This is a genomic window from Mesorhizobium sp. M1328 (assembly GCF_040318075.1).
In the GTDB taxonomy this organism is placed as follows: Bacteria; Pseudomonadota; Alphaproteobacteria; order Rhizobiales; family Rhizobiaceae; genus Mesorhizobium.
Genome location: NZ_JAMYLO010000008.1, coordinates 115344 through 219041 on the forward strand (window position 1 = coordinate 115344; position 103698 = coordinate 219041).

Genomic DNA, 103698 nt, shown 5'->3' on the forward strand with positions numbered 1-103698 from the left:
GACTGGGGCGCCGACATCTACGTCTTCGGCCATCTCGGCGACGGCAATCTGCATTATCAGGTCCGCACCGTGGATCCGGCGGCCGCATACAGCGTCGTCTACCGCGGTGTCGCCGGCGCTGGCGGTGGCGTTTCGGCCGAACATGGCATCGGCCTCGACAAGAAGGAATGGCTGCATCTGGTGCGCAGCGATGCAGAGATCGCGGCTATGCGCCGCTTGAAAGCAGCCTTCGACCCGAACAACATCCTCAATGCCGGGCGCATCTTCGACCTCGCGCCGGGCTGAAATCGAAGGCCGGTAGCGCTGGCGGGGTGCTGCCTCTATCTGGTCGCGCTCTTCAATTCCGCATGCGCCACCGCGATGCGGGCGGCGAGCGCGGCGTTGTTGCGGACCAGCGCGATGTTGGCCCTCAGGCTGCGGCCTTGCGAAAGCTCGTTGATGCGGGCGAGCAGAAACGGCGTTAGTTCCTTGCGCCCGATGCCGCGCTTCTCTGCCTCAGCCACGGCCGCTGCGATTGTGCCGTCGATGAACGCCGGATCGAGCGCGTCCGCTTCGGGGATTGGGTTGGCGACGAGAATGCCGGTGCCGGATTCCATCTCATCATGCAGCAGCATCGCTCGCGCGATCTCGTCGGGCGTGTCGAGGCGATGATCGGCCTTGAGCCCGCTGGAGCGGGTGTAGAAGGCCGGAAAATCGTCGCTCCGGTATGCGATAACCGGTACGCGCTGGGTCTCCAGGTATTCCAGCGTCTTCGCAATATCGAGGATCGACTTAACTCCGGCGCAGACGACGGTCGTGCCGGTCTGGCCGAGTTCGGTCAGGTCTGCGGAGATATCGAAAGTGGCTTCGGCGCCGCGATGCACGCCGCCGACACCGCCGGTCGCAAAAATGCCGATGCCGGCTAAAGCGGCGATCCGCATCGTCGCCGAGACGGTGGTTCCGGCCGAGCCACCACGCACCATTATGGCGGCGAGATCGCGCCCGGAAGCCTTGACCACGCCCTTTGCCGCTGCCAGCTCTTCCAGTTCACGGTCATCGAGGCCAACCTTAATCTTGCCGGCGACTACCGCGATCGTGGCGGGCACGGCGCCGTTTTCACGCACCACCGTCTCGACACCACGGGCAGTTTCCAGATTGGCCGGATAGGGCATGCCATGGGTGATGATAGTCGATTCCAGTGCCACCACCGCGCGGCCTTCATCAAGCGCGGCAGCGACTTCGTCGTTCAAGTGGACAAGGGAAGGTTTCATATCATCTCGCTTTCAGGCAGGAATGCGGTACATGCCGGCGGCAAGGAAGCGCGGCGACAGATCAGGATGGACGCTGGATTCGCTCTCGGTAGTCAGCGTGGCAAGCAGCGCGCCGGTGCGCACGGCATGAGCGAGCGGCTCACCCGAAAGCACCTTGTACAGAGTGCCGGCGATCATCGCGTCACCGGCGCCGGTGATGTCGACGGGCTGGGCCGGGACGGAGTGCATGGTCGTCACACCGCTCTCGGTCGCAACGGCAAATCCATGCGCGCCTACGGTCACGATCACCTCGCCAGCGCCGGCCGCGCGCAGCGCTGCCGCTGCCTCCTCCGGCGTCAGCCGCTTGTCGGCATCCGTCATGCCGAGCATCGTACTGGCCTCGTCATGGTTGGTGAACAGAAGGTCGATGCCGGTCAGGTCCTTCGGCAGCCGCGCTGATTTCGGCGACGAGACCGTGTCGACGGCGAGCTTGAAGCGCGCGCCCTGCTTGCGCGAGATCAGTGCTGCGAGGGTCGCAGCCGGCAGATTGCAGTCGATGAACACCCATGTCGCTGAAGCCAGATGCGGCCAGAAGCGGTCGAGATAGGACGACGAAAACAGATCGAAGATCTCCATGTCGGCAATGCCGAGCACGAGATCATTGTTGCGGTTGAGGATGGCCGCATATTCGGCCGTCGGCCGTTCCGTGGTGGTGATGACCTGACTGACATCGGCGCCAAGATCGCGCAGGTGCCGCACCAGCGAGCGGCCGGTTTCATCGTCGCCGACGATCGAGACGAAGCTTATGTCGACGCCGAGGCGTGCAAGGTTTTCGGCGACGTTGCGGGCAACCCCGCCGAAGCTGCGATAGCCGTCGACCGGGTTCGACGTCTCGAAAATCAGATCCTTCTTGGCGTGGTATTTGCGGTCGAGCACCGCGCCGCCGACGCAGACCATGCGCTTGGACGTCGGCAAGACGTAACCACGGCCGAGAATGTAGCCCTTGTTGACGAGTTGCACGATGTGGGCCGCGACCGTCGAGCGGGCGATGCCGAGCACCGTTGCTATGTCCTGCTGACCGGCGAATGGGTTCGCCGCAATGAGGTCGAGAACCGCTTGTTCCTGTGCTCCAAGGTCGTCCATTGTTTTATCCGGCCGTCAAATTCAAGGCTTTCAATATTCAGACAACAGATGCTGTTGTCAACATTTGTTTGTTCCGCCGCATTGGCCACCGGCGCCCGCCAGCGGACTCCGTGGCCGCCTGACGAGGAGAGCGGTTGCGACGCATTGAAGAAAGGTACTTCACCAAAGAGGGCGAAACTTGCTCTTGGCGGCGTGCAGGACCAGGGGAGGACTGAGTGCCTTTACGCGAAACTGCGAAGGCCGCTAAGCCTTCAGCACCGAGACGGCCAGTTCGCTGTTGTGGACGTATTCGTTGGCGTCAGGCTGCTTCTGCACGAGCAGGATGAACAGCAGGTCGGTTAGGGTCAGTTGTGCATCACGCGCGGTTATCGATGAGGAGCGCGCGCGCTCTTCATCGGCGATCGTGTGGAGGCGAATGTCGGCAACCCGGCTCAGCGGATTGTCGCGAAGTCCGGTGACGGCGATAACGGTGGTGCGACGTTTGCGGGCAAGTTCAGCTATCCGCAGGGTTTCGATGCTCGCCCCGGAATAGGAGAGCGCGAACAGCACGTCACCTCGTCCAAGCGTCGAGACATTGGCCATTTGCACATGGCTGTCGCTGTCGTGCAGCACGTTGCGGCCGAGCTTCATCAGCTTGTAGGAAAAATCGCGCGCCACTAGCGAGGATGCGCCGACGCCGGCCAAATGAATGCGGCGCGCACCGTTCAACGCTTCCAGGGCCTTGCCGATTTCCTGCTCGGTGTTGGCCGCGACGGTCTGTTGCATCGACAAAAGCTTGCTGCCGATCAGCTTGCGCAGGATGACCAGATAGCTGTCGCCGACCTCGATCGAACCGTGGATCATGCCGGCCGGCACGTGCCATTCCTGCGACTTGGCCTCGCTGACGGCGAGCTTAAGCTCCTGATAGCTGGCATAGCCGAGCTTCTGGCTGAACTTGACGACGCTCGACTGGCTGCGGCCGATCTCGGCGGCAAGCCCCGCCGTCGATAGGCGGAGCATCTGGTCGGGATTATCGACGATATACCGCCCGATCTCGCGGTCGCCGGGCGCCATGACTTCGAGCTTGGCCTCGATCTTCTTCAGGACGGACATGCGTTCCCCCGTTGCCTGTCATCGACAATGCAAAGCCAAGGAATAAATTATTCCGTCTCTGATTGACAGCCAAGAATGAACCATCAAATCTCGACCGCTGCGGTTTCGGCCCAGCCTTCGGCATGTCGACGATTCGGCCATGAAAGATCGTAGACTCGGCGACAGCTCGGGATTAGGTCAGAGCCATGGACAAATTGCGGATCGTCGGCGGGCACAGGCTTGAGGGCGCGGTGACGATCTCCGGCGCCAAGAACGCGGCCTTGCCGCAAATAGCGGCGGCGTTGCTCAGCCCCTATTCGCTGCAGCTGACCAACCTGCCTGACGTGACCGATGTCGAGAACATGCTTGGCGTCGTCAGGCTCCACGGCGCCGAGATCACCCGATCGGCGCATGCTGCCACGATCGCCACGAGCGCTGCCGTGTCCAAGGAAACCACGTACGATACAGTCAGGCGCATGCGCGCGACGGTGCTGGTTCTCGGCCCACTGCTTGCCCGCTTCGGCCATGCCCGGGTCTCGCTGCCTGGCGGCTGCGCGATCGGCGCACGGCCGGTCGACATGCATGTCGCCGCACTTGCCGCACTTGGCGCCGATATCGCGATCGAAAACGGACTGATCGTCGCGTCTGCGCCGAGCGGACTGAAAGGCGCGCGCATCGTCTTGAGTTCACCGTCGGTCGGCGCGACCGAAACTGCGATGATGGCGGCGACGACTGCAAACGGCGAGACCGAGATATTCAACGCGGCCCGCGAGCCGGAGGTGGCCGATCTTGCCGCCTGCCTGAACGCCATGGGCGCGCGGATCGAGGGCGCCGGCACGCACCGCATCCTGATCGAGGGCAGCACCGACTGGCGCGCCGCCACGCACGACATCATCCCGGACCGGATAGAGGCCGGCACCTATGCCGTCGCAGCGGCTATCACCGGCGGTCAGCTTGAGCTGACCCATGCCCGGCTCGAGCACATGGCATCCGTCGTCCAGCTGCTCGAAGCAGCCGGCGTGAAAATATGGCCAGGCGACCGCGGGCTGATCGTATCGAGAGACGGGCCACTCAAAGCCGTCGATGTGACGACGGAGCCCTATCCGGGCTTTCCGACCGATCTCCAGGCGCAGTTCATGGCGTTGATGTGCTGTGCCGAGGGCGCTTCGCTGTTGCGCGAGACTATCTTCGAGAACCGCTTTATGCATGTGCCCGAACTGATGCGGCTCGGCGCCAACATCAAGCTGCAAGGCACCATGGCGCTCGTGCGCGGAGGCGAGAAGCTGAAGGGCGCGCAAGTGATGGCGACCGACCTGCGCGCCTCCGTCTCGCTCGTGCTGGCAGCGCTGGTGTCCGAGGGCGAGACGACGATCAACCGTGTGTACCACCTCGACCGTGGCTATGAGCAACTGGACCGCAAGCTCCGGCTGTGTGGCGCCCAGATCGAGCGGATAAGTGGATGAGTTCCGGCGCGGCGTCTCCGCATTATTTCCTGGGCGTCGATGGCGGCGGAACCGGCTGCCGGGCGCGTATCGAAGACGAAGCAGGAATCGTGCTCGGGCAAGGGCTGTCGGGCCCGGCGACAACGCGGCTCGGTATAGAGGCGGCCTGGGCCTCCGTTGCCAAGGCCTTTGGCGCGGCTATCGAAGAAGCAGGGTTCGCGGCGGCGGAAATCGCCGGGATCCGCGCCGGCGTCGGTCTTGCCGGCATCGGCCGTAAGGGTGCGCTTGAGGCGTTTCGCGGCATTGGACATCCCTTTGCGAGCATCGACTTCGTCAGCGACGGCGTCGCGGCTTGCCTTGGCGCGCATTCGGGTCAAGACGGCGCCATCGTCATAGCCGGGACCGGTTCGATCGGGCTCGGCTTTGTCGAAGGGCGCGACCTGCGCGTCGGCGGCTACGGTTTTCCGATTTCCGACGAGGGCAGCGGCGCTGATCTCGGACTGAAGGCAGTGCAGCTTGCCTTGCGAGCCCATGACGGCCGGCATGAGCGGACGGCGCTGCTGGCCGAGGTGATGCAGCGCTTCAAGGACGATCCGTTCGAGGCGGTGGCCTGGATGGACCGCGCCAGCGCGACGGACTATGCCGCCATGGCGCCCATGGTGATCCGCCATGCCGACCAGGGCGATCCGGCCGGTCGGCGGATCGTGCAGGGCGCTGCCGAGCAGATCGACACGTTCGTGCGGGTGCTGTTCGAAAAAGGCGCGCCGCGGGTTACGCTGCTCGGAGGTTTGTCCAGCCCGCTTGAGCCATGGCTCGCTCCCGACGTCCGCCGACGGCTGAAGCCGGCCGACGGCGATGCGGTTTCGGGAGCCATAATCCTGGCCAGAAAATCGCTCTGCCGCCAGTGATGCCTTGCCCGGCAAGGAATATAATATTCCTGCTTTCCGTTGACAGAGGGAATATCGAATTCTAAAAAGTTAACGAAACAGAACCGGCACGGCCGGTACGGAGCCGACGGCCAGGTGCAGGCACTGGACGCCGCTTGCCGCGGGCATCACAGTCCTGCTCGCAGTCGCACTTGAAAGTAAGCGAAGTGGTCGAACAAGGGTTGATGTCGGAGCTGGAGCGGCTGGTTTCCGAGGACCGGAACCCGAAGACGATGGACATCGATCTGTTGCCGACCCTCGAGGTGCTGCGCAAGATCAATGACGAGGACAAAGGCGTTGCGGCAGCCGTCGAGAAGGTCATCCCCGATATTGCTGCGGCCGTGGACCGGATCGTGAGTGCGTTCCAGAAGGGGGCACGTCTTGTCTATATGGGCGCCGGCACCAGCGGCCGGCTCGGCGTCCTCGACGCCTCGGAATGTCCGCCGACCTTCGGCGTACCCGAGGACATTGTGGTGGGCCTGATCGCCGGCGGCGTCGACGCGCTGATGCACTCTGCGGAAGGCGCCGAGGACGATCCGAAACAGGGAATAAAGGCGCTGCAGGACATCAAGCTGACCGCCGGCGACGTGGTGGTTGGCATCGCTGTCAGCGGACGCACACCCTATGTCATCGGCGGCTTGACCTATGCCAAGGAGGTGGGAGCCACCACCGTGGCGCTGTCCTGCAATCCTCGATCGACCATTGCCGGCATTGCCGATATTGCCATCTCTCCGGTGGTTGGCCCGGAGGTTCTCACCGGCTCGACCCGGCTGAAATCGGGAACCGCGCAAAAGCTGGTGCTCAACATGCTGTCTACCGCCAGCATGATCCGCATCGGCAAGAGCTATCAGAACCTGATGGTTGACCTCAATCCGAGCAACAAGAAGCTTGTCGCCAGGGCGATCAGGATCGTGATGCAGACGACCGGCTGCGCGGCGCAGCAGGCACGACAGGCACTCGATCAGACCGGCAATGATGTAAAACTGGCAATCCTGGTGACGATCACCGGCGTGGGCGTCGAAGAAGCACGTAAGGCGCTTGCCAACGCGGGAGGTTTCCTGCGCAAGGCGATAGGCGAAAAGACGGTGTAAGACCGCATGGATACTGGGCCGATGTTCCGGGGCGTGTGTCCCTTTGAAGCGGTCCGGCGAACTGCAAGGCATCAGGTTAACGATAATGGGAGACGACAATGGTACGGCACATTGGCAAGAAACTGCTTTCCGGCATGACGCTCGCGGCAATGATTGGAATCGCCGCGCTACCGGTGCGGGCGAGCGCGGCGACGCTGCATATGGCGTGGTCGCAGGACGCCACAGGTCTTGATCCGCACAAGCAGACGGCATTCTCCTCACTGCGGCTGCTGGAGCTGATCTATGAGCCACTGGTGCGGCTCGACGCAAACCTGCAAATCACGCCCGCGATTGCCGATTCTTGGCAGTTCTCGCCGGACGGCAAGGAGCTGAGCTTCAAGCTCAATCCGAAAGCAAAATTCCAGAACGGCGCCGCCGTGACCTCGGCCGACGTCAAGGCATCGTTCGAGCGCATACTCGACGAGAAGACGGGTGCTGCCGCCCGCGCCAACTTTCTCTCGATCGCCAGCATCGACACGCCCGATCCAGCCACCGTCGTGTTCCACCTCTCGCAGCCGGACGTGCCGATCCTGACGGCGATGAGCGACGTCAATGCGGCGATCGTCCCGGCAAGCGAAATCACGGCCGGCTCGATCGGCACGACGACGGTCGGCTCGGGTCCGTTCAAGCTCGAGAAATGGGATCCGAATTCCAAGGAAGTGCTTGTCGCCAACAAGGATTGGGCGGGCGGCGCGACTGGTGTCGACGGCATCGAGATCAGCGTGCTGCCGGACGAGACGGCGATCCTGGCCGCGATGCGCACCAAGCAGATCGATTTTGCCCTGCTCAACGATCCGCTTGTCGCCACGCTGGTGCCCAAGGAAGCCAGCCTGCAGTTGAACCGCGTGCCGGTGCTTGCCTATCACGTGCTGCAGCTCAATCCTTCCCGCAAGCCGATGACCGAACTCAAGGTGCGTCAGGCGATTTCCTGCGCCATCGACCGGCAGGAAGTGCTGGACACCGCCTCGCTCGGCGAAGGCAAGATCACCGGCCCGCTGACCATCCCGGCGCTGGCGACCGATCCGAACCAGTTGTTCTGCTATAAGCGCGACATTGGGAAGGCCAAGCGGTTGATGGCCGAAGCCGGCTATGCCAACGGCTTTTCGGCGACCGTGATCGGCGCCACCGGCGAGCCGCCGACGGCAGCGGCGGAAGCCCAGGTCATCCAGTCGCAACTCGCAGAAATCGGCGTGAAGCTCGATATCAGGATGATGGAGCTCAACGTCTACGTCGACGCCTGGCTGAAGGGCGATTTCGACATGGCCGTCGCGCTGAACGGCGGCAGGGCCGATCCCTACACTATGTACAACCGCTACTGGACCAAGACCGGCAATCTGCAGAAGGTGGCGAACTATATCGACGATACGCTGGACAGCCTTATGCAGAAGGGCCGCACCGAGACCGACCCGGCAGCACGCAAAGCGATCTTCGCCGACTTCGAGAAGCACATCACTGAGATGTCGCCCTGGATCTGGCTCTACACGTCCTACAGCTACACGGCACAGCAGAAGAATATCGCAGGATTCGAACCGGTGCCGACAGGTTCGCTGTTCAGCCTCGCCAAGGTGACGATCCAGTAGCTGCTTCGATGCCGGACGAGAGGACATTCTTCGCGTGAACTATCTGATGCGGCGACTGGCGACCTTCCCTCTCGTCCTGCTTGGCGTGTCCATCGTGGTGTTCCTGGCGATCCGGATGGTTCCGGGCGATTCGATCACGGCAATGCTGGGGACCGAAGCCGGCCTGCTGACGCCGCAGCAGCGCGATGCGCTTGCAGCTTATTTCGGCATCGACCAGCCCTGGTTCATCCAGTACTGGCGCTGGCTGCTTGGTCTTTTCCAAGGTAACCTCGGCATTTCGTCCACCTATGGCAGGCCGGTGCTCGACGTCATCCTCGAGCGTTTCCCGCTAACGTTGGAGCTCGCCCTGCTGTCGATGGTCATCGCCCTGGTTGTCGGCATGCCGGCCGGGATCTTTGCCGCCACTCATAATGAAAAGCTGTCCGACCTCGGCGTGCGCGTTGTCGCAATGATCGGGCAGTCGACGCCGAACTTTGTCCTTGCCCTGCTGATCATCTACACGCTGTCGGCGGGGTTTGGCGTTTTGCCGGCGATGGGTGAGTTTTCGCCGCTGTGGCAGGATCCGCTGCGCAATCTCGGCCAGCTGTTGCTGCCCGCCGTGACGCTCGGCTTTGCCTTCGCGGCTTCGGTGACCCGTATATCGCGTTCGGCGATGCTCGATGTGCTCAGCGACGATTATGTCAGGACGGCGCGCAGCAAGGGCGTTTCGGCGCGCGACGTCATCTGGCGGCATGCTTTGCCCAACGCGCTCATCCCGGTCGTGACGCTGAGCGGCATAGAGTTCGGCTATCTCCTGGGCGGAGCAGTCATCGTCGAGCAGATCTATGCACTGCCCGGTCTCGGCCGCATGGTGCTGGATGCCATCCTGCAGCGCGACTACGCGCTGGTGCAGGGAAGCGTGCTGTTCATCGCCTTCAACTTCATGATCGTCAATCTCCTCGTCGACCTCGCCTATGTCGCGCTCGACCCGCGTATTCGGCTAAGCGAGCACTGATGGCGACATTGCGGGCTATACTTGCGCACACCAGCGGCCGCATCGGCGGTGCCATCGTTGCGCTTTATCTGCTGCTTGCCATGCTTGGCATGCTGGGACTGACGCCGGACAATCCGCTGACGCAGCACCGGGTCGAGCGGCTGCATGCGCCTGACGGCACCTACTGGATGGGCACGGACCTGTTCGGCCGCGATGTAGCAAGTCGGCTGATGTCCGGGATCGGCCAGTCCTTCATCGTGGCCTTCTTTTCGGTCGCCTTCGCGACACTGGCCGGCACCGTGCTCGGGCTGGCGGCAGCCTGGTTCGGGCGCCGCTGGGACGGCCTGGTGATGCGCATCATGGACGTTCTGCTGGCGTTCCCGGCGATCCTGCTGGCGCTGCTGATCGTCGCGGTTGCGGGACCGGGAATCTCGACCAGCGTCATTGCCATCGCCATCGTCTACACGCCGATCTTCACGCGCGTCGTGCGAGGTCCGGCTCTGTCGCTCAAGGCGCGCGAGTTCGTCGACGCGGCCCGCACGTTCGGCAGCAGTGCGGGCTATATCGTAACACGGCATCTGCTGCTCAATCTGGTGGCGCCACTGACGGTTCAGGTGACGCTGGCGCTGGCCTGGGCACTGCTGACCGAAGCCGGCTTAAGCTTCCTCGGGCTCGGCACGCAGCCGCCCGCTGCGTCGCTCGGCCTGATGCTGAGCGACAGCCGCAATCTGATGGAGACAGCTCCCTGGCTGATGATCTTCCCGGGGGTAGCGATCATGATCAGCATCCTCGGTTTCAACCTGCTCGGCGATGCGTTGCGCGATGTCCTCGACCCGAAGATGCGGAGATCGATCGCATGATCCCGCTGCTGTCCGTCAGCGGATTGCGCGTCGGCTTCGGCCGCAACCCGAAAGCCAATGAGGTCGTGCGCGGCGTCAGCTTCGAGCTCGCCGATGGCGAAACGCTGGCTATCGTCGGCGAAAGCGGTTCGGGCAAGTCGGTCACCGCGCTGTCGATCAATCGCCTCGTCGATTATGGCGGCGGCCGCATCACCGCGGGCTCGATCAAGCTGAGACGGGCCGACAACAGCATTTTCGACCTGACCGCCGCGGCCGAGCCGCAACTGACGAAGATCCGCGGCGGCGAAATCGGCATGATCTTCCAGGAGCCGATGAGCTCGCTCAATCCGGTGCTGACCATCGGCAGGCAGATCGAGGAATCGTTTCGCCTGCATCGCGGCCTGACCGGTCGGCAAGCGACGGCGGCGGCCAAGGACGCGCTCGACCGCGTGCGTATTCCCGACGCTGCACGGCGGCTGAAATACACGCCCAACCAGCTTTCGGGCGGCATGCTGCAGCGGGTGATGATCGCCATGGCGCTCGCGTGCAACCCGCGCCTGCTCATTGCCGACGAGCCAACGACGGCGCTGGATGTTACGGTGCAGGCGCAGATCATGGCGCTGCTCGCCGAGTTGAAGCAGGAAACCGGGATGTCGATGATCTTCATCACCCACGACATCGGTCTGGTTGCGGGCATCGCCGACAAGATCATGGTGATGCAAAGCGGAGAAGCTGTCGAGCAGGGCGCGCTGAACCAGATATTGGACGATCCGCAGCATCCCTATACGCGGCATCTGCTGCATGCGGTGCCGCATTTCGCCGGCGGCAGTGCGACACGCAGGGACGCGCAACGCGAAAAGCAAAAAGCTGCCGAGCCGGCGCTGAAGGTCGATGGCCTCGTAGTGCGATTTCCGGTCAAGGCTGGGTTTTTCAGCCGTGTCACCGGTGCCGTGCACGCAGTGGACGGTGTGGATTTCGAGCTGATGCCGGGCGAGACATTGGCGGTCGTCGGCGAGAGCGGTTCCGGAAAGTCCACCACCGCCCGCGCGATTCTGGGGCTGGTGCGCTCGACGCGCGGCACAATCTCGGCCAGCGCGCGCAAGGCCGCCGCCGGGCAGAGCGCCCTTCCCGTGCAGATGGTGTTCCAGAATCCCTATGGCTCGCTCAATCCCAGACTCACCATCGAAAGCATCCTCGCAGAGCCGGTGATCGCCACCGGCGGACGGATAACTGCTGAAACGCGGGCGAAAATGGCCGCGCTGTTGAAACGCGTCGGCCTTCCGGAAAACAGCCTGCAGCGCTATCCGCACGAATTCTCCGGCGGCCAGCGGCAACGCCTGTGCATCGCTCGCGCGCTGATGCTCAATCCTTCGGTTGTCGTCCTCGACGAAGCGGTTTCGGCGCTCGATGTGTCGGTGCAGACCAGGGTGCTGGAGCTCTTGATCGAGCTGCAGCGTGAATTCGGGCTGGCCTATCTGTTCATCTCGCATGACATGGCTGTCGTCGAGCGGATCGCCCATCGCATCGCGGTCATCTATGCCGGCCAGATCGTCGAGATCGGCGATGCCAGATCGGTGCTCTCGGAGCCGAAGCACTCCTATACCAAACAGCTTATCGCGGCCGTTCCCTCCATAGACCGGCGGCATGAACGTTTCGAGCTGGACACGCGCCAGGTCCCCTCGCTTGTACGGCCGCTGGGATTTGAGCCGGGCCCGGCCAATTGGCAGCAATTCGGGCCGGATCATAGAGCACGGTTGGACGTGTGATGATTATCACCCGAAAGCATGCAGAGTCAGACGGACAGCCCCCTCGCTGCCTTTCAGACGGAGGCCGCAATTGATCGACCATGATCTCTTCGACCGCGCATTCGCCCCGCTCGAAGCGGCCGTGGCTGCGTCGCGCATTCCGGGCGGCGTGCTCGGCATAGTCGACCGGGACGGCGAACGCATCGTCCGGGCAATCGGCTCAGCCCAAGTCGTGCCGAAGATAAGGCCGATGCATGTCGGGACATGGTTCGACCTGGCATCGCTGACCAAAGTCATCTTCACCACGCCGCGTATCCTGGCACTGGCGGAAGAAGGCGTCATCGACCTCGACGCGCCGCTGATTTCGGTCCTGCCCGACTTTCGCCAATATGACGAAAAAGCCTGGGAACGGAACGTAACGTTTCGCCGGTGTCTCGGCCATCAGACACCGTTTCCCGCCGTCGCGCCGATCTACACCTACGGCCGCGATCCCGAGCTGTTGCGCGCCTTTGTCCTGCAGCGCGAGTGGCAGGTCGGGGAGCCGGTCTATTCCGATATCAACTTCATCCTGCTCGGCTTCGTGCTGGAGCGCCTGTCCGGCAAGACCATTCGCGAAATGGATCCCGGTCCGGGCTTCGCGTTCTCCGCCGAACCGGATCAAGCGGCGGCGACCGAAGATTGCACATGGCGCCGTCGTGTGCTCTGCGGCGAAGTCCACGACGACAATTGCTCGGCATTGCAAGGGGCCGGTCACGCCGGGCTGTTCGGAACGGCAGCTTCGGTCCTCGACTTTGCGCGAGGGCTGCTGGACGGGACCGGCGCATCCGCGAGTTCGATAGCGCTGATGCGCACGCCCTTGTCGGCAACCCGCACCCATGGCTGGGAGCGACCCTACGAAGGCTGGTCCGGCGGCGGGCTGTGCAGCCCCGAAACCTTCGGGCATACCGGCTTCACCGGCACCGGGCTTTGGGTCGACTTCGACAAAGGCAGAGCGTGGACCTTGCTCACCAACCGGATCCATCCGACACGTCATTTCAACAGCGGGATCGCAGCGCTTCGCCAAGCGGTCGGCGATCTCGTCAATGGAGCCTGAGAGTCATGAATCCGAAAAATGGCGAACCAATGTGGGCCGTCGGCCTGATGACCGGCACCGTGCTGGACGGCAATATCGACGTCGCGCTGATCAAGACTGACGGCGAACGGATCGCGGATTTCGGCACCTACACGCTGGCCCCCTACCCGCAGTCGATCCGGACCTTGCTGGAAGAGACGCTTGGCCAGGCAAGGAGCTGGAATTTCACCGGGCCGGAACCGGCAATCTTCCGCGAGGCCGAAGAGGCGCTGACGCGTGCGCAGTCTCATGCGGTCAAGGATCTTGTCGAAAGCCACGGCCTGATCATGGCCGACATCGGCGTCGTCGGCTTCCACGGCCAGACCGTGCTGCACCGTGCCCCGCATGCCGGCCGGCTCGGCCAGACTCGCCAGCTCGGCGATGGCGAGCTGATGCATGCCATCCTTGGCACCAGGGTCGCCTATGACTTCCGTTCGGCCGACATGCGCGCCGGCGGCCAGGGCGCGCCGCTGTCGGCCGCCTATCACGCCGCGCTACTGCGCGAAGCCGACGCCAGCGGCGACACGGCGGTGCTCAATCTCGGCGGCGTCGCCAACATCACCTGGTGGGACGGCAAGGACAATGTTGTTGCCTTCGACACCGGGCCCGCCAACGCACCGCTGAACGATTTCATCAAATCGAAGGGGCTCGGCGAAATGGACCGCGACGGCGCGCTGGCGCGCGTCGGGACGGTCGACGAGGCACGGCTGGCCAAGCTCCTGCAGCATCCGTATTTGACCAAACCCTACCCGAAATCGCTGGACCGTTTCGATTTCGGCGCCTCGATGGCGGACGGGATGAATGCCGAGGATGGCGCTGCCCTGCTGACGGCCTTCACCGCGGCCGCCGTCGGCAAGGCGCTCGATCTTCTGCCGCGCCGGCCGAAGCGGCTGGTGGTCAGCGGCGGCGGTCGCCACAATCCAACGATCATGGCCATGCTTGCCAGCCGCGCTGGCGTCGAAGCGGTTCCGGCCGAGGCGCTCGGCTGGAAGGGCGATGCGGTGGAGGCGGAGTGTTTTGCGTTCCTGGCAGTGCGCGTGCTCAGGGGCTTGCCGATCAGCTTCCCCAGTACGACCGGCGTGGCCCGGCCGATGCGCGGCGGACGCCTTGCCGGCTAACTAAGCCGACAATTTCTTCTGCAGGAAGATACGGCTGCGGCCAATGGGGAAATCGGCAAGCACGCCGAAGGGCAGATAGCCCTGGCGCTCATAGGCCTTGGCAGCCTTGGGATTGAACGTGTCGATCCAGGCGCCGTGACAGCCGCGGGCGATCGCCTCCCTCTCGGCCGCCTCGAGCATCCTGCCGGCCATATGCTGGCCGCGCAGTTTTTCATCGACCCAGAGCCATTGCACATAGAGCCAGCCCCAGGCGGTGTATCCCGAGATGCCGGCGACAATAGCGCCGCGCTCATCGCGCACGAACACGGCGAGTGTCTTCCTGCCGGAGGCACCGACATCACCGTCGTTGAACGCCGTAAGCCGCTCTCCAAGAAAAGCCAGCTCGTGCGGCAAGGGATCGCCGGTTGTCTCAAGCGTTGTATTGTCCATCCAACGAGCATCTATCGAAGGACCGGACCGAGACGCAAGCCTTGCTGCGCTACAGCTTCGGTGAACGCCACGCCGCTGCCGCAGCAGCGATCAGCATGAGCAAGGCTGCAACCACCGCCGATGCCGCAAAACCGAATGTGGAATAAAGCGGTCCGAACGCCGTGGTGCCGACGAACACCGCAAGATAGGTCACCGCGCTGTTCAAACCCATGATCGTGCCGCGGCGCGCAGGGTCGAGCGCCGACAGGCGCATCACCAGGACGTTCAGCCCGAAATGATTGGCAAGGCCCCAGACGGCTATCATCGCTATGGTCAGGCCGAAGCTGCCACTTGCCGCAGCAATCGCGACATAGACGACCGCGACGAGCAGGTAGGCAAACGGCATGACACGCCGCGCGCCCAGGCGGTCGATGACGCCGTCGAGAAGTGCCGCCGCACCAAAGCCGGCGCCATAGGCGAGCGCGGCAAGCCCATTGGCACTGACCGGCCGTCCCAAGCCGTTGTGAAGGTGATCGCCGAGATAGCCATAGACACCGTAGAACGCGGTCATGAAGGCGGCGCAGGCAACCAGAAGCGGCACTATGCCGGGAACGGCCAAAGCGCCCAGTGGCGTCGGCGCCGAACCGCTCTTCCTGACATCGCTGAGCGACGTCAGAGACAGGCTCGCCAATGCGAGTGCTGCCAGCACCGCGACCGCCGCGAAAACGGCGCGCCAATGCACCAGATCGGCAAGTACGGCCGACAGCGAAACGCCGGCGACCATGCTTAGCGTCCAGCCGGTCAGCACGACGCCTATGGTGCCGCTTTCACGACCGGGCGGCGCAATCGCGGCAGAGCTGGCGTAGATCGCCGGCATGGCGACACCTGCTGCGATGCCGGCGAGAAGCTGGGCCGCGACCAGCGCCGTCACGGTCGGCGCAGCGGCGCTGGCGACGAGCGCAATTGCCAGCAGCAGCAACGCCCCTTGCAGCATGCGGCGGGCGCCGAGCCGGTCGATGTAGCGCGCCAGGAACAAGGCGCTTGCCGACGTACCGAGCCCGAAGGCAGCGGACGCTATCATGACTGCCGGCACGCTTGTGCCGAAGGATGCGGCCACAGCCGGTGCGATCGGACCGAGCACCAGCGAGTTCGAGCCGATCACGGCGATGCACCCAGTCAGCAGGTAAGCGAGTGCCGGAATTGGCGGCTTGGGGGCCGCTGCGAATGTGGCGACTTGATCACTGTTCGACATATGGCAATAATGGCCGTATTAAATTCTGTATCAATCGGGAATTTTAATATGGATGAAGAAACAGATGGCATTCCGCAGAACAGGCCTGCCGCCCGCGATATCGATGCAACCGACCGAAAAATATTAGGCGTTCTGGTCGACGACGCCACGATCAGCTATGCCGAGCTCGGCGACCGCGTCGGCCTTTCACCGCCGGCAGCCCATGAACGCGTCAAGCGCCTGCGGCGCAGCGGCGCCATCCGCAACACCGCGGTCATCATCGATCCCAAGGCGGTGCACAAGCCGCTGCTTGCCTTCGTCCATATCGACACCAAGGGGTGGGGAAAGACGCCCGAGCTGATGGCAATCTCCGAACACCCCGAAGTCGAGGAGATCCATTCGGTGGCCGGCGACACATGCATGCTGATCAAGGTCCGCACCGAGGACACGCGGGCACTCGAAGGCCTGCTGTCGCGCCTCTACGAAACACCCGGCGTCACCTCGACGCGAAGCTACGTCGTGCTCTCGACCTATCTCGAGCGGCCGGTGCAGCCGGGGATTACGACGGAGTGGCCGACGCCCCGGCACATGGCCAAGCCACTCTATTAACTCAAACGATCCTAACGCGTATCCAAAGTCGAACCGGGAACGTCTTAGACACTGCATCCTGTGGTCATCCATCGGGTCGGTTTCGTTTTCGCCGGTTCCTTGGGTGCGACGGGATGTCTGTTGCGCAACCGGAGACACGCGATGAGAAAATTGATCGTGGGCAGCTTCATTTCGCTGGACGGCGTCATCGAGGCACCAATGGAATGGGCGTCACCCTTCTTCGACGAGGAGATGAAGGAGCACTCCTATGAAAAGGCCGGCGAGGCGGATTTTTTCCTGCTCGGCCGCGTCACCTATGAAATGTTTTCGGCGCGCTGGCCGCAGGTCAAAGGCAGCAAGTACATGGACCGCATGAACGGGCTGAAGAAGCTCGTCGCGTCGCGCAGCCTCAAGGCAGTGAGCTGGAACGCGTCGCTGATCGAAGGCGACGTCGCTGCCGAAATCGCCAGGATCAAGCAGCAAACCGGCGGCAACATATTGAAGTATGGAGTGAGCAATCTCGACCAGACGCTGCTCGCCAACAGGCTTGTCGACGAGTATCAACTCTCGATCGTGCCGACCCGCGTCGGCCAAGGCAAACGCGCTTTCCAGGATGTCGACCCGTCCCTGGTCAAGCTGGAGCTTATAGATACGCACCGTTTCAAGAACGGCGTGATTACGCTGACCTATGTCCCGCTATGATCGTGTACCATGAAGATGCAGCCAAGACTTGACCCGACCCGGCTTTTCGACGTCCGCTACGCCGGCTTCCTGGAGACGGTCGCGCATTTGCGTGGACGGCTGCACCGCTACTGCGCACGCATGACCGGTTCGGCGCTTGACGCCGAAGACGTCATGCAGGAAGCGCTATTCGAGGCCTATCGGAAGATCGAGAAGCTGGACGATGCGAGCGCCCTTCGCCCCTGGCTGTTTCGCATCGCGCATAATCGCTGCATCGATTTCCTGCGAAGCCGGCAGGTCCGCCAGCAGGCTGAGGCCAATTTCGTCGAGGACGAGATCATCCTGCCGGTCGAGCCGGCGGGCCAGGGCGCGGATCGCGCGATCGAGCGGCTGGTGATCCACCTGCCGCCCAAGGAGCGCGCCTGCGTCCTGCTCAAGGATGTATTCGACTATTCGTTGGACGAGATCGCCGATCTCGTCGGCTCGACCGTGGGTGGCGTCAAGGCTGCGTTGAACCGTGGCCGCTCGAAATTGGCCGCCTTGTCGGGCGAGCCAATCGTCCGTTCGGAGCCCAAAAGCGATCCGGAACTTCTGGAATTGCTCAGGCGCTACGTCGAACTGTTCAACCGCCGCGACTGGGACGGGGTACGGGCGTTGACCAGCGCCGACGCACAATTGCGGGTCGCGGATTGCTTCAAGGGCAGGCTGTCGGAATCACCTTACTTCGTCGAATACGAAAAAGCCTCGACGGCCTGGAAAATAGCGATTGGCGAGATTGATGGCGAGGCGGTGCTGCTCGTGCTCCACCATGGCGAAGACGGTTGGAAGCCGGCCCATCCCGTTCGGATCGAAGCCGCCGGCGGGATCATAAATCGCATCACTGATTACTATGCCTGCCCCTGGATCATGCCGGCGGCTGGTGCGGTAGTCGTTTCCAGGCCGGCCTAACCGGCAGCAGGACCTGCAAGTGTCCGGCATCAACCTCAATGAAATGGGATCGATGCCGGACAAGACATAGGCAGTCTACTGAAGCTTCGCCTGCAAGGCGTTGACGTCATCCGTCGTCATTTCGCCGTCGGTCGTCACCTTGCCGTCGACGATCTTCCAGAGCCGGAACGGGCCGGTGATGTCGCCATACTTATCGAAGGCGACCGGACCGATGACGCCTTCGTAGCGGATCGGCTTGCCCTCCTTGATCAGGCCGAGCGCCTTGGCGAACTCGTCCTTGCCGGCATAGATCGGCGTGCCGGCCGGGTCGACTGCCTTGTACATCGCATCCTTGATCTTGGCCGGATCCTCGGAGCCGGCAATGGCGATGGCCAAGCCGACAATGGCGCCGGCATCATAGGATCGGTCGGCCGCCGGGTTCGAAGGTTCGATGCCCGAAAACGCCTTGTAGTTCTTGGTGAAATATTCGGTCGATGCGGTCGGGCTGGTGCCCGAGGACGTGCCATAGGCGTCCTTCAAATAGTCAGCGCCAACGGATTCGATGAAGTCCGGGCTGTTCATGCCGTCATTGAGCAGGAATTTCTGGACACCGCCCTGCGAAATCCAGGTACGGGCGATGGTCGCGCCGTCGACAGGCGTGCTGACGAGATAAAGCCCATCCGGTTCGCCGGCCATCGCCGCGGTCACCTCCGAGGCATAGCTCGACTGCTTTTCATTGTAGGGCGTGTCGGAGACGATGGTGCCGCCGAGCGCCTTATAGGCGCGCGAGAATTCTGCCACCATGTTGACGCCGAAGTCGTTGTTGACGTGGATGACCGACAGCTTCTTGAAACCCTTGTCGATGGCGTATTTGGCGGCGGCGACGCCCTGCAGCGCGTCCGAGGTGATGGTGCGGAAGAAAATGCCGTTGGTCTTGCCGTCGCGTCCGAGCGCGGTCAGCGTCGGCGACGAAGAGGCTGGCGAGACCTGGACGATCTTGGCCGGAGCGGTGACCGAGGTCAGGATCGGGATCGACACCGAGGAGATGATGCCGCCGATGATCACTGGCACCTTCTTGACCTGCACGAGTTGTGTCGCGGCATCGACGGCGATGTTGCCCTGGCTCTGGCTGTCGCGGGTATCGGTCGCGAGATCGCAGCCGCGGACGCCGCCCGCATCGTTGATGTCGCGGAAGGCCATCTCGACCGACTTGGCGCCTGCCTGGCCGTATTCGCCGGCCGGGCCGGTCAGTTCCATGACGAGGCCGACGGTGATCTTGCAGTCGGCGGCTTGCGCTGCGCCGGCCGCTGTCAGCAGAGCCAGCGCGGTGGTGATCTGAAGTATGGTCTTTTTCATTGTTGTTCCCCTTTCGTTACACGACTCTCATTGATGTCTTGAGCCTGTTCAGCCTTCAGGCATCTGCAGCCAGGTTTCATGCAGATGTCGCCATTCAACGCCGTTGGGCGCCGATGAACTGGTGGTGAAAACAACACTCGAGCGACGGCGGCTGTGCTTGCCGGCGCGCTGCTGTGTTTCGACGTAGCAGACGACGATCGCGTCGTCGGCCTGCCAGCCGGCCCGGATATCCTCGATCGAAATAGTGAAGTCGTCATCGCAGGTAGCGCGGCTTGCCCTGACGTGGTCGAGCACTCCGTCGCGATCGAGGATCTGGCCGTCCGGCGCAACCATGCAGAAACCCTCGTTCATGACGCGTTCGAAGCGGCTGAAATCCGCCCTGTCCGCGCTCCCTGCAACGAACCAGTCGACGAAGAAGCGGTGGAGATCGACGACCTCGGCGCTCGCGCGGGAAAACAGAGAGGACTTCTCGTCCATTGCCGCGCTCATATCCGGCCCGCGTTCAGATTGTAGTGCATGATCGAGCCGTGGCGGCCGTGGCGGTCGCGCTCCAGCGTGTAGACATCGCCCAGGGGCCCGCGGCTTTGCGCGATCACGGCAGCGATCCGCGCCCGGTCCTCGGCATCGAGCGCGACGTCCATGATTCTGGCATTGGCAAGGGCGTGCGCCTGGTTGCGGGCGCCGACGATGACGGCCGCCACTTGCGGCTGCTCCAGCACCCAGGCGCTGGCGATGGTGGCGATGTCGACGCCGTGGCGGTCTGCGATGGCCTTCAGTGCGCGAAGCAGCTCCTGAAAAAGCTCCCAGCCGCCGAAATCATCGATGATCAGCTTGTATTTGACCAGCGATCGGTTTTCGAGCGGCGTCTGCGGCTCAACGACATCAAGCCATCTTTCGCTGAGGAAGCCGCCCGCCACCGAACCATAGCAGAGGAAACTGACGCTGTTTTGCTTCGCGAGTGCTGCAAGGCTGTTGGCCGGCCGCTGGTCGAGCACGGAATATTGCAGCTGCTGGCTGACCAGCGGCACGCCAGCGGCCAGGATGTCGGCCAAATGTGGCGTGTCGAAATTTGTGGTGCCGACATTGCGCACCTTGCCTTCGAGCCGGAGGTCGTTGAGCCAACCCATCGCATCGACGTAACCGGGCAGCGCATAATCCCACCAGTGGAACTGGACCAGATCGAGCCGCTCCGTCTTCAGCCGCCGCAGCGACTGGTCGACGATGCCTCTGATGTAGTCACGGCTGATGCTGGAAAGCCTTTCGAGGTCAGGCACCAGCTTGGTGTGAACCTTCATTTTGGCGGCTGCATCAAGGCCGCGCTCATTGGCAAGCCGCAGCCGCGCCGCACCGATCAGTTCCTCGACGCCGGTATAGATATCGGCGCAATCATAGGTCTGGATGCCGGCGTCGAACGTGGCGATCAGGTCGGTCACTGCCTGTTGGCGGTCGATCGCGCCGTGCCCGCCGGCAAGCTGCCAGCCGCCGCGAATGACGCGCGAGATCGTGTAGCCGGGGCTGAGCTCGAATGCCTTGGCGGTCATCTTTGGTCACTCTCCCTGGGCAGCGGCACCGCCGTGGTCTCTGAATGACTGAACCGCCGCTTGCCGGTCCTGACGATTCGCAGCCGGCTGGCGCAATTGGGATCGGGACAGGCGATCTCGGCGTCCGACGTCATCCAGTCGTTCCTGTGGGTCGGGCGCTGCTTTGCTGCTAGAAGCGGCAACACAGCCGCGATGGAATAGATCGAAAAACCCTGCCCCGCCGGCATCGACAGCATCTCACCCTTGAGCTCGAAATAATCACCTGATTTGGCGCCGCAATAGATCGGCTTGCCCTCAGGAATGACCGCCTCGACGCGAAGGTCGAAGAGTTCAAAACTGTCGTCTGGTCCGGCCATTCAGATCTCCACACGCGTGAAGGTGATATCGCAAGCGCCGTTGCGGCGGATCACACCGCAGGTGGCGGCGAACCGGTCGCGCTCCTCGGGACGCACCTGCGCGACCACGCTGCCGGCAAGCCAGCCGATCGGGAACAGCAGGCGCGCCCCCTGGCCATAAAACAAGCCGATGTCGAAAATCGCATTCGGACTGCCGCCCCACATGCGGGGCGGCACGTAGGATAGCACGATGTCGCCCGGCTGCGGCGTCAGCGTTGCATTCTCCGCCGGCAACGGCCTGGCATAGGCTTGGCCCTCAATATCCGCTGATGGAACCGGGCAGGAGATTTCCGGCCCCGTCCACATCGCATGGATGCCGGCAACGACGCGCGGCTTGTCGAGATAGGCCAGCAGGAAGGCAGCGTTGTCGGGCGCCTTTTCAGGCAACAGCAGCGCCGTCACCGAAAGCTCCGAGCGTGGCTCGGTGATCCTGATAGCGGGCATGGTCATGTCTGGCCTTTCGCCGATTGCAGCTTGTCGCGCAGGAAGGCGAAGGGCCGGCTGATGTCGGCCACCAGCGCCTCGCGCGCCGCTTGCGCATCCTGCCTCGCAAGCGCTGCGACGATGCTGCGATGGTAGTGGGCGGTATCGACTTCGCCGGCATCCGAAAAGGCATAGATGGCAACGCGGATGCAGGGTCCTGATTGCAGCCACAGGCTCTCGATCATCGGGATCAGCACGGCGGAACCGCAGCAGCGGTAAATCTCGAAGTGGAAGCTCTGGTTGAGCGTCGCCTCGCGGTCGATGTCCTTCTTGTGCTTCAGCGCCCGCATCTCGTCCCACTCGCCGAGCATGGCCTCGACCGAAGCAATCTGGCGCGGGTTCATGCGCGTGGCGGCCAGCGCGATCGCTTCGCCCTCGATCAAAGAGCGGGCGCGCAAGAGATCGTCGATACGCTCCAGCGTGATCGGCGGCACGCGCACGGAGCGGTTGGGAAGCGCCTCCAGCGCCTTTTCCGTGATCAGCCGTCCGAGCGCCTCGCGCACCGGCATGGTGCTTGTGACCAGCGCATCGGCGAGGCCGCGGATGGTCAGAACCTGGCTCGGCTCAAAAAGGCCGCCGATCAAGGCGCGACGCAGCTCCGAATAGACGCGCTCCTGCACAGTCTCGCGGCCGACCGGCGTAAGCTGGGCTGCGAGCGTTTCGTTGTTCCGTTCGATGGCGGCCTTCTGCATGGGCAGTCCCGGTCTTGGCCGTTTTCGGCTTGCGGAAGAAATTAAAGCCGAATAGCGTGATCAAAGCAAGTGTGATCACAAATCAAAACCAGAAGGCGGCGACGATCGCTTTCGGCCAGAGGGTTCCATGAGTGACACAACCGCACAACAGAGGGCGGACACCCGTACGCCGGTTCTGACAGCCAGAAATGTCGTCCGGCGTTTTGGCGGCCTTGTCGCGGTCAACAATGTCTCGTTTGACGTCCAGCCGGGCGAAATACTCGGCCTTATCGGCCCGAACGGTGCCGGCAAGACGACGATGTTCGACCTGCTGGCCGGCAGCATCCTGCCGACCAGCGGCGAAATCTTTCTCAATGGCGTACTCGTTTCGGGAGAGGCAGCCCATCGCCGCATCGGCCGCGGCCTTGGCCGCACCTTCCAGATTCCTCGGCCGCTGCCCAACTTGACGCTGATCGAAAACGTCATGCTGGCCGCGCAGGGACAGGCCGGCGAAAGACTGCTCGCCAACTTCCTGACACCTCGGCGGGTCGCCGCCGAAGAGCGGACGGCCGAGACGAGGGCCATCGAGCTGCTCGAACTCGTGACGCTTGCCCGCCTCGCACATGAACCGGCGCGGGTGCTTTCCGGCGGCCAGCGCAAGCTGCTCGAACTCGCCCGCGTCATGATGGCCGACCCGGCGATCATCCTGCTCGACGAGCCGGCGGCCGGGGTCAACGCAACCCTGCTCGAGATCATTATCGACCGCATCCGCGACATCAATGCGCGCGGCATCACCTTCCTGCTGATCGAGCACAATATCGACATGGTGACGCGGCTGTGCCACCGCGTGCTGGTCATGGCGAGCGGGCAACTGCTGTGCGAAGGCACCCCGGACGAGGTGGCGCGCGACCCGCGCGTCATCGAGGCCTACCTCGGGGGCGCGGCATGAGACAAACGGTACTTGATGTCCGCGATCTCGAAGCCGGCTACGAGCCTGGCGTTCCGATCGTGCGCGGCGCTTCGATCACCGTCGACCAAGGCGAGATCGTCGTCGTTCTCGGTCCCAACGGCGCCGGCAAGTCGAGCCTTATCAAGGCGATCGCCGGCCTTGTCCCTGTCACCGGCGGCACGGTTCTGCTGGACGGCAAAGATATCACGGCGTCGCCCGCCCACACCATGGTCCGCCTTGGCCTTGCCTTCGTGCCACAGACAGAGAACATCTTCCCGCTGATGTCCGTCGAGGACAATCTCAAGGTCGCCTGCGGCATCCTGAAGCCGCGCGAGGTCCCTGCCCGCATCGCGGAAATGTATGCGGCCTTTCCCGATCTCGCCCGTCAGCGCAGAACGGCCGCGGGCAATCTCTCGGGCGGACAGCGGCAGATGCTGGCGGTCGCGCGGGCGTTGATCGTCCATCCCAAGGTGCTGGTGCTCGACGAGCCGTCGGCCGGCCTGTCGCCGAAATTCGTGGCGATGGTGTTCGAGATGCTGGCCGGCATCCGCAAGTCCGGCGTCACCATCCTGCTGGTCGAACAGAACGCCAAGGCAGCGCTTACCATTGGAGACCGCGCCTATGTGCTGGTCGAGGGCAAGGACTGGCACCAGGGCATCGCCTCCGAGCTCTGGAACGATCCTGTCGTCGCCGAGCTCTACCTTGGCCAGCGCCGCCCCAAACTTGGGAAAGGAGGCGCGGCATGAACCTGCAATTTGTCGTTGACGGACTGCTTGCGGGTTCGATGATCGGCCTCGGCGCCATCGGCGTGACACTCACCTATTCAATCCTGCGCTTCTCGAACTTCGCCCATGGCGACTTCATGGCCTGGGGCGCCTATGCGACGCTCGCCGTGGTTGGCGCCATCGGCGCGATGTTCGGCAAGATCGCGCCGATCGCTCCCCTCTCCTTCGGCTGGCCGCTGATCGCCGCGCTCATCATCGGCATGGCGGCCACCGGCCTGCTGGCGCTAGCGCTCGACATGGTGCTGTTCGCGCGGCTGCGAGCCAAGGGCCAGGCGATCATCGTGGTGATGGCGAGCTTCGGCGCCTCGATGGCGCTGAGAAGCCTGCTCGAATTCATCTTCACCTCGCGTCCGACCTATTTCAGCCGGGCCATCCAGATCGCGATGCCGATAGGCTTCGGCATTCGCATTACCCCCGACCAGATCGCGCTGCTGCTGCTGACCGCCGTTCTGGTGCTCGGCGTGCATCTCCTGATGACGCGGACCCAGACCGGCCGCTCGATGCAGGCGTTGAGCCAGAACGCAGCACTTGCCCGCATGGTCGGCATCGACGTCGCCAGGGTGGTGCGCGTCACCTGGATCATCGGCGGAGCGCTGGCCTGCGTCGCCGGCGTCATGATCGGCATTCTCATCCAGATCCGCCCATTCATGGGTTTCGAGATGCTGCTGCCGATGTTCGCGGCCGCCATCCTCGGCGGCATCGGCAGCGTGCCCGGGGCCGTTCTCGGCGGCCTGATCATCGGTCTGGCCGAAGCGGGTGCCGTGCAATTGATCGGCGCCGAATGGCGGGCGGCCGTCTCGTTCATCATCCTGATGGCGGTGCTGTTCGTGCGGCCCATCGGCCTTTTCGGAGTGAGGGAACGCTGATGGATCTGCTCGGCTACGGCGCCTTCTTCCTGACCACCGCGCTGATCTTTTCGCTCATCACGCTCGGGCTCAACCTGCAATGGGGGCTGACCGGGCTTTTCAATGTCGGGGTCGCCGGCTTCGTTGCCATCGGCGCCTACACCTCGGCGTTGCTGACCACGCCCGACGATGCCGCGCGACTGGGCGGCTTCGGTCTGCCTATCCTTGTCGGCTGGCTCGGTGCAATGGTCGTTGGCGGCGTCGCGGCCGCCATTACCGGCATTGCCACGCTGCGCCTGAGATCGGACTATCTGGCGATCACTACTTTCGGCGTCGCCGTCGTCGTGCAACTGGTAGCGCTCAATGCCCAGACGCTGACCGGCGGCCCGTTCGGCATCGGCTTCATCCCGCGTCCCTTCGGCGACCTCGCCGAAACGCCGTTGCTGTTCAATCTGTCGAACCTTGCCGTCGTCTCGGTAGTGACGCTGATCGTCTATCTCGCGCTGGAGCATCTGTCGCGCAGCCCGTGGGGGCGCGTGTTGAAGGCGCTTCGCGAGGATGAGCGGGCCGCGATATCCCTGGGCAAAAGCGCGCGGTTCTACCGCGTCCAGGCCTTTGCCGTCGGCGGCGCCATCATGGCGCTTGCCGGTGCGCTGCAGGCGCATTTCACCGGCTTCATCGCTCCGGACAATTATTTGCCGGCGCTGACTTTCCAGGTCTGGGTGATGCTGATCGTCGGTGGCTCCGGCAGCAATATCGGCGCCGTCACCGGCAGCATCCTGGTCTGGGCGATATGGGCCGGATCAGGAGCCTTGACCAGTATGTTGTTCTCGCCCGAACAACAGGCCCGCGCCGCCTCGCTGCAGATCGTCGCCATCGGCGTGATGCTGTGCGTCATCCTGCTGGTCAGGCCGAATGGCCTGTTCGGCGGCAGGCCGCGGCGTCCAAGCTTCGGCAAGCGTGTCCGAGTGACTACGGGTGAGAGCGGAACAACGTCATGATCGACGTTGCCGGGTCTTCCGGCCTTTCCCTCTGGCACGCCGTCGGCCGCAATCGCCGCGAACGGCCCGCCCTCGAAGGCCCACTCGATGTCGATCTGGCGATTGTCGGCGGCGGATTCTTGGGCCTTTCCACAGCGCTGCACACCGCCGAAAAAGGCATCTCGGTCGTCGTCCTCGAAGCGGAACTCATCGCCTGGGGCGCGACCGGCAGGAATGCCGGCTTCGTGGTGCCGAATTTTGCCAAGCGGGACCCGGACGATATCATTGCCCAGCTCGGACCCGAACGCGGCGAACGCCTTGTCGATTTCGCCGCCGGCAGCGCCGACCTCGTCTTCGACCTGATCAAGCGGCATGCCATCGAATGCGATGCCGTCCAGAGCGGCTGGATACAACCAGCCCATTCGCCGGCCGCTTTGCAAAAGACCAGATCGCGCGCCGAGCAATGGGCACGACGCGGAAGACCGACTGTTGGGCTGGATAGTCAGGCGGTCGAAGAGCTGACCGGTGTTCGCGGCTATCTCGGCGGCTGGATGGACAGGTTGGGCGGTGTCCTCAACCCGGTCGAATATGCGCGCGGGCTGGCCGACGCGGCGGAAAAAGCCGGAGCACGCATCTTCGAGCATACGCGCGTTGCATCGATCGGTCGCACAGGGGATGGCTGGGTTTTGAAGACGGCCTCCGGCTCGGTGCGCGCCGGAAAAGTGTTGATCGCCACCAACGCCTATGGCGGACATCTCGAGCGCACGCTGCAGCGAACCTACATCCCGCTGAAAATCTTCCAGATCGCGACGGCGCCGCTGCCGCGCGAAGTACGCACCCGGTTGCTTCCGGGCGGGCAAGGCGTCGGCGACACCAGGCGCAATCTTTTCACCTTCCGCTTCGACAGCGGAAACAGGCTGATCACCGGCGGCATGCATGTTTTTGGCCCCGGTGCCGACACGCGGGTGCCGCGGGCGATCTGGCGGCGGCTAGCGAAGCAGCTCCATCTCCAGGAAATCCCGCCGCTTGAATACAGCTGGTCGGGGATGGCTGCAGTCGAGCCCGACTTCCTGCCACACCTCGTCGATCTCGGCCCCGGCCTGATCGCGGGCTTTGCCTGTAATGGGCGCGGAATCGCCATGACCACTGCCATGGGCAAGGTGCTTGCGGATTGGGCTGATGGAACAAAGCCTCAGGATTTGCCGCTACCGTTTGGACCGCCGTCGCCAATCCCGTTCCGTAGCCTGATGCGGCATGCGCCAAACGTGTTGCTCCCCTGGAGCATGCTGCGCGACCGGCTGGACGAGGCAGGCTAGCTCGCCCTCGCCGCGCGCTTAGGATTACCGGGCTGATCGTGCGTGTCCGTCCGCCGTCCTGATCTCGAACTGCTAGACTCGCTCAAATCATGTTGTTAACGACAGCGGATGAAGCAGAACTATCTTTATCTCATCATCGGCGCTTTGGTCGTCGCCGTCATTGCCTTGGGCATTTACGTTTATCGCGAGGAGACTAAGCCGAAAGGCGTGGAACTTCGTATCGACGATACCGGCATTTCAGTTCAGGAAAAATAGACCACGTATTCCTGTTGCTCGACCTTGCGCGCTAGACGTCGGCTGCACCGCCTCACCCCAACTCCAGCGTCGTTATCGCAAAAACCCCGGACTGCATGAGCTGCGGCGCCCTTCCCTTGTACATTCGAGCGGTCTCGAAGCCCGGTTGAAGGCCGGCGGACGACAGCAAATCTGCAAATTGTCCGCTGGTTTCGGGAACGTCGAGATGGACGTTTCCAGGACCGGACATGTGCGCGAGCGCGGTAAAGAGATGGCTTGCCGCGTCCAGATCGTCGGCAAAGAGCGGGCCGATCTTGTAGCCGTCCCGGCATTGGCGCGCGACACCGTATCCCGCAATGGCGCCGTCCTTGATGATCGCAAGCGCCATATGCGGCGGGCGCAGCCAGTGTTCCAGGAAGGATCGCCTCGGGCCGGGAAAGAAGCGGCGGTCATAGTCCAGTATGTCCGGCACGAGCTCCGGCCCTATGGCGCGAATGTCGTTGCCGGCAGCTGCCGGGACATTGGGCGACCCCATGCACCGGACCGTCCGGTAGGCCGATGCAAAACCCATGCTGCGGTAGTTGGCCTGCTGTTCGACGACACCGTCGAGGCCGATCGTGCGGTTGCCGAGCCGCGCCATGCCGGCATCCCAGACGGCCTTACCGTGGCCTTGGCCACGCCTGTCCGGCCGGCAGATGTAGAGGCCGATGAAGCCGAAATCGTCGCCATAGGCAACGGCCGAAATACCGGCCGCCAGTTCGCCGTCGACAAAGGCGCCGATGAAGCCTTGCGGGTCGGCTGCCTGGAACAGCGCGGCGTCGCCGAGGCCGGGGTTCCAGCCTTCCGCCGCCGCCCAATCGACAAGGGTTTGCACTTCTTCAAGCGCGAGCGTTCGGATCGTTCGGGGCATTGCGATCACTCGGCGGCACCAGGCGCGAAGGATTTCAACGCGCCATGATAGGGCTTTGCCAATGGGCTTGCATAGGCGCCGCGCTTGGATGTCGTCAGGCCAAGCGCGATCAATGCCTCGGCCTGTTTCACCGCCGCGCCGACGCCGTCGACGACTGGAAGCCCGAATTCCCGCTGCAGCGCCGCCGCCAGATCGGCCATGCCGGCGCAGCCGAGCACGATCGCCTCGGCGCGATCCTCGTCTATGGCGCGCGCAATCTCGTTGCGCAGCCTGGGGAGTGCGCCGGACGCCGGATCTTCGAGGGCAAGAACCGGGATATCGGCAGCGCGCACGCGCGCGCGCCCCGCCATGCCATAGCGCTGCACCAGCCCTTCGACCGGCACGCGCGAACGTCCAGTGGTGGTGACGACGGTAAAGCGCTGGGCGATGAACGAGGCCGTGCTGAGCGATGCCTCGCAAATGCCGATGACCGGAATGTTGGCCATGGCGCGCGCGGCATCGAGGCCGGTGTCGTCGAAACAGGCAATGATCGCAGCCTGTGCGCCCGAGCGTTCGCCGGCAGCGATCTCCACCAGCAGGCCGGGCACGGCAAGTGCTTCATCGTAATAGCCTTCGATCGACACCGGTCCCATCGACGAGGTGACGGCAACGATCGTCGTCGATTGAGCAGCGACCGATCGGGCCGCCGCCGCAATAGTCTCGGTCATGCTGGCGGTGGTGTTCGGATTGACGACGAGGATCTGCACTGTCAGGCACGCTCGCGGCGGCGGCCGACATAGACGATCGCGCCGAGCGTCAGCAAGATCACCAGGAAGGAAAACACGGTCGTCACTGTGCCCAGCGCATAGAGCACCGGTGTCGTCACATTGGTCGTCATGCCGTAGATTTCGAGCGGCAGCGTGTTGAACGTGCCCGAGGTCATCAGCGTGCGGGCGAACTCGTCATATGACAGAGTGAAGCCGAACAGGCCGACGCCGATCAGGCTGGGTGCGATCATCGGCAACACGACATGGGCGAAGGTTTGCCAGGACGATGCTCCGAGATCCCGCGCGGCTTCCTCATAGGCCGGCGAGAACCGGTTGAAGACAGCAAACATGATCAGCACGCCGAAAGGCAAGGTCCAGGTCAGATGGGCGCCGAAAGCGGACGTGTACCAGGCGGGGCGGAAGCCGATCTGCTGGAAGACGACGCCAATGCCGAGGCTGATGATGATCGAGGGCACGACGAGGCTGGCGACGGCCAGATAGAACAGTGCGGTTGCGCCGCGAAATTTCTGCCGGAAGGCGAGGCCGGCAAGCAACGACACGACAACAGTCACCACCATCACCATCAGGCCAAGGACGAGCGAGCGCCTGAAGCTGCCGCCGAAGTCGCCGACCGCCTGGCGCTCGAACAGGTTGGCAAACCAGTGCAGCGAGACGCCGTTCAGCGGGAATGTCAGACCGCCATTCTCGCCCTGGAAAGAGAGGATCAGGATCGCCGAAAGCGGGCCGTAGAGGAACAGCACGAAAAGCGCGAAGAACGCCGCCAACACATAGAATTCAAGGCTGCGCTTGTCGCGGCTCATGGCCTCACAGCTCCTTGCGAATGTCGACGATGCGCAGGATACCCGCGACCATCAGCAGCACCAGCACCAAGAGCACGACGGCGTTGGCAGCCGCCGCCGGATACTGCAGCAGCGACATCTGGTTCTTCATCATTAGCGCGACGGAGGCGCTCTGCCCGCCGGACATCACCTGCACCGTCGAAAAGTCGGCCATCACCAGCGTCACGACGAAGATGGTGCCGATCGCCATGCCGGGCTTGGCGAGCGGAATGACGACGTTCCAGAGAACCTGCCAGCCGGAAGCGCCGGCATCGCGTGCGGCTTCGATCAGCGACTTGTCTATGCGCATCAGCGTGTTGAAGATCGGCGTCACCATGAACAGCGTGTAGAGATGCACCATGGCCAGAACCACGGCGAATTCGGAATAGAGCAGCCACTCAATCGGCTTCGGGATCAGCCCCATTTGCACCAGCGTCGAGTTGACCAGGCCGTTGCGGCCAAGCACGGGAATCCACGAGATCATGCGGATGATGTTGGAGGTCAGGAACGGCACCGTGCAGACAAGGAACAGCACCATCTGCATGGCCGTGGTCCTGATGTGGAAGGCGAGGAAATAGGCGACCCAGAAACCGATGAACAGCGTCAGCGCCCAGACGATGGCGGTGTATTTCAGCGTGTTCAGGTAGGTTTTCCAGGTGACCCAGGAGCCGAGCGTGTCGGCGTAGTTGGTGGTCAGGAAATCCGGATACATCGCCGCGAAATCGTAGTCCCAGAATGAGACCACGGCGATCATCAGGATCGGCAGCAGGAGGAACGCGCCGAGGATCAGCGCCAGCGGTGCCGCCTGGAGATAGGGTGCGACGCCGGCAAAGGAGCGCTTATGTCTGGCCGGCTTTGTGGCAATGGTTGCGGGCTGATCGAGTGCCACTGTCATCTGGAACAGCCCAAAGGTGTCGCACAAGGCCGATAATCTGGCAAACCGTGATCCTTCCCACCCCCCTCTGTCCTGCCGGACATCTCCCCCGCAAGGGGGGAGATCAGCAATTTCGCCGCTGGCTCTCCTTTTGAAACCTTGGAGATTGGCGAAAGCAGAAATGACGGCGCAATCTCCCCCCTTGCGGGGGAGATGTCCGGCAGGACAGAGGGGGGTGGGAAGGAATGAGGCATCTCAGTTGTTGCCCGGCTGCATCAAGCAGCGATGAACTCGTTCCAGCGCTTCACCATGTAGCGGTCTTCGTCCATGACCGAGTTCCAGCAGGCGACCTTGCCCATGCGCTCTTCGAACGAGCCGCCGTCACGCACGGCGCCGGCCTTTTCCATGACCTTGCCGTCCGGCGACAGGATATCGCCCTTTGCCGGCTTGCCTTCGATCCAGTAGCCCCACTCGTCCTCGGACATGAACTTCTTGGCCGACACCATGTTGGCCGAGTAATAGCCCTGGCGGTTGAGATAGCCGCCAACCCAGCCGGACGTGTACCAGTTGATGTATTCATAGGCGGCATCGAGTTCGGCGCCGGAGAGATGGGCTGCCAGGCCAAGCCCGCCACCCCAGGACCGGTAGCCTTCCTTGAGCGGCTGGAACCGGCACGCGATGCCCTTGGAGCGGACCGCGGCCACGGCCGGCGACCACATCGACTGGATCACCACTTCGCCTGAAGCCATCAGGTTGACGCTTTCGTCGAAGGACTTCCAGAAGGCACGGAACTGGCCGTCCTGCTTGGCCTTGATCAGGAAGTCGATTGTCTTGTCGATCTCCTCCTTGGTCATGTTGCCCTTGTCGGCATATTTGATATTGCCTGTGGCTTCCATGATCATTGCCGCATCCATGATGCCGATCGACGGGATGTTGAGGATAGCGGTCTTGCCCTTGAAGGCAGGATCCATGATGTCGGCCCAGGTGGTGATGTCACGGCCGACGAGGTCGGGGCGGATGCCAAGCGTATCGGCATTGTAGATCGTCGGCACCATGGTGAACCAATTGGTCGGTGCCTTGGCGAAGACCTTGCTGTCCTGCGCCTCGACGTAACCGACCGTATGCGGCGCGGTGCCCTGGGCGATGACGCTGTCCGGCGTCAGCTTGCCGGTTTTGAACAGCGGCACGAGCTCGTCGTAATATTTCAGCTTGGTGACATCCATCGGCTGCAGGACGCCTGTCGGGAACACCTTCTTGCAGATCCAGTATTCGATGTCGGCGATGTCGTAGCTGTCGGGCTGCGTCACGGCGCGCTGCGCGGCGGCGTCGGAATCGGTTGCCGTCATCTCCAGCGTGATGCCGAGGTCGGCTTTGCACTTGTCGGCGATGGCATTGAGGTTGGACACGCCGGTGCCGAACTGGCGCAGCGTGATGTTCGATTGCGCCCAGATGGTCGGAAAGCCTGATATGGCGCCGGAACCGGCGGCGAAACCGACGGCGGCGGCACCTGTCTTGAGCAGCGAACGACGCGATATTCCAGTCTTCTTGTCGGTGGTGTTGGTCATGTTCAGTTCCCCTGTTTTGATTGGTTATGCTGGGTTTCAGGAATCGAGACGGCCAAGGACGATCGCGTCCTCAGCGTCCCAGGCGATCGGCACGGCGTCGCCGACAGCAACCGGCCTGGCGAAGAAGCTGGTGTCGTCGACGATCACCGTGAAATCCTCGATGCCGGCGCCATTGACCGAGAGCTTCACGGTCGAACCGCGGTACTCGACGTTTGAAACGATGCCGGTGAAGCCGAGCCCGGCTGCCGGCGGCTCACCGATGCGCACGTGGTCGGTGCGAATGGCGATGTCGATGGGTTCCCCGGTCTCCCTGCCCTGCCCGCTCGCGGCGAGCGCGACGCCGCCGGGCACGTCGAAAACGACCATGCCGTCGCGACTGCCGCTGACGCGGCCGGAGATGACATTGTGGTCGCCCATGAAACGAGCGACGAAGGCGGTGGCCGGCCGCTCGAACACGATGCGGGGATGCGCCGCCTGCTCGATACGGCCGTCGTTCATGACCACGATCAGGTCGGCCAGTGCCATCGCCTCTTCCTGGCTGTGGGTGACGTGGACGAACGTGATGCCGAGCGACGTCTGCAGCTTCTTCAGTTCGGCCCGCATGCGGATCTTCAGGAACGGATCGAGTGCCGAGAGCGGTTCATCGAGCAACAGCGCCTCGGGATCGGTGATCAGCGCGCGGGCGAGAGCAACGCGCTGCTGCTGGCCGCCGGAAAGCTGCACCGGACGGCGGCCGGCATAGGCTTCCATCTGCATCAGCTTCAGCATGTCGAGTGCCTTGGCGCGGCGCTCCTCCTTGCCGACGCCTTTCATCTTCAGGCTGAACGCGACATTGTCGATCAGGTCGAGATGCGGAAACAGTGCGTAGGACTGGAACATCATGGCGGTGCCGCGCCTGGCCGGCGGCAGGTCGGTGACCACTGTGTTGCCGAGACGCACGTCGCCGCTCGATATGCTCTCGTGCCCGGCGATCATGCGCAGCGTCGAGGTCTTGCCACAGCCGGAGGGACCGAGCAGGCAGCAATAGGTTCCCGCAGGGATTTTCAGGCTGATCCCTTCGACAGCAGTCGTCGCGCCATAGACTTTCGAAACGGACACAATGTCGATTTCGGCGGCTTTGGACATCCAGCTTCCCCTTTGGTCGGATTAGCCAAAGCATCATGCGTGCCAGTTGCGCGCCGCCGCACCAACCGACTGAATCCTCGAAGAAATCGGGGCTGCATCTACGTGGCTGCCGATACGGCATCCTTGTGCAATGCACAAATTATAGGCGATTGCCGCCGATCCTCGCAAAAATCGTATGCAATCTTTTTCATCCCTGTATTCACTTTGTCTCTCGTCCAAGCGATGCGATTCAGGGTAGAAGTACGCAGGATCACCGCCATGAACATTGCCGACCAGACTTTCCCTGCTATCGAGGCCGCCAACGAGGATCGCGCGCAGGCGATCCGCGACCAGTTGCGCGACGCGATCGTCGATCGCCGGCTGGCGCCGGGAACCAAGCTTTCCGAAGGCGAAGTCGGCACGCTGTTCGATGTCAGTCGCACCGTGGCGCGCGCCGCACTGCAGATGCTTTCCTTCGAGGGATTGGTGCGTACCGAGCGCAATCGCGGCGCCTTCGTCGCCAATCCGTCGCCGGAGGAGGCGCGGCAGGTTTTTGCTTCGCGCCGCCTCATCGAACCAGGCATCGCGATTGCCGCCGCCGGACGGATGACGCCGGCACATGTCGCCGCGTTCAAGGCCCAGCTCGACGAAGAAGGCCGTTTCATCGCCGAACGCGGACCGAACGCAAGGCGATCGGAGATCAAGGCGTCGGGGGATTTTCACCTGCTTCTGGCGTCGGTCGCGGGAAACGTCATCCTGCAGCGCTTCATGGAGGAGCTGGTCGCTCGTTCATCGCTGGTGATCGCACTCTATGGCCGCTCGGGCATCTCGAGCTGCGGCCACAACGAACACACGCAGATCCTCGAGGCGCTGGAAAATGGCAATGCCGAACGCGCCAGCGCGCTGATGCTGCACCACATCGACCATATCGAAGCCGACCTCGATCTGCGCGTCAGGAGCGGCCCGGCACTCAGGCAGGCGCTCGAGTTCTGAGATCACGTCAACGCACGATCCTCACGCACATCGGTGTGCCGATGTCGATGGAGCGGCCGGTGTCGCTCAGCCGGCCGGTTGCGGCATCACGGGCGAAAATCGAGATGCGGTCGGCATTCTGGTTGGCCGAGAACAGATGGCCGCCCGAGGGCGTCAGTGCCAGATTGCGCGGCGTGGCACCGCCGCAAGGCGTATAGCCGACAAGGGCAAGCCTGCCGGTTTGCTGGTCGATCGAAAACACCACTATGCTGTCATGGCCGCGGTTGGAGCCGTAGAGAAAGCGGCCGTCAGGCGAGATCTGGATGTCGGCGCAGTGATTGCCGTCGCGCGCCTCGGGCGGCACGGCCGGCTTGCTGTCGATCACCGTAAGCTTGCCTGATCCTTCGTCCAGCGCAAGCGAGACGACCGTCGAATCCAGCTCGTTCATGACGAACACGAAGCGGCCGCCCGGATGCAGCGCCAAATGGCGCGGACCCGCGCCCGGCGCAAGCTCCGACTCGGCGAGCTTCGTCAGGCTGCCGTCTGGCCCGATGCGGTAGGACACCAGCCGGTCGATGCCGAGGTCGGCGACGATCGCCATGCCGCCGGAAAGCGTCTCGGTTACGCTATGGGCATGCGGCCGCTCCTGGCGGGCCGGGTCCGGTCCGGTCCCGCTATGGGCAACGCTCGACAACGGCGCTGTCAGGCCGCCATTCTCACCCAACCCATAGACCACGACCGAGCGATCGGGGCCGCCCTCGCCCATGCCGTAATTGGCGACCAGCAGCTTCGTCCGGTCGCGCGTGATGGTGTTGTGCGCCGTGATGCTGCCCAGCGTCGGCTGCTTGTTGATGTAGGACAGCGTGGCGGTCTGCCTGTCGAAACGGTAGGCCGAGACCACCCCTTCGCGCCAGGTGAACACTTCTGAATTGGGATAGATGTGGGAGCCGTCCGGCGTCACCGACAGGAAGGTGGGATTGTCGATGTCTCCCGTCTCGGCCAGTTTCTTCGTCTGCAGCGTCCCTTCGTCGAAACTGTAGACACCCAGCCCGATGCCGCGCGCGCCCTGAAAATACGGGGCGTCGCGATTGAGGCTGCCGACGAAAACCAGACAGGCATTCTGCATCACTTCCTCCCTTGTTCCGCCGGCATTGGCCGCGACGGAGCAGGCAAAATTTCGCCGAGACTCGCTTGCAACACAACCCCATATGTGAAAATACTATTCACAAAAGAAGATTGACGGGAGGATCGATCATGCATTTCGCTGGTCTGCGGCGCGCCCTGATGGACGATTCCCGCTCCCAGAGGAAGTCGTCATGAGCGGCTTCGCGCCGACCGTTGGCGTGGCATCGACACACCCCGCCAACATGCCTAGGGATCACGCCGACCTTCCCGTCTGGAACGCGGAGAACTGGTTCTACGAAGACTGGCCGGTCGGCCAGAAGATCCGTTCGCTGCGCCGGACCATTGCCGAGGGCGACAGCCATCTCTTCAACACGCTGGTGCTCGACATCCATCCATACGTGCAGGACCAGATGTTTGCCGAAACGGAAGGCATTTTCGGCAAGCGGCTGGTCGCTGGCGCCTTCGTGTTCTCGGCCGGGCTCGGGCTCGTCGCCACCAATTGCATCAACGCCTTTTCGTATGGCTACGACAAATTGCGCTTCATCAAGCCGGTGTTCATCGGCGACACGATTTATTCGATCCGCTCCAACCTCGACAAGAAGCCAAAATACAAGGAGATGGGGCTGATCCGCGCCAGCTATGAAGTCTTCAAGGGTGAAGGCGAGCTCGTGCTTTATTGCGAGCACCTGCAGACGGTGAAGTACCGCAATCCGGCCGATTTCGCCGGCAAGACGGAGAAATAGGCAATGGCTGCCATTGCCGAACTGCCGCTGACCGGGCTCATCGTTGTCGATATGAGCCAGTTCCTGTCCGGGCCCTACTGCTCGCTCAGACTGCTCGACCTCGGCGCCCGCGTCATCAAGATCGAACGGCCGGATGGCGGCGACCTGTCGCGCCGGCTCTATCTCAGCGACACCGAGATCGGCGGCGATTCCACCATTTTCCATGCGATCAACCGCGCCAAGGAAAGCCTTGCAATCGACTTGAAGGACGAGGCCGATCTTGCGGCACTGCGCGGCCTGCTGGCCAAGGCCGACGTGCTGATCCAGAATTTCAGGCCCGGCGTCATCGAACGACTGGGCTTCGATTACGAGGCGGTGCGCAAGATCAATCCGCGCCTGGTCTATGCCTCGATCAGTGGCTACGGCGAGGAAGGCCCGTGGGTCAAGCGGCCCGGGCAGGATCTGCTGGCGCAGGCCCGCTCCGGCGTGATGTGGCTGAACGGCGACGAGGACCAAGGGCCGGTGCCCTTCGGCCTGGCGATCGCCGATATGCTGGCGGGCTCCGCCGCCGCGCAAGGCATTCTCGCGGCACTGGTGCGGCGCGGCGTGACCGGCAAGGGCAGCCATGTCGAGACCAGCCTGCTCGAAGCGCTGGTCGACTTCCAGTTCGAGGTGCTGACCACGCATCTCAATGACGGGCGCCGGCTGCCGCGGCGGTCGAGCTTCCGCAGCGCGCACGCCTATCTCTCTGCGCCCTATGGCGTCTATCCGGCCAAGGGCGGTTATCTGGCGATCGCGATGACACCGATCTCGAAACTCGCCGATCTCCTCGGGCTCGAGGAGCTTGCGCCCTATCGCGACCAGCCGTCGACCTGGTTCACCGCCCGCGACGAGATCAAGGCGATCATCGCGCAAAAAATCGCGACCAGGACGGTCGATGAGTGGCTCGGTATCCTCGAGCCCGCCGACATCTGGTGCGCCAAGGTTTTGACCTGGCCGGAAATGATGGCCAGCGAAGGCTTCCAGGTCCTCGACATGTTGCAGACGGTGACGCGCGAGGATGACGTTTCGATCCTCACCACGCGCTCGCCGCTCAGGGTCGACGGCATCCGCGCCAAGGTCGAGCGGGCCGCGCCACGCATCGGCGAGCACAGCGCAAAAATCCGCGAGGAATTCGGGCTGTGAGCGACGTCACGCTCAAAGGCATGACCTGGAGCCATCCGCGCGGCTATGACCCAATGGTCGCCTGTTCGGCGCTGTGGAAGGAACGGACCGGCGCCACTATCGAATGGGACAAGCGCTCGCTGCAGGATTTCGAATCCTTCCCGGTCGAGGAACTGGCCCGTACCTATGATCTGATCGTCATCGATCATCCGCATGTCGGCCAGATCACCGCCGAGAATTGCTTGGCGCCGCTCGATGTCGCCGGCCGGGAAGCCGAACGTGCAGCACTTGCGGCGGGCAGTGTCGGCCGGTCCTTTCCGAGCTACAACTGGCAAGGCCGGCAGTGGGCGTTTCCGATCGACGCGGCCAGCCAGGTGCAGGCATGGCGGCCCGACATGCTTTCGGCTGCGCCGGCGAGCTGGGCCGATGCGCTCGATCTGGCGCGGCAAGGCCGCGTGTTGTTGCCGCTGAGGCCGCCGCATTCGCTGATGGTGTTCTACACGCTTGCCGGCAATCTCGGCCGGCCCGCCGGTGAAGGCCCTGGCGACCATGTGGATCCGGCAACGGGCAAGCAAGTCTTCGAGATGATGCGCGAGATCGCGGCCCTCGTCGACCCGGCCTGTCTTGACATGGATCCGATCGCGGTTCTGGAGCAAATGGCCGGATCCGTCTCGCGGATCGCCTGCGCACCGCTGATCTATGGCTATGTCTCCTATGCCATCGCCGGGTTTCGAGCCAACCGCCTCGCTTTCGCGGATATCCCGGCCGCGGGCAATGCCGGCCCCAAAGGCTCGGCGCTCGGCGGGACCGGCATTGCCGTGTCGGCGTTTTCGAAGGCCAGGCAGGCAGCAATCGACTTCGCTTACTGGATCACCAGCGGCGAGGTGCAGCGCGGCCCCTATGCGTCGGCCGGCGGCCAGCCCGGCCACGCCGCGGCCTGGGAGGATGCCGCCGTCAATGCAGCCACCGGCAATTTCTACAAGGACACGCGGGCCACGCTCGAAGGTGCCTGGGTCAGGCCGCGGCACGACGGCTACATGGCGTTCCAGCAGGCGGCGTCCGATCGCATCAATCTCGGCCTGAGCGAAGGGCACAATGCCGCTCGCGTCGTTGCCGATCTCAATCGCCTGTTTCGGGAAAATCTTTCGACGCAGGTGTCCGGCGTTGCCGGCGGAGGAGCCTGAAACAACCGAACGGAGGAGAACATGAACAGCCTGATCCGCGGCCTTATGGCCGCAACCGCACTTGCATCGGTCACGACCATAGCCTGCGCTCAAGACGTTTCGGGCGTGATTGCTGGATTGCCGACCGAACTGAAGGCACAATATGACGGCGCGCCTCAGAAGGTGCTGCCGTCGGCCTGGGATAATTTCACGCCGCCGCCAAAGCCGTGGAAATGGTGTCACTCCGAGTCCTACCAGGGCAATCCGTGGCGCGTCACCGTCACCAAGGAGTTGAAGCGGCTGGTCGACGGGCTGATCGCCGACGGCACCGTGGCGAGCTTCGAAGTGTCGGATTCCAACAACGACGCCAGTCAGCAGATCAACCAGATCCGCGCCTTCATCGACAAGAAATGCTCGATCATCACCTCGATCCCCGGCTCGGCGACGGCGCTGGACGATGCCATCGATGCCGCAGCCAAAGCCGGCATCCCCTTCATCACGGCAGCCGGGTCGGTGACCAGCCCGAATGCCATCAACGTCGATTCCAACTATGCGCGCTGGGGCTACGACATGATGACGGCGATCGGCAAAGCAATGCCGGACGGCGGCAGCGTGCTTCTGGTCGAAGGCATTGCCGGTCACCCGATCGTCGTGCAGGAGCGCCAGGGCGCCGACAAGGCACTGGCCGAGAACACGAAGCTCAAGGTCTCGCGCAGCGTCAACGGCAACTGGACTGCGAACGTCACCAAGACGGCGGTTCTGCAGGCGATCGCCACCAATCCGGCGCCGATCGATGCGGTGTGGACGACGGGCAGCGAAAGCCGTGTCGTTGCCGAGGCCTTTGCCGAGGCCGGCCGCCCCGCCCCACTGATCACCGGCTCGATCACCGGCGATGCGCTCGGTTACTGGAAGGCCAATCCCGACAAATACCGCTTCGAAGGCCATGCGGTGCTGCCGCACTGGACGGCCGAGACGCTGTTTCGTGTCGGCGTGCGCATGCTGGATGGACAGAAGCCCAAGCTCAACACGCTGCTGATCCCGATTCCGCCGGTGCACAATGCCGACCTCGGCGCCTGGTACAAGGACTGCATGACGCCAGACGCCGTCTCGATCTTCCCGGTCCCGCCGAAGGACCCGATGCCGGAGGAATGGCTCGATGCCTACTTCGCCAATCCGGCACCGACCAAGGGCTGGGATTATTCGAAGGTGCCGGACGCCTGCGCCAAGTAGGATATGAAAGCCGGCTCCGCACCAGCGGTGCCGGCTTTCTCCATCAGGATTGCTCATGCTGGAAGTCCAGGCCATCTCGAAACGCTACGGTGAGACGATTGCGCTGGCCGATGCCTCAATCGCATTCCGCGCCGGCACGATCCACACCATCCTGGGCGAGAATGGTTCGGGCAAGAGCACGCTGGTCAAGCTGCTGTCGGGAATCGTCCAGCCGGACAACGGCGCGATCCTGCTCGACGGAGTGCCCTTTGCCGGCCTCTCGCCGGCGGCGTTCCAGGCCGCCGGGTTCGCCACCGTGTTCCAGGAAGTGCTGATCGCGCCTGACCGTTCGGTCACCGACAACATCCTGCTCGGCCTCGACGGCCTGCTGACGCGCACCGTGCCGCGCGCCGAGCGGCGGCGATGCGCGCAAGCGGTGCTGAAGCGCTTCGCTGTGACCGAGATCCCGCTCGACCAGTTGACCGGGCAATTGCCGCTTGCGGTTCAGCAATTGGTGGTGCTCGCCCGCGCCGTGGTCCGTAGCCCGCGCATTCTCATCCTCGACGAGGTTACGGCGGCGCTCGACTTTGCCGACCGCGAGGCGGTCTTTGCCATGATGCGCAAGCTTGCCTCGGAAGGCTGCCTGATCCTGTTCATCACCCATCGCATGGACGAGGTGATGGCGCTTTCGGACCGGATTTCCGTGCTGCGCGGCGGCAGCGTGGTGACGACTGAGGAACGCGGCACGTCCACCGCATCCGAGCTTCTCAAGGCGATGGCGCCACGCACGGCGGCGGTGCTGGCGCATGGCTGATCGCGCCAGCCTTTCGGTGCGCGGCCTGGTGATCGCGCCGGGCGCAAGCCCCATGACGCAAACCATTGCGCCGGGCGAGATCGTCGGCCTTGCAGGTCTCGACGGCCATGGACAGGAGCGGTTCCTGAAAGTGCTAGCCGGTCTGGAACGCTCGGCTGGCGGCGAGGTGACCGTCGAGGCGCCAACCGGAGCGCGCGCGATCACCAATTTCCGCAAGGCGGTCGCCGGCGGCATCGCCTATTTGCCGCGCGACCGGCGCACCACCGGCATTTTTCCGACCCAATCGGTGCTCGACAATTTTGCCGTCTCGACGCTGTCGCGCGATATGCGTTTTGGCCTGCTCAGCTTCGCCGCGCGGCGGCAGCGCTATGAGAGCTATCGGGACAGACTGTCGATCATCGCGCCACGGCCGGACGCCCCGATCACCACGCTTTCCGGTGGCAACCAGCAGAAAATCCTGCTGGCCCGTGCACTGGCGCTGGAACCGGCGATCCTGCTGCTCAATGATCCCACGCGTGGTGTCGACGTGGCGACGCGCCATGTCCTTTATGACGTGTTCCGCAGCCTTGCGGCGGACGGGATGGCGCTTGTCATCCTGTCGAGCGAGATCGAGGAGATCCTGCTGCTTTGCCATCGCGTGCTGGTGTTCCGCGAACAGCAGGTGGCGGCTGAAATCACCGGAGACGCGATGAAAAGCGATGCGGTGATCGCCGCCATGTTCGGTCGCGCCGCATGAGCGGGTTGCGGCGCATGGCGGCGCGATGGCGCGGCGCTGGCTTTGCGACAGTGCTGCTGGCGATCCTGATCGCGGTCAATCTGCTGCTCAATCCGGCGCGCTTCCAGCCTGCCGCCTGGGGCGCGCTGATCGGGCTCGCCGCGCCGCTGATCGGCGCAGCGCTCGCCTCGGCTCCTGTGATCCTCGCCGGGCGCGGCGGCATCGACATTTCCGTCGGGCCGCTGATGGGCTTCGTCAATGCGATGGTGATCCAGCTGCTGTTTCTCAGGCTTGGCATGTCTTCGCCGCTGGTCATCGTGCCGGCGGCGCTTCTGATCGGCGCGATCGTCGGCGCCGCCAACGGCGTTCTGGCGACCATCGTCCGCATCCAGCCGATCGTTGCGACGCTCGGCACCTATCTGATCCTCACCGGCATGACGCTGACCATCCTGCCGGCGCCGATCGGGCCGGCGCCGGGCTGGCTGAAGGCGATGGCTGGACCCTGGTCGGCACTGCCGCTGGCGCTGATCTTCCTGTTCTGGTGGCTGGTGCGGCAGACGCCTTATTACGACCAGCTGATGGCGGTGGGCAGCGACGACCGCGCCGCTTACACGGCCGGCGTTCCAGTCACCAAAGTGCGTTTCATCGCCTATGTCATGACCGGCATACTTGCCGCCTGTGCCGGCCTGATGCTGACCGCCTTGATCGGTTCGGCCGACCCCAATATCGGGCCAACCTACACGCTGATAGCGATTGCCGCGGTGGCGCTCGGCGGCGTCAGTCTTGCCGGCGGACGCGGCGGGCTCGCCGGGGCCGCGATCGGCGCTATCGACATCTTCCTGCTGCAGAGCGTGCTGACCGCCTTCAACGTCTCCACCTATGTGCTGCAGATCGCCTATGGCGCGATCCTGGTTGTGGCCGTGATCATGACGGCGCTGCAGGAGCGGCTATCAGGGCGGAAAGGCTGAGAAGCATGCGCCAGACCTGGTTCCAATCCACCAATGCCCGCGTCGCCGGTGCCTTTGCCGTCGCTGTCGCCTTGCATCTCCTTGGCACCTTGCTCATTCCGGGCTACTCCCAGCCCTTCGCCATTCGGGCACTGTTGGTGATCGCCTCGCTGCTGGCGGTGGCATCGATCGGCCAGACCCTCGTCGTCATTCTCGGCGGCATCGATCTGTCGATCCCGTTCATCATCGGCTTTGCCAATGTCGTTGCCGCACAGCTCTACGGCGGCGGCTGGAATTTTGCTCTTGTCTGCGCGGTCGTCGTCGCGCTCGCCATACTGATCGGGGCGCTGAACGGCCTGATCTCGCGCGGGCTCGATATCCACCCGCTGATCGTGACGCTCGGCGTCGGCATGATCGTGCAAGGTGCTGTCCTGTTGTGGACCGGCGGCTTTCCATCCGGATCGGCGCCTGCAGCGGTTTCCGCCTTCGTTTCGATTGGCGGTTCGGTCGGACCGCTGCCGGTGCCGGGGCTGGTGCCATGCGTCGCGGTGCTGACCTTGCTGGTGGCGCTGGTGCTGGCGCGCACGCCATACGGCCGCCGTCTCTATGCGCTGGGCAGCAACCCAGGTGCTGCGCCGCTGGCGCTGATCGATCCAGTCCGAATGTGGACGGTCACCTATGCCGCGAGCGCCTTCTTTGCCGCCGCGGCCGGCGTGCTGCTGCTCGGCTTCACCGGCTCCGCCTATGGCGATGTCGGCCAACCCTATCTGTTCCAGACGATTGCGGCAGTGGTGGTCGGCGGCGCCGCCCTTGTCGGCGGCCGCGGCAGCTATTTCGGCACCGTTGCCGGCGTGCTGGTGCTGACGGAGATCAACACGCTGCTGATCGGCCTCGGCTTCCGGCCCTCGACGGTGCAGGCGGCACTTGGCCTGGTCATCGTGCTCCTGGTTTCGCTCTACGGCCGCGAGCGGCACGTGTCGGCGACCATCTGAGCCGGCCTACAAACTCCACAGCCGCTTGGCGTTGCCGGAGAGCAGCTTTCGCCGTTCATCGGTGCTGGTGCCGGCAAGCAGCGCGTGCGTTGCCGCAATCCAGGTCGCAAGCCCGCCGCCGAGCGTGCAGACCGGCCAGTCGCTCCCCCAGACGACGCGGTCCCAGCCGAAACATTCGATGGTGTGCTCGACATAGGAACGCAGCGTTTCGACAGTCCAGGATCCGGCATCCGCATAGGCGACCACACCGGAAATTTTGCCGACGACGTTCGGTCGCCGCGCGATCTCTGCCATATGCTCGCGCCAGGGGTGCTCGGCACCACCCTTGATGTCGGGCACGCCGCAATGGTCGAGCACGAACTGCACGTCCGGCGCGAGGTCGGCGAGTGCGATCGCCTTGGGGATCTGGTGGGGCAGAACGACGAGGTCGAAGGTCAGGCCGCTGCCGGCTAGCCGCTTGATGTTTTCGCGGAACAGCGCGCCTTCCGAGAGCTCATCCGGCATGACGTGCAGCACCCGGCGAAAGCCTTTGACGAAAGGATCGGCGCGCTGGCGCTCGAGATAAGCGGCAAAGCCTGGCTCTTCCGGACGGCAGGAGGCAATCGCTCCCCTCAGCAAACTGCCCTTTTGCTGCGAGAGCGCTTTGACATGGCCGGTTTCGGCCTCGATGTCTGCTGGATCGACATCGACCTCCATATGCAGTGCGCCCTCGATGCCTGCGCGGCGGGCCTGGACTGCATATTCGTCGTAGGAGAAATCGCGGTTGAGCGCCGGCACGCCGGCCAGCCAGGGATAGCGCAGCGCGGACTGGTCGATCAGGTGCAGATGAGTGTCGAAGATCATGGTGGCGCTCTCCTCCTTGGCGACGTCGAGATCATCTCACGGAGAAATTGTTCATTCAAATAAGAATTTATCTCGATTGCTTGACGGTCGATCCCGCCAGTTGCGACAGCTTTTCGGTCGCTGCCAGCAACAGCTCTATCGTCCTGGTGATGTCGGGCGCCTTGAGTGCGTTGACCAGGGTTATGTACGGGATCGACAGTGCGGCGATCGCCTTGCCGTCTGAGCCGAGAACGGGCGTCGACAGGTTGAACACGCCGGCCGTCTGCATCGACGCCATCATCTCGTAGCCGCGTTCCCTAATCTGGTCGAGGCGAGCAAAGAATTCCGGCGACTGCGGCGGCTTGTCGGTGCTGCGCAGATGTTCGGAGATCATCATCTGCCGCTCTTCCGGCGGGCGGAACGCCAGCAATACATGGCCGGACCCGGTGTCGAACAGGCTGATATGCGAGCCGACGCGGATAGAGATGCCCCAGTAATCCGGCGCTTCCTGCTGGGCAATGACCACGGCGGAACCGCGATCGAAGACGACGAGCTGATTTGCCTGCTGTGTGGTTTCGGCCAGTTCGCGCATCAGCGGCGTCGCATAGGAAACCAGCCGGCGCACCGGCGCGTGCAGCTGCGTCAGGCCAAACAGCTTGAGCGTCAGCGAATAGCGGTCGCCATCGGGACGCGTGACGTAGCCGCGCCGCACCAGCCGATCCAGCATGCGGTAGAACTCATTCGGGCTGCGGTCGAGTTTCTTGGCGATTTCCGCCTGCGTCAGGCCGCCGTCGACGCCGGCCAGCAGCTCGAGGATGTCGAGCCCCTTGTCCAACGCCGGGGCTCGATAGCGCTCGTCTTCCTCGTCCTCTGCCATTGGGCTTCTCCAGTGAATTTCACATTTCATATACGCATAACGGTTGCTTCCGGAAGAACTTTCGGCTTGACGATCCTATAAATGTTTTGTTTGTATATGAATGAAGCTGCCGATCGACCCCACTATGGATCGACGCAGACCCTTGGGAGGATACCAATGACGAAACTGTTTTGCGGCCTGTCGGCCGGCGCAACGCTGCTCGCACTGGGTGCGAGTGCCCTTGCTGCCGACCTGCCCGGCAAATTCGACGGCGTCACTATCGACGCCAAGCTGATCGGCGGCCAGCAATATGAAGGGCTCTACGCGCGCATCGGCGAATGGGAAAAACTGACCGGCGCCAAGGTCAACGTGATCTCGAAGAAAAACCACTTCGAGCTCGACAAGGAGATCAAGTCGGACATCGCCTCCGGCAGCATCAACTGGTGCGTCGGCTCCAACCACTCGTCCTTCGCGCCGCAATATCCTGATATCTACACCGATCTCAACAAGCTGCTGCCGAAGGAGGAGATCGACGCCTTCGTGCCGTCGACGATCAAGGCCTCGACGCTCGAGGGCAAGCTGGTAATGCTGCCGCGCGCGCAGTTCGACGTCTCGGCGCTCTATTACCAGAAGAGCCTCTACCAGGACGAAGCCAAGAAGGCCGCCTACAAGGCCAAATACGGCAAGGACCTGACACCACCCGACACCTGGGACGAGGTCGCCCAGCAGGCGGAATTCTTCGCCAGCCCGCCCGATTTCTATGGCACCCAGTTCGCCGGCAAGGAAGAGGCGATCAACGGCCGCTTTTACGAGATGCTCATCGCCGACGGCGGCGAATACCTCGACAAGGATGGCAAGCCGGCCTTCAACTCGGAAGCCGGCGTGCACGCGCTCGACTGGTTCGTCAATCTCTATAAGGCCAAGGCGGTGCCGGCCGGCACCACCAACTATCTGTGGGACGATCTCGGCCAAGGCTTTGCCTCAGGCACCGTCGCCATCAACCTCGACTGGCCGGGCTGGGCAGGCTTCTTCAACGATCCAAAGTCGTCGAAGGTCGCCGGCAATGTCGGCGTGAAGGTGGCGCCGAAGGGATCGGCCGGCATTCGCACCGGCTGGTCGGGGCACCACGGATTTTCGGTCACCGAAAACTGCGCCAGCAAGGAAGCTGCGGCGTCGCTGGTCTGGTTCCTGACCAATGAGGACAGCCAGAAGCTCGAGGCGGCAAGCGGCCCACTGCCGACCCGCACGGCGGTGTGGGACTGGGACATCCAGCAGGCGGCCAGCGATCCCTATAAGAAGGAAGTGCTGGCGGCTTTCCAGGAAGAGGCAAAGCACGCTTTTGCCGTGCCGCAGACACCTGAATGGATCGAAATCTCCAACGCCGTCTATCCCGAATTGCAGGCCGCCATCCTTGGCGACAAGACCTCCAAGCAGGCGCTGGACGACGCTGCCGCCAAGGCCACGCAAATCCTCGAGGACGCCGGCAAGCTTTGACCATTCTCCCAAGGGGCGCTGCGCTTATCGAAGAGCGGCGCCCCGCATTTTTTTCGGACCATGCGCAACACGCTTTGTCTTGATCCCAGCTCGCCAATGGCGGCCTTCGGTGTCCGGGCGCCAACCAGAACCGGATCGACATGAAAGGCTGGAGACCCTCGCCACCATTGCTGCTCCTGCTGCCGGCGGTGATCGTGCTGGCGGCGGTGGTGGTGGTGCCGTTGCTGCTTTCGCTCTACTCCAGCTTCACGCCGTTCCGGCTGACCAGGCCGGAGACGTTCTGGGTCTTCATCGGCGCGCGCAACTACGTCGCCATCCTGACCAGCCGCGCTTTCTGGGTCGCCTTTGCCCGCACCGTGGTGCTGCTGACCGTCGCGCTCAACCTGGAAATGCTGATCGGGCTCGGGCTGGCCCTGCTGGTGGAGAAGGCATCGCGCGGCCAGCGGGTTCTGCGCACCATCATGATGTTTCCGATGATGTTTTCGCCGATCCTCGTGGGCTTCCAGTTCAAATTCATGTTCAACGACAATATCGGCCTGGTGAACAATGCCCTGCAGGGGCTCGGCCTGACCGACCGCGCCATCCCGTGGCTGATCGACGGCAATCTCGCCTTCATCGCCATCCTGATCGCCGAGATCTGGTCGTCGACCTCGGTGTTCGCGATCCTCATCCTGGCCGGGCTGCTGGCGATGCCGCGCGAACCGGTCGAGGCGGCCCGCGTCGACGGCTGCACGCCGTGGCAGACATTCCGCTATGTCACCTGGCCGTTCATCATGCCGTTTGCCTTCATCGCCATGACCATCCGTTCTCTCGACGTCGCGCGCGCCTATGACATCGTCAAGATCATGACCGACGGCGGCCCCGCCGGCCGCACCGAACTGGTCTGGACGCTCGTCGCCCGCACTGCCTACAGCGACGCCAGGATGGGAATGGCCAATGCCATGGCCTATTTCTCGATCCTGCTGTCGATCCTGTTCACCGTCTATTTCTACCGCAAGCTCGCCGCGGCGCGCACGCAGATCGCGGCGGAGTGGTGAGGATGGACCAGAACAGCCTGCATCGCGTCGGCAACAAAGCGCTCGGCATCGTTCACGGCATCGGACTGTTCCTGGCCATGCTGGTCATCTGCCTGCCCGGCATCTGGATCGTGCTGTCGTCGCTCCGGCCGACCGTCGAGATCATGGCCAAGCCGCCGGTGTGGATCCCGCAGCAACTCTCGCTCGACGCCTACATCGCCATGTTCAGCGGCGTCGGCCAGGGCGGCATTCCGGTGCTCGACTACTTCCGCAATTCGCTGATCATCTCGGTGACCTCGACGGTGATCGCCATCGTCATCGGCATGGCCGGCGGCTATGCCTTTGCGCGCTATCGCTTCCGCGCCAAATCGGCGATGTTCCTCGGCCTGATGCTGACGCGCACGGTGCCCGGCATCGCACTGTCGCTGCCGCTGTTCTTCGTCTTTGCGCGGCTCGGCATCATCGATACGCATTTCGGGCTGATCCTGGTCTATGTCGCACTCAACGTGCCCTTCACCGTCTGGCTGATCGACGGCTTTTTCCGCCAGGTGCCGAAAGACCTCGCCGAGGCGGCGCAGATCGACGGCTGCACGCGCTGGCAGGCCTTCTGGCAGGTCGAGTTTCCGCTCGCCGGCCCCGGCATCGCCTCGGCCGGCATCTTTGCCTTCCTCACCTCCTGGAACGAGTTCGCGCTCGCCTCGCAGCTGACACGCTCGATCAACTCCAAGACCCTGCCGGTCGGCCTGCTCGACTATACGGCCGAATTCACCATCGACTGGCGCGGCATGTGCGCGCTGGCCGTGGTCATGATCATACCGGCGCTCACGCTTACCTTCATCGTCCAGAAACATCTCGTCGGCGGCCTCACTTCCGGCGCGGTGAAAGGCTGACATGGCAACTGTATCGCTCAAGAAACTCACCAAGAGCTATGGTCCGGTGGCGGTGGTGCACGGCATCGACCTCGAGGTCGCCGACCGCGAATTCATCGCGCTTGTCGGGCCGTCCGGCTGCGGCAAGTCGACGACCCTGCGCATGATCGCCGGCCTCGAGGCGATCAGCGACGGGGTCATCGAGATCGGCGGCCGCATGGTCAACGACCTGCCGCCGCGCTCGCGCAACATCTCGATGGTGTTCCAGTCCTACGCGCTCTATCCGCATATGACGGTGCGCGAAAACCTGGGTTTCTCACTAAAAATAGCCGGCGCCGCGAAAGATGAAATGGACCGCCGCGTCGCCGAGGCGTCCGGCATTCTTGGCCTCGACCAATTGCTCGACCGCCGGCCGTCGCAGCTGTCGGGCGGACAGCGCCAGCGCGTCGCCATGGGTCGCGCCATTGTGCGCGATCCCGACGTCTTCCTGTTCGACGAGCCGCTTTCCAATCTCGACGCCAAGCTTCGGACGCAGATGCGCACCGAGATCAAGAAACTGCATGCCAAGGTCCGGTCGACGGTGATCTACGTCACCCACGACCAGGTCGAAGCGATGACATTGGCCGACCGCATCGTCATCATGCGCGACGGTTTCATCGAGCAGGTCGGCACACCCGACGAGGTCTTCCGCCGGCCGCAGACACGCTTCGTGGCCGGCTTCATCGGCTCGCCGCCGATGAATTTGCACGAGGCGGTTGTCGACGACGGACAGCTGCTGTTCGCCAGCGGCGAGAGATTGCCTCTGCCCAGCCAGTTCAAGGCCAATGTCGGAACCGGCGACAAAGTCGTGTTCGGCCTCAGGCCCGACGACATCTATCCGACGGGACACGGCATCAGTTCCGGCGAAGAGGTCGACGTCCACCAGGTGGAACTGCCGGTGACCGTCACAGAACCACTCGGCAACGAGACGCTGGTGTTTGCCGAATTCAACGGCAGCGACTGGGTATCGCGCATGCTCAATCCAAAGCCGCTCAAAGCCGGCGACCGGGTCAAGATGAGCCTGGACCTGTCGCAGGCCCATCTGTTTTCTGCCGAAACGGGCAAGACATTGCGAGGTTAAAATCATGGCAAAGATCGAGAAAGTCGAACTGCGGATGGTCGACCTGATGCCTAAGGTCAAGCGCACCGATGCCATCCAGAGTTTTGTCTCGCAGGAAACACCGATCGTCACCATCACCGATGCCGACGGCGCGGTCGGCACCGGCTACAGCTATACGATCGGCACCGGCGGCTCGTCGGTGATGCGGCTGCTGGCCGACCACCTTGCACCGCGGCTGATTGGCCGCGACGCCGACATGATCGAGGCGATCTGGCACGAGCTGGAGTTCGCCACCCATGCCACGACGATCGGCGCGATCACGGCAATCGCGCTCGCGGCCATCGACACTGCGCTTTGGGATCTGCGGGCGAAGAAACAGGGCCTGCCGCTGTGGAAGCTGGCCGGTGGCGCCAAGGACCGCTGCCCGCTTTACACGACGGAAGGCGGCTGGCTGCATATCGAGAACGGGGCGCTGGTCGAGGATGCACTGGACGCCAAGGCCAAGGGCTTTCGCGGCTCGAAGGTCAAGATCGGCAAGCCGCACGGCTCCGAGGATCTTGCCCGCCTGACGGCGGTGCGCCGGGCGGTTGGAGACTCCTACGAGATCATGACCGACTGCAACCAGGGCTTTTCGGTCGACGAGGCAATCCGCCGGGCCGAACGCTTGCGTGAACTCGACCTCGCCTGGATCGAGGAACCGCTGCCAGCCGACGACATTGACGGCCATGTGCGGCTGTCGAATGCCACATCGACGCCGATCGCCATCGGCGAGTCGCTCTATTCGATCCGGCATTTCCGCGAATATATGCAAAAGGGCGCGTGTTCGATCGTGCAGGTCGATGTCGGCCGCATCGGCGGCATCACGCCGTGGCTGAAGGTGGCGCATGCAGCCGAGGCGTTCGACATACCGGTCTGCCCGCATTTCCTGATGGAACTGCATGTCAGCCTGACATGCGCCGTTCAGAACGGCAGATATGTCGAGTATATTCCCCAGCTCGACGAGCTGACCGGGAAGAAAATGCGTATCGAGGACGGGCACGCATTGGCGCCGGACGAGCCCGGCATCGGCATCGACTGGGACTGGGATGCGATCAAGGCGAAGAGCATCGCGGAATTCACCACGCCGATAGTAAAATAGGAGTCGGACATGCAGCGAATGGGAATGGTGCTCGGCCTCAAGCCGGAGAAAGTCGCCGAGTACGTGCGGCTTCACGCTGCTGTGTGGCCGGACGTCCTCAAGATGATTTCCGCCTGCAACATCAAGAATTATTCGATTTATCTGAGGGAGCCGGAGCACCTTTTGTTCAGCACCTTCGAGTACCACGGCACCGACTATGCCGCCGACATGGCCAAGATGGCCGCCGACCCCACGACGCAGGAATGGTGGGCGCTGTGCATGCCATGCCAGGAGCCGCTGCCGACCCGCAAGGAGGGTGAGTGGTGGGCGTCGATGGACGAAGTCTTCCATTATGACTGATGACATTTTCGATCCTTCCTCGCTCTCCCAGGCCTGGGCACAGCCGTCAAAGCCCAGGCCGATCGTGATTTTCGGCGCCGGCTCGATCGTCGGCGATGCGCATTTCCCGGCCTATGGGAAAGCCGGTTTCCCGGTTGCCGGGCTTTTCGACCCCGACCTGGCCAAGGCGGAAAAACTGGCGCAGAAATGGGGCGTCACCGCTTACCGGTCGCTCGAGGAAGCTGCGTCAATCAAGGACGTCGTCTTCGATCTGGCGACGCCGCCGGCCTATCATGCCGGCGTGCTCAGGGCGCTGCCCGATGGTGCGGTGGCGCTGATCCAGAAGCCGATGGGAAGTGACCTCAGCCAGGCGACCGAGATCCTTGAAATCTGCCGTTCCAAAAACCTCAAGGCGGCGGTGAATTTCCAGCTGCGCTTTGCGCCGATGATGCTGGCGCTCAAGGATGCTATCGCCAAGGGCTGGCTCGGCGACGTGGTCGATTTCGACGCATGGCTGGCGCTGGCAACACCCTGGCAGCTCTGGGAATTCCTGTTGCAGGCGCCGCGCGTCGAGATCGCCATGCATTCGATCCATTATCTCGACCTAATCCGGCAATTGCTCGGCGACCCCAAGGGGGTTCACGCCAAGACACTGGGCCATCCCGGCCATAAGGTTGCGCAAACGCGCACCAGCGCGATCCTCGACTATGGCGACACCGTCCGCTGTGCGCTGTCGATCAACCACGATCACAAATTCGGTCGAAAACACCAGGCCTGCGAATTCCGCATCTGCGGCACCGAAGGCGCCGCTTACCTCAAATTAGGCGTCAACCTCGACTATCCGCGCGGCGAGCCGGACATTCTCGAAATCTACCCCAAAGGCGGCACGGACTGGATTGCGGTTCCACTCGTCGGCGCATGGTTTCCGGACGCCTTTGCCGGCCGCATGGCCAATGTCCAGCGCTACGTGTCGGGCGAGGACGCCGAGCTTGTCAGTTCCGTCGAGGACGGCTGGAACACCATGGCGCTGGTCGAAGCCGCCTACCAATCGAGCGCGGCGCCGGCAACACCGATAGCGGCGAGGCCCTGACATGGAGCAGACGATCTACTTTGAGGACTACCAGATCGGCTCGTCGCGCATGACCAGCGGGCGCACCATCACCGAGACCGACTTCGTCGTCCATGCCGGCCATACCGGCGATTTCTTTCCCCACCACATGGACGCCGAGTTCATGAAGGCGACGCCGTTCGGCCAGCGCATCGCCCACGGCACGCTGGTCTTTTCGGTCGGCGTCGGGCTGACGGCAAGCGTCGTCAACCCGGTTGCCTTCTCCTATGGCTACGACAGACTGCGCTTCATCAAGCCGGTGTTCATCGGCGATACGATCAGGACCCGCACCACCATATCGGCCAAGGAAGACGACCCGAAGCGGCCCGATTCAGGCCGGGTCGTCGAGCGCTGCGAGGTGATCAACCAGCATGGCGACGTGGTGCTGGTCGCCGACCACATCTACATCGTCGAGCGTCGCGACAAGCCGAGCAGAGCCTCGACCGATCGCGCTGAAACCTAAAGACAAAAAAACCGCCTTGCGGCGGCTCCTCGGTGCGAATCAGCACCATACGCAAATTAGTAGCTGCCGGCACAAAGCAAGAACAAAATGTGGCACTGTCGGCAAAAAATGCGAATTCACATCACCCACTCCCGTCTTTATCCGCTTGCCGAGGTCGCGCTCAAGGGCGCCTGCCCCCGAACGTTAAGGTGGAACTGTCGACAGGCAGCGGATGGTGCCGACATCGGGAATTGGTCATATCCGGTTGACCGGATATACCGGCTTGCCGCCGCGCAGGACCGCTGCGACATCGGCAAACACCTTGTTGCGAACCTCCGCGTAAGACTGGGTCGAGTAGTGCGCCGCGTGTGGACTGACCAGGACGGCGTCCAGCGCCAGCAGCGGATTGTCGGGCGAAGGCGGCTCCTGCTCGAATGTGTCGATGCCGGCGCCTGCCAAATGGCTGCGCCGGATCAAATCCGCCAACGCGACCTCGTCAACCAGGCCGCCACGGGACACGTTGATGAGCATCGCCCCTTCCTTCATGCGCGAGAGGGCTTGCGCCGACATGATGTTTCTGGTTTCCGGTGTCGCTGGAACATGCAACGAGACGATGTCGGCCCTGGCAAGCAGCTCATCGAAACCGACCGGTTCAGCACCGCCGGCCGTAATGCGCTCCGCCGGCATATGCGGGTCGTATGCGATGATATGAAAGCCGAAGACCCGCGCCCGCTCGGCAGTCAGCCGCCCGATCTGGCCGAAGCCGATCACGCCGAGGATCTGCCTGTCGGGCCGCGTGATGCCGGCGCCATCGGTCATTGCAGCCCAGCGGCCGGCACGCACCGCGCTGTCGAACTGCTTCAGCCTGCGCGTCAAGGCCAGGATCAGGGCCATAGCGTGGGTGCTGACTTCAACCAGATTGGCGTCCGGCACGTAGGTTACCTGAACACCGGCACGGCTGGCGGCCTCGACGTCGATCGAGTCGAGCCCTACGCCGAACCGTCCGATGACCTTGAGCCTCTTCAGTTCCGCCAAGACGCGACCCGTGATCGGCTCCCGCAATACCATCAATGCGTCGGCGTCGCGGCAGTGTTCGATCAGGGCATCTTCCGTGAGCAGCGTCTTTTCGACAAACTCGACGTTCAAGCCGTCGAGGTAGCGCAGCTGCTCCTCCTCGACTGACAGCACACCGTCGGTCTTGATGATCTTCATGCCAGACTCTTGCTATGAGGCGCTGCGCGCCGAGACGACGCCGGCGGCAAGGCCGGCGCCGAGAAACATCGTATCGCTAGCCAGCATGTAGAAGCTGATGCCGTGCCGCGACCATTTGCCGACATCATCCGCCGAAGGGCGAAAGATGCCGACGGCCTTGCGGGCCGCACGCGCCGCGGCCGCGATCCTGATAATCGCGGCATTGAGCTTGTCCTGGCCGGCCGGCCCCATGGCGTCGATCGAGACCGACAGGTCGCCTGGGCCAATGAAGACCACGTCGACGCCGTCGACCTGGACGATGTCGTCGATGTTGGCGAGGCCTTCGGCCGTCTCGACCTGGATGGCGACCGTCAGGACCTCGTTGGCCGATTTGAGGTAGTCCGGAAGCCTGTAGCCATAACCGGCGGCGCGGCCCGGGCCGACACCGCGTGCGCCGACCGGCGGGTAACGGCAGGCCATGACCGCCATGCGCGCTTGCTCGGCCGTCGAGACGCGCGGCACCAGGACGCCCGACGCGCCGGCGTCGAGCGCAGCCGCCATCCACTCCGGCGTGTGGCCGGGAACGCGCACCATCGCAGGAACCTTGTGGACATCCGCGGCGCGGATCAGATCCTCGATCAGCTCGCGGCCAATCTGCGAATGCTCCCAGTCGATGCACAGGAAATCGACCCCGCTGGCAGCCGCCACTTCGACCGCCACCGGATGCGGGATGGCGCAGAAGGTGCCGATGAGGCGATCGAGAGAGACACATTTCTTGCGAAAGTCGTACATGAAATCTCCAGAAATTTTTCGGCGTCGGCAAACCTGTTTGCGCTATGTGGCCCTTGACGAAGGATGCACGGCTTCCGTCGACATCGGGAAATGCCGGCTGCCGCCTGAAAACGGCGGGAAGGTCTTGTAGTCGGCGCGCATCTCCAGCCGCGCCGGCGACTGCAGCGCGTGCGTCAATGCCGCGGGACTGTCGAACATGACGCGATTGCGCTGCATATGGTCGATCCGCGGCCAGGGCAGCGAACCGCACCAATCCAGTCGCGACAGAACCTCGATGTGGCGAATGCCGGGGAAGCCCCGCATCAATTGCGGATGATGCGTCACATAGTGGTGGAGCCAGACATTCATGTCTTCGGCCGGCCCGGGATAGTGGACAAGATAGCTGCAGGGCAGCCCGGATGTCTTGACGCCAGCGTCATCGACGGGAAACGGGCGCACGCACATTGCCTGTTGCGTCGGCCTCGAAGCGGCGATGCTCGACAGCATCTCCGGCGCGGCAAGCGCCTGCAGATGGCCGGACGGCGCCAGCGCCGCCTCCAGGTCCGCCAATTCGTCGAAATAGAGCTGGAAGCCAAAGACCGGCGGTGGACCATCGTCGTTGAACATGTCTGTCGCCACTTCGGGCAGATAGATGTTTGCAAGCGCAAGGCCCGGCGTTGACGCGATCACACGCCGCACAGCGTCAACGTCTTCACGGGCGATGGCCAAATTTGCCTCGCGGTCATCATGGAAGAAAGCAAGATAGGCAAAGCGCATGTGGACACCTGCTGGATCGAGTTCGACTAGATCAAATTCGGAAGAAAGAGGGCGATCTGCGGAAAGAGGACAATCAGCAGGATCAGCAGAAGCGTCAGCGCGATGTAAGGCGCCGCAGCCATGGCAACCGTTTTGAGCGACGTCCCTTTCGGCGCGACACCGATCATGATGAACAGCAGCAGACCAAAAGGCGGCGTGGTGAAGCCGACCTCGTAGGCGAGCAGCAGGATCAGCCCGAACCATACCGGCTCGTAGCCGAATTGCTGGGCGATCGGCAGGAAGATCGGCAGCGTGATCAGCATCATCGAGACCTGATCCATGAACATGCCGAGCAGCAGGATGACGAGCACCATCATGAGCAGCATGGGATACGGTCCAAGATCGTAGCCCACGATGAACTGGATAAAGCCGTTGGAGGCGCCGGAGAAGGCGAATATCTGCGAGAACGTCGTCGAAGCCGAGATGATCAGGAAGGTCATGCCCGTGACCTTCATCGCATCGTCCAGCGACTTCCAGACCACCGACCAGCTGAACCGTCGGTAGACAAACAACAAGGCGAAGACGGCGGCACAGCCGAGCCCTGCCGACTCGGTCGGGGTCGCTATTCCAAGGATGATCGTGCCGACCACCATGAACACGATGACGCTCATCGGAATGATGTTGACGGCGACCGCCCTCACCTTCTCGGCCGCGGGGACGGCGGGCACCGGATAGTGGGGAGCGGCGTCTGGGTCGATCTTCGTCTGTGCGAAGATCAGCGCCGCGTACATGACGACGAGGAGCAGCCCGGGCAGAGCCCCCGCTATGAGCAGCGCGCCGACGTCGATCTGGGCCAGCGAGCCGAGCAAGACAGCCAACGAGGATGGCGGGATGATGACGGCAAGGCTTCCGGCGCCAAGCACGGGGCCGTAGGCCATGTGCGGCTTGTAACCTCGCTTCAGCATCTCGGGCACCATCAGCGAGCCCATCATGCCGGTATTGGCGAGGCTGGAACCTGACAGCGCGGAAAAGATCGTGCCGGCGGCGAGAACGACATAAGCAAGGCGTCCGCGCAGATTGCCGATGCACAGGTCGAGCGCGTAGATGACTTTCTCGCCGAGGCCGGAGCGGAAGAACAGGCTGCCCATGACGAGAAACATCGGCAGCGGGGCAAGCGCATAGGTCGAGACAGCGTCGGAGAAGTTGGCGACCATCTGCGTCACGCCGATCGAACCGCCAAAGAAGAGAAACAGCCCGATCACATTGGTGACGAAGAACGCGAAAGCGACCGGCAGCCCAAGCCCCATCAACACCAGGATGGTGCCAACAAGCACGGCGAATGGAAACAGCCAGGCCACTGGTCAGAGCCCTTCCATTTCCAGCGGATCGAGCGTGTACAGCGTGTCACGGCCGAGCAAATATCTGAGCCATTCCAGCGCGGAGAGATAGAAGGCGAGCATGATGGGCAGAAAGATCAGCCATTTCGGCATATCGAAACTGCGCGTTTCATATTCGCCGCCCGCAACGGCATCTGTCAGGGAAGACAGAGCGACGCTGCCGAGGTAGAGGCTGACCGCAATGCAGGCGAGATAGACCAGCTTTTCAAGCACCGCCCGTGCCCGCACGGGCAGCGCCTTGCGCAGGAACTCGACGAAGACATGGCCCTTGCTGTGGACCAGCCAGGGCATCGGCAGAAATGCCGCGTAAAGCAGGCCGTATTCCGTCGCCGATACTGCCCAGGCAAGCGGCCTCAGGCCCAGATTGCGGACGCATACATCAGCAACCACCGCGACGATGATGAGGCCAAGCACCACTTTTGCGCCCGCCGCCAGCGCAAGGCTCAGCTTCCCAATCGCTGCAAACAATCTGTCCATTCCCGACGACCCTCATGTCCACCTTTGCCCCCTCGGCCCAGCTTTGATGGAGGGCGCACAAGGCACCCTCGGCTCGGGCTACTGGAAGAATTTCTTCAACTGATCGATGTTGGTGGGATCGCGTTTGGCCATTCTCGCCCAGCTCGCCTGCGTGGCAGCCGCCAGGAATTTGTCGCGGCCGGCGCCGGTCAAGCTGATCACCTTCTGCCCGCCGTCGATCATCGCCTGTGCCTGCTTTTCGGACTCGGCAAGGTTGGCGTCATAGCTCGCGCGCTCGTATTCGACGGCCGTGTCGGCAAGCAGCTTCTGCGCCTCGGGCGACAGCGTGTCCCATTTCGCCTTGTTGATCGAGATCAGCACGTCGGTTTTGAAGAATTGCGGATCGACACGGTATTTGGTGAATTTGTCCCAGCCGAAGGACGCATAGCCAAATACCGTGTAGGCGTTGGCATTGACGACGCCGCGCTCGAGCGAGGTATAAACGTCCCCCGGCGCTTGCACGATCACCGTTGCGCCCAGGGATTCGAGGAAATCGCGATAGAGCGGCGACGAGCGTATCTTCAGGCCGCCCCAGTCAATGCTGCCTTCGCTGTTGAGCTTGGGTTCGTCGATGGTGAAGACGTTGAAGCCCGAGCCCGCGTCGACATGCGCCAGCAGATGGGCATTGGCCTTCTTCTCGAAAATCCCGCTGATGAAGTTCCAGCCGCCATTCTCGCGAACCTCCCACGGCGTCTTCGTCGATGCGGAGAAAACCTCGCCTTCGGGCACGAGCTCGAGGAACTGCCCTGCCGGTGTGTCGATCACATCGATCAGGCCGCTCCTGAGCGCCGCGCCCTGCTGGATCGGCGGAATGACCTCCGGCCCGCCACGGACGTTGATCTGGACCACGCCCTTGCCCTTTTCGTTCACCTTCTGAACGAACTTCAGGAAGCTCTGGGCGTAGCCGTTCTGCGTCGGCGTAAAATGCACGGCGTTGAGGACGACCTCTTCGGCCGTGGCGATACCCGCTACACCCGACATGAGTGCCGCCAGAACAAGGGATTTCCAAATGCGCATTGCCGTACTCCCTCTGATAGATTCACTTCGCCGGGGCCCATCATCGGGCCGATCTGAAATTGCACGCTGCGCCGCCACACGAACGGCGGTTAGTTGACATCATCTCCTACTGTCAGGAACCGCCCATGCGCGTAGAAGACCGGCGATCGGTCAGCGCGATCCAGCGCAACGCCTGAGACGATGCCGATGACGATCATGTGCGACGCCCGCACAATGATTTCGGCCACCCGGCATTCGAACATCGCCCGCGCGCCGACAAGCAAGGGCGCGCCGGTTTCGCCGCGCACCCATGATCCGGCTGAGAAGCGCGCGGCGCCCTTGGCTTTGGTCATGCCGCCAAAGGCACGCACAACGTTCTCCTGGTCGCCGGCGGGAAGATTGACCGAAAAAGGCAAACCTTCGCGAATGGCCGAGGCAAAGGTGCTGCTGCGGTTGACGCACGCCAACAGCGATGGCGGCTCGGCACTGAATGAGCAGACGGCCGTCGCCGTGATGCCGCAAAAGCCGATCTCGTCATGCTCCGACGCTAGAATGGCGACCGAGCCTGCCACCGCCCGCATCGCCTGCTTGAAGGCGCGCGGATTGATGGCGTCGTGCCCATCCACCCATGCCGTCGAAATGGCGGCCGCCGGCATCAATTTACCCGAAGCCCGGCCTGGCGCATCAGCGGCAACACGCGGTCACAGAAGAAGGGCAATTCGTAGGTGTAGTTGACGAATGTGAGGGCGGCGCCGGAATAACCCTGTTCCATGATCTTGGTGAGATCGTCGACGATCTTTTCCGGCGTGCCGATCAGCGGGAACGTTCCAGCACCGCCGGCGAACCTTTGCCGATATTCGGTGAAGGCCTTCGCGTCATGCGAGTTCGCGAATTCCTTCTTCTTGCGCATATGCTCGTCGACCGCACCCTCGTCCGCGCATTCCAGCGCGTAGTGCCGGTAATAATCCTCGGCTTCCTGCTGGGTCTCCCGGCAGACGACGTGGCAGACCGTGTAGACGCCGACTTCGCGTCCCACTTCAGCCGCCCGGTTGGTGATGTCGACCACATGCGCGCGGCCATCCGCAATTTCGGAAAAAGTCGAAAACAGGTAGTCGCAGTGGCGCGCCGCATAGTTGCGCCCCGGCGCGCCGAAGGCGGCGTTCATGGTCACCGGGCGCGGCACCTGCAGGCTTGGCGGGCGGCTGACGACCCCCTTCAGATCATAGAACTCGCCGCCGAAGTCGAACGGCTCCCTGGATTGGTAGGCACGCTCAATGATGTTGATCCATTCCTCGGCCTGATCGTAGGTCCGGTCGCCGACCGTCTGCCCGAACATGGCGAACTCGTCCGGGTTCCAGCCGCAGACAATGTTCAAGCCGGCACGCCCGTTGGAGATGTGGTCGACCGTCGCCAGGGCTTTTGCGGCCTGCAGCGGATGAACCAGCGGCACATGCACCGTCATGAACAGACCGATGTTCTCCGTGGCGACGGCGAGACCCGCCGCCCAGGTGAAAGTCTCGAACGACCATTCCCGCACATGCGTCAAACCGCCGAAGCCCCGCCAACGGGCGATCGGCAGCAGAAACTCGAGGCCGGCGCGATCGGCGATACAGGCGGAATTGAGGTTGTCTTCCCAGCGAGCGCGCCAGCGCTCGGGGACGGTGGTCATTGCCAGGCCGCCATCGGCGTTCATGGAAAAGACGCCGAGCTTGAACCTGTTCGGCCCTTTCAGCGGGTGCTGCTTCCTGATCATGATTTCCCCCGCCGCGACATGCTCTCACCTTCACCGCTGGAATGTTGAAGCGGTGGGCTCAGCTTCATGAAACGCTCCTCGGCGTTCTGAATGAAGTGGGTCATGCAGTCGTAAGCGGCGACGGCGTCGCGCTTGACGAATGCCTCGTAGATGGCGCGCATGCCGGCCACGACGACGGCCTGTGTCGGCTGGTGCGACAGCGTCCTTAAGCGGACGACGAGCACGTGGTCGGCGAAGCGGGCAATCGTTTGTGAAAGGCGCTCGTTCTCGACGGCACCGAGCCAACAATTCCTGAATGCCGAATTGGCCTGGAAAAAGCGGTCGGCATCGCCGGCGGCGGCCGCAGCCTCCGCCTCCCGAAGCGCGGCTGCAAGCGTCTTGAGGCTGGCGGCGTCGAGTGTCCGCGCAGCGTGCGCGGCGGCCCGCGGCTCGAGCAAGCGGCGGACCTCGAAGATGTCGGCGACATCCGTTGCGGTAAGTGTGGGCAGCGTGAAGCCGCGTGTGGTGCCGACGAGATAGCCCTCATGCACCAACTGCATCAAGGCGTCGCGGACAGGCATTCTGGAAATACCGAGCTGGGCGGCAATGTCGACATCGACGAGCTTCTGGCCAGGCGCCAATTCGCCATGCTGTATCGTCAGCCGGATTTGTTGATAGACCTGGGCACGCAGATTGCCATCGCCAACCCGTTTGAATTCTATCGTTTCCGTCATCCACGCCTTCCCATGCGAAGATTTCGTATATGGTTTGAGGCTGGTGTTCTCGCAGTCATCCGTTGAATGCAGCCCCATATCGATAGAATTCGACCTGCAGGCCCTGTTCCAATGCGAAGTGGAGCACAGGCTGGATCGCCTGGCAAGATGTTTTAAGTTTATAATGTATACTGTTTAGAGCTCGCTGTCCGGAGGGTGCGGAGCGCGCCATGCGTGCTGCCGCGCCGGGCGACGGCGGGGACAGCTAACGATCCGCTCGCTTCGGAAAAAACGTACAGACGTTTTTCCGTGACACATCCAAGCTGGCGGATTTAACTAAAATTACTTGCGATCTGCGCGCGCCGGCACGCCCACCCCCGATCCCCTCGCCGGTGCGCATTACTGGATCGCCCGCCGTATCGAAAGGTGCGGCGGGCTTTTCGTTGGCGAGGAGGCGCTTATGCGAGACTTGCCCAGGAATATCGACGCTGACCTCGTGATAGAGATCAGCAAGCTGCTCGACGACCGGGCGAAGTCGGTGCCGGTGCCAGTCCATAAACTTGCAGCGATGATCCGGCGGAGCGTCGAGACCCGTCTGACCGATCAATCCATCGAGGAGCTGATCGTGGAAATGGCCGCGACGCGGGGGCTTCCGATGCTGTTCGACTTGCCGGTGGTCCCGGTAGCAAAGGTCGACAACGTCGTGTCGATTGTCTCGGCGCGACGTCCCCGCTGACATTTCGCTCGAGCTCTACCGATCTCCGCGTCCCCATCCGATTTCACTTGTCCTGATGCGCGGGCCGAGTGTCGCCTTTCTTTTCGGGGTCGTGGGTATGGTGGCTGTCGCGTTCGCCACCGCCGCCGGAGACCTTGCTGTGGCTGCGACGGTCGGAGTCGGCCGGCGGCTTTTCGACGCTCAGCGCCTTCTTGGCGTTTTCGTGCGCGGCGCCAGGACCGCCCTGGCGGATGCTGGCAGGAGTTTTTTTCGACGTGGACATGGCCTAGCGATCTTGGACGTTGCCTTGATGAGTGGTGTTGACCTTCGTATTGCCTTGCTGGCCCTGCTTGTCGGGATCCGGAACGGCAGATTGCGGTGCCTGGTCGGCCGCTACCGATTTTTTGTCACCGGCGCCCTTTGGGCTCAGATTCTTCGGCGGCACAGGGGGAGGTTTTGTGCTCATGGCGTGTCTCCTTCCGCCACCCAAAACAAACGGCTCGGGAGAAAGGTTCCCGAGGGTCCGATACGAAGGGCGGTTGCCGCAACGAGCCAGGTCCACAGGCCGTGGCATGACCGGCGGGAGGCCGGCACAATCCAGGACTATTTTTTGATGATGTTTCCGTTGTTCAGATCGAAGGCCTGGGCGCCGAAAGCCTGCCTGAAGAAGTCCTCCTGCAGATCGCCCCATTCGCCGAGATAGCCGCCGCAATTGCTGCAATAGATCGGCGTCGAATCCTTCGGGTTGTCGGGAATCTCCATCAGGATCGTCCCGCACGCCTTGCAATCGAGCTTGTCATCCAAACGGCGGCCCATTGGCACATGATCGCGCGTTTTCAGCCGCGCGCCAATCGTCGTTTTCGTACGCAGCCCCGAATGGCACGTTTTCCAACCAGCGAGGGGATCGAAAGCTAGCGTTCCGCCGGATTTCCGAAGGCCGGATCTCGCTGCCTCGAATACGTCCCCACCCGCGGCAGCTCATCTGGAAAGTCGACCCAGGGCAGCCTCATGTCCCAATATGCGTGGGCCTGTGGCGGAAAGCGTTCGGGGTGATCGAGAAAGCCGATCGCCAGATAGAGTTCGTCGGGCAGGCCCTGGTCGATATAGCCGATCGATGTTCCGCAATCCGCGCAGAAGGACCGGAGCACGCCGGGGGTTTTCGAAAAGGTCTTCGGTGTGCCGGTGAGCAATGTGAATTCAGAAGGCCGATAACCGACCCACACCATTAGCGGGCTCCCTATCGCCTTGCGACAGTCGTCATCGTGATCGGAGCAAACCCAGAACGGCTCGCCGCGCATTTGCGCCGTTATGGCGCCGCAAAAACAGGAACCCGTTTCAGTTCGTGGCATTGGCTAACTTCATTGCTGGACTCGCCTTCACTGCTGGCCTGGCATTTCGGTATTTTCCTTAGGGTTCTTCTTGATGCCGGCGGCAGGCGAGGTGTCGGCCGGAGCATTGCCACCCTGGTTCTGCTCAGGGGCTCTTTTGAGCGGCGAGGTTTGCCAGCCCATATCGCCGTACAAAAAACCTATGAGGAAGCCGACGATGATGATGGCCGAAATCACCATCGCAATTAACGCGTTACGTCGCTCCATTTCGCACGGCTCCTTTCTTTTAGCCGAACAAACGATGGCGGAAATGGTTCCGGGTAGACGGACGGCGTGACGGGACGGAGCCGGCCGGGAACATTCAGCCTCACGGCGGGTTCGTATGAGTGCTCTTCTACAGGGAGTGGCTCGCATGAAACCCGCCGTAACCGATCGCATCGAAACCAAGAAATACGACCACCCGACAGGCGGCTGGGGATCGCTCAAATCCCTGGTCCGCAAGGCGCGAGGCGAAGGCCTGCTATTGTCCGGGATATGGAGCACGCTGCTCAAGCAGAACAAGGCCGACGGCTATATGTGCATGTCTTGCTCATGGGCAAAGCCAGCCCAGCCGAGGCCTTTCGAATTCTGTGAAAACGGCGCCAAGGCGACGATGTGGGACCAAACCAAGCTGCGCTGCGAACCCGCATTCTTCACCGAGTACTCGGTGGCGGAACTGCTCGATTGGCCGGACCACGATCTGGAGAAGCAGGGCAGGCTTACGGAGCCGATGCGCTACAATGCCGCCGTTGACCGTTACGAGCCGGTCTCCTGGGACGACGCGTTCCGCGACATAGCTGCCGAACTGCGGCGGCTCGATCCCAAATCGGTGGTGTTCTACACGTCTGGCCGGGCCTCGCTCGAGGCCTCCTTCATGTACCAGCTTTTTGCGCGGATCTATGGATCTTCGAACCTGCCCGATTCGTCCAACATGTGTCATGAATCGACCTCGGTCGGCTTGCCGGAATCGATCGGTTCGCCGGTCGGGACCGTGCAGCTCGAAGACTTTGCGAAATGCGACATGATGTTCTTCTTCGGGCACAATACCGGGGTGACGGCGCCGCGCCTGCTGCATCCGCTGCAAGAGGCACGTCAACGCAACGTGCCCGTCTTCACTTTCAATCCCTTGCCCGAGCGGGGACTGAAGCGCTTCAAGAATCCGCAAAACCCCCTCGACATGCTGTCGCCCGGACCGGGCACCAAAATGTCCAGCGACTTCTTCCAGGTTCGTTCGGGCGGCGACATCGCCGCGATGACGGGTATCGCCAAGGCGTTGCTGGCCCTCGACGATGCCGCCCGCGAGAGCGGCAGGACGCGTGTCCTCGATACGGCTTTCATCGCCGAACACACGCATGGCTTCGCCGAGTTCGAAGCCTTCCTGCGCAACACCCAGTGGAGCGATATCGTCGCGCGATCCGGCATTGCGCAGGCCGATCTGGAGCATGTCGCCGAGGTCTACAGCCATTCCAACGCGGTGATCGGCAATTACGGCATGGGCCTGACCCAGCATCGGCACGGCACCGAGAACGTCCAGATGCTGTGCAACCTTTTGATGATGCGCGGCAATATCGGAAAACCCGGCGCCGGCATTTCGCCGTTGCGCGGCCATTCCAATGTCCAGGGGCAGCGCACCGTCGGCATATCGGAAAAACCCGAGCTCGTCCCGCTCGACAAGTTCGCCGAATTCTACGCCTTTGAACCGCCGCGCGAGAAAGGTCTCGATACGGTCGAGACCTGCGAAGGCGTCATCGACGGATCGGTCAGGGGCTTCGTTGGGCTCGGCGGCAATTTCGTGCGGGCCGTTCCGGAAACCGGCCTGGTCGAGAAAGCCTGGCGGGGCTCGACCTGCATGTCGAGATCGCGACCAAGCTCAACCGCAGCCACCTGATCACCAGCCGGACAACCTATCTGTTGCCTTGCCTGTCACGGCTGGAAAGAGATCATCAGGCGAGCGGCGACCAAAGGGTGTCGGTAGAGGATTCCACCGCCTGTATCCACGGCTCATTCGGGTCGCGACCTCCGGCTTCGCCACATCTGCTTTCGGAGCCCAGGATCGTTGCCGAGCTTGCCAAGGCGACATTGCCGGGCAGGAGTTCGATCCCATGGGACGAGTGGGTTGGGGATTATTCCCGCATCCGCGACGAAATCGAGCGCTGCTACCCCCAACATTTCCGCGACTTCAACGAGCGTTTCCTGACGCCCGGCGGCTTCCATCGCGACATCAAGGCGAGCAAGCGGGTGTGGGAGACGCCGAACAAGAAGGCCAATTTCAAGCTGCCAAGTGGCCTTGAAACCGACCCTGACATCGATGTCGCCGGCCGCGATGTGCTGACACTGATCACGGTGCGCTCCAACGACCAGTTCAACACGACCGTCTACGGCTACAACGACCGGCTGCGCGGCATCAGCGGCACACGCATGGTGCTGTTGATGAATGAAAAGGATATCCAGCGCCTCGGTTTGAGCGCGGGACAGGAAGTCGATCTCGAAGCCAATGCGCAGGATGGTGTGGAGCGCCGCGTGCGCGGGCTGCGCATCACGCCTTTCTCGGTGCCGGAAGGAAATTGCGCCGGTTATTATCCCGAGCTCAACCCGCTGATTCCTTTGTGGCACAGAGCCGAGAAGGCCCATGTTCCGGCCGCCAAATCGGTACCGGTGCGGATTGTTGCATAGGCGTTCGTTATTCGCGGCGGGCACGCACCACGCCGATGTGACCTGGCGCGACTTTCAAAATCGTGACCTCAGCAGGCTCGCGCGAGTTCATCCACGGCATTCAGGATCGCACTCTGGCTCGCCGGCTTCTGCACGATCCTGCAAGTGCGGAACCCGGCCGGAATTTCGCGTTCGCCATACCCAGAGAGGAAGGCGAACGGAACACCGCAGGTCCGTAACGCTTCCGCGATCGGATAGCTGGTCTCGTCGTTCAACTGGATATCCAGTAACGCCGCGTCGATGCCGCCTTCGCCAACGAGCCGGAGTGCTGCCGTCACCGACGAAACAGGCCCGACCACCTGATGGCCGGCTTTGCGCAGGTAAGCCGCCGCGTCGTCGGCGATCAGCCATTCGTCCTCGACGATCAGCACGCGCATCTGTCCGGTCACGACGAGCCCTCGCGGGTCAGAGGGAATGCGATTTCCGCCTCCAAACCATTTGAGTGGAAAGTTGTTTCAACCTTTCCGCCCAGCCGGTAGCCGATTTCGCCACGTAGAAGGGTAAGGCCGAAGCCGCTGTCGGTTGGCTCCTTGATGCGGGGGCCGCCCTTCTCGCGCCAAGTGAGCCTGAAGGTTCCGTCTGCGACCGACCATTTTACGACTATCCGCCCGGCAGGTTTCGACAGTGCGCCATATTTAGCGGCATTCGTCGCCAGTTCATGGATTGCCATGCCGAAGGAAAGCCCTTGTACCGGCTTGAGGCTCACCCGTTTGCCATGGAGTTCGAACCGTTCGGCCCCGAAGGGATCGAGTTCCTGGCGCAGCAGTTCCTCGACGGAAGCTTCGGTCCAGCTTTCTCGCGAGAGCAGACTGTAGGCTCGTGACATCGCCTGCAGCCGGCCGATCAAGGCGTCGGCGAACTCGTCTTTCGACGCCGAGTTTTCACGTGTCCGGTTGGTGATGCTGGCGACGACCGCCAGCATGTTCTTGACGCGATGGTTCAGCTCCGAGATGAGCACCTGCTGACGCTCTTCCGCCTGCGCCAGTGTCGTCACGTCGATCAGGGTCACGACCACGCCCTGGATGCTGCCGCCTTTGTCCCGGTAAGGGTTGATGCGAACCAGGTAGAACCGGCCCTTGTCGTCGCGCGTGAGATGATGGTTCAGGGTCTCTCCCGTCTCGAACACCGCCTGGATGTGCCGCTTCAGCTCGGGGTAGTCGAGCCGGCTCGAAAGATCGGTCAGCGGTCGGCCGACATCGGATGGACGCAAGTTGAAGAACGACGACGCGGCGGGAGTGAAGGTCCGCACCACAAGGTTGCGGTCGAGGAAGATGGTGGCGATTTCCGTGCTTTCGAACAGGTTTCTGAGATCGCTGTTGGCGCGATCGAGTTCCTCTATCTTGCCAGTCAGCTCCGCGTTGATGGTGTTGAGCTCTTCATTGAGCGACTGCATCTCCTCCTTCGAGGCCTCAAGCTCCTCATTGGTCGACTGCGCCTCTTCATTGACGGAGACGAGTTCCTCGTTCGAAGACTTTACTTCCTCCAGCGCGGTTTCGTATTCCTCGATGGTCGACTGCAGCCGCTCGCGTGTGTCGCGCAACTCCCGTTCGAGATCGGCCGCATCGTCGGTGCCGCGGCTTTCGCGTGCCCGCTCGGAGCGTAGCTGGGCCTGTCCCACCGGATTGAACAGGACGAGGTAGAGGGGCTCGCCATTGCCGCGCTCCGTGTACGGTTCGACCGTCAGTGTAATGAACTGAAGCTGTCCGTCGTCTTCGTCGACAGCTATGTTCTCCCGCACGACCGTGCGGCGCGTCGTGGCTGCTTCCCGCAACGCGGCGCGCAGCTCAAGTCTCAGCCCGCGGCGGGCCAGGGTCAGCAGCTGCCGGCTCGGGGCGCCTTGCGGCGCTTCCAGATATTTGCCCGTCCGTGCCGAATAGTAGACGATGTCGCCATCGCCATTGACCAGCACGTGAGGCGGGGCGAACCGCTCCAGCACCTGAGCCTCGATCGCCTGGCGGAGCGAATGACTGGCGGCATCGTTCTTCGAGCCGCCGCGTCCGACCGGACGGACATCCGCGCGGCCATTGCCGATAAGGACCGGCGGCCGCGGCGTGGCATGTTCCCGCGCCTGGAATATCCGGTGCTTCTTGTCGACCGTGGCAAACAGGTCGCCGTGCTGACCGACGCTTTCCGACGTGCCGAGGAACAGATAACCGCCCGGCCTCAGCGCGTAATGGAAGATCGGAATGGCCCGGTTCTGGATGTGCGGGCCGAAATAGATCAGCAGGTTGCGGCACGAAATCATGTCGATGCGCGAGAAGGGAGGATCGCGGATAACGCTGTGCGGCGAAAAAATGCAGAGTTCGCGCACCTCTTGGCCCAGCACATAGCTCTCGCCGTCGCTGTGAAAAAAGCGTTGCCTGCGCTGTGCCGATAGCCCGTGCAGCAGCGCTTCGGGATAACGCGCCGCACGCGCCACGGCGAGCGCCGGCTCGTCGATGTCGGTCGCGAATATCTGGACGCGCGGCGCCGCGGAAAGCTTCTCCATGCGCTCGCGCATCAGCATGCCGATCGAGAATACCTCCTCGCCAGTGGCGCAGCCGGGCACCCAGACGCGCACCGCATCGGAGGCGCTCTTGCCTTCGAAAATCTGCGGTATGATCTTGTCCTCCAGCAATTTGAACGCTTCGGCGTCGCGAAAAAAGCTGGTGACATTAATGAGCAGGTCGCGAAACAGCTTCGCCACCTCGTCGGGATCCCTCTTCAGCCGCTCTATGTAGGTGGTGATCGACTGCAGCTGCGTGATCTGCATGCGCCGCTTTACGCGACGCAGGAACGTCTTGGGCTTGTAGCCGGAAAAGTCGTGCCCGGAATGGCTGCGCAAAATGGCGTAGATTTCATCGCGGGCCCGATCCATCTCGGCCTTGTGCTCGTCGTCCGCTTCGGCCAGTCCGCTCAGCACCTCGAAGCCGCGGGCAAACGCCTGAAGCTTTGCCCCGATCTGCTCGGCGGGCGCCGCTATGTCGATCAGGCCGCTCGAAATCGCACTCTGCGGCATGTCCGGATTGCGCGGGGCGGAACCATTGGACGCCTGGGCAATCGTCAGCCCGCCATGCTCCTTGATTGCCCTGGCGCCGAGCGTGCCGTCCGAATCGCCACCCGACAAGATAATGCCGACGGCATACTCGCCCTGGTCCTCGGCCAATGCGCTGAAGAAGATGTCGATCGGCTTGCGCTCGCGGTTGAGCGTGTTCGGCCGGCGCAGCGAAAGCGCGCCCTTGCGGATGGTGAGGACGACGTTTTGCGGCATCACATAGACCTGGTCCGGTTGGACCGCCACGCCCTCCTCGGCCACGACGACCGGCATTTCGGTGTAACGTCCGATGACCTCGTGCAGCAGACTTTCCCGCTCCGGGCTGAGATGCGTGACGACGACGAACGCCATGCCGGTGCCGCCGGTCAGTCCTTTGAACAAGGCCTCCATCGCGGGAATGCCGCCGGCCGATGCGCCGACGCCGACAACGGGAAATCTTCCATTCTGGAATGCCACGCCACGCCTCTGGTAACAGCCGCGAACACGAGACCGTCAAATCGGGCCTTAGGTTAAGACCGGGCCGAGCCTCAGGCCAGCGAATAGTCTACCAACGGAACAAAGCACCGCCGGTGGGCATTAACATTTGACTTTGGAGGCGGTTCCAATGGCAAAACGACCACCTGAAATAAAGCGGGCTAAGCAAATCCTGTTGCCCTCGCCGGATCTGACCAAGTTCCCCGTATCTGAAAACATTCCGCCTCGCCTGCTCGCGCTCGCGGAACGATTGCAAGAGCTCCTGGCCAGCCACTTTGAACAAGTCTGCGCCGACGGCCGTAAAACCCGCAGGAAGAAGGAACAATGAGGTGCGCGACCTGCAAGGCTTGCATATCCTGATCGTCGAGGACGAATGGATGCTGGCGGGCGATCTTGCACGTTATTTCAGCAAGATGGGCGCCGTCGTGCTTGGCCCAGTGGCGACGATCGAACAGGCATCGAAACATACGGATGAGGCGGAAGCCGCGATCCTGGACGTCAATCTCAACGGCCGACGAGTGTTCCCGATCGCCGACGAGTTGATGCGCCGTGGCGTGCCGTTCGTGTTTTTCAGCGGCGACGAAGACATCGTTATTCCTGAGCGCCTCCGGTATGCCAGCAGCCTCCGAAAATCCTCGGACGGCCAGGCTGTTTTCGATGCTCTTTTCCCAGCCGAGACGACGGCATCGAAGGGAGGCCGAGCGTCCGAGCCCTCAGACGACGTATTTTCGCTGCTGCCTAAGCTCCGGCTCGCGGCACGTCTGCTGCTGGGAGACATGGATGCTTCCGACCGGCTGGTCGAGCGAACGCTCGAGCAGGCCATCGGCGAAATCGACAAGAGACGATCCGGCTCCTCCACCGAGGACTGGCTCAACGGCATCATGCGAAACATCGTCAGGGCACGCGGGCCAAGCCTGCTGCACTGACCGCAGCCGCTGTTTGTCGCGACTCTACTTCCGGCTGCGTTCGACGAATTTGTTGAAGCGGCTGGTTTTTCCGCCGCTGGTCTCATCCTGGTAGAGGAAGGCCAGTTCGTTCTCATCGAATATCCTGAAGAACTCGTCCCACTCGACGGGCTCGAACGTCTCTTCAGGCTCGCCGAAATCGATGCGCAGTATGCCGCCCTCGCCCTTGGTGCGCACCACCGCTGGCCGCCCCTCGCGGTCCTCGGCCCAACGGCGGATTTCGTCGTGATCGGTGGTCGTCTTCGATTCAGACATCGCAATCTCCCTTCGATTCCACCGCGAGATCCCCCGCGTTGCACAACCAGCAAATGCATCGCTGCCCGGCATGTGCGCGCGGTTGGTCGAACATGGCTCCTAACACCAAGCAGCCTTCGATGTTCCCACGCCTGGTTGAAACCTACCCCGGCGAGCCTCCTGAACTTTGTTGAAGCAAGGGAACAAACCTTTCGCCCGGAAGTTTGGGGCGGCAAAGCCATTCGTATGAGGAGTTGTCGTGAAACGTATACTGGTCACGGGAGGCTGCGGTTTTATCGGCCGCCACGTCGCCCAGGAACTCGTTGAACATGGCTATGGGGTTTCAATTCTCGATGCACTGCTGGACCAGGTGCATGGCGGCGAGGCAATCAGCCTGCCGCCAGGCGCCAAGCTGATCAAAGGCGACGTTCGCGATCGCGACGCCATCACGGAGGCGGTCGACGATGTCGACGCGATCATTCACCTGGCGGCTGAAGTGGGCGTCGGCCAGTCCATGTACGAGATCGCCCGCTATGTCGGCGCCAACGACCTCGGCACCGCCACGTTGCTGGAGGCACTGATCAAACGGCCGATCGAACGGATCGTCGTTGCGTCGTCGATGAGTGTCTATGGCGAGGGTCTCTATGCCACGCCGGACGGCCGGCGCATCGACAATGCAAGACGGCAGCCGGACGACATCCGCAGCGGCCAATGGAATCCCCTGTCGCCGGAAGGTGAAGTCCTGTCGCCGCTGCCGACCGACGAGCAGAAACCGGTCGATCTCGCCTCGATCTACGCACTGACAAAATACGCCCAGGAACGCGCCGTACTGATCTTCGGCGAAACCTACGGCGTCGACGCGGTGGCGCTGCGCCTGTTCAATGTCTTCGGCGCCGGACAGGCGCTCTCGAACCCGTATACCGGCGTGTTGGCGAACTTCGCCTCGCGCATCGCCAATGGCCAGCGGCCGCTGATTTTCGAGGACGGCGAACAGAAGCGCGATTTCGTGCATGTGCGCGACGTTGCCCGCGCCTTCCGGCTGGCGCTGGAACAGCCCCAGGCGCGCAGCCATGTCATCAACATCGGCAGCGGGCGAGCCTACGCGGTCAGCGACGTCGCCCGACTGCTCGCCGAAGCAATGGGCGTGCCTGGCCGCCAGCCGGAAATCCTCGGCAAGGCACGCTCCGGCGATATCCGCAACTGCTTTGCCGACATTTCGAAGGCGCGCGAACTGCTCGGCTTCCAGCCGCAGTACCGGCTGGAGCATTCGCTCGGGGATTTCGTCGCGTGGGTGCGCAACACGGTCGCCATCGATCGCAGCGCCGAGATGAAGCGGGAACTCGAAGCGCGAGGGCTGGTGTCATGAGACCGGATTCACCCGATTTTCGCGAAGCGCCCGTCGCCATTATCGGCGGCAGCGGCTTTATCGGCTCCAACCTCGCCGACAGTCTGTTGTCGGACGGCGAACCGGTGCTGGTCATCGACAATCTGAGCCGTCCCGGCGTCGAGCAGAATCTCGAATGGCTGACGCAAAAGCACGGCAACCGCCTCGCCGCCGAAATCGCCGATATCCGTGACACCGAGGCGCTGATGCCGCTGGTGGCGCGTTCGAAGGCGGTTTTCCACTTTGCCGCGCAGACCGCCGTCACCACGAGCCTGGTTCGGCCGGACGAGGATTTCGACATCAACCTGCGCGGGACATTCAACGTCCTGGAAGCCGCTCGCCGCGGCGGCAAGCGCATCCCCGTCGTTTTCGCCAGCACCAACAAGGTCTATGGCCGCCTCGCTGACCTCGCCATGCGCGAAGAGGATGGCAAATACGCGCCTTGCGACGCGGGCATCCGGGCGCACGGCGTCGACGAGACGCGCGGCCTCGATTTCTGCACGCCCTATGGCTGCTCCAAGGGCGCGGCGGACCAATATGTCCTCGACTACGCCAAGTCATACGATCTGCCGACGGCGGTGCTGCGCATGAGCTGCATCTATGGCCCGCGCCAGTTCGGGACGGAGGATCAGGGCTGGGTCGCCCATTTCCTGCTCAGCGCCTTCTCCGACCGGCCGATCACCATCTATGGCGACGGCAAGCAGGTGCGCGACATCCTCCACGTTGCCGACGCGGTTGCGGCTTACCGCGCGGTGCTCGACCGGATCGAGGCAGTCAAGGGCCTAGCATTCAATCTCGGCGGCGGACCGGACAACGCCGTCAGCCTGCGCATGCTGCTGAAGGAGATTCGCGACATAACGAAACGGGACGTTCCGATCCGTTACGACCGCGAACGCACCGGCGATCAACCGTTCTTCGTCGCCGACACACGCGCGATCGAGGCGGCGCTGGGATGGAAAGCGCACGTCTCGTGGCGAAACGGCATTCGCGACCTCGCCGACTGGCTGCAGCGTCATCGCCTCGACCCGCATCCCGAACCGGCGAGGTACGTGGCATGAAGGTCGCTCTGGTCAATCCGTCCTGGACCTACCAGGACAGCATCTATTTCGGCTGCCGGCAGCCGCATCTGCCGCTCGAACTCGGCTATTCGAAAGCCTTGCTCGAAGCCGCCGGCCACAAGGTGCTGATGCTGGACGGGCAGATCCAGAAGCTCGATAACACCGCGCTTGCCGATCGCGTCGCCGCCTTCGAGCCTGGCATGACCGTCGTCAGCACCGCGCCGACCTACCTGTTCTGGCGCTGCGCACCGCCCGAGTTGCGCGTGCCGGCTGATTTCCTCAACCATCTTGCCGGGCGCGGCGGCCGCACCGTCGCTATCGGGCCACATGGCTCGGCGACGCCGACGCCGACTTTGCGCAAGCTTGGCGTCGACATCGTCGTGCGCGGCGAATGCGAGGAAGTGGTCGCGGAACTTGCCCGGCGCGACGACTGGAGCGCAGTGCCGTCCACGGCCCATTTCAAGGATGGAGAACTGGTTTCGAACGGCGGCGTGCATGCGAGCTCGTTCATCGATCACCCAGCGCTCGAATGGCCGTCGGACTGGATTGCCGCCCATCAGCACCATCATCACCGCTTCGACGATGATCAGGTCGGTTTTGGCGCGGAGGTCGAGGCGTCGCGCGGCTGCCCGTATAATTGCAGCTTCTGCGCCAAGATCGATTTCCGCGATGCTTACCGCCGCAGGAACCACGAGGCGGTGATCGCAGAGATCGACCGGCTGATCGCACAGGGTGTCGGCTACATCTACTTCATCGATGAGATCTTCCTGCCGCAAAAGGCGCTGCTGGAGGCCTTGGTCGATCGCGATGTGAAGTTCGGCGTGCAGACCCGTATTGACCTCTGGAAGCCGGAACTGCTGAAGCTGCTCGGTGCCGCCGGTTGCGTCTCGATCGAGGCGGGCCTCGAAAGCCTGACGGTGGAAGGCCGCGCCATGCTGGCAAAACGCTGCCGGCTGGGCACCGAGGAACTAGCTGCGTTGCTGGTCGACGCAAGGCGCCACGTGCCGTTCGTGCAGGCCAATCTGATCGGCGTGGTCGAGGACGACCCCGCGCTGGTCGACTATTGGCGAAAGCACCTGATCGACAACGGCGTTTGGGCCAACGAACCGGTGCCGCTTTATCCCTATCCGAGTTCGCCGAGCTACCGCGAACTTTGGGGCGAGCCCGATGACCTCGCCTGGGAGCGCGCGCATGAACATTACCTCGCATCCTTCCGAACGTTCAGCGACATCCAGGAGAAGCGTCCGCGTCCGCTGGCCGAATTGGAGGCCACATGTTGCGGACACTGAGCCCGCCACGGCGTATCCTGATGACTGTCGATGCGGTTGGCGGCGTCTGGCGCTATGCGCTCGATCTGGCCAGGCAACTGGTCGCCGGCGGCGACAGCGTTGTGCTTGCCGGGCTTGGTCCGGAACCGTCCAGGCAGCAGGCCGAAGAGGCCCAGTCGTTCGCGGCGCTGACGTGGCTCAACACGCCGCCCGACTGGATGACCCGCAACGAGCACGACCTCGACGCATTGCAGCAGGGGCTGCACCCACTCATCCGTGACTACGCCATCGAAATCGTCCATCTAAACGCGCCGACGCAGGCGGCGGGGCTCGACGTGCCCTGCCCAGTCGTGGCGGTGTCGCATTCCTGCGTGGTGACATGGTTCCACGCCGTCAAGGGACAGGCGGCGGACGGCGAATGGGCCTGGCAGAAGGAGCGCAACCGGCGCGGTTTCGACAAAGCAGGCATGGTCGTTGCACCGAGCCGCAGCCATGCCGACATGCTCGAAACCTGCTACGGGCCGATCACGCGGCTGAGCGTCGTCGGCAACGGCGCGCGGCCCGGCGCGAAGGGCGAGAGGCGGGAATCGGTCGTTTTTGCCGCCGCGCGTTGGTGGGATGAAGGAAAGAACGCGGCGGTGCTTGACCAGGCCGCCTCCCTGACGCAATGGCCGGTTTTCGTTGCCGGCTCCTTGCAAGGCCCGGACGGCCAGCATGTTGGCTTCAGTCATGCGGTTCCCGTCGGGCCGGTGCCACATGAAGAGGTACGCTCATTGATGGCCCGGGCCGGCATTTTCGTATCGCCGTCGCTCTACGAACCGTTCGGTCTGGCCACGCTGGAAGCCGCGATGTCGGCGACGCCCCTGGTGCTCGCCGATATTTCGACCTATCGCGAACTGTGGGACGGCGCGGCCATGTTCTACGACGCGCGCGATCCGGGCGATCTCGCCAGATGCATCAATAGCCTTTGCAGCGACGCGCAGCGCCGGCGAGAGCTCGGTGAAGCAGCCGCCCGCCGAAGCCGCAGATTTTCATTGGCAAGACAGGCGACCGCCATGCGCGGCGTCTACGACAAGGCGGCCCTGGCCACCGTGGCGGATAGTTGATTATGCGGTTTTTGTTCTACACCCATTCGATCGTTTCCGATTGGAACCACGGCAACGCACATTTCCTGCGCGGCATCATGCGTGAGCTGGTCGCGCGCGGGCACCAGGCTATTGCGCTGGAGCCGGCCGACGGCTGGAGCCGGTCGAACCTGCTGGCCGAGAAAGGGTCCTTCGCGATCGAGCGATTCCGGAAGGATTTTCCCGAGTTGATGCCGGTCACCTATGACACCGCCTTCGACCACGAAGCCTGGATCTCCGATGCCGATGTGGTGATCGTGCATGAGTGGACCGAGCCGGACCTTGTCGCGCGGCTGGGAAGGGCGAAAGCAATTGGCGGCCGTTTCACGCTGCTGTTCCACGACACGCACCATCGCGCCATCTCGGCCACGCAAGCGATTTCCGCCTTGCAGCTTGAACATTATGATGGCGTGCTCGCCTTCGGCGAGGCGCTGCGGGAAAGCTATCTTCGCGCCGGATGGGGCAAGCGGGTCTTCACCTGGCACGAGGCAGCCGATGACCATCTGTTCCAGCCCCATCCTGAAATCGAGCGTAGCGCCGACCTGATCTGGATCGGCAATTGGGGCGACGACGAGCGCAGCACCGAAATCAGGGAATTCCTGGTCGACCCGGTGCATGAGCTTGGCCTGAGCGGCACTGTCCACGGCGTCCGCTATCCACGCGAGGCGCTCGCCGACCTCGCCGCCGCCGGCCTGCGCTACGAAGGCTGGATCGCCAATGCCGACGTGCCGAAGGCATTCGCGGCGAACCGCATCACGGTTCACATCCCGCGGCGTCCATATCGCGAAAGCCTGCCCGGCATCCCGACCATCCGCATGTTCGAGGCGCTCGCCTGCGGCATCCCACTCGTTTCGGCGCCGTGGTCCGATGTCGAACGTCTGTTCAGGCCGGGCACCGATTTCCTGTTTGCAAACACCGGCTTCGAGATGCGGCATCATCTTCGCGCCGTGCTGCGTGACGCGGATCTCGCCGCATCTCTGGCGACATCGGGCCTCGAGACGATCCGCTCACGGCACACATGCCGGCACCGGGCGGATGAATTGTTCGGCGTGCTCGCCGAATGCGGGCACCGCCAAGCCGCCGACACGATCCTTGCAAAGGAGGCCGCCGAATGAAGATCGCATTTTACGGATCGAGCCTGCTGTCGACCTATTGGAACGGCGCGGCCACCTATTACCGCGGATTGCTCAAGGCCCTGGCCAAGCTGGGCTATGACATCACCTTCTACGAGCCGGACGTCTACGATCGCCAGAAGAATCGCGACATCGAAGCGCCGGACTGGTGTGCCGTCGTCGTCTACGAGGCCACCCCGCATGCCATGATGCAGGTGGCGGCGCGGGCGGCGGAGGCGGATATCGTCGTCAAGGCGAGTGGCGTCGGATTCGCCGACGACGCGCTGCTGCGGGCGGTGCTCGATCACGCCCGTGCCGATGCGCTCACCGTATTCTGGGATGTCGATGCGCCGGCGACGCTTGGCCAGTTGCGCGACGAGCCCGACCATCCGCTGCATCGCGCGCTGCAGGAAATCGACCTCGTGCTGACCTATGGCGGCGGCGACCCGGTGGTCTGGGCTTATCGGGCACTGGGGGCGGCCGAATGCGTGCCGATCTACAATGCGCTCGATCCGGAAACGCATCATCCGGTCGGCAAGGATAGGCGCTTCGCCTGCGATCTCGCCTTTCTCGGCAACCGGCTGCCGGACCGCGAGGCGCGCGTCGAGGCTTTCTTCCTCGACCCGGCCAGCCGCTCGGCCGATCAGCGCTTCCTGCTCGGCGGATCGGGCTGGGGCGACAAGCAGATGCCCGCCAATGTCCGATGGCTCGGCCATGTCGGCACGCGTGACCACAATGCATTGAACGTCACGGCCAAGGCGGTCCTCAACATCAGCCGCGACAGCATGGCGGCCAACGGCTTTTCACCTGCGACGCGCGTTTTCGAGGCGGCGGGCGCCGGCGCATGCCTCATCACCGACGCCTGGCTCGGTGTAGACCTGTTCCTGAAATCCGGCGAGGAAATCCTGGTCGCGCGCGATGGCGAGGATGTCGCCGAGATCACGCAAAGCCTTAGCGCCGAACGGGCCAAGGCGATCGGGGCATCTGCGCTTCGGCGGGTGCTTGGTGAACATACCTATACGACACGGGCCGTTTTGGCCGACGCCATTTTCAGGCGCCATTTCGAGCGTCCGACCGTGGAGGCGGCCGAATGACGAAGCCGCTCGACATCGTCTTTCTTGGCCTGTCGCTCTCCTCATCCTGGGGAAACGGCCACGCCACCACCTTTCGGGGGCTGCTTAAAGGTCTCCACGAACTCGGCCACCGCGTCACCTTTCTCGAACGCGACGTGCCGTGGTACGCAAGTCATCGGGATCTGCGCGATCCCGATTTCTGCGCGTTACGCTACTATGAAACGATCGACGATCTTCGCCGCAATTTTGCGCGCTGCCTGCGCGATGCCGATATCGTGGTCGTCGGCTCCTTTGTTCCGGAAGGCCCTAAAATCATCGACGTCGTGGCATCGCTGTGCACGGGTCAGTTCTGCTTTTACGACATCGACACGCCGGTCACGCTGGCAAAGCTTTCAACCGATGATTGCGAGTACATTGCCAGGCGGCAGGTCCCGTATTTCGACGTGTACTTCTCCTTCACCGGCGGGCCGACGCTTGCCCGTCTGACGGCGGAATTCGGCGCGAGGCGGGCCGAGCCGCTCTACTGCTCCGTCGACCCGGAACGGCATCACGGAACCGGTGATCCAATCCGCTGGGATCTCGGCTATCTCGGCACCTACAGCCCCGACCGCCAGGCGACGCTGGAGGCCCTGCTGTTCGAACCGGCGCGTCGCATGCCGGAGCGCCGCTTCGTCGTGGCAGGTTCGCAATATCCGCGCGAAATCGTCTGGCCGGACAACGTCGATCGTATCGAACACCTGCCGCCGGCAGATCACGCGGCCTTTTACAGCCGCCAACGCTACACGTTGAACGTCACGCGCAGTTCCATGATCGCGGCCGGATGGTCGCCCAGCGTGCGACTCTTCGAGGCAGCCGCCTGCGGCACGGCGATCATCAGCGATCGCTGGGCCGGACTGGACAGCCTGTTTCCAGAGCGGACGATCCACACCGCGCGCAGGACCGAGGACGTAATCGGAATCCTGTCCGGGGAGTCCGATGGCGCCCGGCTTGCCATGGCCAAGCAGGCGCGCGTGCTCATCCTGGCAGCCCACACAAGCATCGCAAGAGCCCGCGAATTCGTTTCGCTGCTGGCGCAGGCCAAATCGCCACGTTCTGTTCTCGATCTGGACGTCGAGAGCGCAGCATGACCCGCAGACGGGAGAAGATAGAGATGCAGCTATCAAGAAAGGCGCAACGGACCAAGACCGTGCTTGTCGCCGGCGGCGCAGGCTTCCTCGGTTCGCATCTTTGCGAGACAATGCTCCAGGCCGGCTGGCGCGTGATCTGCGTCGACAATTTCCTTACCGGCCGCATGGAGAACATAGCATCGATCGCCAATCGTCCGGATTTTCGGCTGATCAAGCAAGACATTTGCCGACCGTTGGAGCTTGGCGAACCGGTTGACCGCATCTTCAACATGGCGTGCGCGGCCTCGCCGCCGCGTTACCAGGCCGACCCGGTCCACACGACGCAGACTTGTGTCATCGGGACGCTCAATCTGCTGGAGCTCGCCGCCCGTAACGGCGCCCGGTTCCTGCAGGCGTCCACCAGCGAAATTTATGGCGATCCCGAACAGCATCCGCAGAAGGAAGACTATGTCGGCCACGTGAACTGCATCGGCCCCCGCGCCTGCTATGACGAAGGCAAGCGCACCGCCGAAACCCTGTGTTTCGATTATTTGAGAATGGGAAAGGCCGATATCCGTGTCGCGCGCATCTTCAACACCTATGGTCCCAGGATGGACCCTGCGGACGGACGGATCGTTTCCAACCTGATCATGCAGGCACTCGAGAGACGGCCGCTGACGATATTCGGCGACGGGCTGCAGACCAGGTCGTTCTGCTACGTTTCCGATCTGGTCGACGGCTTGATCCGGTTGATGGAGGTCGATCCCAATCCGCGCCAGCCGGTCAATCTGGGCAATCCGGGGGAGTTCACCATCCTGCAACTGGCGGGCCTGGTGAGGCGCATGACCAGCACCGAATCCGCCTTGAAATTCCTGCCGCTGCCGCAAGACGATCCTCGTCGTCGGCAACCCGACATTTCCCGTGCAAGGAAGCTTCTCGGCTGGTCGCCAAAAGTGCCGCTCAGGCAAGGTTTGATGCGCACGATCGGATATTTTGCCGAGCTTGAGACGGCGCAGATGGTCGATAGAAGACGTCGAATTGCCGCCACCGCGCGTTCCGCATCAGGCCGGCTGCAAAACCTGCCGGCCTGATAGCGGGGAGCGTCTGGCCGCTGCATGATCGCGCGGTCGTTGCGGATTTGGTCACTTTTTCTCGTCGCGGGAACAACCCGTCCAGCTTCTGGTTCTGCCAAGGTACCGGCATGGAGACGATTGTGCATCCCAAACGATCCGCCAAAGACATCGAACAAATGGCCGCAAGAGAGACGGCTGCCTTCCTGCGGCGCGCCTCCATCACCTATCTGGAATGTTGCGTGAGCCTGATGCTGACGCATCTTCAGAGGGAGGAGGTAGCGGCCATCCTCGAAAAGGAAGCGGATATGCTTCGCCGGCTGGACTGATCCTGGTCGAAGGGCCGCAGGTCCCCTTGGTTATCCAGGAAACGAAGCAACATCGCCGTATAACGTCTTGCCGCGGCCGCCAGCCGGATCTGTTCCCGATCATCGCCAGATCGTGCAGCCATGCTCCACAAGCCAAGCTGGAAGGCGAGATAGCAGGGCTCGTAGTAGTGGACCAGATTGGCATCGACGGGACGAGACGTAGTCGCTTCCACAGCCTTGCAGAGCGCCGCAGTCGCCGCATTGGAGAGGCTGTATTCAACGCGGGCGCCGGCAATGTCCCAGGCGATGTCCTGGCAGCCGATCAGATCGTGCGATCGGCAATGGTCGAGGGCGTCCGTCTTGACCAGCCTTCCACCGCGCGAAAGGATGAACTCCCACGGATGAAGCCGCCCGTCGATCTTGACCCGCTGCATGGTCTTGGGTGGAGCCTGTCTCGAGAACCAGTTCCGCAACTCCGTGGCGCGGCTTTCGCCTAAAGCCTCGCTTGTATTCTGCACGGCCATGTCTGCAAGCGCCTCCAGCGAGGCACCCGGCTCGGAGGCGGGCAGATTGGCTGCGCGCCAAGACAGATAGCGCGCGAGATGAGCGACCACCTTTTCTTTCGAATGCCTTGCCCGGTCCAGCGTTGTACCGTCGATCCAGCGTTCGACGAGAAAGCCATGGCACAGCCCGGCGACGTCCGGGCCAAAGCCTGCATCGTGCAGCCTCCTGGCAGTCTCGGCCTTGTGCATTCCGATTTCACCGAGGCCGACGAATTTGACCGACCATTTTTCCCGGCCCGCAGAAGCGACGAACTTCCGCCGCTCGAAGCCGCGGTGAACGGGTGGCCAATGGTCCTGCGAGCCATAGTGCAGGCGACGCCACTCTCCGCCGGATGTTTCTATCAGGCTGACCTCCGTGCTGCCGATCGTCCTGGCGACCCAATCCCGCAACGTCGGGACAGCGGATCCAGCGGGGAAAGTCCGTTCGAAATCCGCGGTGTGTTTTTGGCAAACCGTCCATGCCTCACGACTGTCCGCCGATGCCTCGGGACCCGGCCCACCCGAATGGCTTGGGAACAGATGGATGCGCCCGGCATCGATGCCCAGCGCTTGCAGCCATGCGACGACGGCGTGAAACGAACTGCCTGACAGGCCCGGGCCTTCGTCGACGACAGCGAAATCGGCCGACGGCCTTGTCCTCCAGCCGCCGATCAGTTCCGGATCGGCGGCAAGCCGCCTGCGAAACGGATGATCGGTCGGACGGACGCTGACGGGTGCCGGTGCGCCGATGGCTGCCGCCACCATCGCTGCCAGCCCCAGGCCGATGCTGCGGATGCCGATCACGCATGTGTTCGCATCGAGACCCGACTGCCGCGCGGCGACGAAATAGCTCTCCGGATAGAGCGCGTAATGGGCAAATCCTTCAGCCGTGCCGGTCAGGATTTCGCCATCGCAATCGAGTTCGGCCAGCATTCGCGGCACTTCAGCATCGATCGGGCCGTCGATGGCGAATCCGGCCCCCCACGATCTGCCAACGTCCCGGGCCAAGCCGACCAGGAGATTTGCGCCCGCGATCCGCTGTAGGGAATTCCTGTCCATGCCGTTGGCCTCGAATTCAGCATCGGCGAGGCCCTGGACCAGTTCCGAAGCCCTGATGAACAGGCCGACCAAGGCTGCGTGGCGTTCGATCCCACTTGGCATGTCCGCAATGTGCCCGGCCGCGTCGCAGGCCGAGCCGCGAACATGTCGCGCGCTCTCAATTCGCTTGTGGTCGCCATAGACGATCATTGTCCCGTCCCGGTTTGCCTCACCCCTGGCTGCACAACTCGGCGGGCGCTACTTTGATCCACTATCGGTTGAACGATTTTTGCAGCCGGCAAGGAACAATCCGGGAGGAAGGCGGTTTGGCACGAAGAACTTACCTTCAACAGCATAGGCAGCGGTTTCGTGGGATCGAAGAAAGTTCGAATCGGTATAGTCGGCGTCGGCAACTGCGCCTCCTCCCTTGTTCAGGGCATCACCTATTACCGCGACGCAAGGAGCAATGAGCCCATACCCGGGCTGATGCATGCCGATCTTGGCGGCTATCATGTCAAGGACATCAAGGTGGTCTGCGCTTTCGATGTCGCCAAGGGCAAGGTCGGACGCGATGTGGCAGACGCGATCTACAGCGCGCCGAACAATACTTTCCGCTTTGCCAATGTGGCGCCTACCGGCGCTCGCGTCGAACGCGGACCGACGCTGGACGGCATCGGCAAATATCTGCGCGACGAGATCGAGGAGGCCGACGAGCCGGTCGCCAACGTCGGCAAGATCCTCGCCGAAAGCGGCGCCGAAATCCTGGTGTCCTATCTGCCAGTCGGTTCGGAGGAGGCAACGCGCTTTTATGCCGAGTGCGCGCTCGAGGCGGGCTGCGCCTTCGTCAACTGCATACCAGTCTTCATCGCTTCGCGGCCGGAGTGGCGCCGGCGCTTCGAGCAGCGCGGCCTGCCGCTGATCGGCGACGACATCAAGAGCCAGGTCGGTGCGACGATCGTCCACCGGCTGCTCGCCAACCTGTTCCGTGAGCGCGGCGTGCGCATCGATCGCACTTACCAGCTCAATTTCGGCGGCAACACCGACTTCCTCAACATGCTTGAGCGCGAGCGGCTGGAATCGAAGAAGATCTCAAAGACCCAATCCGTCACTAGCCAGATCGACGTTCCCCTGGAGCCCGGCAACATTCATGTCGGGCCAAGCGACCACGTTCCATGGCTGACCGACCGCAAGTGGGCCTATATCCGGGTCGAAGGCACGACCTTCGGCGGTGTGCCGCTGAATGCCGAGCTCAAGCTGGAGGTGTGGGATTCGCCCAACTCGGCCGGCGTCGTGATCGATGCGGTGCGTTGCGCCAAGCTGGCGCTCGACCGCGGTATCGCGGGCGCGCTGACCGGTCCCTGCAGCTATTTCATGAAATCGCCGCCCGAGCAGTTCACCGACGCGGAAGCCCGCCAGCGCACGCTCTCTTTCATCGCCGGCAAGGACGAGCCGATGCTCGATGCCGCGGAATGACGACGACGTTCTTTCTGGTGCGCCACGCCGCGCACGACAATGTCGGCTGTTATCTTGCCGGACGGATGGCCGGCGTGTGCCTTGGCGAAGCCGGCAGGGCACAGGCCTCGCATCTGGCTGACCGCATGGCACGCGAGGCGATAGCGGCAATCTTTTGTAGCCCGCGCGAACGCACGCAGGAGACGGCCAATCCGATCGCGCTCGCCTGCAATGCCGGTGAAATCGTGATCCGCGAGGAACTCGATGAGATCGACTTCGGCACCTGGTCGGGAAAGACCTTCGAGGAGCTGAACCAGGATGCCGACTGGCGAGCGTGGAACGACCAGCGTCAGCAGGCGAGAACGCCGAGCGGCGAGACCATGCTGGACGTGCAGCAACGCGTCGTCTCGCTGATCGAGCAGGTCCGCGGAACATACCAGAATCAGTGCGTCGCACTGGTCAGCCATGCCGACGTCATCAAGGCCGCCGTGTGCAAAGTGCTCGGCCTGTCGCTGGGAAACTGCTTTCGCTTCGATATCGACCCAGCGTCGATCACCACGGTTGTTTGGGGGGACTGGGGGTCGAAGCTGATCAGACTCAACGAAGCTGCCTGACGGGGAATTGCCGGATGCGCATGGTCATTTTCGGTCTTACCGTGACATCGTCGTGGGGCAACGGCCACGCCACGCTGTGGCGCGGATTGATCCGGGCGATGGCCGGGCTGGGCTGGTCCATCACCTTCTTCGAACGCAACACTCCCTATTATGCCGGGACGCGCGACCTCGACCAGTTGGATGGCGGCAGCATTGTCCTTTATCCGGACTGGCAGGACATTCAGCACGTTGCCGAGCAGGCAATGAATGAGGCCGATGTTGTCATCGTCACCTCCTATTGCCCCGATGCCGTGAGCGCGTCGCGCCTTGCCCACCAGGCCTGTCGCGGGCTGAAGGTCTTCTACGATCTGGACACGCCGGTGACGCTGGCCCGGATCGAACAAGGTGAGCCTCCGGCTTATTTCGGGCCGGAAGGGCTTCGCGATTTCGATCTCGTGCTGAGCTACACGGGAGGAACCGCGATCGACGCATTGAGGTCGATGCTGGGTGCACGCCGCGTCATGCCGCTCTACGGCCATGTCGATCCAGAGCGACACCGGCCCGCCCCGCCCAGGCCGGAGTTTGCCGGCGACCTTTCCTATCTCGGGACCTATGCGGCAGACCGCCAGGCCGGGGTCGAAAGGCTGCTGGTCAATCCGGCTGCGCGCCTGCCGGATCGCCGTTTCATTATTGGCGGCGCACAATATCCGCAAGAATTCCCGTGGAGCGACAATATCTTCTTCGTCCGGCATCTGCCGCCGGCCGACCACCCCGCCTTCTTTTCATCTTCACGACTGACCCTGAACGTGACCCGCGAGGCGATGGCCGAACGAGGCTGGTGTCCTTCCGGCCGGCTGTTCGAAGCCGCCGCTTGCGGTGCTGCGATGGTGAGCGACACATGGCCCGGACTGGAGGCCTTTTTCCGGCCCGGTGAAGAGATCGTCGTGGCCAACAGCACCGACGACGTGGTCGCCGCGCTCGACCTGTCCGACGCCGAGCTTGACGCGATCCGCCGCCGTGCGCGCGAGCGGGTGCTGGACGAACACACCTCGGCGCGGCGGGCGAAGGAATTCGACCGCATCCTGTCCGATGCACTGCACGGCTCCACGCATGGCGAGCCGTTGAAGGAGGCAGTTTGATGTTGGGCATCGTGCCCGCAGCCGGACGGGGAAGCCGCATCCAGCCGCTCGGCTTTTCGAAGGAGCTTCTGCCGGTCGGCAGCCGCATCGACGGCAATACCGAGCGGCCTTGCGCGGTCAGTGAATACCTGGTGCGCCGCATGGTGCGCGCGGGGGCCGACAAGATCTGCTTCGTCATCGGCTCGGGTAAGTCGGATATCCTCGAATATTATTCTGCAGGCTATGCCGATGCGGCCGCTCTGTTTGTGGTGCAGCCCTCTCCGGTCGGCCTTTGCGACGCCATCTTCCGCGCCGCACCGCTCGTCGCAGCCGATGAGACCGTTCTGGTCGGGCTGCCCGATACAATCTGGTTTCCCGAAAACGGCTTCCTGGCCCTTCCGGACGACGGCCTGTCCTTCCTGTTGTTTCCGGTGGACCAGCCGGAATTCTTCGATGCCGTCGTTGTCGATGAGGACGACCGGGTGAAGCAAATCCAGGTCAAGCAGCAGAATGCCCAATCGAACTGGATTTGGGGTGCGTTCAAGATGCCCGGCCGCACCCTTCACCAGCTCGCCGCGCTGTGGCGGGAACGGGACCGGAGCGACGAATATATCGGCACGTTGGTCAATGCCTATCTCGCCGGCGGCGGCGAAGCCTATGGCATCAAGGCTGGCACCGCCTATGTCGACGTCGGCACCTTCAACGGCTACCGCACCGCACTTCGGCTGCTTGAAAGCGCCGCCGGGACCAAGGACGATCAAGCCGCCATTACGCTGCCCGGCCACCAGCACGTTCCTATCCTCGCAGGCGAAGGAGGCTAGCCATGCTGCATTCCGATGCCGAAATCCGCCGCCGTATCGATGCGCTCGGCCCATGGTTCCACAATATGGAACTGGCCGGCATCGAAACCGCTCCCGACCATTTCCTTGGCAACTATCCGCTGATCAAATGGCGCAAATTCGCCGACGCGATTCCCGCCGATCTTTCCGGCAAGGCGGTGCTCGACATAGGCTGCAATGCGGGTTTCTACTCGATCGAGATGAAACGCCGCGGCGCCGGACGCGTGCTAGGCATCGACTTCGATGAGGCTTACCTGGCGCAGGCGCGCTTTGCCGCTGAGGTAGCGGACTGCGACATCGAATTCCGGCAGCTCTCGGTCTACGACGTTGGCGCCCTGCATGAGCGGTTCGACATCGTGCTGTTCATGGGAGTGCTCTACCATTTGCGCCATCCCTTGCTCGCACTCGATCTGATCCGGGAGCACGTCGCCCGGGACCTGATGATCTTCCAGTCGATGCAGCGCGGCAGCACCAACGTGCCGGCGCTCGAGCAGAATTATCATTTCTGGACCCACGACCTGTTCGACCGGCCGGAGTTCCCAAAGCTGCATTTCATCGAGCATCGTTACGCTGACGACCCCACCAACTGGTGGATTCCCAATCGCGCCTGCACCGAAGCCATGCTGCGCAGCGCCGGCTTCGAGATTGTGCTGCAACCGGAGCAGGAGGTCTATTTCTGCCGTACCGCCGACGCGCCGGCCGGCGGCGGCGCCGTCTACCCGTTGAAAGGACAGATAAATGATTGAAGCCGCGATGATCTGGAACGAGCCCAACAACAAATCCCACTGGGATCCCGAGCTCGACCCCGACTGGAGCCGCTTCGCCACTACGGCAATCCTGGCCGCCGACGCGATAGCGTCGGAGAATCCCGCCTTGATCAAGGTGCTGGGCGGCATCTCGCCGATCGATGCCGGTTTCATGACACGGATGAAGGAATTCGGCGTGCTCGATCATGTCGACGCGGTCGCGGTGCACGGCTTTCCGCTCGACTGGAACCTCTGGCAGATCCACGAATGGCCGCAGAAGATCGGCGAGATTTCGGCTGTTACCGATCTCCCGGTATGGGTCAGCGAGGTCGGCGTATCGACCTTCGGCGCCGAGGAGGTACAGGTCTGGGGCCTGCGCCGGACCGCGGAATTGCTGATCGGCAACGCACCGCGCATCCAATGGTACAGCCTCTACGACCTGCCGCGCGAGTGGGAAGCGACGACGCGCCATCGCGAGTCGGAAGGCTCTTCCTATTACCGCCATTTCTACATGGGCCTGCTTCGTCAGGACGGCACGCCAAAGCCCGCGTTCGAGGAGTTTCTGCACCACGCGCCGGCAATGGGACTGGTGCAGTGGTTCCATTTCGAAGATCACCGGCTGGACGACGCCGTCGCCTGGATGAAACGGCTCGGCGTCACCAATCTGCGCACCGGGCTTTCCTGGGCCGACAGATTCAGGCCCAACGCGCTTGACTGGTTCGACCGGCAGATGGAGGCTTTGGCCGACTTCGACGTGACGGTCACCTTCTGCTTCACGCCGGAACACCGCGGATTGATGCCGCACCACAGCAGTCCGCCACTGGTGCCTGAGGAATTCGCCGAGTTCTGCGCGGCAATGACGCGCCGCTATGCCGGCAGCATCGCTGCCCCTTCGGTCGGCAGGCTGCGCGCCTCTGCAGCGTGAGGAGCTTTGGCTCTCCAGCCATGACGCTCACCGTCCTCAACGTCGCCTATCCCCTCGCTCCCGTCGGGCCGGATGCGGTCGGTGGTGCCGAGCAGGTGCTGTCGATGCTCGACCAGGCGCTCGTACAGGCCGGACACCGCTCGATCGTGATCGGCTGCCAGGGATCGAGCGCTGCGGGTGTCCTCATCGAGACGCCGGCCGAGCCGGGCGTGCTCGATGAAGCGGCGAAGCGCCGGGCGCAGCGTGGTCATCGCGCCGCAATTGCTACTGCGCGCGCGCGCTGGCCGATCGACGTGGTTCATTTGCACGGCATCGATTTCGACGCCTATCTGCCGGGCGACGGGCCGACATTGGTGACCTTGCATTTGCCGCTCGACTGGTATCCGGCCGACGCTCTCAATCCGGCGCGGGGGGATCTGTGGCTGCATGCGGTATCGGCGGCTCAGCAAAGGACCGCGCCACCGGGAGCCAGGCTGATCGGGCCGATTCCCAACGGAGTGGACATCGACGCGCTGAGCGAGCCGCAGGCCAAGCGCGACTTTGCGCTCGTGCTCAGCCGCGTCTGCCCGGAAAAGGGCATCCATCTGGCGCTGGACGCAGCCAAGAAGGCCAGCGTGCCGCTGGTCATCGGTGGCAAGGTCTACCCCTATGAAACGCACACAGCGTATTTTCGCGACGAGGTCGAACCCCGGCTGGACGACCGGCGCCGCTTCCTTGGTCCGCTCGGCTTTGTCGCCAAGCGGCGCCTGCTGAACACAGCCCGCTGCCTGGTCATCCCGAGCCTTGCCGCGGAAACCAGTTCGCTCGTCGCCATGGAGGCGCTCGCCTGCGGCACCCCCGTGGTGGCCTTCCCGAATGGCGCACTGCCGGATGTGGTCGAGCACGGCAAGACCGGGTATCTGGTCGGGGATGTCGACGAGATGGCCGAAGCCATCGCTGCCGCACCCGGCCTGGACCCCGAGACCTGCCGGGCCGAGGCGCGGCGGCGCTTTTCACTCGACCGCATGGTTTCCTCCTACATGGACGCCTATCGGGCGCTGGCACAGCTCGGCACAAACAGCGGGCAGTTCGCGACGGCGAGGTGAGCGGGACATGCTCCGCAGTGAGATCATCGACGATCCGGCGGACCTCGAAGCCCTCGAGCCGCACTGGTGGGAACTCTGGTCGCGCAGTCCCTCGGCGACGCCGTTCCAGTCTCCCGCATGGTTGCTGCCATGGTGGCGGACATTCGCTCCCGGCGAGCTAGCGACGGTCGCCGTCTGGCATGGCGACGATCTGGTCGGCCTGGCGCCACTTTATCTGGAATGCCAGGTCGCCGGGGCGCGGCTGCTTCCGCTCGGCATTTCGTTGAGCGACTATCTGGATGTCCTTTGTATTCCCCAAACCGCCGAACCGGTCGCCGTCGGCATCGCCGACACGGTTCTTTCCCTCGGCTGGTCACAGTGGATCTTGCAGGACCTGCCTCCCGGCAGCGCCGGCCTTGCCATCAGGCATGCCGCGCTCGAATCGTGCCAAGCCGTCGATCACGCCGCTTGCCCGGTGCTCGCCCTCGCCGGCGACCAGACGCTTCAAGGCTGTGTTCCGGCGCGGCGGAGGCGCCAGTTGCGCCGCGCCCACAGGGCCGCGTCGAGACGCGGCAGGGTCTCCATCGAACCCGCTTTGTCCGATCCGCAGACATTCCTCGATCACCTGATCCGCCTTCACCGCGCGCGCTGGGCCGGACACGGCGACGGCGTTCTGTCCGATACCCGCGTGGAAGAATTCCACCGTCACGCGCTGCCGAAGCTGGCTGCTCAGGCACTTGCTCGATGCTGGCTTGTCGCCATCGGTGGCGCGATCGTGGGCGCCTACTACGGGTTCCATCATCGTGGCCGCGCTTACGCTTATCTCGGTGGCTTCGATCCGGGCTATGCGGAGGAAAGTCCCGGCGCGCTGCTCATTGGCCGGGCGATAGGGCAGGCGATCTGCGAAGGCGCGGAAGAGTTCGATTTTCTGCGCGGACAAGAGGCCTACAAATACAGCTGGGGCGCCGTCGACCGGTGGACGATGCGCAAGATCTGGACGCGGAGCAAAGGGCGATGAGCGCGAGCCAGCCGGGATCTCGGCGGTCGACATCAGCAAGGCGGGTGCTGGAGGACTGCATGGCAGACGGTGCCGGCGTCGAAGCCGTCATCGCCAGGCTGGCTCTCCGTTTCGAGACAGGAATTGATGCCGCAGAATTGGCGAAGATCGTGCAAAACACGCACTCGGCCGACCCACGAAAGACGGCAAAACTACAACGAATTGCGGACCTGCTTCAGCGCAGGCCCGAGATCTTCCCCACGCTGTGCAAAACGGGTGGTGCCGTTCGGCACGAACGCGGTGAGGGAGAGACCGACGATGCGGTCGTCAAGCGGCTGGCGGCCGGGTTTGACGCGGCGGCGGCGATCTCCCCGGCGGCGAGCGTCCAGCTGTCGTCGCTGGGCAATGAGGAAAAGCTCTCTGCCGCTACGGCTGAGATCGTTGCATGGCTGGAGAGCCGGGGCTTTACCGGCAGCAGCCGCGACATACTGGATATCGGCTGTGGTATCGGTCGGTTCGAACAGGCGCTCTCCGCTCTGTCGCACCGGATCGTCGGCAGCGATATATCCCCGGCGATGATCTCGATCGCCCGTCGGCGATGCGCCGGGCTCGGTAATGTAGAATTCCGCCCTACCCGCGGTTTCGATCTTGCCGATTTTCGCGATGCCAGCTTCGACCGCGTGTTGGCCGTCGACAGCTTTCCCTATCTGGTGCTGGCCGGCCTCGCGGAACGACATTTCGTGGAAATCGCACGCGTGCTGAAGAGGCCAGGCATGGCCGTGCTTTTGAATTACTCATATCGCGGATCGCCGGCGCTGGATCGCGCCGACGTTCATACTTTCGCCAATGCAAATGGCATGCAAGTCCTCGTCGACGGCGAAAAGCCGTTCCGGCACTGGGACGGCGATGCCTTCCTGCTTACGATTTCCGGCGGAACATTGCGGCCCACCGCTGGTTCGGATGCCGAACGGGAAAAGCCGCTATTCGACAGTATGAAGGAGGACAAGATGGCGTCCGGCAGCAAGAAGCACATCGGTCGCGGCGGTCACGGCAAAGGCGCTGGCGCTGGCGCGATGACCGATCTTCCCAAGGACAAGATCGAAGAGAACGCCGTTCTGTCCAACAGAGATAAGAAGCAGCACACCAAGGAGCGTGGGCTCGACGGCAATCGGGTCAAATCCGAGCAGTACCAGGATCATTCAGCGGATCGGCGGCCTGAAGACTGATCGTTGCGGCAGCATGTGGCTTGCAGCCGGCGAGCAATTGAAACGCAGCGAGAGCCCAACTGCTGACCAAGCTGTGCAAGGACCGAAGCCGGTCGCATGGATGGCCTGCAAATTCTTGCAAACTCGCACTGTTGCCACCAGAGTGAGGTGAAGGGACCAACATTTGCCAAGAGAACGCGATGTCTCGCTCAAGGGAAGATTCCGTCAGCACGCGTGCCGATCTGACGATAGACCGGGAAATCGCTTCCTTGCTTGCGGCCATCGAACAGGAAAGGGTTCCTGACCGGCTGACCAAACTTGCGATCGAATTGCAGAACGCGCTTGTGAAAAGACGATTGCGCGAAACCAGTAATTAACGTGACATGTATTAGCGGCGCCTCTCGGCTTCGAAGTCCAGTTGTCCTTCGGACAGATAGCTGCGCCTTTCCATCAGCGTTTGCGAGGAACTTTCGCCAAGGTATTGCAGCACTCCGGCGCGTGCCCTGTTGAGCCGGCTCTTCACGGTTCCCACCGCGCAACCGCATATTTCGGCCGTTTCCTCATAGCTGACGCCCAGCACGCCTATTAGCATCAGAACCTCGCGCTGGTGCTCGGGAAGGCTCTGGATGGCCTGGTGGACTTCCTTGCCCTGTACGGACCATTCCTGTGTCGCTTCCGAGATCGGCCGCAGCGAAGCGCAGTCGAGCAGGCCGGGCGCTTCCCTCACTGCGGCCCTGACACGCGTGTAGTAGGTGTTGCGCATGATCGTGAAGAGCCATGACTTCATGCGCGTTCCAGCTTCGAACTTGTCAATGTTGGCCAGTCCCTTGGTCAGCGTCTCCTGGACCAGGTCGTCGGCATCATCGGGAGTGCGGCAGAAAGTACGCGCGAAAGCCCTTAAAGCGGGTATGAGGTGGACGATGGAAACTTCTTCGGTTTCGCGGGTCGCGAAGGCGTAGGCTGTGGGTGGCAATGGTCCAGCTCCCGTCCAGAATGAGTTCGTGAGCGCAGACCTGTTAAATGCATTGATCGAAAGATCGTTCCGGTGGGCGAAATCACCCGACCAAGAACCGGAGCGGCTTGGCTGGGCAACCCGGCCGGCGGCGATATTTTTGACGGAACAACCACCGGTATCGCGGAGTTCGAATCGAGGTCGTCCGAAATCCGGGGCGCCGCCATTGGCGCGTCGAAACGCGATTTCGCAGCGAGCCTTGGCCGCCACCTCAAGGACAGTCCGCCACGTCAAAACAGGAGGAATTCATGACAGGAAACAAGCACGCCAAAGGCAAAACGCCGGCCGATAGCGATCTTGCCAACGATCCCGGCATCGGCAGTTCCAAGGGCACGATCAAGGAGGGCGACCGGCTCGATCAGGGCAACAACACGTTCGAAGGCGACGTCGAGAACGACACCACGCCGCAAGGCGGTATCAATCCCCGGCAAAAGATACGGACCAACAAATAATGCCGGGGCCGGGCGCTGCGCTATCGAACAAACCCGCTGCAACTCGTGCAGCAATCCCGCGTTAAAGAGCATCGGCGTCGTGTCCGCCTTGCGCGTTGACCCGGCGGCTCTTTCGTGGAGATACAGATGACAAAAAAATCCTTTGGCCGCCCCGTTCCAATTCTCGTCGGCCTTGGTTTCCCTCGCCACGTCGAAAATATTTGGCAGGCCTATGACGTTCTGAACGAATGGCCGAGCCGCGGCCCGGCGCACAAGGGAGCGTTCGACGCCTGTCGCGCCGGACTGGCTGACGAGATCGATGCTGAGACGGTGCGAGCGGCGTTCGAAGCATTTGCCCGCAAGGCCGGAATTCTGGCGCACGATATGGTAGCCGAAATGCCAGCAGGGACTAAACCAAGGGAAGCCCACGATCTAGGCTGAACCCTGCCGGGCGCTGCAAACCATAGAGGCTACTGTTACTTGATAAGTCGGAGTACCGCCATGCTGAGGATAGAGTTCGATGTCCCGGTTTGCATCTACTTCGGTAAGCCGGGGCGATCGCGAACGGTCAGTTCGGTTTTCGAAGCCGCATACTGCCTCAAGAGCGAAAAATGGCCGGCGCGCAACGCCCCGTTGTCGCTGATCGCGACAGCAGCATTGGATGGCGCCCAGATCGGCCAAATCACGGCGGCGGAGGCTCGCGAAGCATTCGTCAATGCTGCTTGGGAGGCGAGAATCCTCGTCGAAGATCAGTCGCATCCTAGACCTGCCCCGACAGCAGCCTTCGCATCGGACGCGGGGTGAACAGGGGTACCTCAATGGCGTCCAAAACGCGGCATATCACGATTGGCTCGCGCCCTCGGCGTCCTTCTCCCGCTTTTGCCTGAGGATCTCGTCGGTTCCGACGAGCTTCTTCGATCCGCCGGGGATCGCGGTGGAGACGACCGCCGGCGGGTCGCTCGCCGGGAAGGAATCTTCCAGGCCTGCCTGCAACTGGTCTTCCAGCGTTTGCGGCTCTTCAGAGCGGCCGGGGGTCCTTCGGGTATCTACGTTCTCCAGCGGCTGTGTCATATCCGGTGAAGACTTGACGTCTCGAATCCAGCCATAGAGCTGTTCGATGGCAAATTCCTTCATTGCATCGAAATCGGCTTTGTCGTCACGCGATGCCTCGATTTGATCCACCATCGTCTTCTCGAAACGTTCAAGGCTATCGCTTCCGCAGGCCCGGCATAGACGCACCAACGCCTCTCGCAATATGAGCGGCGCAAAGTGCGCCGTCGCCTCAAGCCTGAGCTGCTGCAAACGCTCCGGGGTGGCGGCTTGGAAGTTCGACATGTTCGACCTCTCGCCTTGTGGAGCATGTCAACGAAAATTGTCGATGGATGTTCCATCGGTGACGGCCGGTGCATCGCTCGATCCTCAGCGGTGCGCTCCACCACCGACTGCCATGCGGATACCGAGACCGACAACGAAGCATCTGTGTCGGGATGACCATCCCGGCCGCCCGCTATGTAGAACCCATGCGGCTACTTCGGCCCGGATTCGCCAGACGCCTTCGCGCCGTCCTTCAACCGGCCGGCATCTCGCATCATCTTGAGCGCTTCGTCCCTCGTCAGGCCGCACCTGCGGGCAAAAAAATCGATCTCATAGACCTGCTCGGCCGACAGGTCGTGTTTGGCATGCATTCTTCGCTTGTGTTTGCGTCCGCTCATACAGGCGTGGTCCCGTATAACTTAGCCTCCTCCAAACTCACATCGGGCCAACCGGTTCCCACTGCGTCGTCACTTCCGCAGGTTTTCAGTCGGTGTCTGGTCGGCCGACCTTATCCTTGAGTTCGTTCAGGAATGCGAGCAGCGCGTCCTCTGGATCGTCGGCATCCTCGGTCAGCATATCGATGCCCCAGCGTCCGAGGACGGCCTCCTGGACGATGCTTGGCTGCGGCATGAAGATGAAGGACTTCGGACGGTTCTTCTCGTAACCGGACCTGCGCCAGGTCTGCCAAAGCCGATGCAGCAGCAGACGGATGTTCATGTCGGACATGCTGTAGCCGATGAACAGGATGGTGCGCCCTAGCGCGTCGGCTCGAAATTTCACATCGAGCGGCGAATCGAACGATAGCCGTTCAAAATAATCGGTCTCCGCCAGGACCAACGATTTATCGTCGTCGAAATCGCCGTGGAATTTGATGATCTGCGTCACCTCGCCGGTGGCCTTTGGCAAGTCCTTCGCGTTGGCGACTTTGACAAAGGGCCGGCCATGGATCTCGAAGGCGACTTCGAGGTTGCGATCATAGTTGGTGGTGTAGATGATCGGAAAATCGAGCGACACGATGAGCTTGTGGATCGCCGAGCCCTGCACTTTTTCCGGTGAGACGCTCCATTCGCGATCCATCCAACTGCGCAAAGGGCCGAGGCTCCCCTGCTTCAGCCGGTAGTATTCGGCAAGGGCCTGATAACTGGCTTCAGGTGCGCCGATCATGTTCTCGTCGAGACCGAGCTCGTTTTGCATGTGCTCGATGAGCTTTTGCCAGGACGGCAAGCCGACGCTCATCGACACCCCGGCTCCAACGAACAGGATCGCTCGCCGCTCTTTCACCGATTGAGCCAGTTGCTCGACTGCAGACAGCATTCGACACAACTGCGATAGGTGCCGCTCCGTTCCAGCCGAGCCCGGACCACCGGGAATAGATTTACTTCCGACTTGAGTGCGAACATTCGGATCGACTGTCCCGAGCGCCCGGCCGCCGACTCTTGGCCAACCGAATCCGACATTTATTTCGTTGCATTTGGCACTTCTGCGCCGCTCACGCGTTGGAGAGTGTTCAACAAACAGGGCGCAGTTGCAGCTACTGGAGCTCTCCGCCAACGTCGGCAACTCGACAGCAAATGAGGCAAGCGCGACTGGTGGCGGCGAAAAATAGGGTGCCTGGCAAAAGGGGAAAGAGGCCAATGGCTGCGAGGCTGGGATGGACGCTGCTGGCAGGGTTTGCGCTGATCGCCGGGGCGGTTGCGCAGCCCGAATCAGGCCCTCCGATAAATCCGCCGGCCGCAGCTGCTCCGCCCGACGACGGCCAGTGGGCGATGCCGGCAAAGAACTACGCCTCGACCCGCTACAGCGAACTTGCGGAGATCACCGAAGACAACGTCAAAAACCTGCAAGTGGCCTTCACCTTCTCGACCGGCGTCAACAAGGGTCAGGAGGCTGCGCCCCTGGTCGTCGGCAACACGATGTACATCGTGACGCCGTTTCCCAACATTCTCTACGCCCTTGACCTTACCAAGCCCGGCGCGCCGATGAAGTGGAAATTCGAGCCCAATCCCGAGCCTGCCGCGCAGGGCGTTGCCTGTTGCGACGTGGTCAACCGCGGTGCAGCCTTCTTCGACGGGCGCATCTATTTCAACACGCTCGACGGCCATGCCATCGCCGTCGATGCGGCCACCGGCAAACCGCTCTGGAACACCCATATCGGCAACATCAATATCGGCGAGACCATCACCATGGCGCCGCTGGTGGTGAAGGGCAAGGTGCTGGTCGGCAATTCCGGCGGCGAAATGGGCGTGCGCGGCTGGATCAAGGCGCTCGACGCCGGCGACGGGCACGTCGTCTGGACAGCCTACAACACCGGCCCTGACGCCGAGGTGCTGATCGGCCCCGATTTCAAGCCGCATTACGACATGGACAAGGGCAAGGATCTCGGCGTGACGTCGTGGCCGCCCGACGCCTGGAAGATCGGCGGCGGCAATGTGTGGGGCTGGATCTCCTATGACCCGGACCTCAACCTGATCTTCCATGGCACCGGAAATCCCGGTCCGTGGAATCCGGATCTGCGGCCTGGCGACAACAAATGGACCGCCGGCATCTTTGCCCGCGATCCCGACACCGGCGCAGCCAAATGGTTCTATCAATGGACCCCGCACGATTTGCACGACTACGACGGCATCAACGAACAGGTGCTGCTCGACATGACCTGGCAGGGCAAGCCCCGCAAGGTGCTCGTGCGGCCGGAACGCAACGGCTATGTCTATCTCTTGGATCGCACCACGGGCGAGGTCCTGTCGGCGGTCCCGTTCGGGCCAGTCAATTCCAGCAAGGGCGTCGACCTCAAGACCGGCCGGCTGATTGTAAATCCGGACAAGAAGACCGGCACCGGCAAGGTCGTGCGCGACATCTGCCCGACCGCGTCCGGCCTCAAGGACTGGCAGCCTTCGGCGTTCTCGCCCAAGACCGGCCTGCTCTACATCCCGCACAACAACATGTGCATGGATGAAGAAGGCGTCGAGGTGAATTACATCGCCGGCACGCCCTATGTCGGCATGAACGTGCGCATGATTCCCGGGCCGGGCGGCAATCGCGGTGCTTTCACCGCCTGGGATGTCGCCGCCGCCATGCCGGCGTGGAGCCTGAAGGAGAACTTTCCGGTGTGGAGCGGCGCCGTCGCCACCGCCGGCAACGTCGTGTTCTATGGCACGATGGAAGGCTGGTTCAAGGCGGTCAGCGCCAGGACCGGCGAACTGCTTTGGCAGTTCAAGACGTCGTCCGGCATCATCGGCCAGCCGATCACCTATCGCGGCCCGGACGGGCACCAATATGTCGCGATTCTTTCGGGCGTCGGCGGCTGGGCCGGCGCGATCGTATCCGGCGATCTCGATCCGCGCGACGCCACCGCCGCGCTCGGCTTCGTCAACGTCATGAAGGATCTGAAGGATGTAACCACGCCGGGAGGTACGCTGTATGTGTTCCGGCTGCCTTGAGATGATCGGCCGAGTTGCGCGCGCACGGAGAAAATCTTCCCGGCGGTTTGGCGCCGCGGTCGGCGCACTGGCGCTCTCGCTCGTCGCCGCCGTCGCCGATGCGCGCGAGCTGAGGATCTGCGCCGATCCCAACAACATGCCGTTCTCCAATGCCGCCAGGCAGGGCTTTGAAAACAAGATTGCCGAACTCGTCGCGACGGAGCTTGGCGCAACGGTTTCCTACACATGGTGGGCACAGCGGCGCGGCTTCGTCCGCAACACGCTGAAAGCCGGCCTGTGCGATCTGGTGCCCGGCACGCCCGCCAATCTCGAGATGCTGCGCACCACCGCGCCCTACTACCGGTCTTCCTATGTGTTCGTGACACGCAAGGATGCGCCGGAAATCACGTCCTTCAACGATCCTCGCCTGCGCGATCTGAACATCGGCGTCCAGCTGATCGGCGACGACGGCGCCAACTCGCCGCCCGTCCAGGCGCTTGGCCGTCGCGGCATCGTCGGCCATCTCACCGGTTTCCCCGTCTATGGCGACTATTCGGCGCCGAACCCGCCAGCACGCATCATTGAGGCGGTCGCGAATGGCGACATCGATATGGCCGTCGTCTGGGGACCGTTGGCCGGCTACTTCGGCGCCAGGCAAAAAATACCGTTGCGGATTACGCCGGTTGCGCCGCGCATCGACGGTCCGCTCCTGCCGATGGTCTACGACATCTCTATGGGTGTGCGCCACGACGACGATGCGCTGCGCGGCGAGGTAGACGCCGCCCTGACCAGACACCGCGCCGAGATCGACGCGATCCTGGCGGCCTACCAGGTGCCCCGCCTCGATCCTGTCGGAGCGCCTTGAAATGAAGCGCGGTCTTCCCTTGCTGGTGTTCGCAATCCTCGCGGTTGTCGGGTGCCAGCGCGAGGAACGCGATACCCGTCCTCAGTCCGCGCTCGGTGCCGGCGACCAACCGACGGCGGTCACGGTCCTTGCGCCGGGCGGCGAGCGACCGGCTTCCTCCGACACCAAGGCCGGCGTGTTCGAGGCCAACGCCTTCCACCTCAGCGAGGGCAAGCGTCTGTTCAACTGGTTCAACTGTTCCGGCTGCCATGCCAATGGCGGTGGCGGTATGGGCCCGGCCCTCATGGACCAGAAGTGGCTCTATGGCAGCTCGATCGAAAGCATCCACGCCACGATCAGGGACGGCCGGCCAAACGGCATGCCGAGCTTCCGTGACACGATCCCGGATGACCAGATCTGGGAGCTTGCTGCCTTCGTCCGGGCACTGAGCGGCAACGCACCGTCCTCCGCCGCGCCGGGCCGCGACGACGACATGATGCCTCATCCATCCGAGAATCGCCTGCCGGACGCCGCGACGCTGGGGAAGTCGCCGTGAGCCGCGGTGTCTGGACGGTGTGCGGGTGCACGGCCTGCATCCTGCTCCTCGCAGGATGCAGCGGCTGGCAATCCGCGCTCGACCCAAAGGGCCCGGCTGCGGGCGAACTCGCATGGCTGATCTGGTTCTTCACCGCGCTGTGCACGGTGGTCTGGCTTCTAGTGATGGCCGTGCTGATCGTGCCATTGGCCCGGCGCCCGGCGCCAGTCGGCGATCCGCTTGTCCTCGACGCTGCCGCCGAGCGCAGCAAGATGCGAATTGTCGTCGCCGCACTCGCCGCTACCGCCCTGATTCTGGTCGGCCTGACGCTGCTGAGCTTCTTCGCTAACCGGACGCTCGCTGCTATCGGCTCGGACGCGGCGCTGACGATCCGGGTGACCGGGCATCAATGGTGGTGGGAGGTGCGCTACGAAAGCGATCAGCCGAACCGCATCCTGACGACCGCCAATGAAATCCACATCCCGGCGGGCGAGCCGGTGCGGCTTGTAGTGACCTCGACCGATGTTATCCATTCCTTCTGGGTACCGAACCTCTCGGGCAAGCTGGACCTAATGCCAGGCCACGAGAACGTTCTCGATCTGAAGGCGGACAAGCCCGGCGTCTATCGCGGCCAGTGCGCCGAGTTCTGCGGCGCGCAGCATGCTAATATGAGCACCTTCATCATCGCCGAACCTCGGCCCGTCTTCGACGCGTGGCTGAACGACCAGCTGCGGCCGGCGGCCGCCCCCGTGTCGGCCGAGGCCAAAACCGGCCACGATCTGTTCCTCAAACGGCCATGCGTGATGTGCCACAAGATCGGCGGCACCATCGCCGGCGGCACGGTCGCCCCCAATCTAACCCATATCGCAAGCCGGCAAACGCTCGCTGCCGGCACGCTGACAATGAGCCGCGGCAATCTCGCAGCCTGGATAGCCAATCCGCAGGGGATCAAGCCAGGCGCCCACATGCCCGTGGTGCGACTGGACGGGGACGAACTGAATGCGATCGTCGCCTATCTCGAGGGCCTGAAATGAGCAGCGCCGACGTGGCCCGTGAGCGTCGGCTCGCCGGCGCCGGCAAAGGAGACCTGGCCCCCGAGCGCGACGGTCCTCGCGATACCGGCCTCGACACCGCCAGCCTTGACCGCTGGCTGGCGCGGACATGGCAGACGGCGCCGGGCATCATCGGTGCGCTCTCGAGCGTCGACCACAAGATCGTCGCGCGGCGCTACCTGATCACCGCTTTCGTCTTCCTGTGCCTCGGTGGCCTCAGCGCCGTTGCTATGCGCATCCAACTGTCGGGGCCGGAGCGTGGGCTGATCGGGCCCGACCGCTACAACCAGCTGTTCACCATGCATGGCGTAACCATGATGTTCCTGTTTGCAGTGCCGATCGTTCAGGCGACCGGCATCTACCTCGTGCCGCTGATGGTCGGCACCCGCAACATCGCCTTTCCGCGCCTCAATGCATTCAGCTTCTGGATTTATCTCTCCGGTGGCCTCTTCGCCTGGGTGTCGTTTGCACTCGACATGGCGCCCGACGTCGGCTGGTTCTCCTACGTGCCGCTGTCCGGTCCTGAATTCGGGCCAGGCAAGCGTTCCGACGTGTGGGCGCAGATGATCACCTATACCGAAGTGTCGTCGTTGGCGGTCGCGGTTGCCACCATCGTCACCGTGCTGAAGCAGCGTGCGCCGGGCATGTCGCTGGACAAGATCCCGCTCTACGTCTGGGCGATGCTGGTCACCTCCTTCGTGATCGTGTTCGCGATGCCGGCGGTCATGATCGCGTCGACGTTCCTGATCCTCGACCGCCTGGTCGGCACCCATATCTTCAATCCCGCCGAGGGTGGCGACGTACTGCTGTTCCAGCACCTGTTCTGGTTCTTCGGCCACCCCGAAGTCTACATCATTTTCCTGCCGGCCACCGGCATGGTGTCCTCGATCATCGCCGCTTTCGCCCGGCGTCCGGTATTCGGCTATCTGGGCATGGTTCTGTCGCTGATTTCGGTCGGCTTCCTGTCGTTCGGCCTGTGGGTTCACCACATGTTCGCAACCGGCCTGCCGAAGCTCGGCGCGAGCTTCTTCACCGCCTCGAGCATGCTGATCGCCATCCCGAACGGGCTGCAGATCTTCTGCTGGCTGGCGACATTGTGGGACGGACGCCCGATATTCAGGACGCCGCTGCTGTTCGTGTTCGGCTTCTTCTTCACGTTCGTCGCGGGCGGCCTGACTGGCGTGATGCTGGCGTCGGTGCCATTGGACCTGCAAGTACACGACACCTATTTCGTGGTCGCGCATTTCCATTACGTGCTGATCGGCGGGTCGGTATTCCCGCTGCTCGGCGCGACCTATTTCTGGTTCCCCAAGATCACCGGCCGGATGATGAGCGAACGTCTCGGACGCTGGCACTTCTGGCTTGCCTTCATAGGCTTCAATGCGGCGTTCTTTCCGATGCACATTGTCGGCCTGTGGGGCATGCCGCGCCGGGTCTACACCTATCCGGTGGAGCTCGGCTGGGGCAACATCAACCTGTTCATCACAGCCGGCGCGGTCGTCCTGTTCCTAAGCTTCGTTCTGCTCACGATAAACTTGGTGTACAGCGCGTCGAGGGGCGCCCCGGCCGGGGACAATCCCTGGAATGCGGGCACGCTGGAATGGGCGACGAGCTCTCCGCCGCCGAGCTATAATTTCGCTCGGATCCCGGTGGTTACCCACGCCGAGCCGCTCTGGGCCGAACGTGACACGCTGCCTGTCGCGACCGGGCTTCGCGTCGACGCGCGCGAACTTGTTATTTCGACCGTGGCGGAGGCGCATCCCGATGTGCGCGAGAAGTCGGCGACGCCGTCGATCTGGCCATTGTTCGCCGCGCTCGCCGTCGGCGCCACCTTTCTCTATTCGATCTTCAGCCCGTGGGCGGTGGTCTGGGGAGCCGGGCCGATCGCCATCACTTTGATCGGTTGGTTCTGGCCGAAAGGCGATCCGGAGGATGAGGAGTGAAACAGCGTCCTGCCGCCGATCTTTCCGAACTCCCGACCTTCGGACTCGGACCGCGCAGCCCGACCTGGTGGGGCACTCTCGCCTTCATGGCGCTGGAGGGCACCGGCTTCGCGCTCGCCGCAGGCACCTATCTTTACCTCGCCTATCTGTCGCCCGAATGGCCATTGGGCGTGCCGCCGCCCAACCATTGGCCGGGCACCATCGTCACGCTGTTGCTGCTCGCCAGCGTGGTACCCAATCACATACTGAACCGCTACGCCGAAGCCTGTGCCATGGTGCCCGTGCGCATCGGCCTGATCGTCATGTCGCTGCTCGGTATCGCACCGCTTGTCGTGCGGTGGTTCGAATTTCCGGCCCTCAACATCTATTGGGATACCAATGCGTACGGCTCAATGCTGTGGGTCCTGCTCGGCCTCCACACCACACACCTGATCACCGACGTCGGCGACACGCTGGTGCTGACGGTCCTGATGTTCACGCGCCATGGCTATAGCGGCCGGCGTTTCGGGGACGTTGGCGACAACGTCTTCTACTGGGATTTCGTGGTCGCGACCTGGATCCCGATCTATCTGTTGATCTACTGGATGCCGAGGCTTGACTGAGATGCGTGCGCTTCGCTTGGGCACATCATGGGGCGGGCTGTTATCCGGGCCTTTGGCCTGGGCGGTGTCGACGCAGCTGAATTACGCGTTCGTGGAGTGGCAGTGCGCCCACGGTATTCCCGTCATACCGGCCATTGCGCTGGTGCTGACAGTGCTGGCCTTGCTTGGCGGCGCGCTGTCGTGGCGGGCGCGACAGCAAGGAGGCGCCGCCTTCAAACCGGATCGTACGCGCAGCACAGAGGATTTCGTCGCCAATATCGGCATTCTCAGCGCGGTGCTGTTTGCGCTGGTAATCGTCATGCAAGGCGCCGCCTCGCTCATTCTTGACGGCTGCCTACGATGAGCTTCGACGCGCTCTTCTCGACCTCGGTCTGCTACGGTGCCGGCGCTCCGCAGGCCGGCTGGACGCTGGCGTTGCCGATTACGCTGCCGCTAACCGTGGTCGCACTGCTTTACGCGGCAGGCGCCTTTCGGCTGTGGAGGCGGAGCGCCCGCAGCCGCCCGTTGCGAATGCGGCAAGCCCTGCTGTTTGCGACCGGCTGGGCCATCTTGGCGACAGCACTGGTCAGTCCGCTCCATGCATTAGGCGAGCGCGTCTTCACCGCCCACATGATCGAGCACGAACTGTTGATGGCGGTGGCGGCACCCCTGCTGGTCGCCTCCCGTCCGGCGGCGGCGATGATGTGGGCATTGCCGATCAAGCTGCGGCTGGCATTTGGCGCAGCCGGGAACGCGAAGGTGCTTCGAATCGCTTGGGCCGCCATCAGCCGCCCTTTAGCCGCCACCTTCCTGCACGGGGTCGCGATATGGGCGTGGCACGTTCCGGTGTTGTTCGAGGCGGCGCTTGCACAGGGTGTCCTGCACTATGCGCAACATGCCAGCTTCTTCGGTACGGGGCTGCTGTTCTGGTGGGTACTGCTGCCGCGTTCAGGCCGCGAACAAGCCTATGGAAGCGCCGTCATGCACCTCTTCTTCACCTCGCTGCACACCGGCCTGCTCGGGGTGCTGCAGCTGGTCTCGCCAAGGCTGTGGTACCCGGTAAACGCAGCCGGTGCGGAATTGTGGAACCTTAGCCCGATCGAGGACCAGCAGCTCGCCGGCTTGGTGATGTGGGTTCCGGCCGGCCTGATTTATGGCGGAGCCGCGTTGCTGCTGGCCGGTCTGTGGATTCGCTCTAGTGGACGGAGAAGATGGGAGACGTCGCATGCGCTCCACGCTGTCTAAGCTGGTCATTGGTGCCGGGACGGCAATTGCTGTGCTGGCCGCAGCTCGGGCGGCGCTGACATTGTGGCCGGAGCGCCTCATCAGGGTCGCGCATAAGTCGGACAATGCCACCAGCAGCATCGGCGTGCGCGCCACATCGCGCTTCACTCCGTCCGGACCCATCCTCGGCGCCGCGGCAATTGTCGTGCTCGTTGCAGCCATGGCCGGGATCGCGTTGTACTTCGAGCAAAGCCGTCGAGTGGAGCAGAAGGCCGACAATGCAACCGGCGGTGTTGGCGCCCGCGCCATACCCATCATGATGGCCAATGGCTGTGCTGGATGCCACACGATCACCGGCGTTCCCAGCGCGCAAGGGTTGGTCGGTCCACGCCTCGACGCCAGCTTGGCCACCCGGGTCTATATCGGCGGCGTATTGTCCAACAACCCGCGAAACATGGTCCGTTGGATACGCGCCGCAAGGGAGATCAATCCGCACACGGCAATGCCTTCGACCAGAATTTCCGAGCAGGAGGCGCGGGATATCGCGGCCTATCTCTATTCGATGAAATGACATCGTTGCTCGCTAGTCGAGATCAAACCCTGCCGGCGGTCTACGATGCCGGTTTGCCGGGACCGGCATTCGTCACCGCCTTCGGCTCGATGCCTTACTTGCCGACGAACCTTTCGGAACCGGCCCGCATCGGCGAGGCTGCGCGCGATCACGTCGGACATCGCGGCAACGCGAGCGCCCCTATGGCCCGGCAATCTGCTGTGCGGATTGTTTCGCGGGCATCTCGGATATGAGCTTCTTTGGCGAGGCAACCGCGAGGCGACCCGCGGTCGGAATCGCCACGAACGACCGCAGCGCTATCACGTCGTTTCGGGAGACTCGTTCGATTTGGGAGCCTCGTCGGTCTCCGGCAAACGATCGCGAATGGCTTCCTCGGTTTTGCTTGCCGTCTTTTTCACGACTTTCTCGACGCGGTCGACCAACGTCTCGGCGTCGCCGCTGGAACCCTGTCGGTCAGCCT

The 103698-nt window shown here is 63.0% G+C and carries 110 protein-coding genes and 2 pseudogenes (1 of these 112 cut by a window edge); 70 read left to right on the forward strand and 42 right to left on the reverse strand.

Annotation, left to right across the window (positions count from 1 at the left end; translation table 11 throughout):
- Positions 1-285, forward strand: partial view of an FAD-binding oxidoreductase gene (locus tag NKH23_RS16760; protein ID WP_502912359.1) — the end only. 1116 nt of this gene lie to the left of the window's left edge; only the last 285 of its 1401 coding nucleotides appear in the window; the start codon falls outside the window, past its left edge; the stop codon is at positions 283-285.
- 35 nt (positions 286-320) lie between these two features.
- Here the strand turns inward: NKH23_RS16760 and NKH23_RS16765 are convergent, their stop codons facing one another.
- The 3 genes from NKH23_RS16765 to NKH23_RS16775 form a co-directional block, all read right to left on the reverse strand.
- On the reverse strand, positions 321-1250 hold the full coding sequence (locus tag NKH23_RS16765) for a pseudouridine-5'-phosphate glycosidase (RefSeq protein WP_352717845.1): 930 nt from the start codon (positions 1248-1250) through the stop codon (positions 321-323).
- Between the two features lie 12 nt (positions 1251-1262).
- Positions 1263-2372, reverse strand: a complete 1110-nt coding sequence (locus tag NKH23_RS16770; protein WP_352717844.1) for a carbohydrate kinase — start codon at positions 2370-2372, stop codon at positions 1263-1265.
- A 243-nt stretch (positions 2373-2615) separates the two neighbouring features.
- Positions 2616-3464 carry a MurR/RpiR family transcriptional regulator gene (locus tag NKH23_RS16775; RefSeq protein WP_352717842.1) on the reverse strand — a complete coding sequence of 283 codons (849 nt, stop codon included), beginning with the start codon at positions 3462-3464 and terminating at the stop codon, positions 2616-2618.
- Positions 3465-3649: 185 nt separating this feature from the next.
- Between NKH23_RS16775 and murA the strand changes: the two genes are divergently transcribed.
- The 9 genes from murA to NKH23_RS16820 all read left to right on the forward strand — a co-directional run bounded on the left by murA (position 3650) and on the right by NKH23_RS16820 (position 14307).
- The gene (gene murA / locus NKH23_RS16780) at positions 3650-4906 is read left to right on the forward strand and encodes a UDP-N-acetylglucosamine 1-carboxyvinyltransferase (protein WP_352912849.1); all 1257 of its coding nucleotides are present in this window, start codon (positions 3650-3652) and stop codon (positions 4904-4906) included.
- Positions 4903-5793, forward strand: a complete 891-nt coding sequence (locus NKH23_RS16785; RefSeq protein ID WP_352717838.1) for a glucosamine kinase nucleotide-binding domain-containing protein — start codon at positions 4903-4905, stop codon at positions 5791-5793. Before murA ends, NKH23_RS16785 begins: the two co-directional genes overlap by 4 nt.
- Positions 5794-5978: 185 nt before the next feature.
- The gene (gene murQ, locus NKH23_RS16790; protein WP_352912930.1) at positions 5979-6902 is read left to right on the forward strand and encodes an N-acetylmuramic acid 6-phosphate etherase; all 924 of its coding nucleotides are present in this window, start codon (positions 5979-5981) and stop codon (positions 6900-6902) included.
- 98 nt (positions 6903-7000) lie between these two features.
- A complete protein-coding gene (locus NKH23_RS16795) occupies positions 7001-8521 on the forward strand; it encodes an ABC transporter substrate-binding protein (protein WP_352717836.1) in 1521 nt (506 codons plus the stop codon).
- Between the two features lie 34 nt (positions 8522-8555).
- Positions 8556-9515, forward strand: a complete 960-nt coding sequence (locus tag NKH23_RS16800; protein ID WP_352717834.1) for an ABC transporter permease — start codon at positions 8556-8558, stop codon at positions 9513-9515.
- On the forward strand, positions 9515-10354 hold the full coding sequence (locus NKH23_RS16805; protein WP_353035087.1) for an ABC transporter permease: 840 nt from the start codon (positions 9515-9517) through the stop codon (positions 10352-10354). The genes NKH23_RS16800 and NKH23_RS16805 overlap by 1 nt, the downstream gene beginning before the upstream one ends.
- Positions 10351-12099 carry an ABC transporter ATP-binding protein gene (locus NKH23_RS16810; RefSeq protein ID WP_352717831.1) on the forward strand — a complete coding sequence of 583 codons (1749 nt, stop codon included), beginning with the start codon at positions 10351-10353 and terminating at the stop codon, positions 12097-12099. Before NKH23_RS16805 ends, NKH23_RS16810 begins: the two co-directional genes overlap by 4 nt.
- A 70-nt stretch (positions 12100-12169) precedes the next feature.
- Positions 12170-13171, forward strand: coding sequence for a serine hydrolase domain-containing protein (locus tag NKH23_RS16815; RefSeq protein ID WP_352912850.1), 1002 nt, complete (start codon positions 12170-12172; stop codon positions 13169-13171).
- Positions 13172-13176: 5 nt separating this feature from the next.
- The gene (locus NKH23_RS16820; protein WP_352717827.1) at positions 13177-14307 is read left to right on the forward strand and encodes an anhydro-N-acetylmuramic acid kinase; all 1131 of its coding nucleotides are present in this window, start codon (positions 13177-13179) and stop codon (positions 14305-14307) included.
- On the opposite strand, the gene NKH23_RS16825 is transcribed toward NKH23_RS16820, so the two are convergent.
- Both NKH23_RS16825 and NKH23_RS16830 read right to left on the reverse strand, forming a co-directional pair.
- The gene (locus NKH23_RS16825; protein ID WP_352717825.1) at positions 14308-14736 is read right to left on the reverse strand and encodes a GNAT family N-acetyltransferase; all 429 of its coding nucleotides are present in this window, start codon (positions 14734-14736) and stop codon (positions 14308-14310) included.
- A 49-nt stretch (positions 14737-14785) separates the two neighbouring features.
- Entirely contained in the window at positions 14786-15967 is a 1182-nt protein-coding gene (locus NKH23_RS16830; RefSeq protein WP_352717823.1) for an MFS transporter, read from the reverse strand.
- 48 nt (positions 15968-16015) lie between these two features.
- Between NKH23_RS16830 and NKH23_RS16835 the strand changes: the two genes are divergently transcribed.
- The 3 genes from NKH23_RS16835 to NKH23_RS16845 all read left to right on the forward strand — a co-directional run bounded on the left by NKH23_RS16835 (position 16016) and on the right by NKH23_RS16845 (position 18163).
- Positions 16016-16555: an Lrp/AsnC family transcriptional regulator gene (locus NKH23_RS16835; protein ID WP_352452390.1), complete on the forward strand. Its 540-nt coding sequence runs from the start codon at positions 16016-16018 to the stop codon at positions 16553-16555.
- A gap of 141 nt (positions 16556-16696) precedes the next feature.
- Positions 16697-17236: a dihydrofolate reductase family protein gene (locus NKH23_RS16840; RefSeq protein ID WP_352717821.1), complete on the forward strand. Its 540-nt coding sequence runs from the start codon at positions 16697-16699 to the stop codon at positions 17234-17236.
- 9 nt (positions 17237-17245) lie between these two features.
- Positions 17246-18163: a sigma-70 family RNA polymerase sigma factor gene (locus tag NKH23_RS16845; protein WP_352912852.1), complete on the forward strand. Its 918-nt coding sequence runs from the start codon at positions 17246-17248 to the stop codon at positions 18161-18163.
- 75 nt (positions 18164-18238) lie between these two features.
- On the opposite strand, the gene NKH23_RS16850 is transcribed toward NKH23_RS16845, so the two are convergent.
- From NKH23_RS16850 to NKH23_RS16875, 6 genes are read right to left on the reverse strand one after another with little or no spacing between them, the layout of a single operon-like run.
- Positions 18239-19498 carry an ABC transporter substrate-binding protein gene (locus tag NKH23_RS16850; protein WP_352717817.1) on the reverse strand — a complete coding sequence of 420 codons (1260 nt, stop codon included), beginning with the start codon at positions 19496-19498 and terminating at the stop codon, positions 18239-18241.
- A 48-nt stretch (positions 19499-19546) separates the two neighbouring features.
- Positions 19547-19975 carry a DUF4440 domain-containing protein gene (locus tag NKH23_RS16855; protein WP_352717815.1) on the reverse strand — a complete coding sequence of 143 codons (429 nt, stop codon included), beginning with the start codon at positions 19973-19975 and terminating at the stop codon, positions 19547-19549.
- Positions 19976-19983: 8 nt separating this feature from the next.
- The gene (locus NKH23_RS16860; RefSeq protein ID WP_352717813.1) at positions 19984-21039 is read right to left on the reverse strand and encodes an aldo/keto reductase; all 1056 of its coding nucleotides are present in this window, start codon (positions 21037-21039) and stop codon (positions 19984-19986) included.
- Complete coding sequence (locus NKH23_RS16865) at positions 21036-21395, reverse strand: TIGR04076 family protein (protein WP_352717811.1); 360 nt, start codon at positions 21393-21395, stop codon at positions 21036-21038. Before NKH23_RS16865 ends, NKH23_RS16860 begins: the two co-directional genes overlap by 4 nt.
- Positions 21396-21884 (reverse strand): DUF3830 family protein, encoded by a 489-nt coding sequence (locus NKH23_RS16870; protein WP_352717810.1) that lies wholly within the window; start codon positions 21882-21884, stop codon positions 21396-21398.
- A complete protein-coding gene (locus tag NKH23_RS16875; protein WP_353035089.1) occupies positions 21881-22609 on the reverse strand; it encodes a GntR family transcriptional regulator in 729 nt (242 codons plus the stop codon). The genes NKH23_RS16870 and NKH23_RS16875 overlap by 4 nt, the downstream gene beginning before the upstream one ends.
- A 127-nt stretch (positions 22610-22736) precedes the next feature.
- On the opposite strand from NKH23_RS16875, the gene NKH23_RS16880 reads away from it, so the two are divergent.
- The 6 genes from NKH23_RS16880 to NKH23_RS16905 all read left to right on the forward strand — a co-directional run bounded on the left by NKH23_RS16880 (position 22737) and on the right by NKH23_RS16905 (position 27718).
- A complete protein-coding gene (locus NKH23_RS16880) occupies positions 22737-23537 on the forward strand; it encodes an ABC transporter ATP-binding protein (protein WP_352717807.1) in 801 nt (266 codons plus the stop codon).
- Complete coding sequence (locus NKH23_RS16885; RefSeq protein WP_352717806.1) at positions 23534-24283, forward strand: ABC transporter ATP-binding protein; 750 nt, start codon at positions 23534-23536, stop codon at positions 24281-24283. The genes NKH23_RS16880 and NKH23_RS16885 overlap by 4 nt, the downstream gene beginning before the upstream one ends.
- Complete coding sequence (locus NKH23_RS16890) at positions 24280-25188, forward strand: branched-chain amino acid ABC transporter permease (RefSeq protein WP_352717805.1); 909 nt, start codon at positions 24280-24282, stop codon at positions 25186-25188. Before NKH23_RS16885 ends, NKH23_RS16890 begins: the two co-directional genes overlap by 4 nt.
- Positions 25185-26168 (forward strand): branched-chain amino acid ABC transporter permease, encoded by a 984-nt coding sequence (locus tag NKH23_RS16895; protein ID WP_352717998.1) that lies wholly within the window; start codon positions 25185-25187, stop codon positions 26166-26168. Before NKH23_RS16890 ends, NKH23_RS16895 begins: the two co-directional genes overlap by 4 nt.
- On the forward strand, positions 26165-27463 hold the full coding sequence (locus NKH23_RS16900; protein WP_352717804.1) for an NAD(P)/FAD-dependent oxidoreductase: 1299 nt from the start codon (positions 26165-26167) through the stop codon (positions 27461-27463). Before NKH23_RS16895 ends, NKH23_RS16900 begins: the two co-directional genes overlap by 4 nt.
- A gap of 108 nt (positions 27464-27571) precedes the next feature.
- Positions 27572-27718, forward strand: a complete 147-nt coding sequence (locus tag NKH23_RS16905) for a hypothetical protein (protein WP_352717802.1) — start codon at positions 27572-27574, stop codon at positions 27716-27718.
- 52 nt (positions 27719-27770) lie between these two features.
- Here NKH23_RS16905 and NKH23_RS16910 read toward each other — a convergent pair whose 3' ends face one another.
- From NKH23_RS16910 to NKH23_RS16935, 6 genes are all read right to left on the reverse strand, one after another.
- Positions 27771-28607, reverse strand: coding sequence for a GNAT family N-acetyltransferase (locus NKH23_RS16910; RefSeq protein WP_352717800.1), 837 nt, complete (start codon positions 28605-28607; stop codon positions 27771-27773).
- A 5-nt stretch (positions 28608-28612) separates the two neighbouring features.
- Positions 28613-29353 carry an aspartate/glutamate racemase family protein gene (locus NKH23_RS16915; RefSeq protein ID WP_352717798.1) on the reverse strand — a complete coding sequence of 247 codons (741 nt, stop codon included), beginning with the start codon at positions 29351-29353 and terminating at the stop codon, positions 28613-28615.
- A gap of 2 nt (positions 29354-29355) precedes the next feature.
- Entirely contained in the window at positions 29356-30174 is an 819-nt protein-coding gene (locus NKH23_RS16920) for an ABC transporter permease (RefSeq protein WP_352717797.1), read from the reverse strand.
- Positions 30175-30178: 4 nt separating this feature from the next.
- A complete protein-coding gene (locus tag NKH23_RS16925; protein ID WP_353035091.1) occupies positions 30179-31087 on the reverse strand; it encodes an ABC transporter permease in 909 nt (302 codons plus the stop codon).
- Positions 31088-31341: 254 nt separating this feature from the next.
- Positions 31342-32631: an ABC transporter substrate-binding protein gene (locus tag NKH23_RS16930; protein ID WP_023716671.1), complete on the reverse strand. Its 1290-nt coding sequence runs from the start codon at positions 32629-32631 to the stop codon at positions 31342-31344.
- A gap of 36 nt (positions 32632-32667) precedes the next feature.
- Complete coding sequence (locus NKH23_RS16935; RefSeq protein ID WP_352717795.1) at positions 32668-33756, reverse strand: ABC transporter ATP-binding protein; 1089 nt, start codon at positions 33754-33756, stop codon at positions 32668-32670.
- A 258-nt stretch (positions 33757-34014) separates the two neighbouring features.
- Here NKH23_RS16935 and NKH23_RS16940 point away from each other — a divergent pair, with 258 nt between their 5' ends.
- Positions 34015-34728, forward strand: a complete 714-nt coding sequence (locus NKH23_RS16940; protein WP_023676076.1) for a GntR family transcriptional regulator — start codon at positions 34015-34017, stop codon at positions 34726-34728.
- A gap of 7 nt (positions 34729-34735) precedes the next feature.
- Here the strand turns inward: NKH23_RS16940 and NKH23_RS16945 are convergent, their stop codons facing one another.
- Positions 34736-35833, reverse strand: a complete 1098-nt coding sequence (locus NKH23_RS16945) for a lactonase family protein (protein WP_352912855.1) — start codon at positions 35831-35833, stop codon at positions 34736-34738.
- 190 nt (positions 35834-36023) lie between these two features.
- On the opposite strand from NKH23_RS16945, the gene NKH23_RS16950 reads away from it, so the two are divergent.
- Genes NKH23_RS16950 through NKH23_RS16985 form a run of 8 tightly spaced genes read left to right on the forward strand, consistent with a single transcriptional unit; the run spans position 36024 to position 43558 of the window.
- Positions 36024-36575 carry a MaoC family dehydratase gene (locus tag NKH23_RS16950; protein WP_352660477.1) on the forward strand — a complete coding sequence of 184 codons (552 nt, stop codon included), beginning with the start codon at positions 36024-36026 and terminating at the stop codon, positions 36573-36575.
- Between the two features lie 3 nt (positions 36576-36578).
- A complete protein-coding gene (locus tag NKH23_RS16955) occupies positions 36579-37739 on the forward strand; it encodes a CaiB/BaiF CoA transferase family protein (RefSeq protein ID WP_352912856.1) in 1161 nt (386 codons plus the stop codon).
- Positions 37736-38902 carry an extracellular solute-binding protein gene (locus tag NKH23_RS16960; RefSeq protein ID WP_352717789.1) on the forward strand — a complete coding sequence of 389 codons (1167 nt, stop codon included), beginning with the start codon at positions 37736-37738 and terminating at the stop codon, positions 38900-38902. Before NKH23_RS16955 ends, NKH23_RS16960 begins: the two co-directional genes overlap by 4 nt.
- Before the next feature lie 21 nt (positions 38903-38923).
- Positions 38924-40111, forward strand: coding sequence for an ABC transporter substrate-binding protein (locus NKH23_RS16965; RefSeq protein WP_352717788.1), 1188 nt, complete (start codon positions 38924-38926; stop codon positions 40109-40111).
- A gap of 55 nt (positions 40112-40166) precedes the next feature.
- Positions 40167-40904 (forward strand): ATP-binding cassette domain-containing protein, encoded by a 738-nt coding sequence (locus NKH23_RS16970; RefSeq protein ID WP_352717787.1) that lies wholly within the window; start codon positions 40167-40169, stop codon positions 40902-40904.
- Positions 40897-41640, forward strand: a complete 744-nt coding sequence (locus NKH23_RS16975; RefSeq protein ID WP_352717785.1) for an ATP-binding cassette domain-containing protein — start codon at positions 40897-40899, stop codon at positions 41638-41640. Before NKH23_RS16970 ends, NKH23_RS16975 begins: the two co-directional genes overlap by 8 nt.
- On the forward strand, positions 41637-42587 hold the full coding sequence (locus NKH23_RS16980) for an ABC transporter permease (RefSeq protein ID WP_353016356.1): 951 nt from the start codon (positions 41637-41639) through the stop codon (positions 42585-42587). Before NKH23_RS16975 ends, NKH23_RS16980 begins: the two co-directional genes overlap by 4 nt.
- A gap of 5 nt (positions 42588-42592) precedes the next feature.
- Positions 42593-43558, forward strand: a complete 966-nt coding sequence (locus tag NKH23_RS16985) for an ABC transporter permease (protein WP_352912858.1) — start codon at positions 42593-42595, stop codon at positions 43556-43558.
- A gap of 6 nt (positions 43559-43564) precedes the next feature.
- Here NKH23_RS16985 and NKH23_RS16990 read toward each other — a convergent pair whose 3' ends face one another.
- Positions 43565-44401, reverse strand: coding sequence for an amidohydrolase family protein (locus NKH23_RS16990; RefSeq protein ID WP_352912859.1), 837 nt, complete (start codon positions 44399-44401; stop codon positions 43565-43567).
- Positions 44402-44468: 67 nt separating this feature from the next.
- Positions 44469-45257: an IclR family transcriptional regulator gene (locus tag NKH23_RS16995; RefSeq protein ID WP_352912860.1), complete on the reverse strand. Its 789-nt coding sequence runs from the start codon at positions 45255-45257 to the stop codon at positions 44469-44471.
- Positions 45258-45413: 156 nt separating this feature from the next.
- Here NKH23_RS16995 and NKH23_RS17000 point away from each other — a divergent pair, with 156 nt between their 5' ends.
- From NKH23_RS17000 to NKH23_RS17035, 8 genes are all read left to right on the forward strand, one after another.
- Positions 45414-46730, forward strand: coding sequence for an ABC transporter substrate-binding protein (locus NKH23_RS17000; RefSeq protein WP_352912861.1), 1317 nt, complete (start codon positions 45414-45416; stop codon positions 46728-46730).
- Positions 46731-46870: 140 nt separating this feature from the next.
- Entirely contained in the window at positions 46871-47767 is an 897-nt protein-coding gene (locus tag NKH23_RS17005; protein ID WP_352660447.1) for a carbohydrate ABC transporter permease, read from the forward strand.
- Between the two features lie 2 nt (positions 47768-47769).
- Entirely contained in the window at positions 47770-48636 is an 867-nt protein-coding gene (locus NKH23_RS17010; protein WP_352465970.1) for a carbohydrate ABC transporter permease, read from the forward strand.
- A 1-nt stretch (position 48637) separates the two neighbouring features.
- On the forward strand, positions 48638-49735 hold the full coding sequence (locus NKH23_RS17015) for an ABC transporter ATP-binding protein (protein ID WP_352912862.1): 1098 nt from the start codon (positions 48638-48640) through the stop codon (positions 49733-49735).
- Positions 49736-49739: 4 nt separating this feature from the next.
- Complete coding sequence (locus NKH23_RS17020; protein WP_352912863.1) at positions 49740-50852, forward strand: mandelate racemase/muconate lactonizing enzyme family protein; 1113 nt, start codon at positions 49740-49742, stop codon at positions 50850-50852.
- A gap of 9 nt (positions 50853-50861) precedes the next feature.
- Complete coding sequence (locus tag NKH23_RS17025; RefSeq protein WP_023676093.1) at positions 50862-51191, forward strand: L-rhamnose mutarotase; 330 nt, start codon at positions 50862-50864, stop codon at positions 51189-51191.
- On the forward strand, positions 51184-52260 hold the full coding sequence (locus tag NKH23_RS17030; protein WP_352717774.1) for a Gfo/Idh/MocA family protein: 1077 nt from the start codon (positions 51184-51186) through the stop codon (positions 52258-52260). Before NKH23_RS17025 ends, NKH23_RS17030 begins: the two co-directional genes overlap by 8 nt.
- Before the next feature lies 1 nt (position 52261).
- Positions 52262-52741 (forward strand): MaoC/PaaZ C-terminal domain-containing protein, encoded by a 480-nt coding sequence (locus NKH23_RS17035; protein ID WP_352717773.1) that lies wholly within the window; start codon positions 52262-52264, stop codon positions 52739-52741.
- A gap of 234 nt (positions 52742-52975) precedes the next feature.
- Here NKH23_RS17035 and NKH23_RS17040 read toward each other — a convergent pair whose 3' ends face one another.
- From NKH23_RS17040 to NKH23_RS17080, 9 genes are all read right to left on the reverse strand, one after another.
- On the reverse strand, positions 52976-53932 hold the full coding sequence (locus tag NKH23_RS17040; RefSeq protein ID WP_352717771.1) for a C-terminal binding protein: 957 nt from the start codon (positions 53930-53932) through the stop codon (positions 52976-52978).
- A gap of 12 nt (positions 53933-53944) precedes the next feature.
- The gene (locus tag NKH23_RS17045) at positions 53945-54703 is read right to left on the reverse strand and encodes an HpcH/HpaI aldolase family protein (RefSeq protein WP_353035094.1); all 759 of its coding nucleotides are present in this window, start codon (positions 54701-54703) and stop codon (positions 53945-53947) included.
- A 42-nt stretch (positions 54704-54745) separates the two neighbouring features.
- Positions 54746-55459 carry a hypothetical protein gene (locus tag NKH23_RS17050; RefSeq protein ID WP_352717996.1) on the reverse strand — a complete coding sequence of 238 codons (714 nt, stop codon included), beginning with the start codon at positions 55457-55459 and terminating at the stop codon, positions 54746-54748.
- 26 nt (positions 55460-55485) lie between these two features.
- Positions 55486-56796 carry a TRAP transporter large permease gene (locus tag NKH23_RS17055; RefSeq protein WP_352912864.1) on the reverse strand — a complete coding sequence of 437 codons (1311 nt, stop codon included), beginning with the start codon at positions 56794-56796 and terminating at the stop codon, positions 55486-55488.
- A gap of 3 nt (positions 56797-56799) precedes the next feature.
- Entirely contained in the window at positions 56800-57312 is a 513-nt protein-coding gene (locus NKH23_RS17060; RefSeq protein ID WP_352912865.1) for a TRAP transporter small permease, read from the reverse strand.
- 78 nt (positions 57313-57390) lie between these two features.
- A complete protein-coding gene (gene dctP, locus NKH23_RS17065) occupies positions 57391-58368 on the reverse strand; it encodes a TRAP transporter substrate-binding protein DctP (protein WP_352912866.1) in 978 nt (325 codons plus the stop codon).
- Between the two features lie 89 nt (positions 58369-58457).
- Positions 58458-59003 (reverse strand): flavin reductase family protein, encoded by a 546-nt coding sequence (locus tag NKH23_RS17070; RefSeq protein ID WP_352717761.1) that lies wholly within the window; start codon positions 59001-59003, stop codon positions 58458-58460.
- The gene (locus NKH23_RS17075; RefSeq protein WP_352717994.1) at positions 59003-60097 is read right to left on the reverse strand and encodes an LLM class flavin-dependent oxidoreductase; all 1095 of its coding nucleotides are present in this window, start codon (positions 60095-60097) and stop codon (positions 59003-59005) included. The genes NKH23_RS17070 and NKH23_RS17075 overlap by 1 nt, the downstream gene beginning before the upstream one ends.
- Entirely contained in the window at positions 60097-60813 is a 717-nt protein-coding gene (locus tag NKH23_RS17080) for a GntR family transcriptional regulator (RefSeq protein ID WP_352717759.1), read from the reverse strand. Before NKH23_RS17080 ends, NKH23_RS17075 begins: the two co-directional genes overlap by 1 nt.
- Positions 60814-61252: 439 nt before the next feature.
- On the opposite strand from NKH23_RS17080, the gene NKH23_RS17085 reads away from it, so the two are divergent.
- Positions 61253-61528, forward strand: coding sequence for a hypothetical protein (locus tag NKH23_RS17085; protein ID WP_352717757.1), 276 nt, complete (start codon positions 61253-61255; stop codon positions 61526-61528).
- 43 nt (positions 61529-61571) lie between these two features.
- Here NKH23_RS17085 and NKH23_RS17090 read toward each other — a convergent pair whose 3' ends face one another.
- The 5 genes from NKH23_RS17090 to NKH23_RS17110 all read right to left on the reverse strand — a co-directional run bounded on the left by NKH23_RS17090 (position 61572) and on the right by NKH23_RS17110 (position 63102).
- The gene (locus NKH23_RS17090; RefSeq protein ID WP_352717755.1) at positions 61572-61790 is read right to left on the reverse strand and encodes a hypothetical protein; all 219 of its coding nucleotides are present in this window, start codon (positions 61788-61790) and stop codon (positions 61572-61574) included.
- Positions 61791-61793: 3 nt separating this feature from the next.
- Positions 61794-61973, reverse strand: coding sequence for a hypothetical protein (locus tag NKH23_RS17095; RefSeq protein WP_292657139.1), 180 nt, complete (start codon positions 61971-61973; stop codon positions 61794-61796).
- Between the two features lie 137 nt (positions 61974-62110).
- Complete coding sequence (locus NKH23_RS17100) at positions 62111-62269, reverse strand: hypothetical protein (protein ID WP_352717753.1); 159 nt, start codon at positions 62267-62269, stop codon at positions 62111-62113.
- Between the two features lie 149 nt (positions 62270-62418).
- Positions 62419-62856 carry a GFA family protein gene (locus NKH23_RS17105; RefSeq protein ID WP_352912867.1) on the reverse strand — a complete coding sequence of 146 codons (438 nt, stop codon included), beginning with the start codon at positions 62854-62856 and terminating at the stop codon, positions 62419-62421.
- Between the two features lie 27 nt (positions 62857-62883).
- Entirely contained in the window at positions 62884-63102 is a 219-nt protein-coding gene (locus NKH23_RS17110) for a hypothetical protein (RefSeq protein WP_254818791.1), read from the reverse strand.
- Positions 63103-63247: 145 nt separating this feature from the next.
- Between NKH23_RS17110 and NKH23_RS17115 the strand changes: the two are divergent.
- A pseudogene (locus NKH23_RS17115) lies at positions 63248-65547 on the forward strand (FdhF/YdeP family oxidoreductase).
- A 68-nt stretch (positions 65548-65615) separates the two neighbouring features.
- Here the strand turns inward: NKH23_RS17115 and NKH23_RS17120 are convergent.
- Both NKH23_RS17120 and NKH23_RS17125 read right to left on the reverse strand, forming a co-directional pair.
- Positions 65616-65975, reverse strand: a complete 360-nt coding sequence (locus NKH23_RS17120) for a response regulator (protein WP_352717747.1) — start codon at positions 65973-65975, stop codon at positions 65616-65618.
- Complete coding sequence (locus NKH23_RS17125; RefSeq protein WP_352717745.1) at positions 65972-69076, reverse strand: CheR family methyltransferase; 3105 nt, start codon at positions 69074-69076, stop codon at positions 65972-65974. The genes NKH23_RS17120 and NKH23_RS17125 overlap by 4 nt, the downstream gene beginning before the upstream one ends.
- 148 nt (positions 69077-69224) lie before the next feature.
- On the opposite strand from NKH23_RS17125, the gene NKH23_RS17130 reads away from it, so the two are divergent.
- A complete protein-coding gene (locus NKH23_RS17130) occupies positions 69225-69422 on the forward strand; it encodes a hypothetical protein (protein ID WP_352467976.1) in 198 nt (65 codons plus the stop codon).
- 1 nt (position 69423) lies between these two features.
- Positions 69424-70020, forward strand: a complete 597-nt coding sequence (locus tag NKH23_RS17135; RefSeq protein WP_352717743.1) for a response regulator — start codon at positions 69424-69426, stop codon at positions 70018-70020.
- Positions 70021-70044: 24 nt separating this feature from the next.
- On the opposite strand, the gene NKH23_RS17140 is transcribed toward NKH23_RS17135, so the two are convergent.
- On the reverse strand, positions 70045-70314 hold the full coding sequence (locus tag NKH23_RS17140) for a hypothetical protein (protein ID WP_352912868.1): 270 nt from the start codon (positions 70312-70314) through the stop codon (positions 70045-70047).
- 238 nt (positions 70315-70552) lie between these two features.
- Here NKH23_RS17140 and NKH23_RS17145 point away from each other — a divergent pair, with 238 nt between their 5' ends.
- Genes NKH23_RS17145 through NKH23_RS17180 form a run of 8 tightly spaced genes read left to right on the forward strand, consistent with a single transcriptional unit; the run spans position 70553 to position 79509 of the window.
- On the forward strand, positions 70553-71659 hold the full coding sequence (locus NKH23_RS17145; RefSeq protein WP_352717741.1) for an NAD-dependent epimerase/dehydratase family protein: 1107 nt from the start codon (positions 70553-70555) through the stop codon (positions 71657-71659).
- Positions 71656-72735, forward strand: a complete 1080-nt coding sequence (locus NKH23_RS17150; protein ID WP_352717739.1) for an NAD-dependent epimerase/dehydratase family protein — start codon at positions 71656-71658, stop codon at positions 72733-72735. The genes NKH23_RS17145 and NKH23_RS17150 overlap by 4 nt, the downstream gene beginning before the upstream one ends.
- Positions 72732-74024 (forward strand): TIGR04295 family B12-binding domain-containing radical SAM protein, encoded by a 1293-nt coding sequence (locus NKH23_RS17155; protein ID WP_352912870.1) that lies wholly within the window; start codon positions 72732-72734, stop codon positions 74022-74024. Before NKH23_RS17150 ends, NKH23_RS17155 begins: the two co-directional genes overlap by 4 nt.
- Positions 74009-75109, forward strand: a complete 1101-nt coding sequence (locus tag NKH23_RS17160) for a glycosyltransferase family 4 protein (RefSeq protein ID WP_352912871.1) — start codon at positions 74009-74011, stop codon at positions 75107-75109. Before NKH23_RS17155 ends, NKH23_RS17160 begins: the two co-directional genes overlap by 16 nt.
- Before the next feature lie 2 nt (positions 75110-75111).
- Positions 75112-76242 carry a CgeB family protein gene (locus NKH23_RS17165; RefSeq protein ID WP_352717735.1) on the forward strand — a complete coding sequence of 377 codons (1131 nt, stop codon included), beginning with the start codon at positions 75112-75114 and terminating at the stop codon, positions 76240-76242.
- A complete protein-coding gene (locus NKH23_RS17170; protein WP_352717733.1) occupies positions 76239-77333 on the forward strand; it encodes a CgeB family protein in 1095 nt (364 codons plus the stop codon). The genes NKH23_RS17165 and NKH23_RS17170 overlap by 4 nt, the downstream gene beginning before the upstream one ends.
- The gene (locus NKH23_RS17175; protein ID WP_352717731.1) at positions 77330-78439 is read left to right on the forward strand and encodes a CgeB family protein; all 1110 of its coding nucleotides are present in this window, start codon (positions 77330-77332) and stop codon (positions 78437-78439) included. Before NKH23_RS17170 ends, NKH23_RS17175 begins: the two co-directional genes overlap by 4 nt.
- Positions 78440-78462: 23 nt before the next feature.
- Positions 78463-79509 (forward strand): UDP-glucuronic acid decarboxylase family protein, encoded by a 1047-nt coding sequence (locus NKH23_RS17180; RefSeq protein WP_352717729.1) that lies wholly within the window; start codon positions 78463-78465, stop codon positions 79507-79509.
- 244 nt (positions 79510-79753) lie between these two features.
- Here the strand turns inward: NKH23_RS17180 and NKH23_RS17185 are convergent, their stop codons facing one another.
- Positions 79754-81586 (reverse strand): hypothetical protein, encoded by a 1833-nt coding sequence (locus NKH23_RS17185; RefSeq protein WP_353035097.1) that lies wholly within the window; start codon positions 81584-81586, stop codon positions 79754-79756.
- A 159-nt stretch (positions 81587-81745) separates the two neighbouring features.
- On the opposite strand from NKH23_RS17185, the gene NKH23_RS17190 reads away from it, so the two are divergent.
- From NKH23_RS17190 to NKH23_RS17235, 10 genes and pseudogenes are all read left to right on the forward strand, one after another.
- On the forward strand, positions 81746-82849 hold the full coding sequence (locus NKH23_RS17190; protein WP_352717725.1) for an inositol-3-phosphate synthase: 1104 nt from the start codon (positions 81746-81748) through the stop codon (positions 82847-82849).
- On the forward strand, positions 82846-83442 hold the full coding sequence (locus tag NKH23_RS17195; RefSeq protein WP_352467989.1) for a histidine phosphatase family protein: 597 nt from the start codon (positions 82846-82848) through the stop codon (positions 83440-83442). The genes NKH23_RS17190 and NKH23_RS17195 overlap by 4 nt, the downstream gene beginning before the upstream one ends.
- Before the next feature lie 14 nt (positions 83443-83456).
- Entirely contained in the window at positions 83457-84560 is a 1104-nt protein-coding gene (locus NKH23_RS17200) for a CgeB family protein (protein WP_352717722.1), read from the forward strand.
- Positions 84560-85360, forward strand: coding sequence for a nucleotidyltransferase family protein (locus tag NKH23_RS17205; RefSeq protein WP_352717720.1), 801 nt, complete (start codon positions 84560-84562; stop codon positions 85358-85360). The genes NKH23_RS17200 and NKH23_RS17205 overlap by 1 nt, the downstream gene beginning before the upstream one ends.
- Before the next feature lie 2 nt (positions 85361-85362).
- Positions 85363-86124 carry a TIGR04290 family methyltransferase gene (locus tag NKH23_RS17210; protein ID WP_352717718.1) on the forward strand — a complete coding sequence of 254 codons (762 nt, stop codon included), beginning with the start codon at positions 85363-85365 and terminating at the stop codon, positions 86122-86124.
- Positions 86117-87049 (forward strand): glycoside hydrolase 5 family protein, encoded by a 933-nt coding sequence (locus NKH23_RS17215; protein ID WP_352912873.1) that lies wholly within the window; start codon positions 86117-86119, stop codon positions 87047-87049. The genes NKH23_RS17210 and NKH23_RS17215 overlap by 8 nt, the downstream gene beginning before the upstream one ends.
- A gap of 20 nt (positions 87050-87069) precedes the next feature.
- On the forward strand, positions 87070-88134 hold the full coding sequence (locus NKH23_RS17220) for a glycosyltransferase family 4 protein (protein ID WP_352717714.1): 1065 nt from the start codon (positions 87070-87072) through the stop codon (positions 88132-88134).
- Between the two features lie 7 nt (positions 88135-88141).
- Positions 88142-89131 carry a GNAT family N-acetyltransferase gene (locus NKH23_RS17225; RefSeq protein ID WP_352717712.1) on the forward strand — a complete coding sequence of 330 codons (990 nt, stop codon included), beginning with the start codon at positions 88142-88144 and terminating at the stop codon, positions 89129-89131.
- A gap of 59 nt (positions 89132-89190) precedes the next feature.
- Positions 89191-89895, forward strand: a pseudogene (locus tag NKH23_RS17230) (class I SAM-dependent methyltransferase); the annotation flags it as partial.
- Positions 89896-90117: 222 nt separating this feature from the next.
- Positions 90118-90336: a hypothetical protein gene (locus NKH23_RS17235; RefSeq protein WP_352912931.1), complete on the forward strand. Its 219-nt coding sequence runs from the start codon at positions 90118-90120 to the stop codon at positions 90334-90336.
- A gap of 367 nt (positions 90337-90703) precedes the next feature.
- Here the strand turns inward: NKH23_RS17235 and NKH23_RS17240 are convergent, their stop codons facing one another.
- Positions 90704-91288, reverse strand: a complete 585-nt coding sequence (locus tag NKH23_RS17240) for a sigma-70 family RNA polymerase sigma factor (RefSeq protein WP_352516484.1) — start codon at positions 91286-91288, stop codon at positions 90704-90706.
- A gap of 287 nt (positions 91289-91575) precedes the next feature.
- On the opposite strand from NKH23_RS17240, the gene NKH23_RS17245 reads away from it, so the two are divergent.
- From NKH23_RS17245 to NKH23_RS17255, 3 genes are all read left to right on the forward strand, one after another.
- Positions 91576-91779, forward strand: a complete 204-nt coding sequence (locus NKH23_RS17245) for a hypothetical protein (RefSeq protein WP_352717708.1) — start codon at positions 91576-91578, stop codon at positions 91777-91779.
- Positions 91780-91905: 126 nt separating this feature from the next.
- Complete coding sequence (locus NKH23_RS17250) at positions 91906-92199, forward strand: DUF982 domain-containing protein (RefSeq protein WP_352717706.1); 294 nt, start codon at positions 91906-91908, stop codon at positions 92197-92199.
- A gap of 60 nt (positions 92200-92259) precedes the next feature.
- A complete protein-coding gene (locus NKH23_RS17255; RefSeq protein WP_352717704.1) occupies positions 92260-92562 on the forward strand; it encodes a DUF982 domain-containing protein in 303 nt (100 codons plus the stop codon).
- Positions 92563-92598: 36 nt separating this feature from the next.
- Here the strand turns inward: NKH23_RS17255 and NKH23_RS17260 are convergent, their stop codons facing one another.
- The 3 genes from NKH23_RS17260 to NKH23_RS17270 all read right to left on the reverse strand — a co-directional run bounded on the left by NKH23_RS17260 (position 92599) and on the right by NKH23_RS17270 (position 94386).
- Positions 92599-93093: a hypothetical protein gene (locus tag NKH23_RS17260; RefSeq protein WP_352717702.1), complete on the reverse strand. Its 495-nt coding sequence runs from the start codon at positions 93091-93093 to the stop codon at positions 92599-92601.
- A 191-nt stretch (positions 93094-93284) separates the two neighbouring features.
- The gene (locus tag NKH23_RS17265) at positions 93285-93470 is read right to left on the reverse strand and encodes a hypothetical protein (protein ID WP_352912874.1); all 186 of its coding nucleotides are present in this window, start codon (positions 93468-93470) and stop codon (positions 93285-93287) included.
- An 85-nt stretch (positions 93471-93555) separates the two neighbouring features.
- A complete protein-coding gene (locus tag NKH23_RS17270; protein ID WP_352912875.1) occupies positions 93556-94386 on the reverse strand; it encodes an SIR2 family NAD-dependent protein deacylase in 831 nt (276 codons plus the stop codon).
- Positions 94387-94706: 320 nt separating this feature from the next.
- Between NKH23_RS17270 and NKH23_RS17275 the strand changes: the two genes are divergently transcribed.
- The 9 genes from NKH23_RS17275 (at position 94707) to NKH23_RS17315 (ending at position 103238) form a co-directional block, all read left to right on the forward strand.
- Complete coding sequence (locus tag NKH23_RS17275) at positions 94707-96509, forward strand: methanol/ethanol family PQQ-dependent dehydrogenase (protein ID WP_352912876.1); 1803 nt, start codon at positions 94707-94709, stop codon at positions 96507-96509.
- Position 96510: 1 nt separating this feature from the next.
- On the forward strand, positions 96511-97353 hold the full coding sequence (locus NKH23_RS17280) for a substrate-binding domain-containing protein (protein WP_352912877.1): 843 nt from the start codon (positions 96511-96513) through the stop codon (positions 97351-97353).
- A gap of 1 nt (position 97354) precedes the next feature.
- Entirely contained in the window at positions 97355-97888 is a 534-nt protein-coding gene (locus NKH23_RS17285) for a c-type cytochrome (RefSeq protein WP_352717695.1), read from the forward strand.
- Positions 97885-98901: a cytochrome c oxidase subunit II gene (gene coxB / locus NKH23_RS17290; RefSeq protein WP_352717693.1), complete on the forward strand. Its 1017-nt coding sequence runs from the start codon at positions 97885-97887 to the stop codon at positions 98899-98901. The genes NKH23_RS17285 and coxB overlap by 4 nt, the downstream gene beginning before the upstream one ends.
- The gene (ctaD, locus tag NKH23_RS17295) at positions 98898-100862 is read left to right on the forward strand and encodes a cytochrome c oxidase subunit I (RefSeq protein WP_352717691.1); all 1965 of its coding nucleotides are present in this window, start codon (positions 98898-98900) and stop codon (positions 100860-100862) included. Before coxB ends, ctaD begins: the two co-directional genes overlap by 4 nt.
- Entirely contained in the window at positions 100859-101464 is a 606-nt protein-coding gene (locus tag NKH23_RS17300; protein ID WP_352516479.1) for a cytochrome c oxidase subunit 3, read from the forward strand. Before ctaD ends, NKH23_RS17300 begins: the two co-directional genes overlap by 4 nt.
- A 64-nt stretch (positions 101465-101528) precedes the next feature.
- Positions 101529-101807: a hypothetical protein gene (locus NKH23_RS17305; protein WP_352977896.1), complete on the forward strand. Its 279-nt coding sequence runs from the start codon at positions 101529-101531 to the stop codon at positions 101805-101807.
- Positions 101804-102688 carry a cytochrome c oxidase assembly protein gene (locus tag NKH23_RS17310; protein WP_352717689.1) on the forward strand — a complete coding sequence of 295 codons (885 nt, stop codon included), beginning with the start codon at positions 101804-101806 and terminating at the stop codon, positions 102686-102688. Before NKH23_RS17305 ends, NKH23_RS17310 begins: the two co-directional genes overlap by 4 nt.
- Positions 102669-103238 carry a c-type cytochrome gene (locus tag NKH23_RS17315; RefSeq protein ID WP_352717687.1) on the forward strand — a complete coding sequence of 190 codons (570 nt, stop codon included), beginning with the start codon at positions 102669-102671 and terminating at the stop codon, positions 103236-103238. The genes NKH23_RS17310 and NKH23_RS17315 overlap by 20 nt, the downstream gene beginning before the upstream one ends.
- The last annotated feature ends 460 nt before the right edge of the window (positions 103239-103698 follow it).

What these genes read in the sequence shown, in the direction of transcription:
- NKH23_RS17225 (WP_352717712.1), top strand. Translation starts at nt 88,142, where the DNA reads ATGCTCCGCAGTGAGATCATCGACGATCCGGCGGACCTCGAAGCCCTC.
- NKH23_RS16935 (WP_352717795.1), bottom strand. Translation starts at nt 33,756, where the DNA reads ATGTCCAAAGCCGCCGAAATCGACATTGTGTCCGTTTCGAAAGTCTAT.
- NKH23_RS16860 (WP_352717813.1), bottom strand. Translation starts at nt 21,039, where the DNA reads ATGACCGCCAAGGCATTCGAGCTCAGCCCCGGCTACACGATCTCGCGC.
- NKH23_RS16850 (WP_352717817.1), bottom strand. Translation starts at nt 19,498, where the DNA reads ATGAAAAAGACCATACTTCAGATCACCACCGCGCTGGCTCTGCTGACA.
- NKH23_RS17020 (WP_352912863.1), top strand. Translation starts at nt 49,740, where the DNA reads ATGGCAAAGATCGAGAAAGTCGAACTGCGGATGGTCGACCTGATGCCT.
- NKH23_RS17255 (WP_352717704.1), top strand. Translation starts at nt 92,260, where the DNA reads ATGCTGAGGATAGAGTTCGATGTCCCGGTTTGCATCTACTTCGGTAAG.
- NKH23_RS16900 (WP_352717804.1), top strand. Translation starts at nt 26,165, where the DNA reads ATGATCGACGTTGCCGGGTCTTCCGGCCTTTCCCTCTGGCACGCCGTC.
- NKH23_RS16830 (WP_352717823.1), bottom strand. Translation starts at nt 15,967, where the DNA reads ATGTCGAACAGTGATCAAGTCGCCACATTCGCAGCGGCCCCCAAGCCG.
- NKH23_RS17100 (WP_352717753.1), bottom strand. Translation starts at nt 62,269, where the DNA reads ATGGAGATTCCCGACAACCCGAAGGATTCGACGCCGATCTATTGCAGC.
- NKH23_RS16885 (WP_352717806.1), top strand. Translation starts at nt 23,534, where the DNA reads ATGAGACAAACGGTACTTGATGTCCGCGATCTCGAAGCCGGCTACGAG.
- NKH23_RS17210 (WP_352717718.1), top strand. Translation starts at nt 85,363, where the DNA reads ATGCTGCATTCCGATGCCGAAATCCGCCGCCGTATCGATGCGCTCGGC.
- NKH23_RS17060 (WP_352912865.1), bottom strand. Translation starts at nt 57,312, where the DNA reads ATGGACAGATTGTTTGCAGCGATTGGGAAGCTGAGCCTTGCGCTGGCG.
- NKH23_RS17035 (WP_352717773.1), top strand. Translation starts at nt 52,262, where the DNA reads ATGGAGCAGACGATCTACTTTGAGGACTACCAGATCGGCTCGTCGCGC.
- NKH23_RS16975 (WP_352717785.1), top strand. Translation starts at nt 40,897, where the DNA reads ATGGCTGATCGCGCCAGCCTTTCGGTGCGCGGCCTGGTGATCGCGCCG.
- NKH23_RS17140 (WP_352912868.1), bottom strand. Translation starts at nt 70,314, where the DNA reads ATGTCTGAATCGAAGACGACCACCGATCACGACGAAATCCGCCGTTGG.
- NKH23_RS17015 (WP_352912862.1), top strand. Translation starts at nt 48,638, where the DNA reads ATGGCAACTGTATCGCTCAAGAAACTCACCAAGAGCTATGGTCCGGTG.
- NKH23_RS16920 (WP_352717797.1), bottom strand. Translation starts at nt 30,174, where the DNA reads ATGAGCCGCGACAAGCGCAGCCTTGAATTCTATGTGTTGGCGGCGTTC.
- NKH23_RS16765 (WP_352717845.1), bottom strand. Translation starts at nt 1,250, where the DNA reads ATGAAACCTTCCCTTGTCCACTTGAACGACGAAGTCGCTGCCGCGCTT.
- NKH23_RS16770 (WP_352717844.1), bottom strand. Translation starts at nt 2,372, where the DNA reads ATGGACGACCTTGGAGCACAGGAACAAGCGGTTCTCGACCTCATTGCG.
- NKH23_RS16995 (WP_352912860.1), bottom strand. Translation starts at nt 45,257, where the DNA reads ATGGCAGAGGACGAGGAAGACGAGCGCTATCGAGCCCCGGCGTTGGAC.
- NKH23_RS17080 (WP_352717759.1), bottom strand. Translation starts at nt 60,813, where the DNA reads ATGACGGAAACGATAGAATTCAAACGGGTTGGCGATGGCAATCTGCGT.
- NKH23_RS17275 (WP_352912876.1), top strand. Translation starts at nt 94,707, where the DNA reads ATGGCTGCGAGGCTGGGATGGACGCTGCTGGCAGGGTTTGCGCTGATC.
- NKH23_RS17310 (WP_352717689.1), top strand. Translation starts at nt 101,804, where the DNA reads ATGAGCTTCGACGCGCTCTTCTCGACCTCGGTCTGCTACGGTGCCGGC.
- NKH23_RS16820 (WP_352717827.1), top strand. Translation starts at nt 13,177, where the DNA reads ATGAATCCGAAAAATGGCGAACCAATGTGGGCCGTCGGCCTGATGACC.
- NKH23_RS16870 (WP_352717810.1), bottom strand. Translation starts at nt 21,884, where the DNA reads ATGACCATGCCCGCTATCAGGATCACCGAGCCACGCTCGGAGCTTTCG.
- NKH23_RS16930 (WP_023716671.1), bottom strand. Translation starts at nt 32,631, where the DNA reads ATGACCAACACCACCGACAAGAAGACTGGAATATCGCGTCGTTCGCTG.
- NKH23_RS17260 (WP_352717702.1), bottom strand. Translation starts at nt 93,093, where the DNA reads ATGTCGAACTTCCAAGCCGCCACCCCGGAGCGTTTGCAGCAGCTCAGG.
- NKH23_RS17160 (WP_352912871.1), top strand. Translation starts at nt 74,009, where the DNA reads ATGTTGCGGACACTGAGCCCGCCACGGCGTATCCTGATGACTGTCGAT.
- NKH23_RS17105 (WP_352912867.1), bottom strand. Translation starts at nt 62,856, where the DNA reads ATGCCACGAACTGAAACGGGTTCCTGTTTTTGCGGCGCCATAACGGCG.
- NKH23_RS16845 (WP_352912852.1), top strand. Translation starts at nt 17,246, where the DNA reads ATGAAGATGCAGCCAAGACTTGACCCGACCCGGCTTTTCGACGTCCGC.
- NKH23_RS17205 (WP_352717720.1), top strand. Translation starts at nt 84,560, where the DNA reads ATGTTGGGCATCGTGCCCGCAGCCGGACGGGGAAGCCGCATCCAGCCG.
- NKH23_RS17165 (WP_352717735.1), top strand. Translation starts at nt 75,112, where the DNA reads ATGCGGTTTTTGTTCTACACCCATTCGATCGTTTCCGATTGGAACCAC.
- NKH23_RS16905 (WP_352717802.1), top strand. Translation starts at nt 27,572, where the DNA reads ATGAAGCAGAACTATCTTTATCTCATCATCGGCGCTTTGGTCGTCGCC.
- NKH23_RS17085 (WP_352717757.1), top strand. Translation starts at nt 61,253, where the DNA reads ATGCGAGACTTGCCCAGGAATATCGACGCTGACCTCGTGATAGAGATC.
- NKH23_RS16955 (WP_352912856.1), top strand. Translation starts at nt 36,579, where the DNA reads ATGGCTGCCATTGCCGAACTGCCGCTGACCGGGCTCATCGTTGTCGAT.
- NKH23_RS16865 (WP_352717811.1), bottom strand. Translation starts at nt 21,395, where the DNA reads ATGGCCGGACCAGACGACAGTTTTGAACTCTTCGACCTTCGCGTCGAG.
- ctaD (WP_352717691.1), top strand. Translation starts at nt 98,898, where the DNA reads ATGAGCAGCGCCGACGTGGCCCGTGAGCGTCGGCTCGCCGGCGCCGGC.
- NKH23_RS17030 (WP_352717774.1), top strand. Translation starts at nt 51,184, where the DNA reads ATGACTGATGACATTTTCGATCCTTCCTCGCTCTCCCAGGCCTGGGCA.
- NKH23_RS17200 (WP_352717722.1), top strand. Translation starts at nt 83,457, where the DNA reads ATGCGCATGGTCATTTTCGGTCTTACCGTGACATCGTCGTGGGGCAAC.
- NKH23_RS17175 (WP_352717731.1), top strand. Translation starts at nt 77,330, where the DNA reads ATGACGAAGCCGCTCGACATCGTCTTTCTTGGCCTGTCGCTCTCCTCA.
- NKH23_RS17235 (WP_352912931.1), top strand. Translation starts at nt 90,118, where the DNA reads ATGGCGTCCGGCAGCAAGAAGCACATCGGTCGCGGCGGTCACGGCAAA.
- NKH23_RS16810 (WP_352717831.1), top strand. Translation starts at nt 10,351, where the DNA reads ATGATCCCGCTGCTGTCCGTCAGCGGATTGCGCGTCGGCTTCGGCCGC.
- NKH23_RS16805 (WP_353035087.1), top strand. Translation starts at nt 9,515, where the DNA reads ATGGCGACATTGCGGGCTATACTTGCGCACACCAGCGGCCGCATCGGC.
- NKH23_RS16945 (WP_352912855.1), bottom strand. Translation starts at nt 35,833, where the DNA reads ATGCAGAATGCCTGTCTGGTTTTCGTCGGCAGCCTCAATCGCGACGCC.
- NKH23_RS17050 (WP_352717996.1), bottom strand. Translation starts at nt 55,459, where the DNA reads ATGCGCTTTGCCTATCTTGCTTTCTTCCATGATGACCGCGAGGCAAAT.
- NKH23_RS17040 (WP_352717771.1), bottom strand. Translation starts at nt 53,932, where the DNA reads ATGAAGATCATCAAGACCGACGGTGTGCTGTCAGTCGAGGAGGAGCAG.
- NKH23_RS17265 (WP_352912874.1), bottom strand. Translation starts at nt 93,470, where the DNA reads ATGAGCGGACGCAAACACAAGCGAAGAATGCATGCCAAACACGACCTG.
- NKH23_RS17045 (WP_353035094.1), bottom strand. Translation starts at nt 54,703, where the DNA reads ATGTACGACTTTCGCAAGAAATGTGTCTCTCTCGATCGCCTCATCGGC.
- NKH23_RS16925 (WP_353035091.1), bottom strand. Translation starts at nt 31,087, where the DNA reads ATGACAGTGGCACTCGATCAGCCCGCAACCATTGCCACAAAGCCGGCC.
- NKH23_RS17070 (WP_352717761.1), bottom strand. Translation starts at nt 59,003, where the DNA reads ATGCCGGCGGCCGCCATTTCGACGGCATGGGTGGATGGGCACGACGCC.
- NKH23_RS17280 (WP_352912877.1), top strand. Translation starts at nt 96,511, where the DNA reads ATGATCGGCCGAGTTGCGCGCGCACGGAGAAAATCTTCCCGGCGGTTT.
- NKH23_RS17250 (WP_352717706.1), top strand. Translation starts at nt 91,906, where the DNA reads ATGACAAAAAAATCCTTTGGCCGCCCCGTTCCAATTCTCGTCGGCCTT.
- NKH23_RS17315 (WP_352717687.1), top strand. Translation starts at nt 102,669, where the DNA reads ATGCGCTCCACGCTGTCTAAGCTGGTCATTGGTGCCGGGACGGCAATT.
- NKH23_RS17185 (WP_353035097.1), bottom strand. Translation starts at nt 81,586, where the DNA reads ATGATCGTCTATGGCGACCACAAGCGAATTGAGAGCGCGCGACATGTT.
- NKH23_RS17000 (WP_352912861.1), top strand. Translation starts at nt 45,414, where the DNA reads ATGACGAAACTGTTTTGCGGCCTGTCGGCCGGCGCAACGCTGCTCGCA.
- NKH23_RS16940 (WP_023676076.1), top strand. Translation starts at nt 34,015, where the DNA reads ATGAACATTGCCGACCAGACTTTCCCTGCTATCGAGGCCGCCAACGAG.
- NKH23_RS16880 (WP_352717807.1), top strand. Translation starts at nt 22,737, where the DNA reads ATGAGTGACACAACCGCACAACAGAGGGCGGACACCCGTACGCCGGTT.
- NKH23_RS16910 (WP_352717800.1), bottom strand. Translation starts at nt 28,607, where the DNA reads ATGCCCCGAACGATCCGAACGCTCGCGCTTGAAGAAGTGCAAACCCTT.
- NKH23_RS16950 (WP_352660477.1), top strand. Translation starts at nt 36,024, where the DNA reads ATGAGCGGCTTCGCGCCGACCGTTGGCGTGGCATCGACACACCCCGCC.
- NKH23_RS17270 (WP_352912875.1), bottom strand. Translation starts at nt 94,386, where the DNA reads ATGCTGTCTGCAGTCGAGCAACTGGCTCAATCGGTGAAAGAGCGGCGA.
- NKH23_RS16775 (WP_352717842.1), bottom strand. Translation starts at nt 3,464, where the DNA reads ATGTCCGTCCTGAAGAAGATCGAGGCCAAGCTCGAAGTCATGGCGCCC.
- NKH23_RS16890 (WP_352717805.1), top strand. Translation starts at nt 24,280, where the DNA reads ATGAACCTGCAATTTGTCGTTGACGGACTGCTTGCGGGTTCGATGATC.
- NKH23_RS16970 (WP_352717787.1), top strand. Translation starts at nt 40,167, where the DNA reads ATGCTGGAAGTCCAGGCCATCTCGAAACGCTACGGTGAGACGATTGCG.
- NKH23_RS16875 (WP_353035089.1), bottom strand. Translation starts at nt 22,609, where the DNA reads ATGCAGAAGGCCGCCATCGAACGGAACAACGAAACGCTCGCAGCCCAG.
- NKH23_RS17215 (WP_352912873.1), top strand. Translation starts at nt 86,117, where the DNA reads ATGATTGAAGCCGCGATGATCTGGAACGAGCCCAACAACAAATCCCAC.
- NKH23_RS17010 (WP_352465970.1), top strand. Translation starts at nt 47,770, where the DNA reads ATGGACCAGAACAGCCTGCATCGCGTCGGCAACAAAGCGCTCGGCATC.
- NKH23_RS17220 (WP_352717714.1), top strand. Translation starts at nt 87,070, where the DNA reads ATGACGCTCACCGTCCTCAACGTCGCCTATCCCCTCGCTCCCGTCGGG.
- NKH23_RS17195 (WP_352467989.1), top strand. Translation starts at nt 82,846, where the DNA reads ATGACGACGACGTTCTTTCTGGTGCGCCACGCCGCGCACGACAATGTC.
- NKH23_RS16785 (WP_352717838.1), top strand. Translation starts at nt 4,903, where the DNA reads ATGAGTTCCGGCGCGGCGTCTCCGCATTATTTCCTGGGCGTCGATGGC.
- NKH23_RS16840 (WP_352717821.1), top strand. Translation starts at nt 16,697, where the DNA reads ATGAGAAAATTGATCGTGGGCAGCTTCATTTCGCTGGACGGCGTCATC.
- NKH23_RS17245 (WP_352717708.1), top strand. Translation starts at nt 91,576, where the DNA reads ATGACAGGAAACAAGCACGCCAAAGGCAAAACGCCGGCCGATAGCGAT.
- NKH23_RS17155 (WP_352912870.1), top strand. Translation starts at nt 72,732, where the DNA reads ATGAAGGTCGCTCTGGTCAATCCGTCCTGGACCTACCAGGACAGCATC.
- NKH23_RS17170 (WP_352717733.1), top strand. Translation starts at nt 76,239, where the DNA reads ATGAAGATCGCATTTTACGGATCGAGCCTGCTGTCGACCTATTGGAAC.
- NKH23_RS16795 (WP_352717836.1), top strand. Translation starts at nt 7,001, where the DNA reads ATGGTACGGCACATTGGCAAGAAACTGCTTTCCGGCATGACGCTCGCG.
- NKH23_RS16855 (WP_352717815.1), bottom strand. Translation starts at nt 19,975, where the DNA reads ATGGACGAGAAGTCCTCTCTGTTTTCCCGCGCGAGCGCCGAGGTCGTC.
- NKH23_RS17285 (WP_352717695.1), top strand. Translation starts at nt 97,355, where the DNA reads ATGAAGCGCGGTCTTCCCTTGCTGGTGTTCGCAATCCTCGCGGTTGTC.
- NKH23_RS16835 (WP_352452390.1), top strand. Translation starts at nt 16,016, where the DNA reads ATGGATGAAGAAACAGATGGCATTCCGCAGAACAGGCCTGCCGCCCGC.
- NKH23_RS17090 (WP_352717755.1), bottom strand. Translation starts at nt 61,790, where the DNA reads ATGTCCACGTCGAAAAAAACTCCTGCCAGCATCCGCCAGGGCGGTCCT.
- NKH23_RS16985 (WP_352912858.1), top strand. Translation starts at nt 42,593, where the DNA reads ATGCGCCAGACCTGGTTCCAATCCACCAATGCCCGCGTCGCCGGTGCC.
- dctP (WP_352912866.1), bottom strand. Translation starts at nt 58,368, where the DNA reads ATGCGCATTTGGAAATCCCTTGTTCTGGCGGCACTCATGTCGGGTGTA.
- NKH23_RS17005 (WP_352660447.1), top strand. Translation starts at nt 46,871, where the DNA reads ATGAAAGGCTGGAGACCCTCGCCACCATTGCTGCTCCTGCTGCCGGCG.
- NKH23_RS16990 (WP_352912859.1), bottom strand. Translation starts at nt 44,401, where the DNA reads ATGATCTTCGACACTCATCTGCACCTGATCGACCAGTCCGCGCTGCGC.
- NKH23_RS16825 (WP_352717825.1), bottom strand. Translation starts at nt 14,736, where the DNA reads ATGGACAATACAACGCTTGAGACAACCGGCGATCCCTTGCCGCACGAG.
- NKH23_RS17095 (WP_292657139.1), bottom strand. Translation starts at nt 61,973, where the DNA reads ATGAGCACAAAACCTCCCCCTGTGCCGCCGAAGAATCTGAGCCCAAAG.
- NKH23_RS17110 (WP_254818791.1), bottom strand. Translation starts at nt 63,102, where the DNA reads ATGGAGCGACGTAACGCGTTAATTGCGATGGTGATTTCGGCCATCATC.
- NKH23_RS17150 (WP_352717739.1), top strand. Translation starts at nt 71,656, where the DNA reads ATGAGACCGGATTCACCCGATTTTCGCGAAGCGCCCGTCGCCATTATC.
- NKH23_RS17130 (WP_352467976.1), top strand. Translation starts at nt 69,225, where the DNA reads ATGGCAAAACGACCACCTGAAATAAAGCGGGCTAAGCAAATCCTGTTG.
- NKH23_RS17025 (WP_023676093.1), top strand. Translation starts at nt 50,862, where the DNA reads ATGCAGCGAATGGGAATGGTGCTCGGCCTCAAGCCGGAGAAAGTCGCC.
- NKH23_RS16980 (WP_353016356.1), top strand. Translation starts at nt 41,637, where the DNA reads ATGAGCGGGTTGCGGCGCATGGCGGCGCGATGGCGCGGCGCTGGCTTT.
- NKH23_RS16965 (WP_352717788.1), top strand. Translation starts at nt 38,924, where the DNA reads ATGAACAGCCTGATCCGCGGCCTTATGGCCGCAACCGCACTTGCATCG.
- murA (WP_352912849.1), top strand. Translation starts at nt 3,650, where the DNA reads ATGGACAAATTGCGGATCGTCGGCGGGCACAGGCTTGAGGGCGCGGTG.
- NKH23_RS17180 (WP_352717729.1), top strand. Translation starts at nt 78,463, where the DNA reads ATGCAGCTATCAAGAAAGGCGCAACGGACCAAGACCGTGCTTGTCGCC.